The sequence below is a fragment of the Mesorhizobium oxytropidicola genome, from assembly GCF_056174625.1.
Genome location: NZ_CM149692.1, coordinates 6,164,030 through 6,279,372 on the forward strand (window position 1 = coordinate 6,164,030; position 115,343 = coordinate 6,279,372).

Annotated in this window: 86 protein-coding genes, 11 pseudogenes and 1 riboswitch (2 of these 98 running past the window's edge); of the genes and pseudogenes, 41 read left to right on the forward strand and 56 right to left on the reverse strand. The window is 64.1% G+C overall.

The genetic code is table 11. The annotated features are described in order from the left end of the window. The 3 genes from AC0V8S_RS31005 to AC0V8S_RS31015 all read right to left on the reverse strand — a co-directional run. Positions 1 to 1,141 carry the 5' portion of an efflux RND transporter periplasmic adaptor subunit gene (locus tag AC0V8S_RS31005; RefSeq protein WP_183457218.1) on the reverse strand. Its footprint begins 2 nt before the window's first position, so the window shows 1,141 of its 1,143 coding nt (coding positions 1-1,141); its start codon is at positions 1,139 to 1,141; its stop codon straddles the left edge of the window (only 1 of its three bases is visible, at position 1). 48 nt (positions 1,142 to 1,189) lie between these two features. After that, positions 1,190 to 1,795, reverse strand: a complete 606-nt coding sequence (locus tag AC0V8S_RS31010; RefSeq protein ID WP_183457216.1) for a TetR/AcrR family transcriptional regulator — start codon at positions 1,793 to 1,795, stop codon at positions 1,190 to 1,192. A 186-nt stretch (positions 1,796 to 1,981) separates the two neighbouring features. Continuing rightward, entirely contained in the window at positions 1,982 to 3,622 is a 1,641-nt protein-coding gene (locus AC0V8S_RS31015; RefSeq protein ID WP_183457214.1) for an acyl-CoA synthetase, read from the reverse strand. 202 nt (positions 3,623 to 3,824) lie between these two features. On the opposite strand from AC0V8S_RS31015, the gene AC0V8S_RS31020 reads away from it, so the two are divergent. From AC0V8S_RS31020 to AC0V8S_RS31035, 4 genes and pseudogenes are all read left to right on the forward strand, one after another. Beyond that, positions 3,825 to 4,790: a sugar-binding transcriptional regulator gene (locus AC0V8S_RS31020; protein ID WP_183457212.1), complete on the forward strand. Its 966-nt coding sequence runs from the start codon at positions 3,825 to 3,827 to the stop codon at positions 4,788 to 4,790. Positions 4,791 to 4,876: 86 nt separating this feature from the next. Further along, a pseudogene (locus AC0V8S_RS31025) lies at positions 4,877 to 6,930 on the forward strand (bifunctional aldolase/short-chain dehydrogenase). 150 nt (positions 6,931 to 7,080) lie between these two features. Continuing rightward, on the forward strand, positions 7,081 to 7,338 hold the full coding sequence (locus AC0V8S_RS31030; RefSeq protein ID WP_475435296.1) for a type II toxin-antitoxin system RelB/DinJ family antitoxin: 258 nt from the start codon (positions 7,081 to 7,083) through the stop codon (positions 7,336 to 7,338). Positions 7,339 to 7,388: 50 nt separating this feature from the next. Beyond that, positions 7,389 to 7,613, forward strand: coding sequence for a type II toxin-antitoxin system YafQ family toxin (locus tag AC0V8S_RS31035; protein ID WP_475435298.1), 225 nt, complete (start codon positions 7,389 to 7,391; stop codon positions 7,611 to 7,613). Positions 7,614 to 7,694: 81 nt separating this feature from the next. Here AC0V8S_RS31035 and AC0V8S_RS31040 read toward each other — a convergent pair whose 3' ends face one another. The 3 genes from AC0V8S_RS31040 to AC0V8S_RS31050 all read right to left on the reverse strand — a co-directional run bounded on the left by AC0V8S_RS31040 (position 7,695) and on the right by AC0V8S_RS31050 (position 11,384). Further along, entirely contained in the window at positions 7,695 to 8,747 is a 1,053-nt protein-coding gene (locus AC0V8S_RS31040; RefSeq protein WP_475435300.1) for a substrate-binding domain-containing protein, read from the reverse strand. Between the two features lie 48 nt (positions 8,748 to 8,795). Next, a complete protein-coding gene (locus AC0V8S_RS31045; RefSeq protein WP_095791243.1) occupies positions 8,796 to 9,791 on the reverse strand; it encodes an ABC transporter permease in 996 nt (331 codons plus the stop codon). An 81-nt stretch (positions 9,792 to 9,872) separates the two neighbouring features. After that, positions 9,873 to 11,384, reverse strand: coding sequence for a sugar ABC transporter ATP-binding protein (locus AC0V8S_RS31050; RefSeq protein ID WP_475435301.1), 1,512 nt, complete (start codon positions 11,382 to 11,384; stop codon positions 9,873 to 9,875). A 136-nt stretch (positions 11,385 to 11,520) separates the two neighbouring features. On the opposite strand from AC0V8S_RS31050, the gene mtnK reads away from it, so the two are divergent. Together mtnK and mtnA are read left to right on the forward strand one after the other, a co-directional pair. After that, complete coding sequence (gene mtnK / locus AC0V8S_RS31055; protein ID WP_475435303.1) at positions 11,521 to 12,795, forward strand: S-methyl-5-thioribose kinase; 1,275 nt, start codon at positions 11,521 to 11,523, stop codon at positions 12,793 to 12,795. Further along, positions 12,792 to 13,886: an S-methyl-5-thioribose-1-phosphate isomerase gene (gene mtnA / locus AC0V8S_RS31060; protein WP_475435304.1), complete on the forward strand. Its 1,095-nt coding sequence runs from the start codon at positions 12,792 to 12,794 to the stop codon at positions 13,884 to 13,886. Before mtnK ends, mtnA begins: the two co-directional genes overlap by 4 nt. Before the next feature lie 93 nt (positions 13,887 to 13,979). Here the strand turns inward: mtnA and AC0V8S_RS31065 are convergent, their stop codons facing one another. Further along, positions 13,980 to 15,050 carry an ISAs1 family transposase gene (locus tag AC0V8S_RS31065; protein ID WP_475432758.1) on the reverse strand — a complete coding sequence of 357 codons (1,071 nt, stop codon included), beginning with the start codon at positions 15,048 to 15,050 and terminating at the stop codon, positions 13,980 to 13,982. Between the two features lie 348 nt (positions 15,051 to 15,398). On the opposite strand from AC0V8S_RS31065, the gene AC0V8S_RS31070 reads away from it, so the two are divergent. The 10 genes and pseudogenes from AC0V8S_RS31070 (at position 15,399) to apnL (ending at position 28,380) form a co-directional block, all read left to right on the forward strand. Beyond that, entirely contained in the window at positions 15,399 to 16,421 is a 1,023-nt protein-coding gene (locus AC0V8S_RS31070) for an ABC transporter substrate-binding protein (protein ID WP_183457194.1), read from the forward strand. A 69-nt stretch (positions 16,422 to 16,490) separates the two neighbouring features. Next, entirely contained in the window at positions 16,491 to 18,962 is a 2,472-nt protein-coding gene (locus AC0V8S_RS31075) for an ATP-binding cassette domain-containing protein (protein ID WP_183457193.1), read from the forward strand. Continuing rightward, positions 18,959 to 19,990, forward strand: coding sequence for an ABC transporter permease (locus AC0V8S_RS31080; protein WP_475435306.1), 1,032 nt, complete (start codon positions 18,959 to 18,961; stop codon positions 19,988 to 19,990). The genes AC0V8S_RS31075 and AC0V8S_RS31080 overlap by 4 nt, the downstream gene beginning before the upstream one ends. Positions 19,991 to 20,099: 109 nt before the next feature. Continuing rightward, complete coding sequence (locus AC0V8S_RS31085) at positions 20,100 to 20,927, forward strand: phosphogluconate dehydrogenase C-terminal domain-containing protein (RefSeq protein WP_475435308.1); 828 nt, start codon at positions 20,100 to 20,102, stop codon at positions 20,925 to 20,927. A 296-nt stretch (positions 20,928 to 21,223) separates the two neighbouring features. Beyond that, entirely contained in the window at positions 21,224 to 22,165 is a 942-nt protein-coding gene (locus AC0V8S_RS31090) for a substrate-binding domain-containing protein (protein ID WP_475435310.1), read from the forward strand. A gap of 77 nt (positions 22,166 to 22,242) precedes the next feature. Next, complete coding sequence (locus AC0V8S_RS31095; protein ID WP_475435312.1) at positions 22,243 to 22,887, forward strand: DUF2291 family protein; 645 nt, start codon at positions 22,243 to 22,245, stop codon at positions 22,885 to 22,887. Beyond that, the gene (locus AC0V8S_RS31100) at positions 22,884 to 24,443 is read left to right on the forward strand and encodes a sugar ABC transporter ATP-binding protein (RefSeq protein ID WP_475435314.1); all 1,560 of its coding nucleotides are present in this window, start codon (positions 22,884 to 22,886) and stop codon (positions 24,441 to 24,443) included. The genes AC0V8S_RS31095 and AC0V8S_RS31100 overlap by 4 nt, the downstream gene beginning before the upstream one ends. Beyond that, positions 24,443 to 25,507 carry an ABC transporter permease gene (locus AC0V8S_RS31105; protein WP_475435316.1) on the forward strand — a complete coding sequence of 355 codons (1,065 nt, stop codon included), beginning with the start codon at positions 24,443 to 24,445 and terminating at the stop codon, positions 25,505 to 25,507. The genes AC0V8S_RS31100 and AC0V8S_RS31105 overlap by 1 nt, the downstream gene beginning before the upstream one ends. A 2-nt stretch (positions 25,508 to 25,509) precedes the next feature. Continuing rightward, the gene (locus tag AC0V8S_RS31110; protein WP_475435317.1) at positions 25,510 to 26,544 is read left to right on the forward strand and encodes a Gfo/Idh/MocA family protein; all 1,035 of its coding nucleotides are present in this window, start codon (positions 25,510 to 25,512) and stop codon (positions 26,542 to 26,544) included. Then, a pseudogene (gene apnL, locus AC0V8S_RS31115) lies at positions 26,541 to 28,380 on the forward strand (D-apionate lactonase). The gene AC0V8S_RS31110 and the pseudogene apnL overlap by 4 nt, the downstream one beginning before the upstream one ends. Positions 28,381 to 28,386: 6 nt before the next feature. Here apnL and AC0V8S_RS31120 read toward each other — a convergent pair. Further along, on the reverse strand, positions 28,387 to 29,100 hold the full coding sequence (locus AC0V8S_RS31120; RefSeq protein WP_475435319.1) for a transcriptional regulator NanR: 714 nt from the start codon (positions 29,098 to 29,100) through the stop codon (positions 28,387 to 28,389). Positions 29,101 to 29,277: 177 nt separating this feature from the next. Here AC0V8S_RS31120 and oiaX point away from each other — a divergent pair, with 177 nt between their 5' ends. Then, positions 29,278 to 30,528, forward strand: coding sequence for a 3-oxo-isoapionate-4-phosphate decarboxylase OiaX (gene oiaX, locus AC0V8S_RS31125; protein WP_475435321.1), 1,251 nt, complete (start codon positions 29,278 to 29,280; stop codon positions 30,526 to 30,528). A gap of 8 nt (positions 30,529 to 30,536) precedes the next feature. Beyond that, on the forward strand, positions 30,537 to 31,859 hold the full coding sequence (locus AC0V8S_RS31130; RefSeq protein ID WP_475435323.1) for a four-carbon acid sugar kinase family protein: 1,323 nt from the start codon (positions 30,537 to 30,539) through the stop codon (positions 31,857 to 31,859). Here AC0V8S_RS31130 and AC0V8S_RS31135 read toward each other — a convergent pair. After that, positions 31,856 to 32,395, reverse strand: coding sequence for an Lrp/AsnC family transcriptional regulator (locus tag AC0V8S_RS31135; RefSeq protein WP_183457169.1), 540 nt, complete (start codon positions 32,393 to 32,395; stop codon positions 31,856 to 31,858). The genes AC0V8S_RS31130 and AC0V8S_RS31135 overlap by 4 nt on opposite strands. A 48-nt stretch (positions 32,396 to 32,443) precedes the next feature. Between AC0V8S_RS31135 and AC0V8S_RS31140 the strand changes: the two are divergent. From AC0V8S_RS31140 to dhaL, 4 genes and pseudogenes are all read left to right on the forward strand, one after another. Then, positions 32,444 to 33,618 (forward strand): annotated as a pseudogene (locus tag AC0V8S_RS31140) (MFS transporter). Positions 33,619 to 33,718: 100 nt separating this feature from the next. Next, positions 33,719 to 33,866: riboswitch (FMN riboswitch) on the forward strand. A gap of 78 nt (positions 33,867 to 33,944) precedes the next feature. Then, entirely contained in the window at positions 33,945 to 34,418 is a 474-nt protein-coding gene (locus tag AC0V8S_RS31145; protein ID WP_183457166.1) for a 6,7-dimethyl-8-ribityllumazine synthase, read from the forward strand. Between the two features lie 58 nt (positions 34,419 to 34,476). Then, positions 34,477 to 35,490: a dihydroxyacetone kinase subunit DhaK gene (locus AC0V8S_RS31150; RefSeq protein ID WP_183457164.1), complete on the forward strand. Its 1,014-nt coding sequence runs from the start codon at positions 34,477 to 34,479 to the stop codon at positions 35,488 to 35,490. 15 nt (positions 35,491 to 35,505) lie between these two features. Then, positions 35,506 to 36,149, forward strand: a pseudogene (gene dhaL, locus AC0V8S_RS31155) (dihydroxyacetone kinase subunit DhaL). Here the strand turns inward: dhaL and AC0V8S_RS31160 are convergent. Next, positions 36,144 to 38,069 carry an autotransporter outer membrane beta-barrel domain-containing protein gene (locus tag AC0V8S_RS31160; protein WP_183457160.1) on the reverse strand — a complete coding sequence of 642 codons (1,926 nt, stop codon included), beginning with the start codon at positions 38,067 to 38,069 and terminating at the stop codon, positions 36,144 to 36,146. The pseudogene dhaL and the gene AC0V8S_RS31160 overlap by 6 nt on opposite strands. 251 nt (positions 38,070 to 38,320) lie before the next feature. On the opposite strand from AC0V8S_RS31160, the gene AC0V8S_RS31165 reads away from it, so the two are divergent. Continuing rightward, positions 38,321 to 39,055, forward strand: coding sequence for a FadR/GntR family transcriptional regulator (locus AC0V8S_RS31165; RefSeq protein WP_244661577.1), 735 nt, complete (start codon positions 38,321 to 38,323; stop codon positions 39,053 to 39,055). A gap of 86 nt (positions 39,056 to 39,141) precedes the next feature. On the opposite strand, the gene derI is transcribed toward AC0V8S_RS31165, so the two are convergent. From derI to AC0V8S_RS31180, 3 genes and pseudogenes are all read right to left on the reverse strand, one after another. Continuing rightward, on the reverse strand, positions 39,142 to 39,585 hold the full coding sequence (derI, locus tag AC0V8S_RS31170) for a D-erythrulose-4-phosphate isomerase (RefSeq protein WP_183457158.1): 444 nt from the start codon (positions 39,583 to 39,585) through the stop codon (positions 39,142 to 39,144). A gap of 27 nt (positions 39,586 to 39,612) precedes the next feature. Then, positions 39,613 to 40,340: pseudogene (locus AC0V8S_RS31175) on the reverse strand (triose-phosphate isomerase). A 78-nt stretch (positions 40,341 to 40,418) separates the two neighbouring features. After that, positions 40,419 to 41,189, reverse strand: coding sequence for a DeoR/GlpR family DNA-binding transcription regulator (locus tag AC0V8S_RS31180; protein ID WP_475435326.1), 771 nt, complete (start codon positions 41,187 to 41,189; stop codon positions 40,419 to 40,421). A gap of 274 nt (positions 41,190 to 41,463) precedes the next feature. On the opposite strand from AC0V8S_RS31180, the gene fba reads away from it, so the two are divergent. After that, a complete protein-coding gene (fba, locus tag AC0V8S_RS31185; protein WP_183457152.1) occupies positions 41,464 to 42,528 on the forward strand; it encodes a class II fructose-bisphosphate aldolase in 1,065 nt (354 codons plus the stop codon). Between the two features lie 62 nt (positions 42,529 to 42,590). On the opposite strand, the gene AC0V8S_RS31190 is transcribed toward fba, so the two are convergent. The 17 genes and pseudogenes from AC0V8S_RS31190 to ftsZ form a co-directional block, all read right to left on the reverse strand. Continuing rightward, complete coding sequence (locus AC0V8S_RS31190; RefSeq protein ID WP_183457150.1) at positions 42,591 to 43,532, reverse strand: sugar phosphate isomerase/epimerase family protein; 942 nt, start codon at positions 43,530 to 43,532, stop codon at positions 42,591 to 42,593. A 49-nt stretch (positions 43,533 to 43,581) separates the two neighbouring features. Continuing rightward, on the reverse strand, positions 43,582 to 44,634 hold the full coding sequence (locus tag AC0V8S_RS31195; RefSeq protein ID WP_183457148.1) for a class II aldolase: 1,053 nt from the start codon (positions 44,632 to 44,634) through the stop codon (positions 43,582 to 43,584). Next, positions 44,634 to 46,151: a glycerol-3-phosphate dehydrogenase gene (locus AC0V8S_RS31200; protein WP_475435328.1), complete on the reverse strand. Its 1,518-nt coding sequence runs from the start codon at positions 46,149 to 46,151 to the stop codon at positions 44,634 to 44,636. Before AC0V8S_RS31200 ends, AC0V8S_RS31195 begins: the two co-directional genes overlap by 1 nt. A gap of 45 nt (positions 46,152 to 46,196) precedes the next feature. Further along, positions 46,197 to 47,237: a 2-hydroxyacid dehydrogenase gene (locus AC0V8S_RS31205; protein WP_475435330.1), complete on the reverse strand. Its 1,041-nt coding sequence runs from the start codon at positions 47,235 to 47,237 to the stop codon at positions 46,197 to 46,199. Between the two features lie 10 nt (positions 47,238 to 47,247). After that, positions 47,248 to 48,801: an FGGY family carbohydrate kinase gene (locus tag AC0V8S_RS31210; protein WP_475435332.1), complete on the reverse strand. Its 1,554-nt coding sequence runs from the start codon at positions 48,799 to 48,801 to the stop codon at positions 47,248 to 47,250. After that, on the reverse strand, positions 48,801 to 49,925 hold the full coding sequence (locus tag AC0V8S_RS31215) for an ABC transporter ATP-binding protein (protein ID WP_475435334.1): 1,125 nt from the start codon (positions 49,923 to 49,925) through the stop codon (positions 48,801 to 48,803). The genes AC0V8S_RS31210 and AC0V8S_RS31215 overlap by 1 nt, the downstream gene beginning before the upstream one ends. Beyond that, positions 49,922 to 51,040, reverse strand: a complete 1,119-nt coding sequence (locus AC0V8S_RS31220) for an ABC transporter ATP-binding protein (protein ID WP_475435336.1) — start codon at positions 51,038 to 51,040, stop codon at positions 49,922 to 49,924. Before AC0V8S_RS31220 ends, AC0V8S_RS31215 begins: the two co-directional genes overlap by 4 nt. 2 nt (positions 51,041 to 51,042) lie before the next feature. Further along, positions 51,043 to 51,901: pseudogene (locus AC0V8S_RS31225) on the reverse strand (carbohydrate ABC transporter permease). Between the two features lie 9 nt (positions 51,902 to 51,910). Continuing rightward, positions 51,911 to 52,834 (reverse strand): carbohydrate ABC transporter permease, encoded by a 924-nt coding sequence (locus tag AC0V8S_RS31230; protein WP_475435338.1) that lies wholly within the window; start codon positions 52,832 to 52,834, stop codon positions 51,911 to 51,913. A 159-nt stretch (positions 52,835 to 52,993) separates the two neighbouring features. Continuing rightward, positions 52,994 to 54,438 (reverse strand): annotated as a pseudogene (locus tag AC0V8S_RS31235) (ABC transporter substrate-binding protein). A gap of 46 nt (positions 54,439 to 54,484) precedes the next feature. After that, positions 54,485 to 55,459, reverse strand: coding sequence for a sugar-binding transcriptional regulator (locus AC0V8S_RS31240; protein ID WP_115143718.1), 975 nt, complete (start codon positions 55,457 to 55,459; stop codon positions 54,485 to 54,487). A gap of 235 nt (positions 55,460 to 55,694) precedes the next feature. Beyond that, on the reverse strand, positions 55,695 to 56,930 hold the full coding sequence (locus AC0V8S_RS31245; RefSeq protein ID WP_475435340.1) for a VWA domain-containing protein: 1,236 nt from the start codon (positions 56,928 to 56,930) through the stop codon (positions 55,695 to 55,697). Continuing rightward, a pseudogene (locus tag AC0V8S_RS31250) lies at positions 56,923 to 59,171 on the reverse strand (DUF5682 family protein). The gene AC0V8S_RS31245 and the pseudogene AC0V8S_RS31250 overlap by 8 nt, the downstream one beginning before the upstream one ends. 4 nt (positions 59,172 to 59,175) lie before the next feature. Next, positions 59,176 to 60,252: pseudogene (locus tag AC0V8S_RS31255) on the reverse strand (ATP-binding protein). Positions 60,253 to 60,281: 29 nt separating this feature from the next. Next, positions 60,282 to 61,709 carry a DUF5691 domain-containing protein gene (locus AC0V8S_RS31260; protein WP_475435342.1) on the reverse strand — a complete coding sequence of 476 codons (1,428 nt, stop codon included), beginning with the start codon at positions 61,707 to 61,709 and terminating at the stop codon, positions 60,282 to 60,284. Next, a complete protein-coding gene (locus AC0V8S_RS31265) occupies positions 61,706 to 63,091 on the reverse strand; it encodes an SWIM zinc finger family protein (RefSeq protein WP_475435344.1) in 1,386 nt (461 codons plus the stop codon). The genes AC0V8S_RS31260 and AC0V8S_RS31265 overlap by 4 nt, the downstream gene beginning before the upstream one ends. A 205-nt stretch (positions 63,092 to 63,296) precedes the next feature. Then, positions 63,297 to 64,328 carry a cell division protein FtsZ gene (gene ftsZ, locus AC0V8S_RS31270; protein ID WP_475435345.1) on the reverse strand — a complete coding sequence of 344 codons (1,032 nt, stop codon included), beginning with the start codon at positions 64,326 to 64,328 and terminating at the stop codon, positions 63,297 to 63,299. 432 nt (positions 64,329 to 64,760) lie between these two features. On the opposite strand from ftsZ, the gene AC0V8S_RS31275 reads away from it, so the two are divergent. The 4 genes and pseudogenes from AC0V8S_RS31275 to AC0V8S_RS31290 all read left to right on the forward strand — a co-directional run bounded on the left by AC0V8S_RS31275 (position 64,761) and on the right by AC0V8S_RS31290 (position 70,447). Next, the gene (locus AC0V8S_RS31275) at positions 64,761 to 65,459 is read left to right on the forward strand and encodes a GntR family transcriptional regulator (protein WP_475435347.1); all 699 of its coding nucleotides are present in this window, start codon (positions 64,761 to 64,763) and stop codon (positions 65,457 to 65,459) included. Between the two features lie 288 nt (positions 65,460 to 65,747). Next, positions 65,748 to 67,102 (forward strand): annotated as a pseudogene (locus AC0V8S_RS31280) (glutamine synthetase family protein). Positions 67,103 to 67,236: 134 nt separating this feature from the next. Continuing rightward, complete coding sequence (locus AC0V8S_RS31285) at positions 67,237 to 68,121, forward strand: helix-turn-helix domain-containing protein (RefSeq protein ID WP_475435349.1); 885 nt, start codon at positions 67,237 to 67,239, stop codon at positions 68,119 to 68,121. A gap of 136 nt (positions 68,122 to 68,257) precedes the next feature. Then, positions 68,258 to 70,447 carry a TonB-dependent siderophore receptor gene (locus AC0V8S_RS31290; RefSeq protein ID WP_183457116.1) on the forward strand — a complete coding sequence of 730 codons (2,190 nt, stop codon included), beginning with the start codon at positions 68,258 to 68,260 and terminating at the stop codon, positions 70,445 to 70,447. A gap of 57 nt (positions 70,448 to 70,504) precedes the next feature. On the opposite strand, the gene AC0V8S_RS31295 is transcribed toward AC0V8S_RS31290, so the two are convergent. Beyond that, the gene (locus AC0V8S_RS31295) at positions 70,505 to 71,365 is read right to left on the reverse strand and encodes a MurR/RpiR family transcriptional regulator (protein WP_183457114.1); all 861 of its coding nucleotides are present in this window, start codon (positions 71,363 to 71,365) and stop codon (positions 70,505 to 70,507) included. Positions 71,366 to 71,524: 159 nt separating this feature from the next. Between AC0V8S_RS31295 and murA the strand changes: the two genes are divergently transcribed. From murA to AC0V8S_RS31340, 9 genes are all read left to right on the forward strand, one after another. Then, on the forward strand, positions 71,525 to 72,781 hold the full coding sequence (gene murA, locus AC0V8S_RS31300) for a UDP-N-acetylglucosamine 1-carboxyvinyltransferase (protein WP_475435351.1): 1,257 nt from the start codon (positions 71,525 to 71,527) through the stop codon (positions 72,779 to 72,781). Then, positions 72,778 to 73,656 (forward strand): glucosamine kinase nucleotide-binding domain-containing protein, encoded by an 879-nt coding sequence (locus tag AC0V8S_RS31305; RefSeq protein WP_183457110.1) that lies wholly within the window; start codon positions 72,778 to 72,780, stop codon positions 73,654 to 73,656. Before murA ends, AC0V8S_RS31305 begins: the two co-directional genes overlap by 4 nt. Positions 73,657 to 73,816: 160 nt before the next feature. After that, a complete protein-coding gene (murQ, locus tag AC0V8S_RS31310; protein ID WP_475435353.1) occupies positions 73,817 to 74,740 on the forward strand; it encodes an N-acetylmuramic acid 6-phosphate etherase in 924 nt (307 codons plus the stop codon). A 99-nt stretch (positions 74,741 to 74,839) separates the two neighbouring features. Beyond that, a complete protein-coding gene (locus AC0V8S_RS31315; protein ID WP_183457106.1) occupies positions 74,840 to 76,357 on the forward strand; it encodes an ABC transporter substrate-binding protein in 1,518 nt (505 codons plus the stop codon). A gap of 34 nt (positions 76,358 to 76,391) precedes the next feature. Beyond that, on the forward strand, positions 76,392 to 77,351 hold the full coding sequence (locus tag AC0V8S_RS31320) for an ABC transporter permease (RefSeq protein ID WP_475435355.1): 960 nt from the start codon (positions 76,392 to 76,394) through the stop codon (positions 77,349 to 77,351). Next, positions 77,351 to 78,190, forward strand: coding sequence for an ABC transporter permease (locus AC0V8S_RS31325; RefSeq protein ID WP_475435357.1), 840 nt, complete (start codon positions 77,351 to 77,353; stop codon positions 78,188 to 78,190). Before AC0V8S_RS31320 ends, AC0V8S_RS31325 begins: the two co-directional genes overlap by 1 nt. After that, complete coding sequence (locus AC0V8S_RS31330) at positions 78,187 to 79,935, forward strand: ABC transporter ATP-binding protein (protein ID WP_475435359.1); 1,749 nt, start codon at positions 78,187 to 78,189, stop codon at positions 79,933 to 79,935. The genes AC0V8S_RS31325 and AC0V8S_RS31330 overlap by 4 nt, the downstream gene beginning before the upstream one ends. Positions 79,936 to 80,158: 223 nt before the next feature. Next, on the forward strand, positions 80,159 to 81,163 hold the full coding sequence (locus AC0V8S_RS31335; protein ID WP_475435361.1) for a serine hydrolase domain-containing protein: 1,005 nt from the start codon (positions 80,159 to 80,161) through the stop codon (positions 81,161 to 81,163). A gap of 10 nt (positions 81,164 to 81,173) precedes the next feature. Continuing rightward, positions 81,174 to 82,289, forward strand: a complete 1,116-nt coding sequence (locus AC0V8S_RS31340) for an anhydro-N-acetylmuramic acid kinase (protein WP_475435363.1) — start codon at positions 81,174 to 81,176, stop codon at positions 82,287 to 82,289. On the opposite strand, the gene AC0V8S_RS31345 is transcribed toward AC0V8S_RS31340, so the two are convergent. The 3 genes from AC0V8S_RS31345 to AC0V8S_RS31355 all read right to left on the reverse strand — a co-directional run bounded on the left by AC0V8S_RS31345 (position 82,286) and on the right by AC0V8S_RS31355 (position 85,979). Next, positions 82,286 to 82,708 carry a GNAT family N-acetyltransferase gene (locus tag AC0V8S_RS31345; protein WP_475435365.1) on the reverse strand — a complete coding sequence of 141 codons (423 nt, stop codon included), beginning with the start codon at positions 82,706 to 82,708 and terminating at the stop codon, positions 82,286 to 82,288. The genes AC0V8S_RS31340 and AC0V8S_RS31345 overlap by 4 nt on opposite strands. A 68-nt stretch (positions 82,709 to 82,776) precedes the next feature. After that, on the reverse strand, positions 82,777 to 84,162 hold the full coding sequence (locus AC0V8S_RS31350; protein ID WP_475435367.1) for a sigma-54-dependent transcriptional regulator: 1,386 nt from the start codon (positions 84,160 to 84,162) through the stop codon (positions 82,777 to 82,779). Then, entirely contained in the window at positions 84,159 to 85,979 is a 1,821-nt protein-coding gene (locus AC0V8S_RS31355) for a sensor histidine kinase (protein ID WP_475435369.1), read from the reverse strand. Before AC0V8S_RS31355 ends, AC0V8S_RS31350 begins: the two co-directional genes overlap by 4 nt. Before the next feature lie 346 nt (positions 85,980 to 86,325). Here AC0V8S_RS31355 and AC0V8S_RS31360 point away from each other — a divergent pair, with 346 nt between their 5' ends. Then, complete coding sequence (locus AC0V8S_RS31360; protein WP_475435371.1) at positions 86,326 to 87,654, forward strand: dicarboxylate/amino acid:cation symporter; 1,329 nt, start codon at positions 86,326 to 86,328, stop codon at positions 87,652 to 87,654. A 64-nt stretch (positions 87,655 to 87,718) separates the two neighbouring features. Here AC0V8S_RS31360 and AC0V8S_RS31365 read toward each other — a convergent pair whose 3' ends face one another. From AC0V8S_RS31365 to AC0V8S_RS31420, 12 genes are all read right to left on the reverse strand, one after another. Beyond that, entirely contained in the window at positions 87,719 to 88,738 is a 1,020-nt protein-coding gene (locus tag AC0V8S_RS31365) for an ROK family protein (RefSeq protein ID WP_475435373.1), read from the reverse strand. Further along, positions 88,735 to 89,457, reverse strand: coding sequence for a ribulose-phosphate 3-epimerase (locus AC0V8S_RS31370; protein WP_475435375.1), 723 nt, complete (start codon positions 89,455 to 89,457; stop codon positions 88,735 to 88,737). The genes AC0V8S_RS31365 and AC0V8S_RS31370 overlap by 4 nt, the downstream gene beginning before the upstream one ends. Continuing rightward, a complete protein-coding gene (locus AC0V8S_RS31375; protein WP_475435377.1) occupies positions 89,454 to 90,287 on the reverse strand; it encodes an alpha/beta fold hydrolase in 834 nt (277 codons plus the stop codon). The genes AC0V8S_RS31370 and AC0V8S_RS31375 overlap by 4 nt, the downstream gene beginning before the upstream one ends. Further along, a complete protein-coding gene (locus AC0V8S_RS31380; protein ID WP_475435379.1) occupies positions 90,287 to 91,105 on the reverse strand; it encodes a sugar phosphate isomerase/epimerase family protein in 819 nt (272 codons plus the stop codon). The genes AC0V8S_RS31375 and AC0V8S_RS31380 overlap by 1 nt, the downstream gene beginning before the upstream one ends. After that, a complete protein-coding gene (locus AC0V8S_RS31385; protein WP_475435381.1) occupies positions 91,105 to 92,181 on the reverse strand; it encodes a Gfo/Idh/MocA family protein in 1,077 nt (358 codons plus the stop codon). The genes AC0V8S_RS31380 and AC0V8S_RS31385 overlap by 1 nt, the downstream gene beginning before the upstream one ends. Positions 92,182 to 92,192: 11 nt before the next feature. Continuing rightward, on the reverse strand, positions 92,193 to 93,014 hold the full coding sequence (locus tag AC0V8S_RS31390) for a sugar phosphate isomerase/epimerase family protein (protein ID WP_475435383.1): 822 nt from the start codon (positions 93,012 to 93,014) through the stop codon (positions 92,193 to 92,195). Between the two features lie 53 nt (positions 93,015 to 93,067). After that, on the reverse strand, positions 93,068 to 93,910 hold the full coding sequence (locus AC0V8S_RS31395) for a carbohydrate ABC transporter permease (protein WP_183457080.1): 843 nt from the start codon (positions 93,908 to 93,910) through the stop codon (positions 93,068 to 93,070). 5 nt (positions 93,911 to 93,915) lie between these two features. Next, on the reverse strand, positions 93,916 to 94,812 hold the full coding sequence (locus AC0V8S_RS31400; protein ID WP_475435385.1) for a carbohydrate ABC transporter permease: 897 nt from the start codon (positions 94,810 to 94,812) through the stop codon (positions 93,916 to 93,918). Between the two features lie 138 nt (positions 94,813 to 94,950). Beyond that, positions 94,951 to 96,198, reverse strand: coding sequence for an ABC transporter substrate-binding protein (locus AC0V8S_RS31405; RefSeq protein ID WP_475435386.1), 1,248 nt, complete (start codon positions 96,196 to 96,198; stop codon positions 94,951 to 94,953). Between the two features lie 124 nt (positions 96,199 to 96,322). Next, entirely contained in the window at positions 96,323 to 97,468 is a 1,146-nt protein-coding gene (locus AC0V8S_RS31410; protein ID WP_475435388.1) for an ABC transporter ATP-binding protein, read from the reverse strand. 89 nt (positions 97,469 to 97,557) lie between these two features. Continuing rightward, positions 97,558 to 98,508, reverse strand: a complete 951-nt coding sequence (locus AC0V8S_RS31415) for a PfkB family carbohydrate kinase (protein WP_475435390.1) — start codon at positions 98,506 to 98,508, stop codon at positions 97,558 to 97,560. 3 nt (positions 98,509 to 98,511) lie between these two features. Then, positions 98,512 to 99,312: an aldolase gene (locus AC0V8S_RS31420; protein ID WP_475435392.1), complete on the reverse strand. Its 801-nt coding sequence runs from the start codon at positions 99,310 to 99,312 to the stop codon at positions 98,512 to 98,514. A gap of 161 nt (positions 99,313 to 99,473) precedes the next feature. On the opposite strand from AC0V8S_RS31420, the gene AC0V8S_RS31425 reads away from it, so the two are divergent. From AC0V8S_RS31425 to AC0V8S_RS31435, 3 genes and pseudogenes are all read left to right on the forward strand, one after another. Beyond that, on the forward strand, positions 99,474 to 100,235 hold the full coding sequence (locus AC0V8S_RS31425) for a DeoR/GlpR family DNA-binding transcription regulator (RefSeq protein ID WP_127291316.1): 762 nt from the start codon (positions 99,474 to 99,476) through the stop codon (positions 100,233 to 100,235). Between the two features lie 267 nt (positions 100,236 to 100,502). Further along, positions 100,503 to 101,651, forward strand: coding sequence for a Gfo/Idh/MocA family protein (locus AC0V8S_RS31430; protein ID WP_475435394.1), 1,149 nt, complete (start codon positions 100,503 to 100,505; stop codon positions 101,649 to 101,651). A 23-nt stretch (positions 101,652 to 101,674) separates the two neighbouring features. Then, positions 101,675 to 102,626 (forward strand): annotated as a pseudogene (locus AC0V8S_RS31435) (alpha/beta hydrolase). Here the strand turns inward: AC0V8S_RS31435 and AC0V8S_RS31440 are convergent. From AC0V8S_RS31440 to AC0V8S_RS31485, 10 genes are all read right to left on the reverse strand, one after another. Then, positions 102,614 to 103,648, reverse strand: coding sequence for a LacI family DNA-binding transcriptional regulator (locus AC0V8S_RS31440; RefSeq protein WP_475435395.1), 1,035 nt, complete (start codon positions 103,646 to 103,648; stop codon positions 102,614 to 102,616). The pseudogene AC0V8S_RS31435 and the gene AC0V8S_RS31440 overlap by 13 nt on opposite strands. Positions 103,649 to 103,843: 195 nt before the next feature. Further along, entirely contained in the window at positions 103,844 to 105,370 is a 1,527-nt protein-coding gene (locus AC0V8S_RS31445; protein ID WP_183457065.1) for a zinc-binding dehydrogenase, read from the reverse strand. A gap of 9 nt (positions 105,371 to 105,379) precedes the next feature. Next, positions 105,380 to 105,817, reverse strand: coding sequence for an SRPBCC family protein (locus tag AC0V8S_RS31450; protein WP_183457063.1), 438 nt, complete (start codon positions 105,815 to 105,817; stop codon positions 105,380 to 105,382). A gap of 278 nt (positions 105,818 to 106,095) precedes the next feature. Continuing rightward, a complete protein-coding gene (locus tag AC0V8S_RS31455; protein WP_475435396.1) occupies positions 106,096 to 108,282 on the reverse strand; it encodes a flotillin family protein in 2,187 nt (728 codons plus the stop codon). A gap of 89 nt (positions 108,283 to 108,371) precedes the next feature. Then, positions 108,372 to 110,603, reverse strand: coding sequence for an ABC transporter permease (locus AC0V8S_RS31460; RefSeq protein WP_432421201.1), 2,232 nt, complete (start codon positions 110,601 to 110,603; stop codon positions 108,372 to 108,374). Then, a complete protein-coding gene (locus tag AC0V8S_RS31465; RefSeq protein WP_095198886.1) occupies positions 110,596 to 111,381 on the reverse strand; it encodes an ABC transporter ATP-binding protein in 786 nt (261 codons plus the stop codon). The genes AC0V8S_RS31460 and AC0V8S_RS31465 overlap by 8 nt, the downstream gene beginning before the upstream one ends. A gap of 23 nt (positions 111,382 to 111,404) precedes the next feature. Next, on the reverse strand, positions 111,405 to 112,652 hold the full coding sequence (locus AC0V8S_RS31470) for an ABC transporter substrate-binding protein (RefSeq protein WP_475435398.1): 1,248 nt from the start codon (positions 112,650 to 112,652) through the stop codon (positions 111,405 to 111,407). Positions 112,653 to 112,704: 52 nt separating this feature from the next. Next, positions 112,705 to 113,733 carry a branched-chain amino acid ABC transporter permease gene (locus AC0V8S_RS31475; protein ID WP_183457057.1) on the reverse strand — a complete coding sequence of 343 codons (1,029 nt, stop codon included), beginning with the start codon at positions 113,731 to 113,733 and terminating at the stop codon, positions 112,705 to 112,707. After that, positions 113,730 to 114,779, reverse strand: coding sequence for a branched-chain amino acid ABC transporter permease (locus tag AC0V8S_RS31480; protein ID WP_432421200.1), 1,050 nt, complete (start codon positions 114,777 to 114,779; stop codon positions 113,730 to 113,732). Before AC0V8S_RS31480 ends, AC0V8S_RS31475 begins: the two co-directional genes overlap by 4 nt. Next, positions 114,776 to 115,343 carry the 3' portion of a metal-dependent hydrolase family protein gene (locus tag AC0V8S_RS31485; RefSeq protein WP_475435401.1) on the reverse strand. It continues 773 nt past the right edge of the window, so the window shows 568 of its 1,341 coding nt (coding positions 774-1,341); the start codon falls outside the window, past its right edge — the gene reads right to left on this strand; its stop codon occupies positions 114,776 to 114,778. The genes AC0V8S_RS31480 and AC0V8S_RS31485 overlap by 4 nt, the downstream gene beginning before the upstream one ends.

The window sequence follows — 115,343 nt, forward strand, 5'->3', positions numbered from 1 at the left end:
AGCGCAGCCGGCTGGCGTCTTCGCCCTCAGCGGAGGCAGACTGCTGCGCAACACCGCCGGCGAGCTTCACCTTCAGATTCTCGGTCATGAACTGCGTGCCGGCGGCGACCACGATATCGCCGGGCTTCAATCCTTCGGTGACACGCACGCCATCGGCGGCGAACTCGGCGACCTTGACCGGGCGGGCATGGACGGTGTCGGCGCCACGATCGACGGTCCAGACGATCGACTGGCTGTCTTGCTTCGCCAACGCGCTCAGCGGGATCGATACGAGTTGCTTTTCGTTGGCGGCCGAGGCCTCGATATTGGCGGTCATGCCGAGCAGCACGCGCGGGTCGTTGGGCAGGCTGACACGGACGGCAAAGGTACGCGACTGCGCATCGGCGCTGCCTGCGACCTCGCGGACCTTGCCGTCGAGCGTCAGCGTGCTGTCGGACCAGAAGCCGGCCTTGACCGACTTGCCCGGCTTGAACTCGGCGATCTCCATTTCCGGCACCGCGATCAGCACTTCCTTTTCGCCGTCGACCGCGACAGTGACCACTGGCGTGCCGGAGCCGACCACCTGGCCGACATCGGCGTTGACAGCCGTGACGATGCCGTCCTTGTCAGCCTTGAGGTCGGTATACCCGACCTGGTTCTTCGCCTGGTCGAGCGACGAGCGGGCGGAATCGCGCGTGGCGACTGCCTGGTCATAGGTCAGTGTCGCCTGTTCGAGCTGCGATTTTGGCGAAAAATTCTTGGCAAAAAGCTGCTCGGCGCGCTTGCGGGCAAGCTCCGTCGTCTCGACCTGCCGTTCGGCGGCATCGAGGGTGGCCCGCGCGCTCTTGACCGAAAGGTCGTAGTCGGTGGGATCGATGCGGGCGAGCACATCGCCCGGCGCCACGTGCTGGCCGATGTCGACCAGACGCTCGGTGATCTTGCCGTTGACCCGGAATGCCAGGGCGCTTTCGGTGCGGGCCCGCACCGAACCGGAATAGGAAAGCATGCGGGTGTCATGCGCCTGGGCGATCTCGACGACCTTGACCGGGCGGATGATATCCTTGACTTCGGCTTTTTCCTGGCTGCAGCCGGCCAGAGCGAGCGCCGCAACGATCAAGCCCGCGACCGGCATCCGGCGGACAATGGAATTGGACAAAGACATCGTGGTACTCCCGACTGGAGGCGGACTGGCAACACCGGCGAGCGGCGGCTATTTCAAGGCTCTGATGGCGTAGTCGATAAGTTCGTCGGGCATTGCCCGGTTGGTCTTGGCAAGGCACTGTGCCACCATTTGCGGGTGACAGAGGATGACGGTGGCGGCGCCGAAGCAGCGCGAGGCGACTTCGGGATCCTGCTGCCTGAACTCGCCGGTCTCGACACCCTCGCGGATCACCTCGGCGAACAGGTCGTGGATGCTGTTGACGTGCGCGTCGATGACGGCCCAGTCGCGCTCGAGCGCGACGATGACCATCTCATGGACCTTTTGCTCGTCGAGCATGGTCTCGAGCGTCATCTTGTACTGGGCGTGAATGTAGCGCCGCAGCCGCTCCTCCGCGCTGATCGGCAGATGCATGATCTCGTAAGCCATCTTGTAGCTGGCGCCGAGCATGCGGCCGCAGACCGCCTGGTGGATTTCGACCTTGGAGGCGAAGAAACGGTAGATGTTGGCCGGCGACATGCCGAGGTCTCGGGCAATGTCGGCAACATTGGTCTTGCCGTAGCCATAGTGCCGGAACAGACGCTCGGCGCAGTCGAGAATGCGCGTCACATTCTCCTGCCTGGCGGCATCGGCGACTATGGTGGCGGCTTCGGACATAGCTCTTTCGTTTGACAAGTGACGAATTTCAATTTTCGTCAGTCGTAAATTGAAGAAGATGGGATGTCAACGCGAAATCGACGTACGCGTACAAGATAGTGACAGATGGTGACATCCAACAGACGTCACCAAGCGGCCGAAGGATGCGGGCAACTCAAAATATTTTTGAAAGAGGCCGTCGGCGCTTCAGGCGAGTTTGGCCATTTCCCGCAGCCGGAATTTCTGGATCTTGCCCGTCGAGGTCTTCGGGATCTCCGCGAAGATCACCGCTTTCGGCACTTTGAAGCGGGCAAGCAGCGTGCGGCAGTGCTCGATGATCTCGGCCTCGGTCGCCGCCTTGCCGGGTTTCAGTTCGACATAGGCAACCGGCACTTCGCCCCATTTGTCGTCCGCGCGGGCGACCACACCACAGGACGCCACCGAGGGATGTTTGTAGAGCGCATCCTCGACCTCGATCGAGGAAATGTTCTCACCACCCGAGATGATGATATCCTTGGAGCGGTCCTTGAGCTGGATGTAGCCGTCCGGATGCATGACGCCGAGATCGCCGGAGTGGAACCAGCCGCCGGCGAAGGCTTCGTCGCTCGCCTTGCGATTCTTGAGATAGCCCTTCATGACGATGTTGCCGCGAAACATGACCTCGCCGATGGTCTCGCCGTCGGCCGGCGTCGTCTGCATCGTCTCGGGGTCCATGACAGTAAGCCCTTCGAGCGCGGCGTAGCGCACGCCTTGCCTTGCCTTCTTGGCGCTGCGCTCGCCCTTTGCGAGACTGTCCCATTCGCCGTGCCATTCGTTGACCACGGCCGGGCCATAGGTCTCGGTCAGGCCGTAGAGATGGGTGACGGCAAAACCTGCATCGGCCATGCCCGACAGCACGGCTTCGGGCGGCGGCGCGGCCGCGGTGTTGAAGGTCACGATCTGCGCGAAGGCGCGCTTGTCCTCATCCCGGGCGTTGATCAGCACCGACATGACGACCGGCGCACCGCACAGATGGGTAACGCCATGGTCGGCGATGGCGTCGTAGATCGGCTTCGGCCGCACCCAGCGCAGGCAGACATGGGTGCCGGCCTGGACGGCCAGCGTCCACGGAAAACACCAGCCATTGCAATGGAACATCGGCAGTGTCCAGAGATAGACGGCGTGCTTGGCCATGCCGGCATGGATGGTGTTGGTATAGGCCATCAGGGCGGCACCGCGATGATGGTAGACGACGCCCTTGGGATTGCCCGTCGTGCCTGAGGTGTAGTTGAGCGAAATGGCGTCCCATTCGTCGTCGGGCATCGACCAGGCGAAATCCTCGTCGCCGCTGGCGACAAAATCCTCGTAGTCGAGCGCGCCGACCCGCTCCCCTTTCGGATAGGGCGCGTCGGCGGCGTAGTCGGGATCGTCATAGTCGATGACCAGCGGTTTGACCTTGGCTAGATCGAGCGCCTGCCGGACGACGCCCGAGAATTCGCGGTCGACGATCAGCACCTTGGTCTCGGCATGGTCGAGCTGGAAGGCGATGACCGCAGCATCGAGCCGCGTGTTGAGCGAGTGCAGCACCGCCTTGGTCATCGGCACGCCGAAATGCGCCTCCAGCATGGGCGGCGTGTTCGACAGCATGACGGTGACCGTGTCACCTTTGCCGATGCCGCGCTTTTGCAGCGCCGAGGCGAGCTTAAGCGAGCGGCGCCAGAAATCGCGATAAGAGATGCGCTGGCGGCCATGGATGATCGCGATGTGGCCGGGATAGGTCTTTGCCGCGCGCTCCAGATAGGTGAGCGGCGTCAGCGGCTGATGGTTGGCCGCGTTCCTGTCGAGATCCTGTTCGTAGGGATTGCCCATCCCGTCCTCCCCAAAGTCCTTTTCGAGCTTTCTAACCTTAGGGCTCTCGTCAGGCCATCCCCCTGAATGGCCGAAAATACTATGCTATCCGGGCTTTGTAGAATGGCGATCCCGGATGCGCCTTGTCGAGAGGCGATCGCGCTCACACATCCAAATTTGACTTTTGTCGAGAGCCGTGACTAATGTCAGCTAAGGAGACGGCATGGCGATCCGACCGGCAGAACAAATCATTCACAAAGCCGCCTGGCTCTATTATGCGCATGGCCTGCGGCAGGACCAGGTTGCCAGCCAGCTTAACATTTCGCGTGCTTCGGTGGCGATGTATCTGCGCAAGGCGCGCGAGACCGGCATCGTCAACATCTCGACCTCGACCCAACTTTTCACCGACGACGTGATGGCACGCAAGCTCGAGGACGCTTTGAAGCTCGATGCGGTGTGGATCGCGCCGGAGAACGGCCATATCCCGGACCCGTCGACGGATATCGCCGTGCTGGCGGCGAGCGTGTTTCTCGAGCTGGTCAAGAAGGGCGACCGCATCGGCGTCGCCTGGGGCCGAACCGTCTACATGATCGCCGACATCATGTCCTATGCCGACCTGCAGGATGTCACGGTGGTTCAACTCTGCGGCAATCTCGGCGCGCCCTATTCCTACCGGCCAGACCAGTGCACCATGGAAATCGCGCGCCGGCTCAACGCCAAGGGACTTAATTTCTACGCGCCGTTGGTGCTGTCGACGGAAGAGCTGGCGCGCGCGCTGCGCGCCGAGCCGGTGATCCGTGAGCAGCTGGCCGGCATCAGCGATTGCAATCTCGCGCTTTTTTCCGTCGGCACCGTCGATGCCGACAGCCATGTCGTCAAATGCGGCGCGCTGAACCCGGACGAAATGGCCGCCCTGCGCGGCATCGGCGCCGCCGGCGTCATCGCCGGACAGATCATCGACGCCAGTGGCGAGGCGCTCGACTGCAGCTACAACCGCCGGGTCATTTCGGCTGAACTTGCCTCGCTCGGCGCCATCGAAAAACGCCTGATGGTGGTGCAGGAGGACAGCAAGTTCGAACCGCTGCTCGCAGCACTTGCCGGCGGGCTTTGCACGCATCTGGTGGTCGGCGCGCGCATGGCGCAGCGGCTGCTCGATCATGCCGGAGCGGCACCACAAAAAGCATCCTGAAAAGCAACCTTTCGCCGGCGCATTGTCATCAAGGCGTCGCGGCATTCCTGTTTCACCACCCAAGACAGCAACTGGACGAAGCGAACATGAAGAATCTGTGGAACGACGACGCGGCCGAGAACTCGTCGCCGACTATGCGAAGAAAGGCGTCGGCCGCGACCTCGCGCTGCGCGTCTACACGACGCGGCTGCTGGGCGGCGTGCCGCAACTGGTCCTGCATGGCGGCGGCAACACTTCCTGCAAGATCAAGGCGACCGATCTGGTCGGCGATGAATGGGATGTGCTCTGCGTCAAGGGCAGCGGCTGGGACATGGCCGTCATCGAGCCGCAGGGCCTGCCGGCGGTCAAGATGGGCGCCCTGCTCAAGGCGCGCGCGCTGGACAGGCTCGCCGACGAGGATATGGTGGCGCTGCAGCGGGCGAACCTCATCGACCCGTCCTCGCCCAACCCTTCAGTCGAAACGCTGCTGCATGCCTTCCTGCCGCACAAATTCGTCGACCACACCCATTCGACCGCCATCCTGGCCATCGTCGACCAGGAAGATAGCAAGCCGCTGGTGAAAACGGTGTTCGGCAGCAAGATGGGTTATGTGCCCTACATCATGCCGGGCTTCGACCTCGCCAAGGCGGCGGCCGATGTGTTCGATGCCGATCCGACCGTTGAGGGCCTGATCCTCGACAAGCACGGCATCTTCACCTTTGGTGACGACGCCAAACAGGCCTACGACCGGATGATCCACTATGTGAACGTCGCCGAGGAGTATGTCACCAAGAACGCCAAGCCGAAGGCAGCCAAGGCGGCGCTGCCGGCGAAGCTTGCGACACCGGCTTCGATCGCGCCGATGCTGCGCGGCGCGGTTGCGGTGGCACGCGGCGACGGCCGCTTCGATCGCATGATCTCTGACTTCCGCACATCGGATGCTATTGTCGATTTCATCAACTCGGCCGCGATCGCCGACTATGCCGGACGCGGCGTGTCGACACCGGATCTGTCGATCCGCATCAAGACCGGGCCGATGGCGGTGCCGGCGCCCGATGCAGAGAAGGCCGGCGACTACAAGGCCGTCATCAAGAGCCATGTCGACGCCTTCGCCAGCGATTATCGCGCCTATTTCGAGACCAATGACGCGCTCGACGACGTCAAGCGCACCATGCTCGACCCGATGCCGCGGCTGACGCTGGTGCCGGGCCTCGGCATGTTCGGCCATGGCCGCACGCTGAAGGATGCCAGGATCGCTTCCGACGTCGGCGAAATGTGGATCGAGGCGGTGCGCGGCGCAGAGGCTGTCGGCCGGTTCCATCCGCTGTCCAAAGCCGATCTGTTCCCGCTGGAATACTGGTCGCTTGAACAGGCCAAGCTTGCCTCCAATAAGCCGAAGCCGCTGACCGGCCAGGTAGTGTTGATCACCGGCGGCGCCGGCGCGATTGGTGCTGCGACGGCAAAACTGTTCGCCGACAATGGCGCCCATGCCGTCGTCGTCGATCTCGATGGCGACAAGGCCGCTGATGCCGCCAAGAAAGCCGGTAACAATTCGATCGGCGTGGCCGCCGACATCACCGACCCGGCCCAGGTGCGCGCCGCCTTCGACAAGGCCGTTGCCGTCTTCGGCGGCGTCGACATTCTGGTCTCCAATGCGGGCGCGGCCTGGGAAGGCCGGATCGGCGAACTCGATGACGCGCTGCTGCGCAAGAGTTTCGAGCTCAATTTCTTCGCCCACCAGTCGGTGGCGCAGAACGCCGTGCGCATCATGCTGGAACAGGGCACCGGCGGCGTGCTTTTGTTCAACACCTCCAAGCAGGCGGTCAATCCGGGCCCGAAATTCGGCGCCTATGGCGTACCGAAGGCGGCGACATTGTTCTTGTCCAGGCAATATGCGCTGGACTACGGCGCCCATGGCATCCGCTCCAACGCCGTCAACGCCGATCGCATCCGCTCCGGCCTTCTGACCGACGCCATGATCGCCAGCCGCTCCGGCGCGCGCGGCGTCTCGGAGAAGGAATACATGTCCGGCAACCTGCTCGGCCAGGAAGTGACCGCGCAGGACGTGGCTCAGGCCTTCCTGCATCACGCGCTGGCTGAACGCACCACCGCCGACGTGACGACGGTTGACGGCGGCAACATCGCGGCGGCGCTGCGGTAGTGGCAATTGATCGGCAGTCGTGACAATCACGCTCCCGATCGTACGCGCCACGGGAAGTCGGACTTTCGCGAATGAGTTTGCGAGAGAACCAACCGGCTTGAAAAACCAGCCATCCGTAGCTACATTGTAGCCCCACTCAGGAGCTATAATATGGCAACGGATAGCGTGGTTCGCGCTCGGATCGATACGGCGACAAAGGATCAGGCAACGGAAGCCCTGGCGGCGATGGGCTTGTCAGTCTCCGATGCCATCCGCCTGCTTCTGGTGCGCGTGGCCGCCGATAAGGAATTTCCCTTCCCGGTGAAAGTGCCTAACGCAACCACGCGAAAGGCCATGGCCGAGTTGGAAAAAGGTAAAGGCAAGCGCTTCGCCTCGGCTGATGAATTGTTCAAGGATTTGGCGCTCTAAGCATGCCAGCGCCCATTCACTCCGGGCAATTTCGCCGGGATGTGAAGCGTATGGAAAAGCGTGGCAAGAACCTTGGGAAGTTGCGCGATCTGCTAGGCCTGCTCATCGCCGGGCATGAACTGCCGGCGACGTATAAGGATCATCCTCTGAGAGGCGACTGGAAGGGCTTTCGAGACGCGCATATCGAACCGGACTGGCTCCTGATCTACCGCGTTGTCGGCGACGAATTGCAGCTTGCCCGTACCGGTTCGCATTCCGACCTGTTCAACGAGTGAACTCCACGGAATAGCCGCCCACAGCGATCTGCTGCGGGCAGCTCTCAGTGCTTCCCATTCTACGCCGTGAAACGGCGAAAGTTACTTCGCGTTCGGGTTCGGCATCCAGGCCGGCATGGCGACATCGGCATGGGCGAACTGCGGCAGCTTGGCCGACAGGTCCTCCATGTTCTTGATGTCCTTGTCGATCAGTTCCTTCTGCGTGATCAGCGTCGGCGGCACGATGACGCTGTGGCCGGGATCCTCACCGGCGAGCAGTTGTGCCAGCGCGCGCACCGAGACCTGGCCGACGACGGCCGGGTTGGTCGCGGCGGTCGCAGCCCAGGCGCTATCGGGCTCGCGCATCGCGGATATGTCCGAGGTCGAGATGTCGGCCGAGTAGATCTTGATGCCCTTGTTCAGGCCGGCTTCATCGACGGCGATCTTCACGCCCTTGGCGAATTCGTCATAGGGGGCGAACATCACCTTGATGTCGGGATGAGCCGACAGCACCGAGCGCGCCTGGTTGGCGACGGAATTGGCGATCGGGTTGTCGAGCGTGCCGAACATCGCGACTTCCTTGATGCCCGCATACTTCTTCTTGACGTCCACCCAGGTTTCGTTGCGGCGGTCGAGCGGGGCGATACCAGCGACATAGACATAGCCGGCGTTCCAGCTCTCGCCATTGTCCTTGACCGCCTGCTCAAGCGCCAGGCGGGCAAGGTCCTTGTCCGACTGTTCGATCTGCGGGATCTTGGGGTTTTCGACATTGACGTCGAAGGCCACCACCTTGATGCCGGCGTCGACCGCGCGCTGCGCGGCGTCCTTCATCGATTCCGTCAGTCCGTGCTGGATGATGATGCCCTGCACGCCGAGTGCGATGGCCTGGTCGACCATGTCGGACTGAAGGGCGGCGTCCTGGCGGCTGTCGAGCACGCGCAAGTCGATGCCGAGCGCCTTCGACTGCGCCTCGACGCCCGAGAGATAGGCCTGGAAGAAGTCGCCGGTCGAGAGATAGCGCACCAGCGCGATCTTGACGCCGGGCTTGTCGAACGGCGCCGGCTTGTCCGCGGCAAAAGCCGGGGCCTGCATCAGCATGGTCGCGCCGGCCAGTCCGAGCGCCATCTTCCCCAGAAGTCTTCTTGTGATGTTCACCTTGTTTCCTCCACTCTTGTTGAACTCGAAAATCCTATCCGGTCGAAACTATCCCCTGCCCCTGCCCGAAAGGGCAAAGGTGAAGACAAGGGCGACGACCAGAACCACGCCCTTGACGAAATCCTGCGTGTAATAAGGCGCGTTCATCATCGTCAGGCCTTGCAGCAAGATGCCGACGAACAGCGCGCCGACGGCTGTGCCGAAGGCGTTCGGCTTGGCGGCGCCCAGCACCGCGTAGCCGATCAGTGCCGCGGCGACCGCATCGAGCAGCAGATTGTTGCCCGAGGCGATGTCGCCGCGTCCAAGCCGGGCGGCGAGCAAAATGCCGCCGATCGAGGCAAAAACGCCTGAAATGACGTAGGCCCAGATCTTGTATGCCTTGACCGGCGCGCCGGCGAGTTCGGCGGCGCGCTCATTGGAGCCGACCGCATACATCATGCGGCCGAAGCGGGTGTATTCGAGGAAGAACCAGATCAGCACGGCCAGCACCAGCAGCACGACCACCGACACCGGAATGAGGTTCGGGATAAAGAAATCGAAGCGGTGGCGGCCGAGTGCCAGGAAGGCGTCGCCGAACTTGCCATTGGCAACCGAGCCGTCCGGCATGGTCATGCCGGTGGCGATCGAGCGGCCTTCGGTGGGGATGCGCTGCAGGCCAACCAGCAGGAACATCATGCCGAGCGTCGCCAAGAGATCGGGCACACGCATATAGACGATCAGCCAGCCATTGATCAGGCCGACAATGGCGCCGATGAGCAGGCAGACGACGACCGCGACGACGGCGTTCTGCTCCAGCACCACCATGACATAGGCCGCCGCCATCATGGCTGACGTCGCGACCGAGCCGATCGACAGGTCGAAGCCACCGACGACCAGCGTGGCGGTGACACCGAGCGCCAGCACGCCGGTGATGGCGACTGACTGGAAAATGAAGACGGCGCTTTGCGGCGAGACGAAACCGTCCGCGGCGATCGCGAAATAGGCGACCAGCCCGAACAACAGGACAATGAAGCCGTAGCGAATGGCGTAGTCGCGCAACGTCATTCAGCGCACCCGCGCGACGCGACCATTCTTACCCAACTCGAACCCATAGTCTCTCCATTCCAATTCTATCGACCGCCACGCTCAGGCCGCGCTGTGCAGCGGCCCGCCGGCGACCTCGGCCAGCAAGCGGTCGAGATCGACTTCGGCGTTGCGGTGTTCACCGACGATTGTGTGCTCCGACATCACCAGGATGCGGTCGGCCGTCTCCAGCGCCTCGTCGAGTTCGGTGACGAACAAAAGCGTCGCGCGGCCATGGGCGCTTGCCCTCAGCTTGGCGGCGATGTCGCGCCTGGCTGAGATGTCGACGCCCTGAAACGGTTCGTCGAGGATGAACAGCTTCGCGTCTTGTGCCATCCAGCGGGCGACCATCACCTTCTGCTGGTTGCCACCCGACAGTGCCGACATCTCGTCCTTCTCGGAGCGGCAGACGATGCTGAGTTCCTCGATTTGCCGGCGCGCGGTGGCGCGTTCGAGGCGGCGCTTGAGCATGCTCAGATTCGACATCCGCTTGAGGAACGGCAGGCTGACATTACGCTCGATGTTGAAGCCGCCGACGATGCCGCTGGTGGCGCGATCCTTGGCGACGAGGAACACGCCGGCTGCGATCGAGTCACCCGCTGATCGCGGGGCATAGGGCTTGCCGTTCATCGTCATGGTGCCGGCGAGCGGCCTGCGCACGCCGAACAGCGTTTCGGCAAGTGCTGTCTTGCCGACGCCGACGAGGCCGGTGATGGCAACGACCTCGCCATCGCCGAGCGTCAACGAAATCGGCCTGGCGCCCTGCCCGATGCGCAAGCCTTCGACGGTCAGGACCGGTTTGGCAGAACTTCTGGCAACGATCTGGTCGAGATGGATCTTGCGGCCGAGCATGGCGTTGACCGCGCCTTCATAATCGAGCGGCTTGGCATCGAAGACGCCCGAAATGACGCCGTCACGCATCGAGACGATGCGGTCGGCAAGCCGCCTGATATCGGACATGCGATGCGAGATATAGAGGATCGCCACGCCTTGCTCGCGCAGCCGGTCGACCAGCGCGAACAGCCGGTCGGCCTCGGCGCTGGAAAGCGAGGAGGTCGGCTCGTCGAGGATCAGCACCTTCGGCTGATGGGCCAAGGCACGCGCGATCGCCACCATCTGGCGATCGGCCAACGAAAGGTCGTTGACGCGGGCTTTGAGATCGATGGCCAAACCCATGCGGTCGGCGACCGCCTTGGCCTCGCGGCGAACGCGAACCGGATTGAACAGGGTCGGCACGCCCCGGCCGCTCAGCCGATCCAGCGTCAGATTGGTGGCGACATCGAGGTCGGCGACGACACCGTCATTGATGTTCTGGTGCACGGTGACGACGCCGGCCCTGATCGCCTCCGCCGGCGTGTTGGGCGCGAAGTCCTGCCCGGCAAGCGTCATGGTGCCGCCGCCGCGCTCGTAGACGCCGCTGATGATCTTGACGAGGGTGGATTTGCCGGCGCCGTTGGCGCCCATCAGCACGGTGACTTCACCGGAATGCAGCTCGAGCGAGATGCCGCCAAGCACCTCGTTGCGGCCAAAGGATTTCCTCAGTCCCTCTACGCGGAACACGGCATTGCCGACCATGCGCTCCTCCCTGACCACGACGCTATGGTCAATATCGGCAATTGTCAACACGATTGACAATTGCCAGATCGCTTCCTAGCTTGGCCCGGCCGCCATGCCTCCGTTATGTTCGGAGCGCATAAGCGAGGGGATGATGATGACTGGGAAATTGCCGTTCGAAGCACTGTCGGTCGAGACGCTCTCAGCGCGCCTCGGCGCCAACGAGGCGCTATGCGCCAAGATCGGCAAGGACACGGCACACTGGAAAGTCCGCGAAGTCGGTGACGGCAATCTGAACCTCGTCTTCATCGTCGAGGGCGCCAGCGGTGCCGCGGTGGTCAAGCAGGCCCTGCCCTATGTCCGCCTGGTCGGCGACAGCTGGCCACTGCCGCTGAAGCGCTCCTTCTTCGAATACCACGCGCTGACCCGCCAGGAGGCGCGTGCGCCGGGCTCGGTGCCGGCGATCTACTATTTCGATGAAGGCCAGGCGTTGATCATCATGGAGTATCTGGCGCCGCCGCACATCATCCTCAGGCGCGCTCTGATCGACGGACGCCAGCTTCCAAACATCGCCAGGGATATCGGCCTGTTCATGGCCCGCACGCTGTTTCGCGGTTCAGATCTGTCGATGGTGACCAGGGATCGCAAGGCCGATCTGGCGCTGTTCGCCGACAATGTCGACCTCTGCGACATCACCGAGAACCTGGTGTTTTCCGATCCCTATTTCGACGCCAAGATGAACCGGCATACGTCGCCGCAGCTTGACGCGCTGGTCGCCGAACTGCGCGCCGATCGCGACCTCAAGGTCGAGGCGCAGCGGCTGAAGCACATTTTCGCCGCCAATGCCGAGACGCTGCTGCATGGCGATTTGCATTCCGGCTCGATCATGGTCACCGACCAGGACACCCGGATGATCGATCCGGAGTTCGCCTTCTACGGACCGATGGCGTTCGATGTCGGCATGCTGCTGGCCAATTTCTGGATGTCGTTCTTCTCGCAGCGCGGCCATGAGGAGAAGGGCAAGCGCGATACGATGCGCGCCTATCTGCTTGGAGTCACCGGGGAGACATGGGCGGTCTTCCGCGCCGAGTTCTCGCATCTGTGGCGCAGCGAGCGGACCGGCATGCTCTACCAAAAAAGCCTGTTCGAGGATCAAGGCGACAGGCTGGGCGCGGAACAGGCGCTCGACCATGTGCTGCACCAGATCTGGACCGATCTACTCGGTTTTGCCGGCATCGAGGTGCATCGGCGCATTCTCGGCCTCGCCCACAATGCCGATTTCGAGACCATTGCCGACGAGGATCTGCGCGCCTCCTGCGAGGCGAGGGCGCTCAAATTCGGCCGTCACATCGCCGTCAACCGGCGCCAGATTCACAGCATCGACGAGGTCAACAATCTGGCCGCGCAGATCGAACAGGAGAGCAGCATTTGAACGTCGGCGACCGCCACTATCGCACCATCTGGCTGAGCGACGACGGCCGTTCGGTCGACATCATCGACCAACGCTGGCTGCCGCATGATTTCCGCGTCGAGACGATCGGCACCGTTTCCGGCATCGCCACGGCGATCCGCGACATGTGGGTGCGCGGCGCGCCGCTGATCGGCGTCACCGCTGCCTACGGCGTCGCCATGCAGATGGCGGACGATCCTTCCGACGCAGCGCTCGATGCCGTCTGGGAGACGCTGCACGAAACACGCCCGACGGCGATCAATCTGCGCTGGGCGCTGGACGAGATGCGGCGCTTCTTGAAGCCGCTGCCAACAGAACAACGCGCCGCGGCCGCCTACCGGCGCACCGGTGAGATCGCCGACGAGGATGTCGGGCTGAACCGCGCCATCGGCGAGAACGGCCTTGCCATCATCAAGGCGATCGCGGCGCGCAAGCAGCCGGGCGAGAGGGTCAACATCCTCACCCACTGCAATGCCGGCTGGCTGGCCACAGTCGACTATGGGACCGCCACCGCGCCGATCTATCTCGCGACGGAAGCCGGCATTCCGGTCCATGTCTATGTCGACGAGACGCGGCCGCGTAACCAGGGCGCACAGCTGACCGCCTGGGAGATGGCCGGCCATGGCGTGCCGCACACGCTGATCGTCGACAATGCTGGTGGCCATCTCATGCAGCGCGGCGCGATCGACATGGTCATCGTCGGCACCGACCGCACCACCGCCGACGGCGATGTCTGCAACAAGATCGGCACCTATCTGAAGGCGCTCGCCGCCGCCGACAATGACGTGCCGTTCTATGTCGCGCTGCCGTCGCCGACCATCGACTGGACGGTGCATGATGGGTTGAACGAAATCCCAATCGAGCAGCGTTCGGCCGACGAGGTCTCGCTGGTGTGGGGCAAAACCGCCGACGGCGAAATCGCCCAGGTTCGCATCTCGCCCGAAGCGACGCCGGCGGCGAACCCGGCCTTCGATGTGACCCCGGCGCGGCTGGTGACCGGACTGATCACCGAACGCGGCGTCGCCAAGGCCTCGCGCGAGGGCCTGAAGGCGATGTTCCCCGAACGCGGATAGCGCTCGACCGGCCTTGCCGCCGCTGGGGTAACGTCACCGAGACCTCGAGTTCCTAACACTGCCTTGCCAGGCATCTCCCCCGTGCGGGCAGGGCTATCGCATATGAGCGATTGCCTGGATGAGATAGTCGTCATTCCAAGCGCATTTCTTGATGCGGTGGCTAATGGGGACTTTGTCGATGTCGGCGGCCTGAAGGATATTTCTGGCGATGCGGTTGATGAGGGCGGTGTTGGCGGGAGCGTTGTCCTTGCGGGCACGACTGAGGTCCTCGTGCAGATGAACGTCGAGCATCCAGTGCAGTGCGTTCTCGATCTGCCAATGGGCTCTGGTGAGGTCGATCGCCTGCTGTGGCGACAGCAGCGTTGAGGCCATGAACAGGCGCGTCAGCGGCTCGGCCTGATCGCGCCGGCTGGTGATGCGGATGAAGGCCTTGTGCCCCGGCATCATTGGTTCAGCCGCCACCACGACCTCTGCCTGCCGCCATTCGTTGCGGCCATGGCTGGTCTCGGTCCGCTCAGTGACGGCGGGAGTGGTCTGGGCCAGTTGTTGATTGGCCCGAGCCAACCAATGCCGGCGGTTTCCCTTGAGTGCGAGCAGATAGTCGCCGCCGCGCTGAATGATGGCCTTGGCCATGCGCGTGTGGCAGTGGAGGGCATCGGCCGTGACCAATCGGCCAGTAAGATCAATGAGTTCGACGACCTTGAGGGCAGCCTCGACCTCATTGTCTTCGTCGCCGGGCGAGACCGCCGCCAAACACAGCCGCGTCTGGCTGGCAAAGGCCGACACCGTCAGGGGCGGGCTGGCCGCAAGGCCTTTCTCATAGGCCCGCCGCAGCGCCTTGCCATCAAGTGCGACCACACCCTGACGTGCCTGGGCAAAGCCTGCGGCAAAGGCGGCGAACGCCCGTCCGAAGGCCTCCGGATCGAGCAGGCGCAACAGCCGCGAGAAGGTGTCGTGGCTAGGCGCCTCCTCATAGTCGATCAAGCGCGACAGCGCCTGTTTGCGCTCTTGCGCGAACAACGAAAACTCCGTTGCGCTGGTCGCGCCACACAGGCTCGCAGCGATCATCATCACGATCAGGTCGCCAAGCCGATGTGTGGCGTTGGCCGCGCGCGGATCAGGCACCGTACCGAAATAGCTCTCAAGGCTGGTAATGGCAGTCACTCCTCGCTGGACTGCCTTCCCAAAGAATCCCTTCTCAAACCAACTTCAAGCCCAAAATCGCCATATGCGATTCCCCTGCCCACGAGGGGGAGATCGGCCGGCTTTTGCGGCCCTGCAAGCTCAAGCGTTCCCGAACGCTCCGTGAGCCGACGACAGGGCCAGCAGTCCCCCACGCCAAGATGCCCCGAGCACGGGAAACTCCCTTCCCGCTCAACATACGGTTGCTTGCGCATTTGGTATGCTGGTATAATATGTACCTGGTATGGCGTCCTCAACAAGAGCGCCGTAGTCGAGTGGCAAAGCCGAACCGGTGAGGTTCGGCGTATCGTGTTCTTGGGAGGAACCATTATGAGGTTTGTGACCGTGGCGGCGCTTGCCAGCGCCGCGCTGGGGAGTGTGTTTGTGCTGCCGGCAATGGCATCGTCGGACAAGCCGGTCATCGCACTGACCAACGCCTATTACGGCAACACCTGGCGGCACCAGATGGTGGAGGCTTTCGAAGCCTCGGCCAAGGAAGCGAAGGCGGCTGGGCAGATCTCCGACTACATCGTCATGAACGGCGATGGTTCGGTGGCGCAGCAGAACAGCCAGATCGCCGAACTGATCCTCAAGAAGGTCGACGTGCTCGCCGTCGACGCCGCCTCGGAAACCGCGGTCAACGGCATCATCGAAAAGGCCTGCAAGGCCGGCATCATCGTCGTCTCCTTCGATTCGGTCGCCTCGGCGCCCTGCAACTACCAGCTCAATTTCGACTTCAAGGGCTACAAGGCGACCCAGGCCGAGGCGGTGTTCAAGATGCTCAGCGGCAAGGGCAACGTCATCCAGGTGCGCGGCGTCAAGGGCTCGGCCCCGGACAACGACATGTTCAACGCGCAGCAATCGGTGCTGGCGAAATATCCCGATATCAAGGTTGTCGCCACCGTCTATGGCCAGGCGACCGCCTCGGTCGCGCAGGCGGCCATCGCCAATGTCCTGCCCTCGCTGCCGCATGTCGATGCGGTGCTCGGCCAGGGCGGCAGCGACGATGTCGGCATTGCCCAGGCCTTCGTCCAGTATGGTGGCGACTATGCCGGCAAGATGCCGATCATCGAAGGCGGCGGCGGTACCGATTTCGTCAAATGGTGGGCCGACGAGAATGCCAAGAACGGCTACCAGACGGTCTCGATGAACACGACACCTGGTATTGGCGGCGCCGCGTTCTGGCTCGGCCTGTCCCTGCTCAAGGGCGCCAAGGCGCCCAAGATGATGATCATGCCGGTCGCGACCGTCGATGCCAGCAACCTCAAGGAATACGCCAAGCTACCGGGCGGCCAGATCATCAGCCCCAGCTATTCGCTCGATTGGGTCAAGCAGAACCTGCTGAGCAAGTAACGCGACCAGCACAAGTGGATCGGACGCCGGATGGCGCCCGATCCATGGCCGTGAAGAAACGGAGGACGAATGTCCCATCTCGCCGTTGCCGATCCACGGCGCGCAGCCGCCATGGCGCCCGCCGCTCGGCAGGAAATCGTATCGCTTTCACAGATCATCAAGAGTTTCGGGCCGACGCTGGCGAATGCCGAAATCGATCTTTCCGTTTCGGCCGGCGAGATCATCGGCCTCGTCGGCGGCAACGGCGCCGGCAAGTCGACGCTGATGCGCATTCTCTGCGGCACGATGTGGCCGACCCTTGGCTCGATCTCTTTCGCCGGCCAGGCGCTTGACTTCACCGACTACAACACGGCGGAAGCGCAACGGCGCGGCATCCGCATGGTGCATCAGGAACTGTCGCTGTGCGCCAACCTGTCCGTGGCCGAGAACTTCTTTCTGGAGACGCCGCAGGATGCGGCAAGCCGCCCGGGCTGGCGGACGCTTTACAGAGGCCGCGCGCGCGTGGCGCTGGATGCCGTCTTTCCCGGCAACACAATCGATGTAAACGCGGAAGTCAGCCAGCTCTCCATCGCCGAACGGCAGATGGTCGAGATTGCACGCGCCGCCGCGACGCCCGGCGTCAGGCTCATCGTTCTCGACGAGCCGACCTCCTCGCTCGATCTCGATCGCTCCAAGCAATTGCGGGCCTTCATCCGTGAGCGGGCCAAGGTTGGACTCGCCTTCATCTTCATCAGCCACAAGCTGCAGGAAATCATCGACATCGCCGCGCAGGTTGTCGTGCTGCGCAACGGGCGCACCGCCTGGCGCGGCGACGTGGCCGATACGTCGATCGGCAAGCTGGTGCAGTTGATGGGCGGCGACGCCAACTCGATCCATCAGCACGGCGCCACCGTCGCCAGCACTGGAGGCGCATTGGTGCGGCTGTCCGGCGCGCTGACATCGGAACTCGGCCGCGACATCGAGATCGCGCGCGGTGAGATCGTCGGGTTGGCGGGGCTCGAGGGCAGCGGCCAGAAGGATCTGCTGCATGCCATCTTCAAACCCGGAAAGGATGCCGCCGTCACCCGGACCGGCGAAGCCGGCTTCATTGCCGGCGACCGCCAGAAGGAAGGCGTGTTCCCGCTGTGGAGCGTGCTGGGCAACATCTCCATCGGCAGCCTTGCGCGCCGCGCGGCGCTGGGCCTGGTCTCGGACCGGCTCAACCGCGAGGCCGCGGCCGAAGCCGCGGGCCGGCTGCGGCTCGACGAAAACCGCTTCGGCTCCAACATTCTGGAGCTGAGCGGCGGCAACCAGCAAAAGGCGCTGGTTGCCCGCGCGCTCGTCGCCGATACGCCGATCATCCTGCTCGACGATCCGACGCGCGGCGTCGACATCGCCACCAAGCAGGATTTCTACCGGCTCTGCAATGACATCGCACGGAGCGGACGGACACTTGTCTGGCACACCACCGAGGATGCCGAACTGCTGGCCTGCGACCGCGTGCTGGTCTTTGCCGGCGGCCGGATCGTCAAGGAACTGACTGGCGAGGCGATCACCGAAGCGGCGATCGTCGGGGCATCCTTCGTCCAGCAGGCCGACAAGCGCACTGATGCCGCGCACGGCAAGGCCGGTGCGGCCGGGCTTGCCCGCAGGCTGGTGAATGCAGCCCCCTTCATCGGCCTCGCCGCCGTGCTGGCAGTGATGATCTCGGCCAATCCGGCAGTCGCCTCGATCTTCGGCCTCGACCTTTTGCTGATGCCGGCGCTGTCGCTGGTGCTGGTGACGGCGGCGCAGATGTTCATCGTCGGCGGCAGCGAAATCGATCTCGGCGTCGGCGCCTTTGCCGGCCTGGTCAGCGTGCTCAGCGCCACGTTGCTCTATGATCAGCCATGGCTCGGCGCGCTGGCGCTTTTGGCAGCGATCGCCGCCTATGCCGGTCTTGGCGGGTTGATCCAGGCGCGAAAGATCCCGGCCATCGTCGTCACGCTCGGCGCCTCTTTCATCTGGGTGGGATTGGGCTATGCGCTGCAACCAACGCCGGGCGGCGCCAGCCCTGAATGGCTGACGGCGCTGTTCGGCTGGTCGCTCGATTTCCTGCCGACATCCATCATCCTCATCGCGGCGGTCGCCCTGGTGGTGTTGGTGATCGACCGGCTGCCGCTCGGCGTGGTGCTGCGTGGCTTCGGCAACAACCCGACGGCAATGATCCGTTCGGGCTGGTCGCCGACGCGCTACGCACTGGTGCGCTATCTCATCGCCGGGCTGTTCGCTGCGGCCGCCGGCCTGTCGCTGACGGCGATCAACACGGCGAGCGACATCAACTCCGGCAATTCGTTCACGCTGCTCAGCATCGCCGCCGTGGTGATGGGCGGCTGCTCGCTTCTGGGCGGCATCGTCTCTCCGGTCGGCGCCATCGCCGGCGCGGTGACGCTGTCGCTGATCGGCGCGCTGCTCGGCACGCTCAATGTCAGCAGCGACTATAACGCCGCGACGCAAGGGCTGATCCTGATCGCCCTCTTGACGCTGCGCGGCCTGACCGCGGATCGCGGGAGCGAACAATGAACGTGATGTCCGCCTTCACTTTCTGGGCGCAGAGGAACCGCTGGATCTGGGCGGCGATCGGTGTCCTGCTTCTGTGGTTGGTGCTGTCGATCGTCACCAACCGGTTCAGCCTCTCCAGCCTGTCGGGCATCATCCTGTCGGCCTCGTTCCTGACCGTCGTCGGCATCGGCCAGATGTTCGTCGTCACCACCGGACGCGGCAATATCGATCTTTCCGTTGCCTCGGTGATCACGCTCAGCGCCTTCGTCGCCTTGCTCACCATCAAGGGCCAGGATGCCAACCTCGCCATTGGTGTCACAGCTGCCGTCCTGCTCGGCCTCGCGGTCGGGCTGCTCAATTCGCTGCTCGTCGTCGGCCTCGGCATTCCGGCGATCATCGCGACGCTCGCCACCGGCTACGTGCTGGCGACCGCAACGCTGTTGTCGAACAAGGCAATCCCCGGCTTTGCCGTCAGCCCGGCGCTCAAGGGACTGGCGACGGGCCGCGTCTCGGGTGTTCCGATCATGGCCATCATCGCCATTGTCGGCGTGGCGATCGCCTCCTTCGTGCTGCGCTACACCGTGTTCGGGCAGCTTCTGTCGGCGGTCGGCCAGAACCGGACCGCTGCCCGGCTCGCCGCCATCAGGAACGGCCGGGTGATCACGGCGGCCTTCATCATCTCGTCGGTGCTGGCCTCGCTCGATGGCCTGCTGCTCGGCGCCTATATCGGCGGCGCCTTCCTCGAAATGGGCCAGCCCTATCTCTTGCAGTCGATCGCCGCCGTGGTGCTCGGCGGCACGCTGATCTTCGGCGGCTCGGCGACCGCGCTCGGTACCCTGTTCGCCAGCATCCTGCTCATCCTGATCGTTACCACTATGCAGATTATCGGGCTGCCGCCCGGCGCCCAGGACATCGTCCAGGGCATCGTCGTCATCTTCGTCCTGGCGTTGGCGGGGCGACAGGCATTGGCGCGCCGCGCCTCGGTCGATCCCACGGACGCCGCGGCGGCGAAGACAGCGCCAGGCGCTGCCGCGCCCCTGCCGAAGTGACAAACACAGAACCAATGATTCCTCTTGCCAAATTCTGGTAGAGTGATCATACCAGTTTACAAGATGACGATGGCGAGACGATCGCCTATGGATCAAGGAGCAAGGTCAGATGACAACGATTGCGCTGTTCGGTGCTGGCGGAAAAATGGGCTACCGCCTGTCGACCAATTTTCGCGGATCGGACTACACGATCCGCCATGTGGAGATCAGCGAGGCGGGCAAGGAGCGGCTGAAAACCGGCCTGGGCTTCGACGCGGTCGGCGTCGACGAGGCGCTCGAAGGTGCCGAGGTCGTGATCCTGGCGGTGCCGGACACGCATATCGGCAAGGTCGCCGCCAGCATCGAAAGCAAGCTTGCCCCCGGCACGATGGTGATCGTGCTTGACGCGGCGGCCCCCTTCGCCGGGCACCTGCCCGATCGTCCCGACCTTACCTATTTCGTCACCCATCCCTGCCATCCGCCGATCTTCAACGACGAGACCGACATGGCCGCCAAGAAGGACTTCTTCGGCGGCGTCAAGGCCAAACAGCATTTCGTCAGCGCGCTGATGCAAGGGCCGGAGGCGGACTACGCCAAGGGCGAGAAGATCGCCCAGATCATCTGGGCGCCGGTGATGCGCTCGCACCGCGTCACGGTCGAACACATGGCGCTGCTCGAGCCCGGCCTTTCGGAGACGGTGTGCGCTTCGCTGCTCGTCGTCATGAAGGAAGCCCTCGACGAGGTCGTGGCGCGCGGCGTCGACCGGCAGGCCGCGCTCGATTTCCTGCTCGGCCACATGAATGTGCTCGGCGCCGTCATCTTCGGCGAGACCAAGGGCGTGTTCTCCGATGCCTGCAACAAGGCCATCGAATTCGGCAAGCCGGTGCTGATGCGCGACGACTGGAAGCGCGTCTTCGAGCCGGAAGAAATCGCCGCCTCCATCCAGCGGATTACGTGAGAGGGCTCCGTCTTTCCTTCTCCCCTTGCGGGAGAAGGAAGAAACATCAACTGCTCGGATACAGATCACCTCAATTAGTGATTGACTCATCATACCAGTTGGCTAAGCTACTCCCGCGCTCGGATTGAAGCCGGGACGAGCGGAGGATGGCGAGGGACGGGGAGCGAGAATCGGTTCGGTTGGAAAGTCGGCAAGCGGCTTTGCCTGACCGAGCGTGTGCCCGCACTGCCTATGAATTCAAATGCAGACAATGGCCTCGGTTGGTCGAGGCGATGTCTTTTTAACGGGAGGACTTCATGAAACTTACTCGCAGAATGAAGCTTGCGGCTTTCGCCGGCGTGTTGGCACTCGGCACGGCGGCGCCGGCCTCCGCGGCCGACCTGATCGCTATCATCACCCCCTCGCACGACAATCCGTTCTTCAAGGCGGAAGCTGTCGGCGCCGAGGCGAAGGCCAAGGAACTCGGCTACGAAGCACTGGTGCTGGTGCATGACGACGACGCCAACAAGCAGTCGCAACTGATCGACACCGCGATCGGCCGTGGCGCCAAGGCGATCATCCTCGACAATGCCGGTGCCGACGCCACCGTCGCCGCGGTGCAGAAGGCCAAGGACGCCGGCATCCCCTCCTTCCTGATCGACCGCGAGATCAACGCCACCGGCGTCGCCGTGGCACAGATCGTCTCGAACAACTACCAGGGCGCCCAGCTCGGCGCGCAGGAGTTCGTCAAGCTGATGGGTGAGAAGGGCAATTATGTCGAGCTGGTCGGCAAGGAATCCGACACCAATGCCGGCATCCGCTCCAAGGGCTATCATGACGTCATCGACGACTATCCGGACCTGAAGAAGGTCGCGCAGCAGTCGGCCAACTGGAGCCAGACCGAGGCCTATTCCAAGATGGAATCGATCCTGCAGGCCAATCCCGACATCAAGGGCGTGATCTCCGGCAACGACACGATGGCGATGGGCGCCTATGCGGCGCTCGCCGCGGCGAACCGCAAGGATGTCATCGTCGTCGGCTTCGACGGCTCCAACGACGTGCGCGACTCCATCACATCAGGCGGCATAAAGGCGACGGTGCTGCAGCCGGCCTACGCCCAGGCGCAGATGGCGGTCGAGCAGGCCGACGACTTCATCAAGAACAAGAAGTCGCCCGAGAAGGAAAAGCAGCTGATGGATTGCGTGCTGGTCAATGGCGACAACGCCGCCAAGCTGGAAACCTTCGCGCTGAAGAACTGAGCCGGCGCAATGCAATCCGCGAGGGGCGAACCTAGGGTTCGTCCCTCGTCTCCATTTCCCTGGGATGCTTGACCGCGATGCCGAAGAAGTTGACCTGGCTGACCCTTGTCGCGCTCGCCGGCCTTGGCCTCAGCGCCTGCAAGATTCTGCCGACACCCTCCGCGCAAGGCGGCGCCAATGCGTCCGGCTTCAACCCGGAGAAGATGGTCGAGGAAATCTGGGTGGCGAAGGTCATCCCGTATTTGCAGCAGAAGGCCGGGCCGTTCGCCGAGGTCCATGCGCTGGCGAAGACCGATCAGGCGGCAGCCGGCGCCAAATACGGCAACCCCAAAAAGCAGGCGAATTCGCCATGGACCTTCGCGGTCCGTGTCGAGGGCAAGATCGTCGCCGCCAACACGCAGTCGCGCGCGGGCACGATGGATATCGACGTCGACGGCGACGGCAAGGCGGATGCGCGCGTCCAAATCGGGCCGGCGATGCGCGGAACCGCTCTGCGCGACGGCCTTGACTTCGTCCAGTTCAACGATTTCACCAACCAGATCGACTTCGCCCAGTTCGGCAAGGCGTTCAACGCCTATGCCGACAAGACCGTGCTGTCCAAGCTGCCGCGCGAAGGGCTGGAAGGCCGCACCGCCAAGGTGCTCGGCGCCTATACGATCGAAGGCGGCCAGGACCTGCCGCTGGTGACCCCGGCGGAGGCCGAGATCGGGCCGAAGCCATGAACACGGCGACCGGCCACGAAATCATCCTGAAGCTGGAAGACGTCTCGAAAGTCTATGCCGGCACCGTCGCGGTCAAGCAGGCCAATTTCGAGGTGCGCAAGGGCGCGGTTAATGTGCTGGTCGGTGAAAACGGCGCCGGCAAATCGACGCTGATGAAGATCATCGCCGGCGTCGAGCAGCCGACGGCCGGTCGCATCCTGCTCGACGGCAAGGAGGTCTCCTTCTCCTCATCCGGTGACGCGGTGAACCGCGGCATCGGCATGGTGTTCCAGGAGCTGAACCTGTTCGGTAACATGACGGTCGCCGAGAACATTTTTGCCACGCGCGAGATCACCAACCGGTTTCGCAAGATCGACCGCAAGGAACAGGAACGGCGGGCTGGTGAATTCCTCGATCGGCTCGAAGCCGGTATCCGGCCGGACATGCTGGTCGAGGATCTGCGCATCGGCCAGCAGCAGCTGGTCGAGATCGCCAAGGCTGTCTCGCTCGACGCGCGCATCCTGATCATGGACGAGCCGACATCGGCACTGAGTGCGTCCGAAGTCGAGATCCTGTTCAAGGTGATCGCCGACCTCAAGGCGCGCGGCGTGGCCATCGTCTACATCTCGCACCGGCTCGAGGAACTGATCCGCATCGGTGACTACATAACCGTGCTGCGCGATGGCCGCATCACCGGCCAGGAGGACGTGAAAAACGTCGACACGCAATGGATCGTGCGGCAGATGATCGGCTCGGACGCCAAGGATTTCGCCAAGGCCGACGGCCATGTGCCGGGCGAAGAGATCTTCCGCGCCGAGGACATCTGCCTGCCGCGCGCCACCGGCGGACTGGCGGTCGACCACGTCTCGCTGTCGCTGCGCGCCGGCGAGATTTTGGGCATCTACGGGCTGATGGGCGCGGGGCGCAGCGAGCTGTTCGACTGCATCATGGGCCGCCACGGCCATGCCAGTGGCAAGATCTTCATCGACGGAAACCATATCAGGGAACGCGACACGACACGGCGCATCAGGCGCGGGCTGGCGCTGATCCCGGAAGACCGCCAGCGCGAGGGCCTGGTGTCGATCCTGTCCGTCGCCAGCAATTTGACATTGGCCAGCCTGTCGCGCTTCGTCACTCTGTTCCACATCCGTGGCGGCGCCGAACGGCAGGCCGTGGGGCAGATGGTGCGCGAGCTTTCGATCAAGGTCGCCGATCCGGCGCAGGAAGTCTCGTCGCTCTCCGGCGGCAACCAGCAGAAGGTGGTGATCGGCAAAGCGCTGCTCACCGGACCGAAGGTGCTTTTGATGGATGAACCCAGCCGCGGCATCGATGTCGGCGCCAAGGCCGACGTCTTCCGCACCATGCGCAAACTGTCACGCGATGGGCTCGGCATCCTCTTCGCCACCTCCGACCTCGACGAGGTGATGGCGCTGTCCGACCGGATCGCGGTGATGAGCAATGGCAAACTGACCGGCATGTTCGACCGCGCCGAGGCGACCGAGGCCGCGATCGTCGCCGCATCGGCGCTCGGCCACGGACCTGCCCATCTTGCCCCCGCACATGGAAAGCAAAGCTGATGACTGACATTCCGGCCAGGGCGGCTCATTCTTCGGCCTCCAGCGGCTCCGTACTGCTGACGCTGATGAAGCTCAGGACCTTCATCGCACTGATCGCCGTGCTGGTGTTCTTCTCGATCGCGGCGCCGAACTTCCTGTCGGCGGCGAACCTGATCCTGATGGCCAAGCATGTGGCGCTCAACGCCTTCCTCGCCATGGGCATGACCTTCGTCATCATCACCGGCGGCATCGACCTTTCGGTCGGCTCGATCGTCGGCCTGTGCGGCATGGTGGCCGGCTATCTCGTGCTCAACGGCATCGACCTGCAGGTCGGCTACACCATCTATTTCAATGTGGTCGAGATCGCATTGATCACGCTGCTGGTCGGTATTCTAATCGGTGCCGTCAACGGACTGCTGATCACCCGGCTCAACGTCGCGCCGTTCATCGCCACGCTCGGCGTGCTTTATGTGGCGCGCGGCCTGGCGCTGCTGTCGTCCGACGGCCGCACCTTCCCCAATCTGGTCGGCAAACCGGAGCTCGGCACCACCGGCTTCGGCTTCCTCGGCGCCGGCCGCCTCGCCGGCCTGCCCGTCTCGATCTGGATCCTGATCGTTGTGGCACTGGGTGCGGCCTATCTCGCCCGGTACACGCCGCTCGGCCGCCACATCTTCGCCGTCGGCGGCAATGAGCGCGCGGCGCGCATCTCGGGCGTGCGCGTCAACATGGTCAAGATGTTCGTCTACATGTTCTCCGGCTTCTGCGCGGCGATCGTCGGCCTGATCATCTCGTCGGAGCTGATGGCCTCGCATCCGGCGACGGGCGAGAGTTTCGAACTGAATGCCATTGCAGCCGCGGTGCTTGGCGGCACCTCGATGTCGGGCGGCCGTGGCACGATCGGCGGCACCATCGTCGGCGCTTTCGTCATCGGCATCCTGTCGGACGGACTGGTGATGATGGGCGTGAGTTCCTTCTGGCAGATGGTGATCAAGGGGCTCGTCATCATCGTCGCCGTCGTCGTCGACCAGGCCCAGCGCCGGCTTCAGCAGCGTGTCACCCTGATGCAGATGGCAAAGGCGGGTTGATCATGGCGAATTTGAGCGGAGCGCTGATCGGCTGCGGCTTCTTCGCCGTCAACCAGATGCATGCCTGGCGCGACATTGACGGCGCCTCGATCGTCGCCATCTGCGACCGCGACCCAGAACGGCTCAGGATCGTCGGCGACCAGTTCGGCGTGGCGCGTCGCTACACCGATGCAGCGGCGCTGTTCGCCGCCGAGACACTCGACTTCGTCGACATCGCCACCACTGTCGCCAGCCATCGGCCACTGGTCGAGATGGCCGCCGCCCACCGCATCCCGGTGATCTGCCAAAAGCCGTTCGCGCCGACGCTCACCGACGCCAAGGCGATGGTCGCGGCCTGCGCCAAGGCCGGCGTGCCGCTGATGGTGCATGAGAATTTCCGCTGGCAGTCGCCGATCCAGGCGGTGCGCGCCGTGCTCGACAGCGGCGAGATCGGCACCCCCTTCTTCGGGCGCATCTCCTTCCGCTCCGCCTATGACGTGTTTTCCGGCCAGCCCTATCTGGCGACGGGCAAGCGTTTCATCATCGAGGATCTCGGCATCCACATTCTCGACATTGCGCGTTTTCTGCTGGGTGATGTTTCGACCCTCACCGCCCGCACCGCACGCATCAACCCGGCCATCGCCGGCGAGGATGTCGCGACGATGCTGATGGATCACAAGAGCGGTGCTACCTCGGTCGTCGATTGCAGCTATGCGACCCGGCTTGCCGTCGAGCCATTTCCCGAAACGCTGATCGAGATCGACGGCAGCGACGGGACCGTGCGGCTGGCGCAGGGCTACCAGCTCACCGTCACCGGCAAGAGCGGCACAGCGGTCAGGGATATCTCGCCGCTGCTGCTGCCCTGGGCATCGCGGCCATGGCACAACATCCAGGAGAGCGTGCTGGCGATCCAGCGGCACTGGGTCGACTGCCTTGCATCAGGCAAGGAGCCAGCAACTTCTGGCGCCGACAACCTCAAGACATTCGCGCTGGTTGAGGCCGCCTATGCCGGCGCCGCAAGCCGGCAACTGGTGCAGATCGACGACCTGCTGAAATGACCTGGGATCGCTTCCTCCTCTGCGGCACGCATGCGGCGGAAGCCGAACCAATCCGGCTGACCGCAGGTGCGCTCAGCGCCGATTTCGTCAACGGCAATCTGCGCACTATCCGCCATGGCGGCACGGAGGTGCTGCGCGCCATCGCCTATGTCGTGCGCGACCGCGACTGGGGCACCTACGAGCCCGTATTGGCGGACCTTGTCATCGACCAAGGAGCCGATGCTTTCTCCGTCAGCTACACCGCAAGCTGCGCCGGGCCGGGCGGAAGCCGGCTCGCCTTCCGCGCCACCATCAAAGGCTCCTCTGATGGTCGTCTGGTGTTCGACGTCAGCGCGCTGCCCGAAAGCGATTTCGAGACCAACCGCTGCGGCTTCTGCATCCTGCATCCGATCGCCGGCCTCGCCGGCAGCCCGATGACGGTCGAGCATACCGACGGCAGCGTGGTGGAGACAAAACTGCCTGATCTGATCGACCCCTGGCAGCCGTTCAAGGATTTGCGCGCCATCACGCATGAGGTGCGGCCCGGCGTCACCGCGCAATGCCGGATGGAAGGCGACGTTTTCGAAATGGAAGACCAACGCAACTGGTCCGATGCCTCCTACAAGACCTATGTGCGGCCGCTGGCGCTGCCTTGGCCCTACGTGCTGCCGGCCGGCGAAACCAACGGCCAGACGATCAGCCTGCGCGTTGCCAGCGACAGCAAGACGCCGGCTGCAGCCGAGGCGTCCGGCGCGGTCCGCGTGACGCTTGGCGAGCCCGGTCCGGCGCTGCCGGATGTCGGCGTGATCATCTATCCCAGTGATGTCGAGACAGCGCTGGCGAACCTCGCCACCTTGTCAGCGCTCGGCCCGCAACAACTGCTGTTCCACTACGATCCAACGCGCGGTCACGGGCTTGACGCCTTGCGCTCTTTTGCTGGGCTTGCCGCCGCCTATCGCGCCCGAACAACGCTCGAATGCGTTGTCGCCTGTAGCGGCGATCTCGACGCCGAACTCACAGAGGTCGCCGGCCTGGTGCGCCGGGCGGGCCTACGGCTCGACGCCATCGCGGTGTCGCCTTCGGTCGACCGCCAGTCGACGCCGCCGGGCAGCGCCTGGCCGCCCTGCCCGCCGCTGGAAGATGTCTATGCCGCGGGCACGCCGCGCCTTTCCCGACATCCGTCTCGGCGGCGGCATGTTCAGCTATTTCACCGAGCTCAACCGCAAGCGCGTTCCGGCTGGGCTGCTCGACTTCGTCACCCATTGCACCTGCCCGATCGTGCATGCCGCCGACGATCTCAGCGTCATGCAGTCGCTGGAGGCGTTGCCGTTCATCACCCGGTCGGCGCGGGCGATCTTCGGCGACAAGCCCTATCGCATCGGCCCCTCGACCATTGCCATGCGGCAGAACCCTTATGGCGGCGCGACAAAGGACAATCCGCAGGGACAACGCATCGCTATGACGAACCGCGATCCGCGCCACAACGGCGAGTTCGCCGCCGCCTGGACCATCGGCTATGCCGCGCGTGTCGCGTCGGCCGGGCTGGAGATGCTGACGCTGTCCGGTCTCACCGGACCATTCGGCGTGCTGGCGGCATCCGGGGAACCTGCCGCCGAAGGATCACCGCGGCCGATCTCTAGGGCTATCAAGGGGCTTTGCGAGCTGGCTGGCCTCGCCTATGTGTCCGCCAAGACAAGCGACGAGACGCGGCTTGCGGCGCTGGCCGGCCGCTCCGGCTCCGGCGAGACCATTGTGTGGCTGGCAAACCTGACGGCGGAGGATGTCTCGGTCGACGCGTCCGCGCTTGGTCAGGGCCATCTCGTCATCTCGCCCTACGCCATCATCCGGATCGCTTAGGGGATCTTACTTCTCGGAATTCATCACGTAGAGCGCGCGCGAGCGTTCGAGATGCTTGATCATCGCCTTTTCGGCGCCGTCGGCGTCCCGCTGCTCGATGCGGTCGACGATCTCTTCGTGCTCGGTCAGCGTGTACTTTTCCTTGCCGGTCCAGATCAGCATCTCGGTGTGATATTCCTTCAGCCAGCCGAGCATCGCCTCGCTGACGGCGACATAGATCGGGTTGCCCGATATCATCGCGATCTGGGTGTGGAATTTCATGTCGGCGGAAATGAAGGCGTCGGAATCGCCGCGCGCGGCACGCTGCTCGGCGACGGTTGCCTTGAGCCGCTGCACGTCTTCGACAGTGGCCTTCTCGGCGGCTTCCCTGACCATGCCGCGCTCGAAGAAGATGCGCGCGGTCTTGAGGTGCTCGAGCGTGTCCTTCGACGAGGACAGGATGATCTTGGCCGCGCCGTCGACCTGTTTGATGATCGACTTGGCGGTGAGCTGCAGCACCTTGGCCCGCTCGCCATGCGAAATGGCGACAAGGCCCATATTGCTCAGCGCCTGCATCGCCTCGCGGATCGCCGGCCGGCCAACCTCGAAGCGCTCCATCAATTCGCGCTCCGACGGCATGTCGTCGCCCGGCTGCAGCTCGCCGCTGGTGATCAGCCGCTTCAGCCTTGCAAAGACTTCGTCGGAAAGTTTGCGCCGGACGATCGGCTCCGAACGGTTCATCGTGACGAATCCCTCCCTGGCCCGGTTCCTGTTTAGCATTGCCGGCACGATTCCCGGAATGCCTGCGCCTTGCCCGCCGCGTCACGCGAGGTCGGGATATTTGCTTGCAATACTTATGTACTCATTATACCAGATTTGGAGCGCAACAAAACTTTTTTCGGACGCTTTCGACCGGCCATGATCACGTTCACCTATCGCATCGAAACGCCTGACAGCATCGAAGCGCTGGCGGCCAAGATCGCCAGCGACCAGTCGACCGGCACCTTCGTTGCCCTGCCCGGCGAGACCGAAGAGCTGAAGGCACGCGTGGCGGCACGGGTGCTGGCGATCCGGCATCTGCCCGATGCGCAGCAACCGTCCATTCCCGAGGCCGGCAGCGGACCTTTCAAGCGCGCCGATGTCGACATCGCATTCCCCTTCGACGCGATCGGCACAGACCTTTCGGCGCTGATGACCATCGCCATCGGCGGTACCTATTCGATCAAGGGCCTGTCCGGCATCCGCGTCGTCGACATGAAGCTGCCGCAACAATTCAGGGGCGCGCATCCTGGCCCGCAGTTCGGTGTCGCTGGCAGCCGCCGGCTGACCGGCGTCGAGGGTCGCCCGATCATCGGCACCATCGTCAAGCCGGCACTTGGCTTGCGGCCGCCCGAGACGGCCGCGATGGTGGGCGAGCTGATCGAGGCCGGCGTCGACTTCATCAAGGACGATGAAAAGCTGATGAGCCCGGCCTACTCGCCGCTCTCGGAGCGGGTGAAGGCGATCATGCCGCTGATCCTCGACCACGAGCAGAAGACCGGCAAGAAGGTGATGTATGCCTTCGGCATCTCGCATGCCGATCCCGATGAGATGATGCGCAACCACGATCTGGTGCTTAAGGCCGGCGGCAATTGCGCCGTGGTCAACATCAACTCCATCGGCTTCGGCGGCATGGCTTACCTTAGAAAGCGCTCCGGCCTGGTGCTGCACGCCCACCGCAACGGCTGGGACATCCTCACCCGCCATCCCGGCCTCGGCATGGATTTCAAAGTGTGGCAGCAGTTCTGGCGGCTGCTCGGTGTCGACCAGTTCCAGATCAACGGCATCGCCTCGAAATACTGGGAGCCGGACGAGTCTTTCATCCGCTCCTTCGAGGCGGTGACGACGCCGTTGTTCTCGCCTGACGATTGCGCGCTGCCGGTCGCCGGTTCCGGCCAGTGGGGCGGACAGGCACCCGAGACCTATGAGCGCACCGGGCGCACGGTCGATCTCCTCTATCTCTGCGGCGGCGGCATCGTCAGCCATCCGGATGGCCCGGGTGCCGGCGTACGCGCCGTGCAGCAGGCCTGGCAGGCCGCTGTCGCGGGCATTGCGCTGGCGGACTATGCCAGCAGCCATGTCGAGCTGGCGCGCTCGATCGAAAAATTCGGCGACGGCAAGGCGGCGTGAGCAACGCCATGCAGAACCTGCTCCTCAGCTATTATGGCGACGACCTCACCGGTTCGACCGACGTCATGGAAGCGCTCGAGCTTGGCGGCGTGCCGACGGTGCTGTTCATGCGCCAACCCGACCAGCATCTGCTGTCACGGTTTTCGCAGTGCCGGGCCGTGGGACTGGCGGGCACGAGCCGCAGCGAAACGCCGCAATGGATGGACGAGAATTTGTCGCCGGCCTTTAAATGGCTTAGAAGCCTTGAAGCGGCAGTTTGCCACTACAAGATCTGCTCGACCTTCGATTCCGGCCCGACAATCGGCAACATCGGCCGCGCCATCGAGATCGGCCGGCGCGTCTTCAACCAGAAGAGCGTGCCGGTGGTTGTCGGAGCGCCCCAGCTCAAACGCTACACGGCGTTCGGCAACCTCTTCGCGGCTTTTCGTGGCACTTATTTCCGCATCGACCGCCACCCCGTCATGAGCCGGCATCCGGTGACGCCGATGAAGGAAGCCGATCTGCTCGTCCACCTCCATCGCCAGACCGATCTCGGCTCCGGCCTTGTCGACCTGGCGGCGCTGCAGGCGGATGATCTTTCCCAAACAGTCGACCAGGCCTTGCAGGACAAGGAGATCGTCCTGTTCGACGTCGAAAGCCGCCAGACGCAGACACGCGTCGGCGAACAGATCTGGCGGATCTGCAAACAAGGCCATGGTTTCGTCGTCGGGTCCTCGGGCGTCGAATATGCCTTGCTCGCCGAATGGGCCGGCAAAGGCATCGCAGCGGGGCACGCATCCTTCGCGCCGCCCGGTCCGGTGGACCGGCTCGCCGTGGTCTCGGGCAGTGTGTCGCCGACCACCGAGAAGCAGATCCGCTTCGCGCTCGCCCATGGCTTCGACGGCATCCAGATGGATGCCATGCAGTTGGTCTCGGGCGGCGCCGGCAAGGCGATCGAGGGCGCTATTGAAGGTGGCCTGGCGAGCCTCGCGGCAGGGCGCAGCGTCATCCTCTACACCGCCCTTGGTCCGCAGGCCGACCGCAGTGCCGAGATCGACCATATCGACGGCGCGCGGAACAGGCTCGGCCGGGCGCTGGGGGACATTCTGCGCCGGCTGGTCGTCGAGCAGAAACTCAAGCGCGCGGTGATCGCCGGTGGCGACACTTCCAGCCACGCGCTGGGGCAATTGTCGATCGATGCGCTGACCGTGCGCATGCCGCTGCCGCAATCACCGGGTTCACCGCTTTGCCTTGCCCATGGCGGCGGCGAGATCGACGGTCTCGAAATCGCGCTGAAGGGCGGCCAGGTCGGCACCGACGCCTATTTCGAGACGATCCGGCTGGGCAGTTAATACAGCGGCTTGCCCATGTGGTTGGGCGTCGGCCACGTCTCGGTGACGCCGGGTTGCACCGGGCGCTCGAGATAGGTCGACAGCACCACGTAGCTGCGCGTTGAGGTGACGCCGGGCGTTTCGTACAGGCGAGCAAGCAGGCCTTCCAGCGCTCTCGTATCTTCGGTGCGGACCTTCAGCAACATGCAGGTGTCGCCGGCGACGGTGTGGATCTCCTCGACTTCCGGATATTGCGAAACCGCCATCAGCTCCGGGGTCTTGCCCCAGCCCCTGGTGTCGATATGCACGAAAGCGAGCAGCGGCTTCTTAACCGCCTTGGGGTCGATGATGGCCATGGTGCCGCGAATGGCGCCGCTGCGCCGAAGGCGCTTGACCCGTTCATGCGCGGCAGGCGGCGAAAGGCCGACCCGATCGCCGAGTTCGGCATAGCTGACCGTGGCGTCGTCGACGAGGACGCCTAATATTTTTCGGTCAATCGCATCGATATCGCGGGGCGCTGGCGTGTTCCGCAGAATGCCATCTGTTTCTTCATCCATATCGACAATCCTGATTGCCACGGAATTTAATACGGCCATTATGGTCATATGTCGAACAGCAATCAAGCCACAGCCCTGACAGCCGATGCCAGGCCGCCGATCCCGGCCCTCGCCTATCTGCTGACCGGCTGCATCGCCGTGATCGGCTCGAATTCGCTGGTCCTGGGCCCGATAGCCCGGCCGTCGCTTTGTCGTTCGGAACAAGCGTGCCAGTGGTGATGATCGCAGCGGCCGCCTTCGGCCTCGGCACCTCGGCAAGCGCCCTGTTCCTGGCCCGCTACATCGATCGGCTCGGCGCACGTCGAATGCTGCAAGGGGCATTGCTGTTGCTGGCGCTTGCGCTGGTCGCCAGTGCCGTGGCGCCGACGGTGATCATGCTGGTCGCGGCGCAGCTCGTCGCCGGCATCGCTGCCGGCGTCGCCATGCCGGCGATCTATGCCAGTTCGGCGGCGATCGCGCCGCCCGGCCGCGAAAGCGGCACCATCGGCGTCGTGCTGACCGGATGGACGCTCAGCATGGTGGCCGGCGTTTCGCTGTCGGCCGTGCTTGCCGATCTTGTGCATTGGCGCGCCGTCTTCGCCGCCGTCGCGGTGCTGGCACTGCTTGCGCTGGCCAGCCTCACGATGACGTCACTGAGCGACATCAGGAAGAGCGGCCCGGCACCGACGCCGCTGGCAGCGCTCGGTATTCCCGGCATTGTGCCGCTTCTCGTCGCCTGCGCGGCCTTCATGACCGCCTTCTACGGTGTCTATGGCTATCTCGGCGACCACCTGCACAGCGGACTGGGCAAGCCGGTGAGCGCCAATGGCTGGGCCGCACTCGCCTATGGCATCGGTTTCGGCACTGCTGCTCTGCTCGACGGCGTGATCGACCGGCTTGGTGCGCGGCGCGTCATGCCGTTCGCCTATCTTCTCGTCGCCGCCGTCTATGTCGCCATTGCGGCGACGAGCAACAGTTTCGGCCTGACGCTGGCCATGGTGGTGGTGTGGGGACTGGCCAATCATTTCGGGCTGAATGTCCTGGTGATGCGCCTCTCGGCACTCGATCCCTCACGGCGCGGCACGATCATGGGCCTGAACAGCTCGGTCACCTATCTGGCGGTCTTTATCGGCACCACCGGCTTCGGGCCTATCTATTCCAGCTTCGGCTTTGCGGTCTGCGCGATGGTTGCGGCGTTGCTGATGCTGGTTGCCGCTTCGGCGGCGGCGTGGCGCACGCGATAAACCGACTGCTTCCGGGAATTGCTCCAGTCGACAGAACGTGATTGGCCACCGGCCTGGCGCGGTTGACAGCAGCACCCCTGCCCTTCCATACAAAGCCCGTTAATGTTCTCAGGGCGGGGTGAAAGTCCCCACCGGCGGTAAGGATCTCGATCCAAGCCCGCGAGCGCTTTCCGGCAAAATCGGAAAGGTCAGCAGATCCGGTGTGATTCCGGAGCCGACGGTTAGAGTCCGGATGAAAGAGAACGAAACGGAAAACGGACCGCTCCGGCGGGCCGGATTTTCGTATCGTGCGTCCTGATTCTGGTTCGAAACGGAAGGATGGACCCATGAATCAGCATTCCCACAAAGACTATGAAACTGTTCGCATCGCCGTCATCAGAGCGCGCTGGCATGCGGACATCGTCGACCAATGCGTAAGCGCTTTCGAGGCGGAACTGGCCGGCACCGGCGGCGACCGCTTCGCCGTCGATGTCTTCGACGTGCCCGGCGCCTACGAAATCCCGCTGCACGCCAAGACCCTGGCTGGGACCGGCCGCTATGCCGCGATCCTCGGCACGGCGTTCGTCGTCAATGGCGGCATCTACCGGCATGAGTTCGTCGCCAGTGCCGTCATCGACGGCATGATGAACGTGCAGCTGTCGACCGGCGTGCCGGTGCTTTCGGCGGTGCTGACGCCACACAATTATCACGACAGCGCCGAGCACCACCGCTTCTTCTTCGAGCACTTCACCGTCAAGGGCAAGGAAGCGGCCAAGGCCTGCGTGGAAATTCTCGCCGCACGGGAAAAGATCGCGGCATGAAATCTTCCCGGGTGGAAATCGCGATAACACCCGGTAGTATTTGCCAGAAGTCGGGAGGATGCCGGTGCAGACCAAGAAGATCATCAATGACGGCAACCGCGCCGTCGACGAGATGCTCGAAGGGATCCTCGCCGCGCATCCTCGCCACCTCAGGAGTGCGGACGGCAGCCCGCGCTCGATCATCGCCCGTGACGGGCCGCGACCCGGCAAGGTCGGGCTCGTCATCGGCGGCGGCTCCGGCCATGAGCCGACCTTTCTCGGCTTTGTCGGCAGGGGACTGGCGGACGCGGCGGCGATCGGCAACGTCTTTGCCTCACCGCCGCCCGATCCGATCCTCGAATGCGCCAAGGCGGTGAGCGGCGGCGCCGGCGTCCTGTTCATGTACGGCAACTATGCCGGCGACGTGATGAATTTCGACATGGCGGCTGAGATGGCTGACATGGACGACATCGAGGTGCGCACGGTGCTGACCACCGACGATGTCGCCTCGGCACCGCGTGACCAGCGGCAGAAGCGCCGCGGCGTCGCCGGCAATTTCTTCATCTTCAAGGCGGCCGGCGCCGCCTGCGACCGCATGCTCTCCCTGGACGAGGTCGAGCGCATCGCGCGCAAGGCCAACGACCACACCTTCACCATGGGCGTGGCGCTGTCGCCCTGCTCGCTGCCGCAGACAAGGCGGCCGAATTTCGAGATCGGCGCCGACGAGATGGAGATCGGCATGGGCATCCATGGCGAGCCCGGCATCGCCCGCGGCAAGCTCAGGACCGCCGACGAGATCACGGATGAGATGCTGGACAAGATTTTCGCCGAGATGGCACCGTCGCGCGGCGACAAGGTCGCGGTGCTGGTCAATTCGCTCGGCTCGACGCCGCTGATGGAGCTCTACATCATGAACCGGCGGGTCAAGCAGCGGCTCGACGATATCGGCGTTTCCATTCACGCGACCTGGGTCGGCAATTACTGCACGTCGCTGGAAATGGCTGGCGCCTCGGTGACGCTTTTTCATCTCGACGCGGAATTGCAGACCATGCTCGATCACCCCTGCGACTGCGCGATGTTCCGTGCCGGCTGACGAAAGAGCGTTCCCGTGACCATCGATGCCGCCAACCTGAAAAGAATGTTCGAAGCGATCGCGGTGGCGATCGAGGCCGACAAGGACCGGCTCTGCCAACTCGACGGCGTCATCGGTGACGCCGACCACGGCATTGCGATGGAGCTCGGCTTCAATGCGGTGCGCGATGCGCTGGCGCCTCTCGACCTTGCCGCGACCGAGCCGACGGCGCTGCTCAACACGGCGGCGAAATCGTTCCTCAATGCTGTCGGCGCCTCGTCAGGCCCGCTCTACGCTACGGCCTTCATGCGCGCGGCTTCCGCCGTCAAGGGCAAGGCGACGCTGGTGGAGGCGGACTTCATCGCCCTGTTCCAGGCCATGGCGCAAGGCATCAAGGATCGCGGCAAGGCAGAACCTGGCGAAAAGACGATGGTCGATGCCTGGCAGCCGGCGGCCGAAGCGGCCGCCGCGGCCAATCTCGCCGGCAAGACCCTGGCTGAGAGTCTAAAGCGGCCCTTGCCGCCGCCGAGTCTGGTGCCGAAGCAACCAAGGACATGATCGCCGCCAAGGGCCGCTCCTCGCGGCTCGGCGAGCGATCGCTCGGCCATATGGACCCGGGCGCGGCGTCGGCCGTCACCGTCATCGGCGCGATGACGAAGAGCCTGACGTCGGCACTATAGTTTCAGATCGAAACTGACCTTGAAGGCATGTCCCTGGGCGTCCTTGGCGATCTGCCCGGAATAGGACGCGCCGAGCGTCGCATTGGACGACAGGGAGACATCCAGTCCGGCTTCGACCGCCAGCGCGTCCCTGGCGATCGGCACGCCCGAGATGGTAAAGGATGCCCCGGTGTTGAAGGCCAGACCGGCGGTCGGATCCGCGTCGCCATAGGCGTGTTGCCAGCCCAGCATGCCGTGCAGGGAAGTCTTGGTCGCCCCCGTGTCGAACTGGGTCGAAGCGCGAACGCCAAAGGTCGAGAAGGTGTTTTCGGTTGTCGTCTTCTGTGCCGTCAGCGCCGAAGTCGTGCCGCCGGTTTCGGCGAAGCCATCGGTGTTCAGATGGACATAAGCGAGGTTGGCGAAGGGTTCGAAGGCATTGCGGCCGATGTCGAACCGATAGGCCAGTTCGCTGAAAGCCTGCGCCGTCGCAGCATTGTAGTCGGCGGAGAGCTGCTCGCTGAAGGCGGGGAAGACCACGCTGCGCCTGGTCTCGATGTCGTGCCAGCCATAGATCGCGCCGGCGCGGAAACCGAGCTGGCCCATCTGCGTGCCGGCATAGAGGCCGAGATTGTAGTTGTCGCTCGAGCCGGATGAAGCCCGGTCGGTGACATCGAAGCGCGAATGGCTGTAACCGCCGAGCACGCCAACTCGCCAGCTTCCGACCGGTGCGTCGGCGCCGCCGATGAATCCTGTCGTGTTGCGGCCGAAGGCAGCGGCATCGCCGGAGCCGTTCGCATCGCCCGTCATTGCCAGTGCCTGGCTCCATATCACGATGCCGTCGGCATTGGCGGGCGCGGCGTGCGCGCCGTCGGTGTCGATGCTGGCGGTTGTCAGAACCGGCGCGGAGACCGCATCGAAGGCGGAGCGAATTCGGCTGCTCGCCGCATCCCGCGCGAAGCGGCTGTCCTCGACAAGCGCGCCATTGATATCGGCGTGGATCTCGCCGGAGAGCGCGTTTCCATAAGGGCGCAGATAACGGTAGAAGCCGACGGCCTCCACGTTGGGGTCGCTCTCCAGCGCTTCCCGATTGAGGATATACATCGACCAGCCATCCTTCGTCTGGTTGAAGGAAAGCCCTTCGACTTCCTGCTCGCGATCGATCTTCAGGTTGCCGAGGTTCTCGACTTCGCCGGTCTTGAGGTTCGCCCGGTAGATGATCTTCTGATCATTGTCGGTCGAAAAATACATCCAGCCGTCGAGCAGCTTGCCGCCCTGTGCCTGGTCGATCTTTTGCGTCAGCGGGATGTATTCCTTGAAGCTCCAGTCCGACAGATTGTAGACGGCTATCTCCGTCGCATTCTCATAGGCCATGCCGTAGCCCAGGCCGTTCTTGGCGTCGACGGCAACCCAGCTGGCGATGTCATGGGTGCCATGGGGCGGGTTGAGCGAAAAGGCCTGGCCGGTATAGCTCATGTCGCTGGCGCGAAAGACCGCGAAAACCGGGTGGTCATATTTGCCTCCGGTAATCGGGTCGCGCTTGCTCGTGTCAAGCGAGATGTAGAGAAGCCCGTCGGCATAGTCGATGTCGCCAATATGGTTTAGCCCCATGCTGGAAAATTCAGACGGAAGCTGGAGAGCAAGCGGAATGGCAGGCGCGACACGCAGGTTCGGATTGTAGTTCTTGTCGGTGCGCTCGAGAATATTGGTGCCGGAAAAATACCAGTTCGTTCCGTCCGTGGTCACACCCTGCTGCTTGGCAGCTATCGCGTCGCCGGTGAAGGTGGTCTTCTCGACCATGATCCAGGGTTCGACGGCGAGTGCCGGCACCGATGTCATGGCAAGCGCGCTGGACACGAAGATGCAGGAGCTTATGGTTTTCGGAAGGCGGGCCGTTCCCTTCAGGGCGGCTTTGCTGGCGTGATCGATCATCTTGGGAGACATTTCTGGCGCGTTCCTGTTGGTGTTTACGATCGGCGGGCTCGACGCGCACGACATCGACCAACGACGGTGGCGGCCGTCGGCGATGGCAAGACTTCGAGATTTTGTGGTTCTTCGGGTGCTATCTGCGCTGTGGTTCGTCGATCGCTCTGGCGGGGAGTTCAACGATGTGCTCACTAGGGTGGGCACGTGACAATCGTATGAATAATGGGAATAGTATGAAGAATTTAGCGGCCCACCCCAGGGCATCCCGAATGACGTCGCGCATGGCCGGCTCGTCCCATTCCGGCCTCCACGCCAGGCTGCTCAACGAAATCGGCCTCAGCATCGTGCGCGGCGAATTGATCCCGGGTGACCAGTTGCCGAACGGCGACGATTGGAGCGCCTCCTATGGCGCGAGCCGCACCGGGCTGCGGGAAGTCGTCAAGGTGCTGGCGGGCAAGGGCATGGTGGAAATGCGCCCCCGGACCGGAACCAGGGTGCGCCCGCGCAAGGATTGGAATTTCCTCGACCCGGATGTGCTGTTGTGGCGTTTCGGCTCGAGGACGACGGCCGAGGAGGCGCGCTCCCTGTTCGAGCTGCGCCGCGCGATCGAGCCGACCGCCGGGGCCCTGGCGGCGGAGCGCGCCAGCCCGGAGCAGATCGCCGAATTGCGGGCACTCCTCGACGAGATGGAACAGGCCGGCGATGACGGCGAACGCTTCGCGATACCGGATCTGGCCTTCCATCAGGCGATCCTGCATATGTCGGGCAACGAGCTGATCGGTTCGCTGGCGGCCTTGATCGAGACGGCGCTGGTGATCAGCTTCAGGCTTTCGGACGACAATCCAGACGGTCAGCGCCACTCGCTCAGCCTGCACCGGCAGATTGTCGAGAACATCGAAAAGCGTGACCCGGCAGCCACCAGCAAGGTGCTGATCGACCTGCTGGATGGAGCGGAAGAGGACGTGCGGCGTTCCCTCGCGGCCAGGCTCGGCAGGCAGAAATAGAGCCGGCATCGCCGCACGCGGCATACCGGCGCGGTACGCCCGGACCGAACTTCTCTCAGACTATGCCGCAGGCTTGCCTGCGCGGATCATGCGGGTTTGGCCGCGTCGAGCCTGTTGATCGCCTGGACATTGCCGGCCGAGGGACCTTGTTCGTCGAACTCCGAGGCGAGCCAGGTATCGACAATCGCCTTGGCCAGTTCCGGGCCGATGACGCGGGCGCCCATGGTGATGATCTGCGCGTTGTTGGATTTCGCCGCTCGCTCGGCCGAATAGGTGTCGTGGGTGAGTGCAGCACGAATGCCCGGCACCTTGTTGGCCGAGATCGAGACACCGATGCCGGTGCCGCAGAACAGGATGCCGCGCTCGTTCTCACCATCGATGATGGTCTGGGCGAGCTTTTGCGACAGATCGGCATAGTAACCGGCCTGGCTGAGGTCGCTGACGGTGAGGCCCGGCTTGGTCGCAAGGTGTGCGGCGATGACATCGAGCAGCGGCTTGCCGGCGCTATCGGCTCCAATGGCTATTTTCATGGTTTTCCCTTTCGTGTTTGGATGATTTCAGATCGCCGCCGAGGCGCGGCCGAGGATGTCGATGTAGCCGTCCGCCTGCCAGGCGGAGCGGCCGATGAACAAGCCGTCTATATTGGGCTGGCCGACCAGCTCGGCGGCATTGCCGGGATTGACGCTGCCGCCATAAAGCACCGGCGGCACGGACGGCAGCAGGCTGCCGGCCACTGCCTTGATCAGCCCCTGCTGTCTGTCGGCATAGTCGGCGCTGGCCGGAATACCCTTGTCGCCGATCGCCCAGACCGGCTCGTAGGCGAACAGGATTTTTGCGCCCTTCGCCTCGCCTTCGAGGAATTGCAGCGCGCCCTCGACCTGGGCGCCCAAGACGGCATCGGCCCTGCCACTTTCGCGCTCGACCAGCGTCTCGCCGACGCAGATCAACGGGATCAAGCCGTGCTTCACGGCGGCCGCCGTCTTGAGGCCGACGGTGCGGTCGGTCTCGCCAAAATGCTCGCGCCGTTCGCTGTGGCCGAGTTCGACCAGATCGAGTCCGCAGTCGGTCAGCATCAGCGGCGAGATCTCGCCGGTCCAGGCGCCGGCATCGGCCCAATGCATGTTCTGGGCGCCGACCTTGACGCGCGTCGACGACAGTGCCTGCTTGACCTCGCGCACGGCGGTAAAAGGCGGATGACGAAGGGCTGGATGCGGTCATCGAAACCGGGAATGAAGCCGGCGAGGCGCTGCGCGAAATCCAGCGCCTCGGCGAGCGTCTTGTTCATCTTCCAGCTTGTACCGACCCAGTAAACCACGCGTATTGCTCCTTAACTCTGTTGATCACGATCTGCCGATTTCCGGCCTCATGATCCCTTGTCGATCACCGTCAGCGAAACGCAGGCGGCATCCAGCGCCGAGCGCATCCCCGGTTCGGGCGCGCGGCCGGTGAACACGGCGTCGAACGCACTGAGGTCGGTGAGAAAATGCAGCGCCGTGCGGCCGAACTTGCCGTGATCGACCAGCAGATATTTGCGGGTCGCCGCCGCCATCATCAACCGCTTGGCCTGCACCACCTCCTGGTCATGGTGGAAGGCGGAAGCGCCATGGATGGCCGAAGACGACAGGAAGGCGACGTCGGCGCGCAGCGATTTGAGCGAAGCCTCGGCGAGCAAGCCGAAGAAGCCGTGGAATTTCTTGCTGTATTGCCCACCGAGCGCGATCAGGTTGATCCCTCCCGCGCCAGCCAGGTCCTGGATGACGGCCAGGTTGTTGGAGATCACGGTCAGCGGCCGCAGGTCGGCGAGATGGCGCGCAATGCCACCCGCTGTCGAGCCATCGTCGATGATCACCGTCTGGCCGGGTTCGATCATGGCCACGGCGGCCGCGGCGAGACGCTGCTTCTCCTCGGTCGCCTGCTTCTGCCGGTAGCGGAAGTCGCTTTCGAACAGGCTGCTCGGCTGGATCGAGGCGCCGCCCCGCACCTTGCGCAGGAAACCGCTTTCCTCGAGCTCGTCGAGGTCCCGGTGCACGGTCATTTTCGAGACGCCAAAGCGCAAGGCGAGGTCGTCGACGCCGGCCTGACCGGCGTCCATTAGAAACTCCATGATGCCTTGACGCCTGATGTCGCTCTTCATTGCCGCTGACCGCCAACGCCGCAGCGTGGCTCCTTGATCGAGCTTCAGGATATAACAGCTATCGTCGCAAAAGTATCAAATATTTTGTGATAATGGGATAATTTCTTGGGATATTCCGCTTGCCCTGATCGCGGCGCTGTAACAAGAATTGCTGCCGGGACGGTCTGTCACGGTTGCGGTTGCGCGGAAATCCGGCCAGAAGCATCGGTGGGCTGGACGATGCGCGGACAGCCCGCAACCACTAGGTTTGAAACCAGATACGGGAGACTATTCGTTGGCTCGCATCACACTGAGACAATTGCTCGATCACGCTGCCGAATACGGCTATGGCGTGCCGGCCTTCAACATGAATAACATGGAACAGGGCCTCGCCATCATGGAGGCGGCGGAAGAGACCAAATCGCCTGTCATCCTGCAGGCAAGCCGCGGTGCGCGCGCCTATGCCAATGACGTGGTGCTGGCCAAGCTGATCGACGCGCTGGTCGAAATCCACCCCGACATCCCGGTCTGCATGCACCTCGACCACGGCAACAACGAAGCCACCTGCGTCACCGCGATCCAGTACGGCTTCACCTCGGTGATGATGGACGGCTCGCTCAAGGAAGACGGCAAGTCGCCGGCCGACTACGCCTATAATTCCGGCATCACCAAGCGCGTCGTCGACATGGCGCATTGGGGCGGCGTGTCGGTGGAAGGCGAGATCGGTGTGCTCGGTTCGCTCGAGAGCGGCGGCGGCGAGCAGGAAGACGGCCACGGCGTCGAAGGCGCGATCAGCCACGACCAGCTCTTGACCGATCCGGAACAGGCGGTGGAGTTCGTCAAGGACACCCATGTCGATGCGCTGGCGGTGGCGATGGGCACCAGCCACGGCGCCTACAAATTCTCGCGCAAGCCGGACGGTGCTGTGCTGGCGATGAACGTCATCGAGGAAATACACCGCCGCTTGCCCAACATGCATCTTGTCATGCACGGCTCGTCCTCCGTGCCGGAGGACCTGCAGGAGATCATCAACAAATATGGCGGCCAGATGAAGCCGACCTGGGGCGTGCCGGTGGAAGAGATCCAGCGCGGCATCAAGCATGGCGTGCGCAAGATCAACATCGACACCGACAACCGCATGGCGCTGACCGGGGCGATCCGCAAGGTGCTGACGGAAAACCCGAGCGAGTTCGACCCGCGCAAATATCTGACGCCGGCCATGGCTGCGATGCGCAAGCTCTGCAAGCAGCGCTTCGAGCAGTTCGGCACCGCCGGCAACGCGCCGAAGATCAAGCCGCTGCCGGTCTCGGAAATGGCCAAGCGCTACAAATCGGGCAGCCTCGACCCGAAATTCGGCTGAGTCTCCGGCGACTTCAAATCTGCATTCAACGGGCAGGAGCCGCATCGGCCCCTGCCCGTTTTTCATTCGGCCTTTGGCAGAAGACCGGACCTGCCGGCGTCGATGAAGGGCGCCCAGTAGTCGACGGACTCGCGGATCATGGCGACGACCTGATGGTCGACCGGCTCGCGCTCGCGGAACGACAGTTCGAGGCAGATCTCATTGTCGGTGCCGCCACCGCGCCACACCGTCTCCAGCAGCTTTTCCGGCGTGATGCGGCCATCCCTGTTGTAGGTTGCGGTGAACGGCCAATGGCCGCCCTTGTTCATCGACGATTGCTTGATATGGATGATCGGCGATTTTCGGGGAAAGGCCTCGGCCCAGGCATAGGGATCGATGTCAGCCGGGTTGCTTGATGTGACGTCGCCATGGTCGATATCGACCATCATCTCCAGCGGAATGGCCATGCCGGCGGCGTCGATCGCGCCTTGCAGCATCCGGCAGTTCTCGATGGTGTGGCCGAACTCGCGGCCGACCGACATCGGTTCCCAGAACAGGTAGATCAGGCCCGCCGCCTTGGCGTGCTCAGCGACCTCGCGCCAGCAGTCCAGCGCAATGTCGAACAGCCGCGCGCGGCGCTCGGGGTCGTCAAAGTCGCGATGGGTGAAGATGGCGAATTGCGTACCCATGCCGCTGGCGCCGAGCTCGGCCGAGATGTCGGCGAAGGTCTTGAACCAGTCGACATAGTAGCGGCGCACATCGGCATCAGGATGGCCAAAATGATTGAGCCGGCCGTAAGGGCCCGTCATGCCAGACGTCACGCGCACGCCGGTGCGGGCGAGCGCGTTGCGGAACAGGCGGACGAATTTGACGATCGTCGCGGCGGGCCAGCCCGGATTGACGAACTCATGCGTGAGCTGCACGTCGCGAATGCCGATGTCATAGGCGATGGTGTCGATCAGATCGTCCGGATCGGCAAAGCGGTTGACCAGCGGATTGGTGTTGAGGGAAAGCGTGAAAGCCAAGGCCGCTATCCCTCCCTACGCGACGGCAAGACAGTGGAGCGGAATGCCGTCATTGCAGCGTCGCTCCCTCGCGGTTGAGTTGTTGGCGGTATTTTTCAGCGTCCCAGTTCAAGAGCTCTGCATTCTCCTTCGGGCTGAGATAGTTGACGCGCGCCGTATCATCGATGCGCTGGGCGACGTCGGCCAGGCAGCGCGCCATCGCTTCGGCGCCGGCATTGGCATCCCGGCGCATCAGCACGCCCTTACCGGGAAACAGGATGGATGTCGGCGCGGCTCCATTGCGGGCCACGACCGCCGCCGCATTCTCGCCGGGACCGGCGATCACCGAGCCGACGCCAAGGAAGATTACATGATCCGGGTAGAGGCTGCCGGAGGCGGCGATGCGGCAACTGGCGAGATCGGTCGCGACGGCATGGGCGGCGACCAAGGCCGGCAGCCGGTAATCACTGCCGGCGGCGAGCCTCAGCAGCGCGTCGAGATCGGGCGGAGAAGTCGGCCGCGGCGGCCGCGCGAGCAGCCCGGTCACGCGTTGCAGCAGCAAGGCTGCTTCGGCGACCGTGTCGGCGGCGACCACCAGCCCGTGATTGCCGAGCACGAGCACGTTTGTCGCGGGCTTCAGCCGCTCGGCGATCGCCTGCGCCAGCGGCAGGCCGGGCCGGCGGTACGGTACGAACGCCCAATCGAGGCCGCGCATGCGCTCCTCCAGCAGGGCTTCGGCATTGGCCTGCACGGCGATCGAAATCGTCTCGACACAATGGACGTGGACGACGATCTTCTGCGGCAGCAGCGCGTGCACGGTCGTCTCGATGGAGGGCCGCAGCTGGCGAGGGTTGAGGTCAGCCAGCGTGAACTGCCCGGCCGTCTCGGCCGCCGGGCTGCGCTGCGCCACGGCATCGAGCAACGGCGCCAGCGCGACCGGCACCATGATTTCATCGTCGCGCGCATTCTTCAGCCAGGTGCCGGATGCCTTTATCCACAGCACGCCGGCCTGCTTGATAGAGGTGTTGCCGCCGGCGCCCTGGACCAGCAGCGGGTCGGCGCCGATGCTGGCGGACAAGGAGCGCAGCATGCGGAATTCGCTGGAGTGGTTGTCGCCCGCCATCAGCCCGCCCTCGCCAACCGTTTTGCGGACCAGTGCTCGAAGGCCGCCCTCTCCTCGGCGGACAGATGCAGGCCATGCTTGGTGCGCCGCTCCAGGATATCGGCCGATGTCACGGCCCATTCCCGGTCGAAGAGATAATTGGCCTCGCGCTCGAAGAAATCCTTGCCGAAGCAGCGGCCGAGTTCATCGAGCGAGCGGGCCGCGCCAACCAAAGCGCGTGTCCTGGTGCCGTAGAGCCGGCTGTAGTGCTTGACTAGCGATGCCGGCATCCACGGATATTCGCGTCCGAGGTCGCCGAGAAACTGTTCGAAATCGGCATTGGCGATGTCGCCGCCCGGCAGATGCGCCTTCGCGGTCCACGGCTTGCCCATTTTGGGAAAGAACGAAGCGATCCTGTCCAGCGCATGCTCGGCCAGTTTGCGGAAGGTGGTGATCTTGCCGCCGAAGACGGAAAGCAGCGGCGCCTGCGCATCTGGTGCGTCGAGTTCGAAAATATAGTCGCGGGTCACAGCACTTGGGTTGTCGGCATTGTCGTCATAGAGCGGCCTGACGCCGGAGAAAGAATAGACGACATCGCCGCGTGCAAGGCCGCGCTTGAAATAGCGGTTGACCACCTTGATCAGGTAATCGATCTCGCTCTCATCCGCGGCCACATCCTCGGGCCGGCCCTCATAGGGGATGTCGGTGGTGCCGATCAGAGCGAGATCGTTCTGATAGGGATTGATGAAGATTACGCGCTTGTCGCTGTTCTGGATGAGATAGGCCTGCCGCCCTTCCCAGAATTTCGGCACGACGATGTGGCTGCCCTTGACCAGGCGCACATTGCGCCTGGAGTTCTGGCCGGCGACGCGGTTGACGATGTCGTTGACCCACGGGCCGGCGGCATTGATCAGCGCGCGCGCCCGAACCACCGTCCTGATACCCGTCCGGCCATCCTGCATCTCGACAACCCACAGGCCGTTCTCGCGGCGGGCGGCGGTGCAGGCGGTGCGGGTGAAAACCCTGGCGCCGCGCTCGGCGGCGTCGAGCGCGTTGATGACGACGAGGCGGGCATCGTCGACCCAGCAGTCGGAATATTCGAAGCCGCGCTTGAACGCGTCCTTGATCGGCGCACCCTCGGGCGCGGTGCGCAAATTGAGCGTACGGGTCGCCGGCAGCCGCTTGCGGCCGCCGAGATGGTCGTAGAGGAACAAGCCGAGCCGCACCAGCCAGGCCGGCCGGTCGTCGGGGCTGTGCGGCAGCACGAAGCGCATCGGCCAGATGATGTGGGGGGCTGATTCCAGCAGCACCTCGCGCTCGATCAGCGCCTCGCGTACCAGGCGGAACTCGTAATATTCGAGGTAGCGCAGGCCGCCATGGACGAGCTTGCCCGAGCGCGAGCTGGTGCCTTCGGCGAGATCATCCTTTTCGCACAGGATGACGGAGAGCCCACGGCCCGCGGCATCGCGCGCAATGCCAGCGCCATTGACGCCGCCGCCGACGACGAAGAGGTCGACGATTTCGGAGCCGCCGTTCATGTCGCTGTGGCCTCGATGCCGATGTGAGAAGTCATCGCCACTGCCTCAGCACGGATTGACCGGAGGCAGTCCGGCGAGATAGCGGCGCACCTCTTCGGCGGCCTGTTCGGCGGCATAGGTGACGGTGCGCACCGAAGCGCCGGCGATGTGCGGCGTCAGCGTCACATTGGGAAGCAGCAGCAAGGGCCAGTCCGACGGCACCGGCTCGATCGCGAAGGTCTCCAGCATAGCGCTGGCGATCTGGCCTGAAACCAGCGCCTCGTAGAGGGCGTCATAGTCGACCAGCGGCCCGCGCGCGGTATTGATGAGGATCACACCAGGCTTCATCCGCGCGATGGTGTCCTTGCCGATCAGGCCGCGCGTCTCCTCGGTCACCCGCGAATGCAGCGTGACTACGTCGGAGCGAGCCAGAAGATCGTCCAGCGCGACGAGTTCGACGCCGGCATTGCGGTCTTCGGCGCTCAACTGCACATAGGGATCGCTGACTAGGACGTGGCAGCCGAAGGCCCGCAGCAGGCGCACCACCTTGGTGCCGATATTGCCATAGCCGATGACGCCGACGGTCATTTCGCTGAGTTCGCGGCCGGTGCGGTCGGCACGGTAGAGGTCGCCGCGCCATTCTCCCTTGCGCAAGGCCTCGTGGCCGACCCGGATCAGCCGCGTCTCGGCAAGGATCGCGCCGATGGTGAACTCCGCCACCGCAGTGGCGTTGCGGCCGGGCACGTTGACCACCGTGATGCCATGTGCCTTGGCGGCGGGCATGTCGATGTTGATCGGGCCGCCACGCGAAACCGCGACCAGCTTGAGATCAGGCAAACGCCGCATCATGGCCTCCGACAGGGGCGCCAGCTGGGTGACGAGGATTTCGGCATCGCCGATGAAATCGACGACCTCGTCGGGGTGGCCGAAATACTCCTTGACCTTGTCGAGCCCCAACGCCGGATTGCCGAATTCCATCGGCTCGTCGGGCCATGCCGTCTGCAATGTCCTGATGTCGAGGTCGCCAGTGGCAACCTTCTCGATTTTGGCGCGGAACACCTCCGGGAGCATGAAGTTGTCGCCAATGATCGCTATTGTCTTACGCATACTCGACTTCTCAATTTGCCTGCACTGAAGCCATCGCGCGCCACACCGGCCGCAACGCCTGGTGCGCCAACATGTAGGAGGGGGTCATCTTGTCGTAGATCGCGGCGAGGTTCCGGTCGCTCGGCTCGGCTTCGCCAAGCAGCGGCGTCACCCATTCGCCAACGCATGCATCCATGGACGGGTAGAGACCGACGCAGACCGCGGCGATCATCGCCGCACCCGCCGCGCCCGCTTCCTCGCGCGCGCTGGTGCGAATGTCGGCGCCCACCGCGGCACCCAGGATCTTGCGCAGCGCCGGGCTTCTGGCGGCGCCGCCTGTCAGGCGGACTTCGCGCGGCAGCGGCCCCATGGCGGCGTAGCAATCGCGCGCCGCGAAGGCCAGGCCCTCGAAGACGGCGCGGACGAGGTCGGCATAGCCATGCCGCGAGGAAATGCCGATGAACCCTGCCCTGGCATTGGCATCGACGAACGGCCCCCGCTCACCCGCCTCCGATACATAGGGCTGATAGAGCAACGAGGCCGGCTGCGCGGCGGCGATCCAGGCATCGACCAGAGCGATCATCTCGCCATTGCTGCGGCTGATGCCTTGCGAGGCGAGAATGCCGGAGGCGAGCCCCAGTACCCAGTCGATGTTGAGCGTCGCTGCCATGTTGGACTGCATCTGCGCGAACACGCCGGGCGCCGGCATCGCCATCGTATAACCGGTCGCCGCTTCGTTGAGCTGCACGTCGTCAGGAGTTTCGGCCAGCCGCATATGCATGCCGGTGGAGCCGATGATCGAGCAGCCGGGCTTGCGCTCGCGGTCGAGAAGGCCGGCGCCAAGCGCGGTGCAGACGACGTCGACATAACCGAGCACGACGGGCGTACCGGCCAGCATGCCGGTGGCGTCGGCCGCTGCCTGCGACAGCGCGGTGCTGTGCCTGGTGCCGTCGACGATCGGCGGCAGCAGATGCCTGAGATCGGTGACGCCAAGCACGTCGAGCACATCGTCGCTGTAGTCGCGGGTGTGGAAATCGCCGAAGGTGAAGGTGCCCTCCGACGGATCGGTGGCGCGTTCGCCGGTCAGCTTGAAATAGAGCCAGTCCTTGCAGTGGAAGGCGGTTGCCGCCTTGCCGAGCATTTCGGGCATGGTGCGCTTCATAAAGACGAATTGCGACCCCTGCTGGCAGGCGGCGAGCCCGCTGCCAGTCTTTTCGAAGCGAAGCCGGTCCTCGGGCCGCGCGCGGATCTCCTCGACGACGGCCGCGGCACGCGCGTCGAGCCAGAGCCAGCCCTTGGCGACCGGCTCGCCCTTGCCGTCGATCAGCCAGGTGCCGTCGCCTTGCCCGGTCACCGCGATCGCCACCGTCCGGCTGGCGAGATTGGGCACCTTGTCGGCGAGCTGGCGCAACGTCGTGGCGGCATCGCTCCATGTGCGCGCCAGATCCTGTTCGGCGCCGCCGCCCGGCAGCGTTTCATAGTGGTTCGGTAGCGCTGCGGCGGCAATCTGGCGGCCCGCTATGTCGAAGGCGATGGATTTGATGACGGAGGTGCCGGCATCGATGCCGATCAGGATGTCGCGCATCACGCAAGCTCCATGCCGTGCGAAATCGCCTTGCCGCTGGCCTGGTCGAAGACATGCAGGTTCTTCGGGTCGATGCTGACATTGATCGGTGCACCAAGGTCGAGGCGCGTGCGGTCATGCTCGACCAGGACCAGCGAACCGCCGGCAAAATCCGCCGCGATATGCGTCTGGTCGCCAAGCCATTGGTTGGCCGAAACCCTGGCGGGAACGCCTTCCTTCGAGCGCCGGACCGCGTAGGGCCTGATGCCGATCACCACCCGCTCGCGGCTGAGCAATTGATCGCGAACCGGAGCGCTGAAGGCGTCCTTGTCGTAGTCGAGCGACAGGCCGTCGGGCAGCTTGAGATTGATGCGGCCGGCGGCTGTCGCGACATAGGCCTCGAAGACGTTCATTGGCGGTTCGCCGACGAAGGTGCCGGTGAACAGGTTCGCCGGACGCTCCTTGATGCGGTCCGGCGTGTCGAACTGCTGCAGCACGCCGCCTTCCATCACCGCGATGCGGTCGGCAAGCGCATTGGCCTCGGTCTGGTCGTGGGTGACCAGGATCGCGGTCAGGCCGCGCTCCTTGATGAAGTGCTTGATGCGGCCGCGCAGCACGGCGCGAAGTTGCGGTTCGAGCTGCCCCATCGGCTCGTCGAGCAGATGCAGGTCGGCCTCGCGGATCAGCGCCCGGCCAAGGCTGGCGCGCTGCTGCTGGCCGCCGGAGATCGAGCTTGGATAACGCTCCAATATGTCCTCGATCTCGAGCAATTTGGCGATGCTGGCGACCTTGGCGTCGACCTCGCTCTTCGGCAGCCGCGCCGCCTTGAGCGCGAAGGCCATGTTCTCGCGCACGGTCAGCGGCGGGTAGAGCGAGTAACCTTCGAAGGCCATCGCCACATTGCGCTTGACCGGCGGCAAGGTGTGCACCTGACGGCCGCCGACCGAGATGGCGCCGCGCGACACCTCTTCGAAGCCGGCGATCATGCGCAATGTCGAGGTCTTGCCGCAGCCGGACGAACCGAGCAGCGCGACGATCTCGCCCTTGACGATTTCCATGGTCAGGTTCTTGACGGCGTGCACGCCCCTGTCGATCGGGCCGTAGAACTTGTCGACACCTGATATGGTGAGCGCGCTCTGGCTCATGCCGCTTCTCCATTGCGCAAGGCGACGACGTTCTTCGAACCGATGCGGTCGCCGCTGGCGTGATCGAACAGCAGGGCGCTCTTGCCGTCGACGGCGATATGGGCCTTGCCTTCGCTGCGGCCCGGCGTTCCGGCCGGGCGCGAGACCAGGATCTCGCGGCCGCGCACGGTGCGCACCAGCGTGACGATCTTTTCGTTGAGCGGCGTCTCGGCCTCGACCGTCACCGGAATGGCGCCAGGGATACCCTCCTCGACGAAGCTCAGCGCTTCGGGCCGCAGGCCGATCACGCAATCGCGGCCAACCGCCGTGTCGTAAGCGCCGGCCAGATGGACCTGGACGTTGGACAGGCCGACATAAATCCCCCTGGTATCGCGCGCGGGCTTGACGTCGAGCAGGTTGATGGTCGGGTCGCCGAACAGCCGCGCGATCTCGATATTGGCTGGTTCGCGATAGATCTGCTCGGGCGTGCCGAGCTGCCTGATGACGCCTTGCGACATCACTGCGATGCGGTCGCCAAGCGCCATGGCTTCCTTGTAGTCCTGGGTGACGTAGACGACGGTGGCGCCGCGATCGGCAAGCAGACGCGGCAGTTCAAGCCGCATTTCGAAGCGCAGCTTGGCGTCGACATTGCGCAAGGGATCGTCGAGCAGCAGCAGCGGCGGCGAGCCGACCAGCGCACGGGCCAGTGCCGTTCGCTGCTTCTGGCCATTGGAGAGCGCGCGCGGCTTGTGGGAGAGCACATGAGCGATCTTCAACAGCTTGGCGACGCTCTCGACACCGGCCTTGATCGTGCCCGGAGAGGACCGCTTGGCCTGCAGCGGCGTTGCGATGTTGTCGAACGCACTCATATGCGGAAACAGCGCGAAATTCTGGAACGCCATGCCGACGCCACGGAACTCCGCGTCGACATCGGTCATGTCCTCGCCACCGATGAAGATCTTGCCCTCATCTGGATCAATGACGCCGGCAACGAGCCGTAGCAACACCGTCTTGCCGGCGCCGGACGGACCGAACAGGACAAGGGTTTCGCCATCGGCGACGGTCAACGACAGATTGTCGAGGACGGTCTGGCTCTTGTAGCGCTTGACGATTTTTCTGAGTTCGAGGCTGGCCATTTCTATCCTTTCACCGCACCGAGCGAGAGGCCTTCGACAAGGTAGCGCTGTGCATAGAGCGCGAGCGCCAGCGTCGGCGTGATCGAGAGCACGATGGCCGCCGAAATCTGGCCGTATTGGATGCCCGATGAGGTGATGAAGGCAAGCGCGCCGACCGTCACCGGCTGCTTGTCGGCCGAGGCCAGCACCAGCGCGAAGACGAAATTGTTCCAGGCGAAGATAAAGGCGAGCAGGCCGGCGGCGGCGATGCCGGGGCCGGCGAGCGGCAGCGCGATCTTACGGAAGGTAGCGAACCAGGAATGGCCGCCGATGCGATAGGCATATTCGATGTCGGCCGGAATATCCTCGAAATAGCCGCGCACGATCCACAGGATCAGCGGCAGGCAGATCAGCTGGTAGACCCAGATCAGGCCGATATAGGTGTTGGCGAGCCCGAGCTTCTGGAAATACAGGGTGAGCGGCAGCAGCACCAGCAGCGCCGGCGCGAATTTGAACGACAGCAGCGTGAAGGCGATGTCCTCGGAGCCACGGAATTTATGCCGCGCAAAGGCGTAGGCCGCCGGCACGCCGAGCAGCAGCGAGACCGCGACCGAGGTCACCGACAGGAACACCGAATTCCCGAGATTGCGCATGAAGGCGATATCGAGCGTGCCGGCGGCGGTCATCAGCTTCCCGGTGATCAGCGCCGTGTAGTTGGCGAGCGTCGGCTCGAAGATCAGCTGTGGGGGGAATGCGCAGGATAGTCTCGTTGGTCTGGAACGACATCATGAAGATCCAGACGATCGGGAACATGAAGAAGATCACGACCAGCGTCAGGGCGACGCCGCGCAGGATGCGCTCGAGAAGCGAGGTGTGTTCCATCCCGGCCTCCTACGCCTGGCCACGGGCGCGTTCGCGCAGCCGCAGCCAGTTCTTAATGAAGATGTTGGAGAGGAAATAGGTGATCGCCCACAGGATGATCATCAGCGCCGCCGAGCGGCCGACATTGGTCGACTGGAAGAAGTTGAGATAGGCCTCGACCTGGAAGACGGTCAGCGTGTCGCCCGGTCCACCTTGGGTCATGGCATAGATGATATCGAACTGCTGGATGGAATCGAGCAGCCGGAACAAAGTCGCCGTCAGGATGTAGGGCGTCAGCATCGGCAGCGTGATGCGGAAGAAGACGAAGCTTCGCGGCACACCGTCGAGCGCCGCCGCCTCGAAGGGCTGCGTCGGCAGGCTGCGCAGGCCGGCGAGCAGCAGGATCATGATGAAGGGCGTGTAGACCCAGATGTCGACGAGCACGACGGTGAACAGCGCCGTCGACGGCGACGAGGCCCAGCGGAAATCCTGCAGCCCGATAAGGCTGGCGAGATAGCTCAGCACACCGAAGCCGGGATTGGTCATCAGCTTCCACATCAGGGCGGCAAGTGCGGGCGCCGTCATCAGCGGCATCAACAGCATGATCGAGATGAAATTGTTCAGCGTCGAGCGCTTCTGCAGCAGCAGGGCGATGGCGAGACCCAGAAGCAGTTCCAGCACGACGGTGGTGCCGGCATAGAGCAGCGACACCCTCAGCGTGTTCCAGAATTTCGGATCGGTGAAGAAGGAGATGTAGTTGTCGCCCCAGTTGAACTGCCGCGCCCAGGGCTGGCTGAGCCGGTAGCGCTGGAAGGAATAGACGACCGAGGTGAGGAACGGGATCAGGATGCCGATGCAGACGAGCAAGGCCGGCAGGCTGAGCACATAGGGCAGCACCCTCTTGCTGATCCTGAAGCCGGATGGCTTGGGCCTTTGCGATACCACCGCGGTCATCGAGTTGCTCCGTTGTCGCTGTTGCTTCGCCCTGCCGGCCGCCTAAGGGAGCAAGGCGACCGGTCGGGCGAAATAGCGGTCACCTTCCGGCACCGCATCGCAAGCTTGAAAAGGTATGACGAGGGCCGGCCCGCCAGGCAGGCCGGCCCTCGTTGCGACTTAACCGAGACCGGCTTCCTTGAGCTGGCCGTTGATGCTTTCGGCAAGCTTGTCGAGGCCCTCGTCGACCGGCACTTCCTTGGCCACCATCTTCTGCAGCGTCGCCGCCCATTCGGTGGTGAGGTCGAAGAACAATGGCTGCGCCGTGAACTTGATCGAAGCGCCCGGCGCCGAGGCGTCGAACATCTCGACATAACCGGGATAGCTCTTGTTCAACTTGTCGCGGAACCCCTGGTCCTTCCAGACCGACTGGCGGACAGGATTGACGAAGTCCATCTTGGTGGCGCCGAACAACCCATGCTCCGGCCCCGAGGCCCATTGCATGAAGTACCAGGTGGCGTCCTTGTCCTTCGAGAAGTTGGACATTGCCAGCGACCAGATCCAGATGTTGGGTGTCGCCGCCTTGGCTGCCGGATTGGCCTTGAAGTTCGCGAAAGCGAGCTTGCCGGCCATCTTGTTATCGCCGCCATTCATGAAGTAGCCGAGGATGTCGGCGTCGAAGATCATCGCCGAGGCGCCGGCGCCGAGGTCGGTACCGACCTGATACCAGGTGTAGGTCGACCAGTCTTTTGGACCGCTCTCCTGGATCATCTGCACCCACTGCTTGTGGAAAGCCTTGGATTCGGCTGTGTTCATGGCGGCCGACAATTTGCCGTCGGCCGACACGTTCAGGTCCTTCTGGTCGAAATTGGCATAGGCCGAGAGGAAGCCCGGATGGATCGTCGCCCAGGAGCGCGAGCCACGCACGCCGATGCCGTAGACACCGCCGCCGACGTCCTTGGTGAGCTTGGCCGCAGCGGCGACCATCTCGTCCATGTTGCCGGGAACCTTGACGCCGGCCTTGTCGAACATCGCCTTGTTGTAGGTGATGTTGTTCTGCTCGAAGCCCCACGGAATGCACCACTGCTGGCGTCTTCCGAACCCAGCGCGCCACCCGGCTTGCCATTCCAGGCACAGGAGTTCTTGACGCCGGGCAGGAAGTCGTCCCAGGCATAGTTCGGGTTGGTCTTGGCCGGATCCTTGATCCATTCGTTGAGGTCGGTGACCCAGCCGGCCGGACCATAGGTCCAGGTCATGTAGGCGCCGGTCATGAAGGCATCGTATTCGGGCGAGCTAGCCGACAGCGCTGCCGTGACCTTGTCGAAATAGACGTCTTCCGGGAACACGTCATAGACGACGTTCATGCCGGTCAGCTTCTTGAAGTTTTCCAGATCGGCGATCATCGCATCGGCATAGGGATGCTTGTTGAGCAGGAGCTTGATGGTCTTGCCCTTATGCGCCTGCCAGTCGAAATCGGCGGCAAGCGCGCGGGTCTGCCCCAGATTGAGCAGCGTGCCGGCGGTGCCGGCGGCAAGGCCCATGGCACCGAGGCCCTTGATCAGTCCGCGACGGTCGACTTGTCCGCGCAGGAAGGCGTCAATGAGGTCTTTCTCTTTCTCATGCATTTCGTCTTCTCCTCCACAGGGTAGTTTCAACGGAACTTGTTGCCGGCTACCCGACCGGCGTCTCTTCCACGAGCGACCGCGCCGTCCGCTCGTCTGTTATCAGGCCCTTGAGATAGCGCCCCTCCAGCACTGATTTGATGGCGCGAACCTTGATCTTGCCGCCGGCGACGGCGACGATCCGGCGGCTGGCAATGTCCTCGCGCGTCAAGGCCAGCGCCCGGTTCGAAACGGTCGTCGCCACCGCCTTGCCGGCCTCGTCGAAGAAATGGCCGAGCAATTCGCCGACACCACCATTGCGGCGGATCTCCTCCATCTCGCCCTTTTCGATCATGCCGGTGGCAACCAGCGACGCCTCGCGTTCGGCGGTGCCGATGCCGGCAAACAACAGGTCGGCGGAGCGCGCGAGATCGAAGACCTCGCTGATGCCCTTCTGCCCGAGCAGGACGGTGCGGTCCTCCGCCGTGTTGGCGAACATCGGCACCGGCATGACATAGGCTTCGGCGCCGGTGCGTTCGGCCAGGCGGTGAATGACGTCATGCGGATTGGCTGAGAATTTGCGCGTCAGGCCGCCAAGCAGCGAGACAAAACGGATCTTGTCGGTCGAGGTGCGCGGCAGATATTCCACGCAAGCCGCCAGCGTGCGACCGTGGCCGACACCGATCAGCGCCTCCTCGCCGCGCTCGATCTCGCGCTTGAGGAACTGCGCGCCGGCAATGCCGAGCGCCTTGAGCGGCAGATCCTCGGAATCGAAGTCCGGAACCACCTCGCAATAGTCGAGGCCGTAGCGGCGGGACAATTCGTCTTCAAGCTCGACGCATTCCGACACTTCGCCGTCGATATAGACCTTCACCAGCCCTTCCTGGTTGGCCTTGGTGATGAGGCGATGGGCCTTGAGGCTGGTCAGCCCCAGCCGCTTGGCAACCTCGGACTGGGTAAGCCCGCCGGCATAGTGAAGCCAGGCGGCGCGCGTCGCCATGCTGGTTTCGTCGTCGCGCAGGAGACCGTTGCCGAACCCTACCATTTCCACCCTATGATATTTTTATCAGTTGCTGCAAAATTTTTCACAATGGGCGATCGGAGTCAAGCGACCCCTTGTGCAAATCGCGACATGACGGCCGAAACGGGTTTCGGCCGTCCGTCTGGCTGTGTCAGTGAATGGCGATGCGAGGGGCCTCTTCCAGCGTGCAGGTCAGCACCGCCGGCTGTTCAAGCCTGGTTTTGGATTGCCGCTTTTGATGACGCCAGGTCGAGCGCGGCTACGCGTCGGCCGCCGGACTGTCTTCCTCGGCGCGAACCAGCTTGATGTCGGCGCCTGCCGCCCATGCGCCGACATCTTCCCGTCGCAAGGCCGCCGCCATCATGTCGGGAAACAGGTCCGGCGTGCAGGCGAAGACCGGAATGCCGAGCACTGCCACCGAGCCTGCCATCTTCGGGTCATAGCCGGGCCTGCCCTGATCCGTCAGCGCCAGCAGCACCACGACATTGACGCCGGAGCGGACAAGTGCCGCCAGCCGCTGCAACAATTCCTGGCCGTTGCCGCCTTCGTAGAGGTCGGTGATCAGCACCATATGCGACTTGGTCGGCCGTTCGATGCGGTCGGCGCAATAGGCGACGGCCTGGTTGATGTCGGTGCCGCCGCCAAGCTGCACGCCGAACAGGACCTCGACAGGATCGCTAAGCTCCTCGGTCAGGTCGACGATCGCTGTATCGAAGCAGACGAGCTTGGTTCGCACCACCGGCAAAGAAGCCATCACGGCGGCGAAGATCGAGGCGTAGATCACCGAACTTGCCATCGAGCCCGACTGGTCGACGCACAGCACCACCTCATCCAGATCGACCAGCCTTCGCTGCTTGCGCATGAAGCCGACCAGCTTCTCCGGCACGATGGTTTTGTGCTCGGCCTGGTAATGGCGAAGGTTGGCCGAGATGGTGCGCGGCCAGTCGATGTCACGCTGGCGTGGACGATTGGTGCGCTGCGACCGGTCGAGCGCGCCACGGATCGCCTCGGCGGTCTTCTGCTCCAGCCGCTGCATCAGCTTGGCGACGATATCGGCGATGATGGTGCGGGCGATATCCTTGGTCTTGGCCGGCATGACCGAGCGCAGCGAGATCAGGTCGGCGACGAGATTGACGTCGGCCTCGATCGCCTTGAGGAATTCCGGCTCCATCAGCATCTGCTTCAAATTGAGCCGCTCGAACGCGTCCTTCTGAACGATCTGCACGACCTGCGCCGGAAAGAACGACCGAATATCGCCCATCCACTGCGCCACCCGTGGCGCCGAGCGGCCGAGCCCGCCGCGCCGCTTGCGCGGGTCGGCAGCCGTATCGCCGGTGCCATCGCCGTAAAGCGCATCGAGCGCCGCCGAGAGCCGCTTGTCGGTGTCGGAGAGCGCTGACGAGGACTCATCATCGGCACCGATGGCCAGGCGCCAGCGACGCTCCCGGTCGTCGCCGGCGGGCTCAGTTTCGTTGATGTCGGCCTCGTCATCCATTGCCGTTCCCACCCGTCAGCAAAGGTCCAAGCCGTTCCAGATGCCGGCGCCAGGCCTCCTCGCCGTTCGGCGTCGGCGTCAGCCCGGCCGGCAGGCGCCTGATGCGGCCGAGGACCGCTTCGATCAACCGCCGCCGCTCCATCGAGTCGAGATGCGAGAAGACCCGGCGCAGGAGCGGCAGATGCGCGATGAAGGCATCCTCGTCGAGGGATTTGAGCCAGGCATCGACCGCTCCGCGCAGGCCTTCATCATAGATCAGCCGCTGACCGGCGGTGCTGAAGAAGCCCTCGAAGAACCCAGCGGCCTCGGCGACCGGCGTTCCCGGCGACAGGCGCCGCGCGATCAGGCCCGCCGCGGCGTCGGCGGACAGATGGCCGGCCTCGTAAAGCAGATGCGCGGCACAGCCGGCCACCAGCGCCGTCGATCGCGATCCGTCGAGCACGGCCGCCAGTCCATTGCGCCAGGCGTCCAGGACGTCCTGTTCCGGTTCGACCAGCTTGATCGCCTCATCGGCCTTGCGCATAGCGCCGACCAGCGCCGAGGAAGCCGGGCATCGAGGTCGCGTGCGGCGTAGACGAGCGCGATGCCGCCCTCGACGATCAGCCGCTCCAGCAGGCCGGACAGGCGTGCCGTTTCGGTCTTGCGGGCTTCGCCATAGCGGATGATGTCGGCGAGCGGCGGCACGGACGCCAGGATTTCCAGGCATTCGCTGCTGCGCGCCGCGCGTTCCTCCAGTGCCGCCAGGCCGGCCGTCGAGGCCTCCGACAAATTGGCCGTGATGGCGCCCTGGACCAGTGCCGCCAGCGCGTCGAGTGATGTCGACGCGCCGATCATCTGGATCAGCCGGCCGTTGGCGGCCTTTTCGATGGTCGGCCCATGGACCAGGTTCTCGACCAGGCGAACGGCATATTCCGGCTCCCACGACAGCGTCCAACGCTCGCGAAACGTGCCACGGCTGCGGCCGCTGTCGGTCAGCTTGCCCCAATGCACGCCAAGCACGTTCAAGCGATGCAGCAAGGTCGACCGGAACAGCCCGCTTTCGCTGCGCAGGTCGACCGACAATTCGCGCTCAAGCGCTTCCGGCTTCAGCCGCGCCGTCTTCTGGTTGCGCTGCAGATCCTCGATCAGCGGCGCCAGCGGCGTGTCAGGCGGAATCTCACCGACATCGGCGCCCAGAAGCAGTTCGGCTTCGACCAGCGCCCACAATACCGCTTCGCCGTTGAACAAAGCGGCGATCGCGGCATCGCGCAATTCTTCGAAACCGGGCTTTGGCCGCTCGCGGATCACAGCCAGCGTGCGGGCCAGCCGTTCGGCCTCGATCAGCGAGGCGGTCGAGACCATGTGCCCCTTGGCCCGCAGCACTGCCGCGATCATGGCGAGCCACAGCGTCGCCGCGTCGTGCCGGCCCCGCGTGCGCCACAGATGCTTGCACCAACCGGGCGCGACGACACCGGCGCCATAACCGAAGCCGAGCGCCAGGCGCGGGCCGGTCCATGGCGCCCAGGTCATCGTGCTCTTGCGCCGAGCAAGCCCCTTGAGCAAGGCCTGATCCTCTTTGAGCGGACGCGTCGCCTGTAGCGCCGGCACATGGAAGGCACCGCAGACGACAGCGATCGGCCCGTCGAATTCCTTGCGCGCCGCGGCGATTTCAAGCCGCATATGGGCTTCGCGTTTGGCCTCGAATTCGGCAAGCGGACCTTCGCCTTCGCGCAGCGTCGTCATCGCGTCGGCTATTGCCGCGAAGATCGGGCCGGGCTCAGGGTTCTGCTCGATGATATCGGCCCACCAGCTCTCGCCATCCTCATAGCCGGCGGCCTGCGCCAGCGTGCCGATCGGGTCGCGCAGATGCGGCGCTACCTCAATCTCGGCTTCGGCTTTCGTCTCATCGGCCTCGGCCTCCTGCGTGGCCTCTGCGGGTGCGACGCGGGCCGAGGACGGCAGGTCGATGAAGCGCACTGTCGCGTTGTTGGCCACGGCCCAGAGCGTCGCCTGGTACTCCGGCGAGAACTCGGCGAAGGGCCAGAAACTGGTCGAGGCCGGATCGTCCTCGGGATAGCACAGCAGCGCCACCGGCGGCTGCATTTCGGGGCGGGCGAGTAGAGGCAGCAGCGCCGATGCATCGGCCGGTCCCTCGATCAGCACGGCGACCGGTTTCAACTCCTGCAACGCCTCCACCAGGCTGGCGGTGGAGCCAGGCCCGTGATGGCGTATGCCGAAATAGGAAACCTCGCTAAGCGCCATGGCGTCAGATCGCGGCGTTCAAGGCAGCGTAGTAGCCAGCATAATCGGGCCGCTTCTTGAGCACGGTTTCCAGATATTCCTCCAGCACCAGCTTGTCCTGCACCGGATCCTTGACGATCGCGCCGACAAGGCTGGCGGCAAGGCCTTCAGCACCGAGCTTGCCGCTGTCGAACCAGGCGGCCTGGCTGAGGCCGCCGACCATGGTTGCAATCGCTTCTGCCGTGGACAGTGAACCGGACGGCGTCTTCAACGTCACCTTGCCGTCCGCCGTTGCACCAGAGCGCAATTCGCGGAAAATGGTCAGCACGCGGGCAATCTCCTCGCCGACATTTTTGGCACCGGCAGGTCGAGGCCGCCGGCCATCTCGCCGACCCGCTTGGAGACGATCGCCACTTCCTCCGCCATGTCTTCGGGCAAAGGCAGCACGACGACATTGAAGCGGCGTTTCAACGCCGAGGACAATTCGTTGACGCCCTTGTCGCGGTTGTTGGCGGTGGCGATGATGTTGAAGCCGCGCTGCGCATAGATCGAGGTGTTGAGTTCGGGGATCGGCATCATCTTTCCGACAGCACCGTGATCAGCGTGTCCTGCACATCCGACCCCATGCGCGTCAGTTCCTCGAGGCGGCAGAGCTTGCCGTCCTGCATGGCGCGGTAGAGCGGCGTCGGCACCAGCGCCTCCTGGCTTGGGCCCTTGGCCAGAAGCTGCGCGTAATTCCAGCCATAGCGGACCTGGTTCTCGTCGGTGCCGGCCGTGCACTGCACGATCAGCGTCGAGTCGCCCATGATGGCGGCGGCTAGATGCTCCGACACCCAGGATTTGGCGGTGCCGGGAACACCGAGCAGCAACAACGCTCGGTCGGTGGCGAGCGTCGCCACCGCCGTTTCCATCAGCCGGCGACGGCCGACATCTTGGGCGTTATCAGCGTGCCGTCGTCAGCCTTTCCGCCAAGCAGATAGGTCAGCACCGCCTTTGGCGACAGGCTCCAGCCGGCGGGTCTTTGCCTGTCGTCGTTGCGCGCGAGGGCCTGCAATTCGGCCGCGTAGGCCTGCTCGACCGGAAGACGGATGGCTGCGTTCATTTGCTGTTCTCCGGATTGATCATGTTCATTCAAGGGCCGGTCAGGGATGCGTTGAGGCGCAGAAGACCAAGCGACGGTGCTGCCGGCGCCATGCCGGCCGCGACGACATCGCCGATCAATTTTTCCGCCGCCGCGGCGGTGGCGAGAAAGCCCAGCGTTTCCAGAAACTGGTCGACGCCGCGCTTCACGGCGTCGTCGTTTCCCGCGACAGCGGCGCGCAGCGCCGGCAGCGTCTTGCCGTTGGTCAGGTCGGTCCAGTCCAGCCAGCCTGCTTCGACGCCCTCGGCGAGGCTGAGCGCGCCAAGATATTGCATGTCCTTCAGGATCAGTTTGACCAGGACACGTTGCCTGCGACTGTCCAGACGCGGCATCAAATGGAGGACGAAAAGCGCCGGTTTGCCGCCCTCGGCGACAAGCGTGTCGGCCATGTGCGCGACCGCCGCATCGCTGCCCGACGCTGCGACCATGCGAGCGACAAGGATATCGACATTGTTGTCGGCGCCGAACTGCCATGCGCCGATGAAGTCGGATTCGGTGACGCCGAAGCGGGCAGCAAGATCGACCAGGTTACAGGTTTCGAACAGTTCGGCGCGGCGCCGTTCCTGTGCCGGGGATTTCAGCTTTGCCGGCGCGTAGGTGGTGCGGCGGCGGATGAAGCCGGATTTGCCTTCCGTGATGAAGGCGGCGAGTTCGGCTATCGGGTCTTCCGGCCCGCCATCGCCTGGCTGGCCATGCTCTCCCAACCGCGCCAGCAGCCGGCCGGCCAATTCGCGCACCTTGCCGGAGCGGTCGGCGGACAGGCTTTTCAGGAACGGCACGTCGTCGGCGCCCAGGCCGAAATGCATGAGCGCGATGAGCGCAAGCCTGACCTCCGCCGGCTCGCTTGATCCCCTGGTCTCGATCAGCTGCCGCGCCGCAGCCGGCGCGGTGCGGCGCATATCGGCCAGCGCCGTGCGGCGTGCGGCGGGATAGAAATCGTCCCAGTTCTCAGCCGTCAGTTGCTCCCGTCTCGTGTGTTTTTCGCCGTCCACCCCCGCCTGCCAGTCGACCCACGGCGCATAGACATCCGGACTGGTCTGATCCGACGCGGCCGGCATCCAGTCCATCGGATGGAGCACGAAGCCACGGCTGGCGACGAGAGCCACCACGCGCGACTTGCCCCTTGCGTCGGCGGCCTGTTTCAGAGCCGCCCGAAACAGCGGCCGCAACCGCTCCGGCAGCATCGGCAAGGCAAGCTCGGGCAGCGGCGGGCGCCGCTTCAGCGTCTTTGGCGCGGCCGGCCGCAAGGCGATTTCGAGGGCTTGCGCCGCAATCGCCAGCAATCGGCGCTCACGCTCATCGGGATTAGCACTGCCTGCGATCTCCTTCCAACCGACCGGAGCCAGGTCGAAGCTGGTTCCGCCGGTGATCCAGCAGTCGCGCATGGTCGCGAGACCCGTCTGCTCGATCTCGTTCACGACAGATCAAGCCTCCCGAAGCCGCTTTGCGCCGCAAGAAGGTGAAGCCGGCTGCCGCTCCAGAGCGCTGCTGTCGCCGCGAGGTCCAACCCAAGCAATGTTGGGCTGACGGTATCGGCGATCGGCAAGGCGATGCCGTGCGGATCATCGGCCGACTGCCACCAGGCATCGCCGCGATCGTCCAGCAGGATCGCGCCGGGCGGCAGCATGACCGGACTATCGGTGAGCCAGGGGGCTGTGTCCTGGTGGGCGACATGGGCCGCCAGCGGATCGACCGCGTCAAAGCCGAAATCCGGCCATTGCCCTGACGAAACATCGCCCTTGCGCTCCACCACCAGCGCCCGCAGCGGCTGGCGCGCCGGATAAAAGACCAGCCTCGCGTCGAAGCGATCGCCCGGCGTGAAGGCGTTCGACCGGCGGCCGGCAGAGGCCGGGAAATAGTCGAGCAGGAGAGCAAATTGCGGGGCCGCGCTCTTCAGATCGAGCAGCCAGGTTGAATGGCTGACAAGACCGTCACGGCGCGTCTCGATCTTCTCGCCAAGCACCTCCCAGACGCTTTCGACCTGGATCGCGTCGGAATTGGCGAGCACCTGCTCGCGGCTTTCCGAGGTCGACACCAGCCGTCTCAGTTCGGCATCGTCAGGCGTCGAGCGCCAGGCCTTGGCCAGCAGCACAAGCTTGCCGAGTTCGCGGATCGCCGCGTCCGGCCGCTCCTCGCTGCGCAGACCCATCAGCCGTGACGGAATCTCGTCGATGCGGCCGGCGAGTGCCGTCGCCTTCATGTCGACCAGCCGTGCCGCGATACGGCGGCAACGATCGCTGCTGTTGTCGACAAAGCCGGCAAGGCCGAGCCGCAACTGATCCGATATCCATTGATCGAGTTCGTCCAATGCCGCCGAGACCGAGGACCGCGTATCCTCGGCGCGCTTGCGCTGCGCGGCCTCGCGGCGCTCGATCGCGGCGGCATCCTCGACAGCAGCGTTTTCATCGTCGCGCGCGGCCTCGCCAATGCTCTTGCCTCCCGCACCAAGCGCCGGTGCAGCCGGCTGCGAGGTGATCTTCCGGCGATGGCCGAGCCAATCGTTCACCCATTCCGGCGTCGAGCCGGCGGCGGTGAAACTCGCCGGCGCGGTGGCAGCGATCCACATCAGCGCCAATGTGTGCTTGCAGGGGAACTTTCGCGACGGACAGGTGCATTTGTAGCCGTGGTCACCGGTGTCGACGACGACGCGATAGGGATTGGAGCCGGAGCCCTGGCATTCGCCCCAGATAAGCGCCAGCTGTTCGTTCTTTTCGAGCCGGGGCCAGTTCGATTGCTTGGTCAACTTGGAAGCGGAGCTCAACGACGCCTGATCAGGCGCGAGCGCTTCGATGGTTTTCAAGTCAAATTCCAAGCCGCGCCTCTCGTCGCTCGAACAAACGCCCACTGCCAGTATAGATGGCCTGATGTGACGGATTCTTGTAGCAGCAGAGGGATAGAGGTCGATACAGCCGACTGCAATAATTGCGCCGGCCGATCTGGCCCGCAGGCAGACAGCTGTCTTTCGGTGATGTCTCCCGGGAGGATGCTTGTGCGACGGATATGGCTTACTGCAGCGTCCGCAATGGCGACTGGACAGCACGGTCATGCGCGATGCCGGCATCGGCATCGGCGATCGCCCTATCGAGACCGGTCGCCACCACCGAAACCCTGAAGCGGCCTTCCATACTCTTGTCGAAGATGGCGCCGACGATGATGTCGGCGTCCTCGTAGACTTCTTCACGGATGCGGGTGGCGGCCTCGTCGACCTCGAACAGGGTCATGTCGCGACCGCCCGATATCGAGACCAGCACGCCCTTGGCGCCCTTCATCGACACTTCATCGAGCAGCGGGTTGGCGATCGCGGCTTCCGCGGCCTTCATCGCCCGGCTTTCGCCCGAGGCCTCGCCGGTTCCCATCATGGCGCGGCCCATGCCGCGCATGACCGATTTGACGTCGGCGAAGTCGAGATTGATCAGGCCTTCCTTGACGATGAGGTCGGTGATGCAGCTGACGCCGGAATAAAGCACCCGGTCGGCGATGACGAAAGCGTCGGCGAAGGTGGTCTTGGCATCGGCGATGCGGAACAGGTTCTGGTTCGGAATGACGATCACCGTGTCGGCGGCCTCGCGCAGACGCTCGATGCCCTCCTCGGCCATCTGCATGCGGCGCCTGCCCTCGAAGGTGAAAGGCTTGGTGACGACGCCCACCGTCAGGATGCCGGCCTTGCGCGCCGCTTGCGCAATGATTGGGGCTGCGCCGGTGCCGGTGCCGCCGCCCATGCCGGCGGTGACGAAGCACATATGCGTGCCGGCCAGATGATCCATGATCTCGTCGAGCGATTCCTCGGCCGCGGCACGGCCGATCTCCGGCAGCGAACCGGCGCCAAGGCCTTCGGTCACGTGGGCGCCAAGCTGGATCAGCCGCGTCGCCTTCGACATGGTCAGCGCCTGCGCATCGGTGTTGGCGGCGATGAATTCGGTTCCCTGAAGCTGCTCCGTGATCATGTTGTTGATGGCGTTGCCGCCACCGCCACCGACGCCGATAACGGTGATCTTGGGTCTCATCTCGGAGATTTCCGGCTTCTTGAACTCGGCCATGCCTGCTTCTCCTTCGCCAATTGCGCGCGCTTCACGACCCACGAGCAGACTGCCTCTAGGACATTGCAATCGAGCGGCATGACGCGAATCAGTCCGTTCGGATGGGTGCCCCAAAAAGCCAGAGAGCGGCCGGACGTGCAAGTGCGCGCAAGCTCAAGATTTGTGATGACGATATTGCAGACGGCGCCCGCGATGCCGCGCGCCTGCAAGCCAGGCCGAAAAACCCGGCAATCCGGGCGTCACGGTGAGCGCTGCGGCGAGCCGAATTCCGAGGCCTGGTGGCAACGCGCCAAGTCTTGCCGTGCAAGGATTGAAGCGTCTATCATGGTCCAATAAACCGCAGGCTTCGGCCTCCCGCCATGATCGGCCCGATCGTGATTGTCCGTGGTCGTCAGGCCAGATCTCAGAACGAATGAAGTAGCGCCCCCGACCATGGCCGACAGAACACAATTCGGGTTGAGCGCCGTCGACAGCGTGCCCCTGCATGAGAAGGTCTATCTGGAGCTTGTGCGGGCCCTGATGTCCGGCCAGTTAACGCCCGGGCAGAAGCTGACCTCGCGCAAGCTCGCCAAGGAACTCGGCACCAGCGACATGCCGGTGCGCAGCGCCTTCATGCGGTTGCAGGCGCTGCGGGCGCTGAGCCCGATGCCGAACGGCAGCGTCGAGGTGCCCGTCATTTCGGCCGACCGATTCTCGCAACTGACCGCCGTGCGAACGATCCTCGAAGGTTCGGCGACAGAGCTCGCGACAAAACGCATCAACGGCAACAATCTGCGGACGATCCGGCGCCACAGCACCGAATTGACCCTGGCGGCGCGCCAGGGCGATATCGACGATTATCTGAGGAAAAATTACGCCTTCAAATTCTCGATCTACCGCCATTGCGGCAACGAGCAGATGATCTTCCTGATCGAGACCGTGTGGATGCAGGTTGGCCCCTTCCTCAGGAATCTCGCCATGGGCTTCGAGGACGACCTCTCCTCCATCCTCGACATCGACTATCACGAGGAAGTCGTCGCCGCGATCGAGGCGCAGGACGCGGCGCGCGCCCGCGGGGCCATCGTGCGCGACATCGAAGAAGGCGCTGCACACATCCTGCGGCAGGCCAGATTTCCGGACGCAAGAAGCTAGGGTTGCCGGGCGACAGTCGTTCGACCCTAAGGCCGGTCGCACCTGCCCTGCGGCGAGCCGGCACGCCGAATGCCCCTTGGCTTTCCATCTTCTTGCCTCTATGTTGCGATCGCAGATCGCGCAATTGGTTTTGAAATGCCTCCCGATATCCCAGTTAGTGACTTGAAAAAATAAGGAAAAATATCCGACAACAGTCGGATAAGTTTCCCGAAAACTCACAAGCATTTTTTACCAGGGACAGTGCGGCCGATCAGGCTGAGGCACCTTCGAAAACCAGAGGTTTTGAAATTGAGCGATGCAATTGCGGACGTTTTGAGCTGGCTTGAAAGCAGAAGCGACATACAGAGTCTGAGGGCGGCTGTGTGCGACCTTAATGGCGTCATGCGGGGAAAACGCATACCCGTCGAGCAGGCTCGCAAGGCGCTGGAAGGCAAGCTGCGCATGCCCTATTCGCTGATCGGGCTCGACATCTGGGGCGAGGATATCGAAGGCAACACGCTGGTTTTCTCGACCGGCGATGCCGATGGCCTCTGCCAATGGACGGGACGCGGCATTCTGCCGGTGGACTGGACGGCGCATCCGACGGCACTCGTCCCGCTCTGGCTCGCCGATGAAAGCGGCGCACCCTATCTCGGCGATCCCCGGCGGGCGCTGGCCCGCATCCTCGACCGCTACAAGGCGCTCGGCTTGACCCCGGTCGCGGCGACCGAACTTGAATTCTACCTGGTCGATCCGCAATCGCAGCGGCCGGTGGGGCCTGTCTCGCCGGTCACCGGGCGGCGCCTCGATTCCGATGCGGCGCTGTCGATCGACGAGATCGACGATTTCGAGGCCTTCATCCATGACGTCTACGAAGCCTGCCGGGCACAAGGCATTCCCGTCGATACGGCGATTGCCGAAAATGGCGTCGGCCAGTTCGAAATCAACCTGAACCATGTCGCCGACGCCTTGCGGGCCGCCGACGATGCGGTGCTGTTCAAGCGCACGGTGAAGGGCATCGCCCGCAAGCACGGCTTTGCCGCCTGCTTCATGGCCAAGCCCTATGGCGATCGGGCCGGCAACGGCTTTCACGTCCATTTCAGCCTTATCGACGCCGAAGGGCGCAACGTGTTCGACGACGGCACCGATCAGGGCTCGGAAATCATGCGCCACGCGGTCGGCGGGCTGCTGGCGGCGATGGCCGAAAGCACGCTGGTGTTTGCGCCGCACTTCAATTCCTACCGCAGGCTTCGCCCGCGCTCCTATGCGCCGACCGCGGTCGCCTGGGGTTACGAGAACCGCATGGTCGCGATCCGCATTCCCGGCGGCCCGACCGCCGCGCGCCGCATCGAGCACCGCGTGTCGGGAGCGGACGCCAATCCCTATCTGGTGCTGGCCGCCATATTGGGCGCCGCGCTGATCGGCATCGAAAGGCAGATGTCGCCGGGCGAGCCGACCGGGAATGACGGACAAGGCGCGGCACCAGCCAAGCTGCCGCCGGACTGGGCCTCCGCCATCGCCACCTTCGAAAGCGGAACGCATGTGGCGGAGATTTTCCCGGGATTCTGCGCGACTCCTTTGTTGCCTGCAAACGCCAGGAACTGAACACCTTCGCCCTCAACGTCAGCGATTTCGAGATCGAGACCTATCTCGAAAGTGTCTAATCCCAACTGACCGGGGATATCGGTTCCGCACGCCCCTTGATCGACCGCAGAAGCATGGGGCTTGCGATGCGATCCTCAACCGGGCATAAACATGATTATTTTTATCATGTATTATCCTCGGAGACAGACAGGACTTGACCTTCGTTGCACGCATGGAAAGCCGGATCGAGGGCTTTTCGGTCATCGGCGACCTGAAATGGCATCTATGGGACGGCGTGGTCGCCGACCTCTGGGATGTCTCGTGCGGTGACCGGGCCGAGGGTTACTATGTCTCTCCCGATCCCCGGCTGTTTGTGGCGCTCGATGTGGATGGCGGCGGCGCCTTCTTCGTCGAAGGCGCCAAAGGCGAAGTATCGCGCCACGACGGCCCCCTCTCCATGGCCTACATTCCGGCCGGTGTGCCGATCCGTGGCCGGGTCGAGGGTTTGCGCCGCATCCGACATCTCGATTTGCATTTCGACGTGGCGACGCTGACGCGGCGCTTCGGCCGCAGCCTCGATCGTGAGGCCTTACAGATGTCGCGCTTCCAGTTTCGCGACGACCGCGTCGCCATGCTGGCCGGCCTGATCGCCGCCGAATGCGGCAGCGACCAGCCGCTGCATGATCTCTATGGCGAGGGCCTGCTCAATGCCTTGTTCGCCAGCCTTTTCCAGATCGACCCGCCGGATGTCGCCAGGCGTCGGTCACCGCTGTCGCGCCGCAAGCTGCGCCTCGTCACCGACTATATCGACGCGCACTGCCTGGACAGGATCCGGCTTGCCGATCTCGCCGCGCTGACCGGCCTGTCCGAGACCGCGATGAGCCATGCCTTCAAGGCGGCAACGGGCGTGCCGCCGCACCGCTGGCAGATGCAGGCGCGGGTCAACAGGGCCAAGGCGATGATGGCGAATGACGCTGCCTCGCTTGCCGACATCGCCGAGGCGACCGGCTTCTTCGACCAGGCGCATCTGACGCGGGTGTTCAAATCGGTGGTCGGCGTGACACCCGGCGCCTGGATGAAAAGTGCCGACCACCAGTGACATTTCCGCAACATGACGCCGCGATGTCCCTCGTTTGGACAAGAATGGACAAGCCGCCCAAATCCGTCCAATGACCCGCGGATAAGTTGAGATAAATGATCAAGTATCTCAACGACGACAGGCGGGGACTTTCCTGATGAGCAGACTTTACCGAAGGAAGGCGCTTCTGGCGGCCAGTGTCGCCACTGTCGCAATGATCACGCCGATGGCCGCCTTCGCGCAGGCCGTGCAAACCAGCACCCAGCTTGAGCCGGTGGTGGTCGAGGGTGAGGCTGGCGGCAGCGCGACCGGGCCGGTCGAAGGTGTCGTCGCCAAGAAGACCACGACAGGCTCGAAGACGGCAACCGACATCAAGGACATCCCGCAATCCGTCTCTGTCGTCGGCCGGCAGGAGATCGACGACCAGGGCGCGCAGAAGGTGGACGAGGCCTTGCGCTACACGGCCGGCGTCTTCGCCCAGCCCTTCGGCCCGGACAGCGACACCAACTGGCTGTTGATCCGCGGTTTCCAGGCGACCGCTACCGGCACCTACATGGATGGCCTGCAGCTGTTCAGCTACGGCTTCGGCGGCTTCTATGTCGACAGTTTCGGCCTTGAGCGCATCGAGGTGCTGAAGGGCCCGGCCTCAGTGCTCTATGGCGGCAGCAACCCCGGCGGACTGGTCAACTATGTCAGCAAGCGGCCCGAGTTCGAACGCAAGCGCTATGTCGAAACCGGCGTCAACGATGCCGGCAATGTCTATCTCGGCTTCGACGTCGGCGACGTGGCCAGCAACAACACGGTCAGCTACCGCATCAATGGCAAGGTCGCCGGCGGCGACACCTACAGCGACCTGCAGAACGGCTGGCGCGGCTTCATCTCGCCCAGCATTACGTGGAAGCCGGACGAAGCAACCACGCTGACCATCCTGGCCAACTACAGCCACATCGACGAGAACCATAATGGCGGCAGCTTCCTGCCCTATGACGGCACGGTGACGGACCACATTGCCGGTGGGGTGAACTACGGCCGCATCGACCCCGATGCGAATTTCACCGAACCAAGCATCGATCTCTACAAGCGTGAACAAGGCTCGATCGGTTATGAGTTCGAACACGATTTCGACAATGACTGGACCGCGCGTTCCAACGCCCGCTTCACCGCCGCCGATATCGATGAGGTCAGTGTCTATCCGAACGGCTGGTCGCTCACCGGCGGGCCTACCGACCTGGCGCGAATAAATTTCGACCACGACACCACGGCAAAGACCTTCCTTCTCGACAACCAGATCGAAGGCAAGGTGACGACCGGTCCAATCGAGCACACGATCCTCGCCGGTCTGGACTTCAAATACTACAACATCGATCAGGTACAGTCCTCTGGCCTCTACGATCCCAACTACGACAATCCCATTGATGCCTTCCATCCGGTATACGGGTCGCCGCTGACGCCACGCGTCAGCTACCTCAACCAGAACCTGACGCAGAAGCAGCTTGGCTTCTATGCGCAGGATCAGCTGCGTTTTGGCGATGGCTGGCTGGTGACGCTGAATGGCCGCTACGACCGTGGCTGGCTCGACGCCGATAATCGTCCGACCTTCTACTCGGCGAGCTCCAGCACGCAGAGCAGCACGGTAGGCGATTTCTCCGGCCGTGCCGGCCTCGCCTATGAGTTCGCCAACGGCGTAACCCCTTATGCCAGCATCGCCACTTTCTTCAATCCGATCATCGGTACGGACGCGATGGGCAATCTGTTCAGGCCGGAAGAAGGCACGCAATATGAAGTCGGCGTGAAATATGTGCCGACCTTCATCGATGCCTTGTTCACCCTGTCCTTGTTTGACCTGACGCGCCAGAACGTGCCCTCGAACGTCACGCTCTTCACACAGATGCAGACCGGGGAAGTGCGCTCACGCGGCGTCGAACTCGAAGGCAAGGTGAATATGACGGATGATTTCCGGATTACGGGCGCATTCACCGCCTACAATCTCGAAATCACGAAGGATGCCAACCCGGCGCTGATTGGCAAGACGCCCTTCATCGTACCGGAAGTGATGGCCTCGGCCTCCGCCGACTACACATTCCGTGGTGACTGGTATGACGGCATCTCGATTGGCGGCGGTCTGCGCTATATCGGCTCCTCATGGGCCGACAACGAGAACACGGCGAAGGTGCCGGCCGTCACGCTCGCCGACCTGAAACTCGGCTACGAGAAGGAGAATTGGGGCGTCGATCTCAACGTCACCAATCTGTTCAACAAGACCTATGTCGCCAGTTGTCAGACGACGCTGACCTGCTCCTACGGCGAAGGCCGTTCGTTCAAGCTGAAGGTGCACACGAGCTGGTAGCCACCCACCTAATCGCAGCTTGCCGAACCCGCCGGCGGCCCTACAGGCGGCTTACGCCTACGAGGACCGCTCGGCCTTCAGCACGGAGACCGCCATCTCGCTGTTGTGGACATAGTCGTTGGCGTCCGGCTGCCTCTGCACCAAAAGGATGAACAGCAAATCGGTCAGCGTCAGCTGTGCGTCGCGCGCGGTGATGGAGGAGGAGCGCGCGCGCTCTTCATCGGCGATGGTGTAGAGGCGGATGTCGGCGACGCGGCTCAGCGGATTGTCGTGCAGGCCGGTGACGGCGATCACCATCGTGCCGCGCTTGCGGGCAAGCTCGGCGATGCGCAAGGTTTCGATGCTGGCGCCGGAATAGGAGAGCGCGAACAGCACGTCGCCAGGCCCGAGCGTCGCGGCATTGGCCATCTGGATATGGCTGTCGCTGTCATGCAGCACGTTGCGGCCGAGCTTCATCAGCTTGTAGGAGAAGTCGCGCGCCACCAGCGAGGAGGCGCCGACGCCGACCAGATGGATGCGGCGCGCGCCGTCGAGCAGTTCCAGCGTGCGGCCGATGATGCGCTCGGTGTTGGCGGCGACGGTCTGCTGCATCGACAGCAGCTTGCTGCCGATCAGCTTCTTCAGGATGACCGGATAGTTGTCACCGACCTCGATCGAGCCGTGGATAACGCCGGCCGGCACCTGCCAGTCCTGCGCCTTGGCCTCGCTGACGGCGAGCTTGAGCTCCTGGTAGCTGGCATAGCCGAGTTTCTGGCTGAACTTGACCACACTCGACTGGCTGCGGCCGATCTCGGCCGCAAGCGCTGCCGTCGACAGCCGCAGCATCTGGTCGGGATTGTCGACGATGTACTGGCCGATCTCGCGATCGCCGGGCGCCATGCCGTCGAGCTTCGCATGGATCTGCTTGAGAACGGACATGAACCCTCTGGAGCGCTGCGGTGCTTGGAGGAATAAAATATTCCAATTTCGATTGACAGCCAAGAACGCAGAATTAATTCTCGGATCGGCCAGGTTCGGGAATCGAGAAGGTCTTCCGGAGAGACCGCCGCCCGGCTTTCGCCATACAAGGGTTCAGCCATGGACAGATTGCGGATCGTCGGCGGACGAAGACTGGAAGGCGCGGTCACCATTTCAGGCGCCAAGAACGCCGCTCTGCCGCAGATCGCGGCTGCCCTGCTCAGCCCCTACCCGCTCGAACTGACCAATCTGCCAGATGTAACCGACGTCGAAAACATGCTCGGCGTGGTGCGGCTTCACGGCGCCGAGGTGACGCGGTCGGCGCATGCCGCGACGATCGACACAAGCGCTGCCGTTTCGAAGGAAACGTCTTATGACACGGTACGCAAAATGCGCGCGACGGTGCTGGTGCTGGCGCCGCTGCTCGCCCGGTTCGGCCATGCCCGGGTTTCGCTGCCGGGCGGCTGCGCGATCGGCGCGCGGCCGGTCGACATGCATGTCGCGGCACTCGCGGCACTGGGTGCAAGGATTGCGATCGAGAACGGCTCCATCGTCGCCTCGGCGCCGAACGGGCTGACCGGCACGCGCATCGTACTCAGTTCGCCGTCGGTCGGGGCAACCGAAACCGCAATGATGGCGGCGACCACGGCCAAGGGCGAAACCGAGATCCTCAACGCGGCGCGCGAACCGGAAGTGGCTGATCTCGCCGCCTGCCTCAACGCCATGGGCGCGCGCATCGAGGGCGCCGGCACGCACCGCATTCTGATCGCCGGCGACACCGGCTGGCATGCGGCCAGGCACGACATCATCCCGGACCGGATCGAGGCCGGCACCTATGCGATCGCCGCGGCGATCACCGGCGGCCAGCTCGAGCTCACCCACGCCCGGCTCGAACATATGGCCTCGGTGGTGCAATTGCTGGAAGCCACCGGCGTCAGCGTCTGGCCCGGCGACCGCGGGCTCATCGTCTCGCGCGAGCGGCCGCTCAAGGCCGCCGACCTCACGACGGAACCCTATCCGGGTTTTCCGACCGACCTGCAGGCGCAGTTCATGGCGCTGATGTGTTGCGCCGAGGGCGCATCGCTGCTGCGCGAAACCATTTTCGAGAACCGCTTCATGCATGTGCCGGAGCTGATGCGGCTCGGCGCCAACATCAAGCTGCAAGGCACCATGGCGCTGGTGCGCGGCGGCGAGAAACTGCATGGCGCTCAAGTCATGGCCACCGACCTGCGCGCCTCGGTGTCGCTGGTGTTGGCGGCGCTGGTCAGCGAAGGCGAGACGATCATCAACCGCGTCTATCATCTCGATCGCGGCTATGAGCAGTTGGATCGCAAGCTGCGCCTTTGCGGCGCCGACATCGAGCGGCTGAGCGCATGAGCGGCGTGGACTATTTCCTCGGCGTCGATGGCGGCGGCACCGGCTGCCGGGCCCGCATCGAGGATGCGGCGGGAACCGTGCTGGGACAGGGCCTGTCAGGCCCGGCGACAACGCGGCTCGGGATCGACGCGGCCTGGGCTTCCATTGCCAAAGCCTTTGGCGCGGCGATCGAAGAGACAGGCTTCGGGCCGTTCGAGATCGGCCGAATCCGGGCCGGCATCGGCCTCGCCGGCATCGGCCGCAAGGGTGCGCTGGAGGCGTTGCGGGCAATCGCGCATCCCTTTGCCAGCATCGATTTCGTCAGCGACGGCGTTGGCGCCTGCCTTGGCGCGCATTCCGGGCAGGACGGTGCCATCGTCATCGCCGGCACCGGTTCGATCGGCCTTGGCTTCGCCGAGGGGCGCGACCTGCGGGTCGGCGGTTACGGTTTTCCGATCTCTGATGAGGGCAGCGGCGCCGATCTTGGCCTGAAAGCCGTGCAACTGGCTCTGCGCGCCCATGACGGCCGGCACGAGCGGACAGCGCTGCTGGCGGAGGTGATGCAGCGCTTCGAGGGCGACCCGATGGAGGCCGTCGCCTGGATGGACCGCGCCAGCGCCACGGATTACGCCGCGTTGGCGCCGATGGTGATGCGCCATGCCGACCAGGGCGATCCCGCCGGACGGCGCATCGTGCAAAGTGCCGCCGAGCAGATCGACACGCTGGTGCGGGTGCTGTTCGAAAAAGGCGCGCCGCGCGTGACCTTGCTGGGCGGCCTCGCCAGCCCGCTCGAACCCTGGCTTTCGCCCGATGTGCGGCGCCGTCTGAAGCCCGCCGACGGTGACGCCGTGTCCGGTGCGATCATCCTTGCCAAACGGTCGCTCTGTACACAGTAAGTTTCGCGGGAGTTGGAATAAAATATTCCAATCTCCTGTTGACGATACGAATATCCAATTCTAAAAAGTTAACAAAGAAAAATGCGATGACGGACCCAAGGTCCGTGTTCCCTGGCGCCCATTGAGCCATGCCGGGCAGCAGAATTTTGAAGGCACTGGAATGACCGAGCAAGGATTGATGTCTGAGCTGGACCTGCTGGTTTCCGAAGGCCGTAACCCGCGGACGATGGATATCGACCTGCTGCCGACCATCGATGTGCTGCGCAAGATCAATGATGAGGACAGGATTGTTCCGGCGGCTGTCGAAAAGGTGCTGCCGGAAATCGCCGCCGCGGTCGATCGTATCGTGCTTGCCTTCCAGAAAGGCGCGCGGCTGATCTATATCGGCGCCGGCACCAGCGGCCGGCTCGGGGTTCTCGATGCTTCGGAGTGTCCGCCCACTTTCGGCGTGCCCGAAGGCATGGTTGTCGGCCTGATCGCCGGCGGTCCCGATGCCCTGGTGCGGTCGCTGGAAGGCGCCGAAGACGATCCGAAAATGGGCGCGCAGGCGCTGCAGGAGATCGGGCTCACAGCGGACGACATTGTCGTCGGCATCGCGGTCAGCGGGCGTACGCCCTATGTCATCGGTGGGCTGAACTATGCGAAACGGGTGGGTGCCGCCACGGTCGCCCTGTCCTGCAATCCGGCCTCGACCATTGCCGGCATCGCCGACATCGCCATCTCGCCGGTCGTCGGCCCCGAAGTGCTCACCGGCTCGACCCGGCTGAAGTCGGGAACCGCGCAGAAGCTGGTGCTCAACATGCTGACCACGGCCTCGATGATCCGCATCGGCAAGAGTTTTCAGAATCTGATGGTCGACCTCAACCCGTCTAACAAGAAGCTGGTCGCGAGAGCCATCAGGATCGTCATGCAGACGGCCGGCTGTTCGGCGCAGCAGGCCAAACAGGCGCTCCAGCAAACCGGGAATGACGTGAAGCTAGCGATCCTGGTGACGATCACTGGCCTTGATGTCGAGGCGGCGCGGGCTGCCCTCGGCAAGGCCGGAGGCTTCCTGCGAAAGGCAATCAGCGACAAGACGGCCTAAGGCCGCATAGAACTGGGCCGATACTCCGAAGCATGTGTGTCTTGGAAGCGGTCGGCAGAAACTGCAAGGCATCAAGTCAAATCATAATGGGAGACGAAAATGACAAGGCATCTCACAAGAACATTGCTGTCGGGCATCACGGTTGCCGCGATGCTCGGCATGGCCACGGTTTCAACACAGGCGGCAACGCTGCATATGGCCTGGTCGCAGGACGCCACCGGCCTTGATCCGCACAAGCAGACGGCGTTTTCGTCGCTGCGGCTTTTGGAACTGATCTATGAGCCGCTGGTGCGAGTCGACGCCAGCCTGCAGATCATCCCGGCAATCGCCACATCCTGGGAATTCTCCAAGGACGGCAAGGAACTGACCTTCAAGCTCGATCCCAAGGCGAAATTCCAGGACGGTACGGCGGTGACCTCGGCCGACGTCAAGGCCTCGTTCGAGCGCATCCTCGACGAGAAGACTGGGGCGGCCGCTCGCGCCAACTTCCTGTCGATCGCCAGCATCGACACGCCGGATGCGGCGACCGTCGTGTTCCATCTGTCGCAGCCCGACGTGCCGATCCTGACGGCTATGAGCGACGTCAACGCTGCCATCGTTCCGGCCAGCGAAATCAAGGCCGGCTCGATCGGCACCAAGGCGGTTGGCTCAGGTCCGTTCAAGCTCGACAAATGGGATCCCAACGCCAAGGAAGTCTTGAGCGCCAACAAGGACTGGGCCGGCGGCGCGACCGGTGTCGACGGCATCGAGATCAGCGTGCTGCCGGACGAAGCGGCGATCCTGGCCGCCATGCGCACCAAGCAGATCGATTTCGCGCTGCTCAACGACCCGCTGGTCGCGACGCTGGTGCCGAAGGAAGCCAGCCTGCAACTGAACCGCGTGCCCGTGCTCGCCTATCACGTGCTGCAGCTCAACCCGTCGCGCAAGCCGATGACCGAGCTCAAGGTGCGCCAGGCGATCTCCTGCGCCATCGACCGGCAGGAGGTGCTGGACACCGCCTCGCTCGGCGAAGGCAAGGTCACCGGACCGCTGACCATCCCGGCGCTGGCGACCGATCCGATCCAGCTCTTCTGCTACAAGCGCGATGTCGAAAAGGCCAAGAAGCTGATGGCCGAGGCCGGCTTTGCCGACGGCTTTTCGGCGACCGTGATCGGCGCCACCGGCGAGCCGCCGACGGCGGCGGCGGAGGCCCAGGTCATCCAGTCGCAGCTGGCTGAAATCGGCGTCAAGCTCGACATCAAGATGATGGAGCTCAACGTCTATGTCGACGCCTGGCTGAAGGGCGATTTCGACATGGCGATCGCGCTCAATGGCGGCCGCGCCGACCCCTACACCATGTACAACCGCTACTGGACCAAATCAGGCAATCTGCAGAAGGTGGCGAACTACATCGACGACACTCTGGACAGCCAGATGCAGCAGGGCCGCGCCGAGACCGACCCGGCCAAGCGCAAGGCGATCTTCGCCGAGTTCGAGAAGCACCTCGCCGAGATGTCGCCATGGATCTGGCTCTACACGTCCTACAGCTACACAGCCCAGCAGAAGAACATCGCCGGCTTCGTGCCGACGCCGACCGGCACGCTGTTCAGCCTGAGCAAGGTTACCATCCAGCAGTAGCCGCGGCAGGCATTGGGCGAGAGGACTTCTTCGCGTGAACTATCTGATGCGACGACTGGCGACGTTTCCTCTCGTCCTGTTTGGCGTGTCCGTCCTGGTCTTCGTGGCGATCCGGATGGTCCCCGGCGATTCGATCACGGCGATGCTGGGCACCGAAGCCGGGCTGCTGACGCCGGCACAGCGGGATTCGCTCGCCGCCTATTTCGGCATCGACCAGCCCTGGTTCGTCCAGTACTGGCGCTGGATCGGCGGCATCCTGCACGGCAATTTCGGCATTTCGGTCACCTATGGCAGGCCGGTGCTCGATGTCATCCTCGAACGCTTCCCACTGACGCTCGAGCTGGCCGTCCTGTCGATGATCATCGCGCTTGCCGTCGGCATGCCGGCAGGCATCTACGCCGCGACGCACAATGAGAAACTGTCCGACCTGGGGGTGCGTATCGCCGCCATGATCGGCCAGTCGACGCCGAGCTTCGTGCTTGGCCTTTTGATCATCTACACGCTGTCGGCCGGCTTTGGCGTGCTGCCGGCGATGGGCGAATTCGCACCGCTCTGGCAGGATCCCTTGCGCAATCTCAGCCAGTTGATCCTGCCCGCCATCACGCTTGGCTTTGCCTTTGCCGCTTCGGTCACGCGCATATCGCGTTCGGCCATGCTCGACGTGTTGAGTGACGACTATGTGCGCACCGCGCGCAGTAAGGGCGCCTCGGCACGCAGCGTCATCTGGCGCCATGCCTTGCCCAATGCGCTGATCCCGGTGGTGACGCTGAGCGGCATCGAGTTCGGCTATCTGCTGGGCGGCGCCGTCATCGTCGAGCAGATCTATGCCTTGCCCGGGCTCGGGCGCATGGTGCTCGACGCCATCCTGCAGCGCGACTACGCGCTGGTGCAAGGAGCCGTGCTGTTCATCGCCTTCAACTTCATGATCGTCAATCTCCTCGTCGACCTCGCCTATGTCGGGCTCGATCCGCGCATCCGGCTGGGAGAGCAGTGATGCGCATCCTGCGCGCCATCTTCGGCCATGGCAGCGGCCGCATCGGCGGCGTCATTGTCGGCATCTATTTGCTGATCGCCATCCTCGGCCTGGTCGGGCTGACGCCGCACAACCCGATCACACAGTTCCGCGTCGACCGGCTGCACGCGCCCAATGGCGCCTACTGGATGGGCACCGACCTGTTCGGTCGCGACGTCGCCAGCCGGCTGATGGCCGGCGTCGGCCAATCCTTCACGGTCGCCTTCTTCTCGGTGGCCTTCGCCACTCTTGCCGGCACGGTGCTCGGGCTGGCGGCGGCCTGGCTCGGGCGCCGCTGGGATGGCGTGGTGATGCGGATCATGGACGTGCTGCTGGCCTTCCCCGCCATCCTTCTGGCGCTGCTCATCGTCACCGTCGCCGGGCCGGGAACATGGACCAGCGTCGTCGCCATCGGCATCGTCTACACGCCGATCTTCACGCGGGTGGTGCGTGGCCCTGCCCTCTCACTCAAAGCACGCGAATTCGTCGACGCCGCGCGCACCTTCGGCAGCAGCTCGTTCTACATCGTCACGCGCCATTTGCTGCTCAATCTGGTGGCGCCGTTGACCGTGCAGGTGACGCTGGCGCTGGCCTGGGCGCTGCTCACCGAAGCCGGCCTCAGCTTCCTCGGCCTCGGCACGCAGCCGCCCGCCGCCTCGCTCGGCCTGATGCTGAGCGACAGCCGCAATCTGATGGAAACCGCGCCCTGGCTGATGATCTTTCCAGGCCTGACCATCATGATCAGCATCCTCGGCTTCAACCTGCTTGGGGATGCCTTGCGCGATATCCTCGACCCCAGGATGCGGAGGGCGCCGGCGTGACCCCGCTGCTGTCCGTTCGGGATCTTCGTGTCGGTTTCGGCCGCAATCCCCAGGCCAACGAAGTGGTGCGCGGCATCAGCTTCGACCTCGCCGATGGCGAAACACTGGCCATTGTCGGCGAGAGCGGTTCGGGCAAATCCGTCACCGCACTGTCGCTCAACCGGCTGATCGATTTCGGCGGTGGCCGCATCACCGGCGGCGCGATGACACTGAAACGGGCCGATGGCAGCCTCTTCGACCTGATGAGCGCGACCGAACCGCAGCTGCGCGGCATTCGCGGCGCCGAGATCGGCATGATCTTCCAGGAGCCGATGACCTCTCTCAATCCGGTGCTGACCATCGGTTCGCAGATCGAGGAATCATTCCGCCTGCATCGCGGCCTGACCGGCCGGCAAGCCACTGCCGCGGCCAAGGATGCGCTCGACCGCGTGCGCATTCCCGATGCCGCGCGGCGGCTGAAATACACGCCCAACCAGTTGTCGGGCGGCATGCTGCAAAGGGTGATGATCGCCATTGCACTCGCCTGCAATCCGCGCCTGCTGATCGCCGACGAGCCGACGACGGCGCTCGACGTCACCGTGCAGGCGCAGATCATGGCGCTGCTGGCCGAGTTGAAGCGCGAGACCGGCATGTCGATGATCTTCATCACCCATGATATCGGCCTGGTTGCCGGCATCGCCGACAAGGTGATGGTGATGCAGAACGGGCAGGCCGTGGAACAGGGCGAGCTGAACCAGATCCTCGACCGGCCGCAGCATGCCTACACGCAGCATCTGCTGCACGCCGTGCCGCATTTCGCCAACGGAAGCGCCGCGCGTGTCGACGGCCAGCGCGACAAGGGCGAGCACATGAAACCCGCGCTGAAGGTCGACGGCCTGGTGGTGCGATTTCCGCTCAAGAGCAATTTCTTCAGCCGCGCTTCAGGTGCGGTGCACGCCGTCGATGGCGTCGATTTCGACCTGATGCCGGGCGAGACTTTGGCGATTGTCGGCGAGAGCGGTTCAGGCAAATCGACAACCGCAAAGGCGGTACTCGGGCTGGTGCGCTCGACGCGCGGCAGCTTCTCAGTCGGCACCCGAACAGCCTCGGCAGAGCACAGCGCCAGGCCCGTGCAGATGGTGTTCCAGAACCCCTATGCCTCGCTCAATCCGAGACTCAGCATCGAAAGCATCCTGGCCGAGCCGGTGATCGCCACCGGCGGCCGCGTGGATGCCGAGACGCGGGCCAGGATGGCGAGCCTGCTGGAACGTGTCGGCCTGCCTGCGAACAGCTTGCAGCGTTATCCCCATGAATTCTCCGGCGGCCAGCGGCAAAGACTGTGCATTGCCCGCGCATTGATGCTCAACCCGTCCGTGGTCGTTCTCGATGAGGCGGTGTCGGCGCTCGACGTTTCGGTCCAGGCCAAGGTGCTGGAGCTGCTGGTCGACCTGCAGCGCGAGTTCGGGCTGGCCTATCTGTTCATCTCGCACGACATGGCGGTCGTCGAACGGATCGCGCATCGCATCGCCGTCATCTATGCCGGCCAGATCGTCGAGATCGGCGACGCGGCCTCAGTGCTGTCGACGCCGAAGCATTCCTATACGAAGAAGCTGATCGCCGCCGTTCCGACCATCGACCGGCGGCGCGAGCATTTCGAGATCGACACACGCCAGGTGCCTTCTCTGGTACGGCCGCAAGGGTTTGAGCCGGCGCCGGCGCGGTGGGAGCAGTTTGGCGGGGATCATAAGGCGAGGGTGGAGATGTGATGGCCCTGGGATATCTCAGGTTGGCGGGACAGCGCCCCCCTCTGCCCTGCCGGGCATCTCCCCCACTAGGGTGGAGATCGGATGTCGTCGCGGCTTTCGCCAATCTCCAACGCTTGAAGGCGAGCGGGGCGCTCAAACCGCCAATCTCCCCCCTCGTGGGGGAGATGTCCGGCAGGACAAAGGGGGGCGCCAAGGATCGCGGCCTTTCAGATGGAGGTTGGCATTGAGCGACCTCGCCCTACTCTTCGACCGCGCGTTCCAGCCGCTCGCAGCGGCGGTATCCACCAAGCGCATTCCCGGCGGCGTGCTCGGCATCGTCGACAGAAATGGCGACCGCATCACCAGGGCAATCGGCTCGGCGCAACTTGTGCCCAAGCAGCGACCGATGACCGCCGAGACCTGGTTCGACCTGGCGTCCCTGACCAAAATCATCTTCACCACGCCGCGCATCCTGGCGCTGGCGGAGGACGGCGTCTTCGATCTCGACGCGCCACTGATCTCGGTGCTGCCGGACCTTCGCCAGTATGATGCAGGGGCCTGGGAGCGAAAGGTGACGTTCCGCCAGTGCCTTGGCCATCAGACGCCCTTCCCGGCCGTCGAGCCGATCTACACTTACGGACGTGACCCAGACCTGCTGCGCGCCTTCATCCTGCAGCGCGAATGGCGGGCGCGTGACCCCGTCTATTCCGACATCAATTTCATCCTGCTCGGCTTTGCGCTCGAGCGGCTGTCGGGCAAGACCATCCGCGACATGGATCCCGGCCCCGGCTTTGCCTGGTCGACAGAGCCGGATGCCGCCGCGGCGACCGAAGACTGCACCTGGCGTCATCGCGTACTCTCCGGCGAGGTGCACGACGACAATTGCTCGGCGCTGCAAGGCGCCGGGCATGCCGGGCTGTTCGGAACGGCCGCCTCAGTGCTGGATTTCGCGCAAGGGCTGCTGGACGGCACGGGCGCTTCCAAACAGTCAATCGCGCTGATGCGCACACCCTTGGCCGCTACCCGCACCCATGGCTGGGAGCGGCCCTATGAGGGCTGGTCGGGCGGGTCCTTGTGCAGCCCGGGAACCATCGGGCACACCGGCTTTACCGGCACCGGACTGTGGATCGACTTCGACAGCGGCAAGGCCTGGACCTTGCTCACCAACCGGATCCATCCGACACGTCATTTCGACAGCGGAATCGTCTCGCTGCGGCAAGCGGTCGGCGATCTCGTCAATGGACTTTAGGAGCTAGATGATGGAACCAATCTGGGCCGTTGGCCTGATGACCGGCACCGTGCTTGACGGCAATATCGACGTCGCGCTGATCAAGACCGATGGCGAGCGCATCGACGATTTCGGCACCTACCGGCTGATGCCCTATCCCCAATCGATCCGCTCGCTGCTGGAAGAGACGCTGACGGCGGCCAGAGCCTGGAATTTTGTCGGGCCGGAACCGGCGATCTTCCGCAAGGCGGAGGAAGCCCTGACGCGCGCCCAATCGGCGGCGGTCAAGGAATTGGTCGAGGGCTACGGCATGACGATGGCCGATATCGGCGTCGTCGGCTTTCACGGCCAGACGGTGCTGCATCGCGCGCCGCAGGTCGGACGGCTCGGCCAGACCCGGCAACTGGGGGACGGCGAGCTGATGCACAGCCTATTGGGCACCAAGGTCGCCTATGATTTCCGCTCGGCCGACATGCGCGCCGGCGGACAAGGCGCGCCCTTGGCGGCTGCCTATCACACCGCGCTGATGCGCAGCGCGGGCGCCAGTGGCGAAGTGGCCGTACTCAATCTCGGCGGTGTCGCCAACATCACCTGGTGGGACGGCGCCGACAATGTCGTTGCCTTCGACACCGGCCCCGCCAACGCGCCGCTCAACGATTTCATCAAGTCGAAGGGCCTCGGCGACATGGATCGCGACGGCGCGCTTGGCCGCGCGGGAACGGTCGACGAAGCCCGGCTCGCCAAGCTGTTACAGCATCCTTATCTGACCAAGCCCTACCCCAAGTCGCTGGACCGCTTCGACTTCGGCGCCGCCATGGCCGACGGCCTGAATGCCGAGGATGGTGCGGCCCTGCTCACCGCCTTCACGGCCGGCGCAATCGGCAAGGCGCTCGACCTCTTGCCAACCCGGCCGAAGAAATTGGTGGTCAGCGGTGGCGGCCGCCACAATCCGACGATGATGGCAATGCTCGCCAGCCGCGCCGGCGTCGAAGTGGTGCAGGCCGAAAGCCTCGGCTGGAGCGGCGATGCGGTGGAAGCCGAGTGTTTCGCCTTCCTCGCGGTGCGCGTGCTGCGCGGCCTGCCCATCAGTTTTCCAAGCACCACCGGCGCACCGCAGCCAATGCGCGGTGGAAAACTTGCAGGTTAAGCCAGCCTCTTCTGCAGGAAGATGCGGCTGCGGCCGACGGGGAAATCGGCCAGCGTGCCAAAGGGCTGATAGCCCTGGCGCTGGTAGACCTTGGCGGCGTTCGGGTTGAAGGTGTCGATCAAGGCGCCGTGGCAGCCGCGCGCGACGGCCTCCTTCTCGGCCGCGTCCAGCATCTGGCCGGCCATTTGCTGGCCGCGCAGCCTTTCATCGACCCACAGCCATTGCACGTAGAGCCAGCCCCACGCCGTGTAACCCGAAATCCCGGCAACGACCGCGCCGGCCTCGTCGCGCACGAACACCGCGAGCGCCTTTCTTTCCGACGCACCGACATCGCCGTCGTTGAACGCCGTCAGCTGTTCGCTGAGAAAGGTGAGGTCTTGCGGCAAGGGGTTTGCCGTTGTTTCGAGGGTCGTGTTCATGGCTCTTTCCGGAATGCTCGGCTGGATCGGATTGGAGCGTTACGAAGGGCAGGGCCCTGGCGCAACTTCTATGTCTGCTCGCGAACAAGGTGCGGATCGCCGCCATTGCGGAACTCTGACGCGGCAATGCCGTAGCGCTTGAGCTTGTCGTAAAACGTCTTGCGCGGCACGCCGAGCGCGTCGATGGCGCCGCGCACATCGCCACCATGGTCGCGCAGCGCCTCGCGGATCAGCTGCGCCTCGTAGTGGCCGACGCGTTCGGGTAGCGAGGCGGCAGGCTCCGGTGATTGCGGGGAAACCGCTTTTGTCTCATCGTCCGAGCCAAGGCCAAGTGCGACGCGATCGGCGAAATGCGCGAGCTCCCGCACATTGCCCGGCCACGCATGCGACTGGAGATGATCGCTCACCGCGGCGTTGACCTTGGCGACAGGACGGCCGAAGCGCTCGGCGGCCTTGCCGAGGAAATGGCCGAACAGCATCGGGATGTCGCCGCGCCGCTCGCGCAAAGGCGGAATGCGCAGCGTCACCACGTTGAGGCGGAAATAGAGGTCCTCGCGAAAATCACCGCGCTGGTCGGGCCGGCCGAGATCGACCTTCGTCGCCGCCACGACCCTCAGATCGAGGCGCCGGATCTCGTTCGAGCCGAGCGGTGTGAGGCTGCGCGTTTCAAGCACCCGCAGCAGCTTGACCTGGAGAGCCGGCGGCATGGATTCGATCTCGTCGAGGAACAGCGTGCCGCCGCTGGAATGCTCGACACGGCCGATCCGCCGCCGCTGCGCGCCGGTGAACGCGCCTGCCTCGTGGCCGAACAGCTCGCTCTCGATGACGGTCTCCGGCAGAGCGCCGCAATTCAGCGCCACGAAGGGTTTGGCCCGGCGCCGGCCCCACCGGTGCAAGAGGTCGGCCACCACCTCCTTGCCGGTTCCGGTCTCGCCTTCCACCAGCACGTCGACATCCATGTCGGCGATCTGCCGCAAGGTCTCGCGCAGCCGGCGGATGGCGGGCGCTTCGCCGATCAGTGGCAGACCGTCGGCGGCTAGTGCCGCGGCTTCGCGCAGCCGCCGATTCTCCATGACCAGCCGCCGCTTCTCGCTCGCCCGTTTCAGCGCCTCGACAAGGCGGTCGCCGGCATAGGGTTTTGGGATGAAATCGTAGACACCGTCCTTGAGCGCGGCCACCGCAAGATCGACATCGCCATGTCCGGTGACCAGGATCACCGGTATGTCGGGGTCGATCGCCTTGATGCGGTCGAACAGCTGCAGGCCGTTCATGCCCGGCATGCGGATGTCGCTGACGACCACGCCGTCGAAGTCCCTGTCGACGACGGCGAGTGCGGCCTCGGCGGCATCGCGGGCGACCACCGTGAAGCCGGCAAGTTCGAGCAATTGCGTGGTGGCGTGCAGCAGGTCGGCATCGTCGTCGACGAGTGCGACCAACCCTGATTTGTCGGTCATTCTATTCGCCTCAAATCGATGGTGAAGGATGCGCCTTTGACGCTTTCGGGATCGAGCCGCAAGGTGCCGCCCAATTCCTGGGCGATCTCCTGCGAGATCACCAGCCCGAGGCCGAGCCCCTTCTCCTTGGTGGTCTGGAACGGCATGAACAGATTGCCGGCCGCTTCTGGCCCGAGGCCGGGGCCGTTGTCGCGCACCGAGATCAACACCCGATCGTCGCGCTCGGCGAGTTCGATCTCGATGCGGGGATCGGGCTGGTCCTTCATGGCGTCCAGCGCATTCTGCAACAGGTTGACCAGGATCTGTTCCAGCCGGATGCGGCTCGCCATCACCATCGGCGATTGGTTGCCTTGCGGCTTGACGATGGTGACGCCGGAATCGCGGATGCGGCCGGACAGCAGCGACAGCGCGCCGTCGATCGCCTCGCGCACCGGCAAGGGCGAAGCGGCGACACCCGGCCGGCGGGCGAAGGTGCGCAGCGTATTGGTGATGGCGCCGATGCGTTCGGTCATCGAGACGATCGATGTCAGATTGCCGCTTGCCGGTTCGGTCTTGCCGGTTTCGAGGAAGCGGCCGGCATTCTCGGCATAGGTGCGGATCGCGGCGACTGGCTGGTTGATCTCATGCGCCACACCCGCCGCGATCTGGCCGAGGATGGACAGCCGGTTGGCCTGGGCGAGATCGTCGCGCAGCCGGCGGACCTTGGCCTCGGCATTTTCGCGCTCGGCGATTTCGCCGGCGAGCGCGGTGTTGGAGCGCGTCAGTTCGGCTGTCCGTGTGCTGACCCGGCTTTCGAGTTCGGCATTCATGCGCGCCAGCGCCTCCTGCCGCAGACGGCGGGTGCGGCGGCGCCTTGTGAATACGTAGGCAAGCAGGCCGGTCAGCAGCAGCCCGAGCAGCGTCGTCAACCGCGCCGTGTTGGCGGCGGATGAGAGGGCGGCGTCGGCGGGCGTCAACAGCCAGAGGCGCCAGCCGGGCACCGCACCGGGCAGGTCCTGCACCACCTCGACGAACTGGCGTGGCTTTCCCGAACCGTCGATCGTCGCCAGGTCGTCACCGGCACCGCGCCGTATCGGCAGCGGTTCGAAGGCGGCGTCCGTCAGCTGCAGCTGCTCATGGGCGGCGGCGGCATCCTGGGCGGACAGTGCCGCCAGCGCATGAAACCGCCATTCGGGCTCACTGGTGGCCAGCACGACGCCGCGTTCGTCGGTGACGAAAACCAGGAACCCGCTGGAGCGCCAATTGGCTTCGACACCGTCAAGTTCGACCTTCAACACCGCCACGCCCAGCGGCTTGCCGTTGTCGTCAACGCGGCTCGAAAGATAGAGACCCGGCCGGCCGCTGATTGTGCCGAGCCCATACTGGCTGGCCGCGCCCTTGGCCATGGCCTCGTTGAAATAGTGGCGAAAATTATAGTCGATGCCGACAAAGCTCGTCGGCTCGCCGGCATTGCTGGCCGATATGGCGATGCCCGCCGTGTCGATGACATAGATGGCGGACGCCGAGGCATCGCCGGCAATCGCCTTGAGCTTGTCGTTGAGGGCCGCTTCCTGCATCGTCCCGGCCCGGCGCAGCGCCCCGCGCACGGCATCGTCGCGGGCCAGCACCAGCGGCACCAGGCGCTGCTTTTCGATTTCGCCGGTCAGCGTTCCCGCCGCCAGCGGCAGAGCGGCGAGCGCGCTATCGCGCAAGTCATTGGTCGCCTGGCCGGTGGCGATGCGCCCCGCCATAGCGATTGCGCCCGCCATGATCGCCAGGGCAACAACGACGACAAGCCAGCGGCCATCGCGCAGCCGCGCCACCACCTCGCGCAGCATTTCACGGCCGGCAGACCCTGCTGGACCACTGTCGGTGCCTGCCTGCAGCGTCTGCCCTCTCCTTCTTTCGTTTTGACGCAATTCCCAAGGGAAAGCGCTCACACTTTTCTAGCGGCCTCGCCGTCACTCTAATGCGAAATTCCGCCCAGGCAAACGCCTCGTGTGCGGAAATCCGCACAAGCTTCCGCCGAAGGATGCCGAACAACGCCCGGAATCCCGGGATTCCGTGCTTTCACCTATCTGGCACAGCGCTTGCAAAACTCCTTGCTAGCGGCGGGCGACCGGAACGCCGCGATGGGAGAAGTCACGCAGGGCGGGTTCCGTCCATCCGGCCAGGGAGAGATCGATGCACATCGCAGACCAATCGGGCGCGCCTGCCGCGCAGCGCAAGCCCCTCTATGCCCAACTCTACGTGCAGGTGCTGGTGGCGATCACCGTCGGCATCTTGCTCGGCCACTACTATCCGTCTGTCGGCGAGAGCATGAAGCCGCTCGGCGACGCCTTCATCAAGCTGGTCAAGATGATCATCGCCCCGGTCATCTTCCTGACGGTCGCGACCGGCATCGCCGGCATGAGCGACCTGCAGAAGGTCGGCCGCGTCGCCGGCAAGGCGATGCTCTACTTCCTCACCTTCTCGACGCTGGCGCTGATCATCGGCCTTGTCGTCGCCAATGTCGTTCAGCCGGGCGCCGGCTTCAACATCGACCCGGCGACGCTCGATGCCTCGACCGTCAACACCTATGCCGCCAAGGCGCATGACCAGTCGGTCACCGGCTTCCTCATGAACATCATCCCAAGCACGATCGTCGGCGCCTTCGCCGATGGCGACATTTTGCAGGTGCTGTTCTTCTCGGTGCTGTTCGGCATCGCGCTGGCGCTGGTCGGCGACAGGGGCGCGCCGGTGCTCAACTTCCTGCAGGCGCTGATGGCGCCAATGTTCAAGCTGGTCAGCGTGCTGATGAAGGCCGCCCCCATCGGCGCCTTCGGCGCCATGGCCTTCACCATCGGCAAATACGGCATCGGCTCGGTCATCAACCTCGCCATGCTGGTCGGCACTTTCTACGCGACGTCGCTGCTGTTCGTGTTTGTCGTGCTGGGTGCGGTCTGCCGCTACAACGGCTTCTCCATCCTGTCGCTGCTGCGCTACATCAAGGAAGAGCTGCTTCTGGTGCTGGGCACCTCCTCCTCGGAAGCCGCGCTGCCCTCGCTGATGGAGAAGATGGAGAAGGCCGGCGCCAAGCGCTCGGTCGTCGGGCTGGTCATCCCGACCGGCTATTCCTTCAACCTCGACGGCACCAACATCTACATGACGCTGGCCGCGCTGTTCATCGCCCAGGCGACGAACATCCATCTGTCGATGGGCGACCAGATCCTGCTGCTGCTGGTGGCGATGCTCTCGTCCAAAGGTGCCGCCGGCATCACGGGAGCCGGCTTCATCACGCTGGCCGCGACGCTTTCGGTGGTGCCGTCGGTGCCGGTCGCCGGCATGGCGCTGATCCTCGGCGTCGACCGCTTCATGTCGGAATGCCGGGCGCTGACCAACTTCATCGGCAATGCCGTCGCCACGCTGGTTGTCGCCCGCTGGGAAGGCGAGCTCGACGAGGCCAAGCTGGCGAGAGCCCTGGCCGGCACGGCCGACGACAGCCTGCCGGCGGATGTCGTTCCCGCCGAGTAATCCGCGCGGTCGCACACCAAATGGCCGGAGGCATCGCGCCTCCGGCCATTTTTACGTTGACGTGTCAGCCATTGAAGTCCCTCCGCGCTTCCGGGAACGTGCTTGGACCGACAGGCATGCGGGCGGCCAGGCTGCCATCATCGAACAGCACAAGGCTGGCGGCGCCGACCAGCCCGGCATGGCGGCCGAGCTGCGCCTGGACGATCGGCACGTCGCGATAGGCGCGCATGGCGCGCTGGCGGATGGTCGCCTCGATAACCGGATGCATCAGGTCTAGCCCATTGGCGATGCCGCCGCCAACGACCAGCACGTCCGGCGAATAGAGATGCAAGAGGTTGGTGAAGCCGACGCCCAGCCAGCGCGCCTCCTCCTCGAGCAAGGCCAGAGCGAGGTCGTCCTGCAGCCTTGCCGCCTCGACCACATGGCGGCCGGTGACCTCAGCATTGGCCGAGAGACGCCGCAGCGTCGAACCATCGAAAGCCGATGTCGCGGCATTGGCGCGGCGGCCAAGCGCCGTGCCCGAGGCAATGGCCTCGAAGCAGCCGACGACGCCACAGACGCAGCGCTCGCCTTCATTGGTGATGGTCATATGGCCGATCTCGGCGGCCAGCCCACGGCGGCCGTGCAGGATGCGCCCGTCGGCAACGACGCCGCCGCCAATGCCGGTCGACACAGTGACGAAAACCAGCGAACGAGCGCCATGGCCGGCGCCGAAACGCCATTCGCCGAGCGCGGCCGCATTGGCATCGTTCTCCAGCCGCACCGGCAGGCCGAGCCGGCGCTCGAGGATGTCGGCCAGCGGCACATCCTGCCAGCCGGCGAGCGTCGGCGGACCGACGGCGATGCCGGCCAGCGGGTCGAGCGGCCCCGGCGCGCCGACGCCGACGCCGACAATGGCGAGGCCCGGCGCCTCGGCATGCACGGTCGCGGCCAGCGCCTCGATCTGGCCGATAACCACGTCGGGCCCGGCCTGCGCCTGCGTCGGCACGGCGGCGAAGGCCAGGATCTTGCCGTCACGGTCGACCAGCGCGGCACGAAGCTCGGTGCCGCCAAGATCGATCGCGAGGGCGGCTTCGATGCTCATGCCGCGACCTTCAGCCCGTGCAGCCAACCGATGCGGCCGGCGAGGTCCTTGTCGCCGAAAGCGAGCGAACCCAGAACCACGGTTTCGGCGCCGGCGGCGCGCAGCAACGGCACGGTCTCGTGGCGGATGCCGCCATCGGCGGCAAGCACGACCTCGGCCTCGCGGCCGGCCTCGCGCAGGATCGCGCGGGCGGCGCCCAGCCTGTCGCAGGCCTTCTCCGACAGGCTCTGGCCCTTGACGCCGATCGCGGTGCCGAGCAGCGTGACGAAGGCGACCTCGGAGACGAAAGGTTTTACCGCCTCGACCGGCGTCTCCAGCCTGAGCACGACGCCGGCCTCGGCGCCGAGCTCGCGCGCCAGCCGCACGGCGCGCAATCCGGCCTCGCCGTTCTCGGCATGGACGCTGATCATGTCGGCGCCGGCCTCGATGAACTGGCGCGTCTGCGCTTCGACGATTGCCGCATCGACCATCAGATGGACATGGATGGGCTTGGCCGTCAGCCCGGCGATGCGGGCGACGAGATCGGGGAAGAACAGGAAGGACGGGGCGAAATGGCCGTCCGCCACATCGATGTGATGCAGATCGACATGGGGTTCGATGCGCCTGAGGTCGCTCTCGAAATTGGCGAGATTGGCCGACCAGAGCGAGAATTCGGCGATCAGACGATCGCGCGGCAATGCGGCGATTGCCGCCGGGCCTGACAGTGGTTTCGAGATCATGACGGGTCCTGGTTGTTGAAATTCGTGTCGAGAAAACCGCCGATGGCGGCGCGGATTTCGGCGAAGTGGCGATCCTTATCGGCGGCTTTCGGCGTCACCTCGGCGAAGGCCGCATTGGGGATGGTCTCGGCAAGCTCGCGGGCGATCGCCAAGGGATGGACGAGATCGACGCCGCTGCCGATGACCAGCGTGGGTATTGCGAGACCAGCGGCTTCGGCCTGCGTCACGCCGGGTCCGTCGGCCGCGATCGCCTGCATCACTTCGGCGAAGACGGTCGCGTTTTCACGTGCAAAGAAACCGAGCAGCGAGGCGAGATTGTCCGGCGCTTCTGTGCGAAAGCGGGCCGATGTCGCGGAAGACGCGAAGGCGTCGCGGGCCTGATCCAGCGGAAGCCGGCGGATGAGTTCCGCCACTTCGACATAGGGGCGCATGTTTTGTGGTGCCGCGTCGAAGGCCCAGGCGGGACGCACGAACACCAGGCCAAGGATACGGTCAGGGTGCCGGCTCGCGAGGTGCAGCGCGATCGCCGCTCCCATCGAAATGCCACCGGCCACGAAGCGGTCGAGTCGAGCCGCATCAGCGGCGGCCAGCACATCGTCGGCGAACATGGCGATCGAAAACGGACGCTTGCTGCCGGCGCCGGAGCCGCCCTGCGCGCGGCATTCGACGGTCAGCCGGCGGTATGATGGTTGGTCAGGAAAATTCTGCGCCACCTGGGCGGCATCGCCACCGAGACCATGCTGGAAGACGACGGGAAGCCTGCCATGCCCGGTGTCGAAGACACGAAGCGCGGCATCGTCGCGCAGCAGGATCGTTGGCGCCGCACTCATCAGAGCAGCCCCCGCAGGAAGGCGGCGACGCCAGGGGCCTCATCAGAGGACAGCCCGTGCGTGACCAGCGCTCCATCGAAACCCACGGCCTTCAGCCGCGCGACGAAATCCGGAAAATCGACGATGCCTTGCCCTGCCGTGGCGAAGCGGCCGTCACCATGCCGGTCCTTGGCGTGCGCCATGGCGATGTGGCCGGCGGCTTCGCCGATCGCGGCAGCGACGATGGCGCGCGCCTCGTCCGCTGTCGCGTGCTCGAACAGATTGGCCGGATCGAGCACGATCTTGAGACGCCTGGAGCGCATGTCGGCGATCAGACGCGTCGCGTCCCTGGCCGAGGTGACGATGTTGGCCTGCTCGGGCTCGATGCCGAGATCGACGCCGGAATCCTCGGCCAGCGCCAGCGCCTTGCCCATTTCGGCAGCCATGTCGAACCAGGCGGAGGGCGTAGCATTTTCGGGATGATAGGCCCATTGATCGGCAATATTGCGCGAGCCGGTGCAGAGCGTGACCAGCGGGATGCCGAGGGATGCTGCCGTCTTGATGACGACGCCAAGACGGCGAAGGCCATCGTCGCGCACCGCCCTGTCGGGATGTGCCATATTGTAGGTGCCCGAGAGGGCTGCAAGCGAAACGCCTGTCGCCTGTGCGGCAGCGCGGATGGAAGCGATGGCATCCGCTGGTACCGCATCCGGCATTGACGGCAGGCCGGCGCAGGCGAGGTTGAATTGCGTCGTCTCATATCCGGCCTGCTTCACCGCAGCCAGCACGGCGGCGGGGTCAGTGCCCGCAAAGGTCTTGGCGAAGATGCCGAGGCGCATCAGACCGCACCCGAGACGGAGGCAAGTTCGACCCGCTCGCCCGTTTCCACGGAGCGGGCAATGGCGACCATGGCGCGGATCGAGGCGATGCCGTCCTCGACATTGGCGCCGCGCATCGGCGTGCCGTTCAACACTGTGTCGGCAAGGCCTTCCAACTGGCGGCGGAAGAAATGGCCGTCGGCGCCGAGCGGTTTGCGCGAGATCGCGTCCTTTTCATGGAAAATATCAACCTCGCTGGCACGGAAATACCAGGGGTTGAAGGTTTTCGCGATGACGGAACCGTTTTCACCATAGAGCTGGAAGCCTTCATGCCAGTCCATGCGCACGGCGACGGTCAGATCGAGATGGCCGAGCGCGCCGCTGGCGAATTCGGTTTCGACGAACCAGCAATAGGCGCCGAAGCGCTCGTTGAGGCGCGCGCGCACGGCGGTGATTTCGCCGCACAGGAAGCGCGCGGTATCGACGAGATGCGAGCCGTGCGCCAGCATGAAATATTGCCTGAGGTCAGCCTTCGGATTGCCCGAAGGTTTCCTCGCGAGTTTGCTGGTGACCGGCAGCGGTTGCACGGCATCGGTGTTGGTGTAGCGATGGGTGGAATCGCAGTACCAGGCCTTCAGCGCCAGCACCTCGCCCATCTCGTCGCGGACGAAGTCGCGCGCGGCCTCCAGCGCCGGGTCGAAGCGCTTCATGTGGCCGACCTGCAGCACCTTGCCCGAACGCTTCACGGCCGCCGCCAGCGCCTCGCCTTCTTCCACCGAAGTGCCGATCGGCTTTTCACAGAGAACATGCTTGCCGGCATCGAGCGCCTTGATCGACATCGGCACGTGATAGGCGTCAGACGTGGCGACGATCACCGCCTCCAGCTCGGGATCGGCGAGCATGGCGTCATAGTCGGCATACATCTTCTGTGGTTCGTAGGTGGCGCCCATGCGGGCGAGCAGATCGGGCGCCGCGTCGCAGATGGCGTAAAGGTCGGCATTGCCGGCCTTGGCGCAGGACTGCAGATGCGCGAATTGCGCGATCGGGCCGCAGCCAAGCACACCGACTCTCAGGCGTCTGTCTTGTTTCTTGATCATCGTCTCGTTCTTCAGGCGCCGTAGCTGCGCATTGTCTGGCGGTTGGTCTTGACCGCGCCGGCGGGATCGGCGGCGGCCGTTTCGGATTCCTCTTCGAGCACCAGCCAGCCATTGAAACGCGGCGCGGTGCCGGCGATCTCGATAACCTTCGGCGTGTCACAGACGCCCTTGCCCAGCATCGCCCAGGTGCCGCTGGCGTCGACGTCCTTCAAATGGATGTAGCGGATGCGGTCGCGGTAGGTGCGCAGCGTGTCGGCCATGTCCTTGTGGCCACGAAGGATGTGGCCGGTGTCCGGCACCCAGCCGACCAGATCGCGGTCGAGCAAGGCAAAGATCCTGTCATAGTCGGCGCGGTCGAACAGCAGCGTGTTGTGGTGCGAGCTCGGATGCACCGCCACCTGGACACCTGCCCTGCGGCCGAGCTCGCCGGCTCTGTTGTAGACTTCCGCGGCGATGGCGAACTTGTCGTCTCGCGGCCCATCGGACACCACGGTTGCCGACCCCATCGACACCAGCGCACCGGGAAAGGCGGCGGCGAAGTCGATCCAGCGCTGCGCCACCTCGAGATCGGCGCCGATCTGATCCTTGAGCGTAAACCCGCTGTTCGAACCGAAGGCGAAGGAGACCAGCGTCAGGCCGAACGATTTCAGCGCGGCGGCGAATTCCGACGGCCGGTCGGCGTAGCGGCCGATCATGGTGTCGGTGATCTCGATGCCGGAATAGCCGCCATCGGCGATGGCCTTCAGCAGATCGTCGGGGCCGCCGGCAAAACGGTCGCCGAGCATTTCCCAGGTAAAGGTCTGGCAGCCGACTTTGAGGTCTTTCACGTTCATCCTTTCAATCCTTGATACCGCTTATTCCTTGATGGCGCCGTGGGGTGGACATCCTATTTGACCGAGCCCGCGGTCATGCCGGCGAGGAAGTACCTCTGGGCAACGAGGTAGATGAGCAAGAGCGGTAGCGAGCCGAGCACGCTCATCGCCATCATCTGGTTCCATTCGAAGGCGTGCTGCCCCATCAACAGCTGGATGCCGATCGGGACGGTGCGCATGGACGTTGACTTCGTCAGCGTCAACGCAAAGAGAAATTCGTTCCAGCACAACAGGAAGGTGTAGACCGACGTCGCCACGATACCAGGCAGTGAAATCGGGACGATCACCCGCCAAAGCGCTGTCCAGCTGCTGCCGCCATCGACAGCCACGGCTTCGTCGAGATCGCGGGGCAAGGTGTTCAGATATCCCGTCATCAGCAGGATCGCGTACGGCAGTGTAAACACCAGGTAAGTCAGGATCAGTGCGACGTAGGTATCGAAGATACCGTATGAGACGACAAGCCCGAAGAAGGGGATCAAAAGCGTGATCGGCGGAATCGTCTGCGTGCTGATGATGAGTGTGTTCAGGCTGCCCTTGCCGCGGAAATTGAAGCGGCTGAACCCGTAGGCAGCCAGCAAGGCGATCAGCACCGTCAGCACGGTCACCGCTCCCGCCACGAAATAGCTGTTGAAGAAGAAGCGCAGCTTTACCGGGTCGCCAAGGATGGCCGCATACGCTTCCAGCGTGAAGGCCTTGGGCAGGATGGTTGGCGGCAGGGCAAAGATTTCGGTATTCGATTTGAACGAGCTGCTCAGCATCCAGTAGATCGGGAAGGCCGCGAAGAACAACCCCGCGGCAAGCGCGACATGCAGCGCAAAGGTGATCAGCCTGTCTTTCGGCGTGTGCCTTTTCCTCATGGTGACTACCGCGCCTTCTGATAGCGGATGTAGAACAGCGTCAGGCCGAGAGAGATCAGCAGGATGACCACAGCGCTCGCCGAGGCCTGCGACAGGTTGTAGCTCGAAAACGCCAGCTTGTACGTGTAGGTGCTGAGGACCTCGGTCGAGTAGATCGGGCCACCGCCCGTCGTTATCCAGATCAACGGAAAGACCTGCATGGTCCAGATGAAGTCGAGCAGCGAGATGCTGATGATGATCGGCATCAGCTGCGGGATGGTGATGAAGATCAGCTTCTGGTAAGCTTTCGCCCCGTCGATATCGGCGGCCTCGTAGAAATCCTTGGGGATGCCCTGCAAGCCTGCGAGCAGGCTGACCATGAAGAGCGGATAGCCCGCCCAGATATTGGCGAAGGTGACGGCGTGCAGCGCGGTCTCGGGCGAGGAAAACCACTCGACCTTGGAACCGGTGATGCCCAATTGCAGGAGAATGCTGTTCACGACGCCGTTCGGCTCGAGCAGGAGGCGCCAGATCACGGCGATGATCACCGCGGTGAACAGCCAGGGCAGTATGTAGAGCACGCGCAGGATATTGCGCAGCGTCGGATTGATGCGGTCGCTGTTCAGCATGAGCGCGAAGGCCATGCCGATGGTCATGTGGAAAATGACACTCATGCAGGTGAAGTAGAGCGTGTGCCACAGCGAAGCCCAGAACACTGGGTCGTCGAAGATCGCCTGGTAGTGTTTCAGTCCGGCAAAGGATGGGTCACGACGCAGCACCGCGCTGTTCTGGAACGAATAGGCAATCACCGTCACCATCGGCAGCAGCATCAGAAGCCCGATTATGAGCAGCGAGGGCGACAGATAGAGGTAGGGTGCGACCGCTCGTTTCAGCTTGTGGTGGGAGCGCTTTTGCCGGGTCATGTGCCAACCTTGGGATACGCCTTCAAGAGAAGGTAAGCTTCAAAAACAGGTCCATCTCAAATTGCCGATCCGTTGTTGCCGGGTGGCCTGCCCGAAGTCAGACCACCCGGTCGAAGATAGCAAACGGGAACAGGCCGATCAGAATTTCGCCATCCAGCCCTTCTGAGCAGCGGCAGCAGCTTGTTCCGGAGACTGCTCGCCGGCGAGCATCTTCTGGGCTTGCACGTCGAACTGGGTCATCAGGTCTTCAGCCACCGGCAGGCCGGTGAACTCATTGGCGAGATAACCGGTCTTGAAGATTTCAAAAGCCTTGCCGAAAGCCTTGTCCGAGGTCACGAAATCGGGCTTGGCGTTGACGTTGCCGGGGAAGGCGTTGGCAAGCGACACCAGCTTGGCATTCACCTTTTCACTCATCAGATATTGGACGAGTTTCCAGGCCTCTTCCTGATGTTTCGAGGCAGCAGAGATGCCGATGCCCCAGGAGGCATAGGGAAGGCCGCGCTTGCCCGTATAGCCCTCCACGACCGGAACCGGGATGAGGTCGAAGTTCAGCTTGGGATTGCGCTTGCGGATGAGGTTCACATGCGCGAGCGAGTCGATCATCATCCCGACGCGGTCGTTGACGAATTCCTCGACCTTTTCCTGCTCGGTCTTGGTGGCGATGCCGGGCGAGATGGTGCCGGCGTCGTTGAGTGATTTGACGAAGGTGAGCATGTCCACCACCGGCTTGCCCTCGAGAGCGGGCTTGCCGTCCGCCATCATCGACTGACCCGAAGCCCAGACCCACGACATCATGTCGTTCTGGACGCCGGACGGCGTTTGCAGCGATAGCGGCAGCACCCAGCCATACTGGTTCTTGTCGGCGTGGGTCATCTTCTTGGCGGCTTCGAGAAACTCCGCACGGGTCGACGGCAGCTTGGTCACGCCTGCCTGGGCGGCGAGGTCCAAATTGACGAAGACCGGATAGACGAAGGAGGCGACGGGAAACATCACCGCCTTGCCGTCCACCTTGATGATGTCGGCGACTTGGGCTTTGTCGAACTTGCTCGCATCCATCATCGGGTTCATGTCAGCGAGCGCACCCTGCGCGTTCAGATTGTTCACCCAGGCGCCGTCGAGCCCGACGACGTCGCTGAGCGTTCCGGTTGCAGCGCCAACCGAGATCTGGTCTCGCGTGGTCGCATAGGGACCGCTGACCAGCGTCACCTTGATGCCGGGATTCGCGGCCTCGAAATCGTCCATGATTTTTCGCAAGGAGCCTGCGGGCAATTCAGGCTCCCACCATTGGGTGAATTCCAGCGTCGTGTCCGCCATGGCGGCGGTTGCGCCAAGCAACCAGGCGGCCGCGGCCATTTTCAGCATCGCGGGCTTTATCCGAAACGTCATTTTTTTCTCCTCCTTCTCTAGGATCGACCGCACAATGCAGCCGATCGTCTGCTTCATTCAGAAGTCTTCTTCCGCGTACTTTTGCAGGCGCCTCGCTCTCGCCTGCGGGCTCTGCCACAATTCTTCAGATCGCCAGGTGCGTCTCGGGATCGAAGAAATGGAGCTTGCTATCATCCAGGGCCAGCCGGATTGCCGAACCGGAGTGGACTGTGCTGTCCGGTTCGAATCTCGCCACCGCATTCGACGTCAGGCCGAAATCCTGCACCGCGTCGGGGTCGCCGGAGTCCACCCGGATCGCGTCGATGTTCAGATGGACGATATGTTCCGACCCGAGTTCTTCGATCGAGGTCACCTTTGCCGGTATCGTCTGATACTTGCGGCCGGATTCGAGGTCGCTGTCATAGAGATGCTCCGGCCGGATCCCGAACACGATTTTGCGCCCCGCATACGATCTCAAACCCGGCCTGCGCACGAAGGCCGCGTCCTGCAGCCGGATGGTGAAGGCGCCGGCCATAAGCTCGTCGCCAGTCAGGGTCGCTTCGAAAAGGTTCATCGAGGGAGAACCGATGAAGCCGGCAACGAAGGCGTTCACCGGCGATTCGTAGAGCCTCTTGGGTGTGTCGACCTGCTGCAGCACGCCGCCCTTCAGCACCGCGACCCTGTCTCCCATCGTCATCGCTTCGGTCTGGTCGTGGGTCACATAAATGGTCGTCACGCCGAGCTGCTTTTGCAGGCTGGTGATTTCGGCGCGCATCTGGACACGCAGTTTCGCGTCCAGATTGGAAAGCGGTTCGTCCATGAGAAAGGCTGCCGGCTCGCGCACCATGGCGCGGCCCATGGCAACCCTTTGACGCTGTCCGCCGGAAAGGTTGGCGGGTTTGCTGTCCAGCAAAGACGTCAGTTGAAGGGTTTTGGCGATCTCGTCGACGCGCTTCTTGCGTTCGGCCTTCGGCTTGCCTGCCAGCCGCATCGAAAAGGCGATGTTTTCGAACACCGTCATATGCGGGTAGAGCGCGTAGCTCTGGAAAACCATCGCGATGTCGCGGTCCTTGGGCGGCATGTCGACGACGTCGGTACCGCCGATCCGAAGGCTGCCGCTGGTGATGTCCTCCAATCCCGCGATCATCCGCAACGCGGTGGATTTGCCACAGCCGGACGGCCCGACGAGAATCAAAAACTCGCCGTCCTCGACCGACAGGTTCAACTGGTCGATTGCGTGAAAATTGTTCCCGTAGGTCTTGCAGATATTCTCAAGAACGACTTCTGCCATATTCCTCCCTCCACAAGTCTAAGCCACTGATTTTTATTATCCTTCTTGGCCCTTTCGCCTGTGAAAATGTTTCCTCGGATCGTTTCAGGCTATGTTCCGGTATCGAGTTGCGCATATCTGAGTTCGACTGCCGACGGCGCGTTCGTCGACGCCAGCAGTTCCGCGACCTGGTCGGCGGTCGGAAGCGCCTCGCGCCCGCCACGCCCCGTTATCGAAAAGGCCGCCGCCGCGGCAGCGAATGCCACCCGGCCGGCGGTGTCGGAACCGCGCGTCAATGCATGGGCATAGGCGCCATGAAAGCAGTCACCGGCACCGGTCGAGTCGACGACGGCAACCCGGTGCGGAGGCAGGTGCCAGAGCCCTGTCGCATCGCGTCCGCGATAGTACACGCCCCTGCCACCATCGGTCAGAACCACGGCGGACCGCGACGGCGACCACAATGCATCGAGCATCTCGGCGGGCAATCGGCAGCCCGTAGCGGCCCGTGCAAAGCCCAGGGGAAGAATGAGGTGGTCGCATAGCGCAATCAGCCTCTCGGTGGCCGGGCCGCCGCTCCATTCGATATCGCCGAGGATCGCAAGGCCGAGATCGCGAGCCCGAGCCACGACATCCAGCGAGCGGATCGCGTAACTGTCGACGATCAGGACGGTCGCGCGGCTGAGGACCTCGCCCGAGAAATCCGGCGTGGTGCCCAGCATCGCGTCGTCGTCATAGGCAATGAACCGCTCTCCGTCCGAGCCGACCGTGATGCGCGAACGTACCGGGCGCGCATCGGCGTGGCGCGGTGCGAATGCGGTTTCAACACCGCTCTCAATGAGATCGCACAGCACGGCGTCGTCGGCGGCATTGCCCAACCATCCGACGAAGCCGGCGCTTCCGCCGAGCCGCGCGACGGCAGCAAGGGCCGTCGCGACATTTCCGCCGAAAGCCCGGGCACTTTGCAGCACCTTCCCCTTGCCCGCCGACAACGGCTGATCGACATAGACGATGTCGTCGATCGCAATAGCGCCGAAGCCGAGGATTGAGGGGACGGCGGGCATCGTTCAGGCCCCCGCTTTCGCCAAGGCGTCTTGCGCCGAAAGGCCGTCATGGATGACGCCGCGAAAGGCAAGCGCTGCCTTTTCCGGATCGCCATGCCCCCAGAGATTGCGGCCCACCACGGCACCGCGCGCGCCGGCACGGATGGCGTCCGCCGTCTGCTGAAGCGCGCCGAGCAGCGTATCGGTCTTCGGACCACCGGCGATCACGACCGGCACTGGGCAGGTCCGGACGGTCTCTTGGAACGACTCGAAATCGCCCGTGTAGCCGATCTTGATCACGTCGACGCCGGACTCGTAGCCGATGCGCGCCGCATAGGCGATCTCGTCGGGGGTGAAGACGATTTTTGCCCCGTCGGTGAAATCGCGCGGGTAGATATGCGCCACCACCGGCATGCCGTAACGGGCCGCGGCATTCACAGAATCGGTCAGCCAGCGAATGTATTTTCCCTCGGTCGCGCCACGCACCGGAATGGCCACGGCCAACGCATCGGCGCCAGCGCGCACTGCATCCTCGGGCGTTGCAATCAGTTCACTGATGCGATCGTCCGGGGTGAAGCAGCCGGCCTGGATCACCAGGGAAGCCTTGCCTGCATATTGCGGCCACAGATGGCGCGCGGTGCCGGGCTGGATGCTGACGTAGTCGGGTTTGCCCATCATGACGCGTGCAAGCGCGCCCGGCAGGTCGGCAAGGCCGCCTTTGCGCACGTCGCCATAGCCGACGAAGTGGTCGACCGCGCCGCCAAAAAGATTCCCCGATGGATGTGAGAAGAGGCGCGCCAGGCGCACCTTGGTTCCGAGGCTCATGAGTCCAAAACTCTCCAATCGATTGACTTCAAAATCCTGGACCCAGTGTTTTCGAAAGAAAGGATAAATGCAATCTTTCGAAATCTTTCGAATTCGCATATTTTGGTAGAGTGAACCGAGGCCAGGGCGATCGCTTGGCGCATGGAGGCAAGGACAGGGCAATGTTGTCAGAGCAGAGACGCCAATCGATCCTGGGTGAAGTGCAACGCAGCGGACAGGTTCGCATCAAGGACCTGTCAGACGATTTTGGCGTGTCGGAAGTCACGGTGCGCTCCGACCTCGAGATACTGGACCGCAAGGGACTGCTGACCAAGACCCGTGGAGGGGCGGTGACCCGGACCACGGATTCGACCACGGCCGCGTTCGCCCGGCGGATGCAAACGAACCTCGATGCAAAGAAACGCATCGCCCGGGCAGCGGTAGAACTGTTCGAGGACAACCAATCGGTCATCTTCGACGGCGGCTCGACATTGATGCAGGTTGCCATGCTGTTACCACCGCTCAGCAATGTCGTGGTCGCGGCCACGGCGATGAATATCGTGCAGCATCTGATGCATCGGCCCGGGCTCGACGTTCACATGATCGGTGGCCGGGTCTATCCAGACACGGTGAGCACGCTGATCACCGATGCCGACACGGCTCTCGGCGGCTTGGTGGCGCATCAGGTCTTTGTTGGAGCGCATGCGATTGACTCGTCACTGGATGTGGTCGACGTGAACGAAGACATGGCGCGAACGAAGCGAAACCTTGTGCGCATGGCCCGGCGCGTTGTCCTCCTTGCGGATTCGAGCAAATGGGGCGTCAGCGGGACCTCCAAGGCATTTTCGCTGTCGAGCGTCGATGTTGTGATCACCGACGATGGCCTGTCCGGCCCGATACGCAGCCAGCTCGATAGGACCGGGGCCAAGGTGATCTATGCCTGACCCCGTCGCGGTCCCTGGCCGCGACGGAAAGATCTATGCGCACATGACCCACGGGATTCGCATCGGCGCCCGGCCGTTTTTTCAGGTCTGTCATCTTCTCCTCCCAAGGCCGGCAGCCTCCCGATATCGCGCCAGCGTTTTCGCATGTTCTATAAAAATTTTACGCGCGTCAATATTTAAAATGTTGTATAGCGCTTTTCGAAGATGATCAGTTGCCGGAGCAGCGGATCCGGCAGAGCATGACGAAGTTGGGAGGTAAGGCCAGAAATGCAGGCGAAATCAAAGGCGAAGCTGGGAATCGGCGTCATCGGATGCGGTAACATCTCGATGACCTACCTGCGCAATGCCGCCCTCTTTGGTGGAATCGAACTCAGCGCCTGCGCCGATATCTCCGCCGACATGGCAACGTTGCGGGCCAAGGAATATGGCATCAAGGCACTGGGCGTCGATGCGCTGCTCGCCGACCCCGAGATTGATCTCGTCCTCAACCTGACCATTCCTGCCGCACATTTCGACATTTCGTTCTCAGCGCTTTCGGCGGGAAAACATGTCTTCACCGAAAAGCCTCTGGCGACGTCGGCCAGCGACGGGCGTCGGCTGGTGGCAGAGGCGGCCAAGCGCGGCGTGCTGCTCGGCTCGGCGCCTGATACGTTCCTCGGTGCCGCCGGGCGCCGGGCGCGCCGCCTGATGGATGAGGGCGCCATCGGCCGCCCGGTCACCGGCACCGCCTTCATGATGGGGCGCGGCATGGAGCACTGGCACCCGAACCCGCAATTCTACTACCAGCCGGGCGGCGGCCCGGTGTTCGACATGGGCCCCTACTACCTGACCATGCTGGTCAATCTGCTCGGTCCTGTCGCGCGCGTCATGGCGATGGCGACGCGCGGCCAGGAGGAACGCTTGATCACCGCCGAAGGACCGTTCAAAAACACCAGCTTCGAGGTCGGCACGCCGACCAACGTGCTGTCGCTGCTCGAATTCCGCTCGGGCGCCACCGTCACCTTCGGCGCGTCATGGGACGTCTTCAAGCACTCCAACCATCCGATCGAACTGCATGGCACGGAAGGCTCGCTGCGCCTGCCCGATCCCGACACGTTCGGCGGCACCGTTTCGCTGTCCGAACGCGGCGCCGAGTGGAAGGATTTTGCCAGCGAAGGCGAGCTCTACGGCGCCCGTAACTGGCCATACGCAGCGCCTGATCGCGCCAACTATCGTATGCTCGGCGTCGCCGATCTGGTGCGCTCGCTCCAGACAGGGGCAACGCCCCGCGCATCCGGCAATCTGGCGCTGCATGTGCTGGAAATCATGGAAGCGATCCTGCATTCGGGCGAAACCAAAAGCTCGGTCGCCATTGCTGGCGATGTCGTCCAGCCGGCGCTGCTGACCGAGGACGAGGCAAGCAGCCTGCTCGCCTAGGCACGGGCATGACGGAGGTGGGGATGACGCTCGATCCGGATGCCTTGCGCGCCCTCGAAATCGGCCGTGCGGCCGGTGGCGAGCCATTCGAGAACGGCAGCGTGGCGGCGGCGCGGGCCGCCTACAACGCTTCCTTCCCGACACAGCAGGGCGAGCACGAGCCGGTTGCGGCGACCTCGCAACAAGAGATCGACGGGCCGAACGGCCCGGTCACGTTCCGCATCCATCGCGGCATCGGCGCACCGCGAACCGGGGCGCGCGCCGTGCTCTATCTGCATGGCGGCGGCTGGGTCATCGGCAATCTCGATTCGCATGACGAGATCTGCCGATGGCTCGCCAATCTGGGCAACGCCGTCGTCGTCTGCCCCGATTACCGGCTGGCGCCGGAGCACAGGTTTCCGGCAGGGCTCGAGGATTGCGCGGCGGCGCTCCGCTTCATGGCGGAAAACGCCGGAGAACTGGGCATCGACCCCGCCCGCATCAGCCTTGCCGGTGACAGCGCCGGCGGCAACCTTGCCCGCGGTGCTGGCGTTGCTCGCCCGCGACGGGCTGGCGCCGCCGCTTGCCGCCCAGATCCTGATCTATCCCAACACCGATGCACGCCAGACAGCCGACAGCTACCGGCGCTTCGGCGACGGCTTCGGGCTCACCGCCGCCACCATGGCCTGGTTCCGCGACCACTATGTGCGAACGCCGGACGACATCACCGACTGGCGCGTCTCGCCGCTGCTGGCCTCGAGCCTTGCCGGCGCCGCACCGGCGTTTGTCGTGATCGCCGGCCATGACATCCTTGCCGACGAAGGCACGGCCTATGCCGAGCGGCTGCGGGCCGAGGGCGTACCGCTGGTCCTGCGGCACTGGCCGGGACAGATCCACGGCTTCGTCTCGATGGGCCGCCACATTCTGGCGGCGCGGCAAGCGGTGAGCGAGGCGGCGGCCTGGCTGCAATTGCAAACACGCACTCAGGCTGATTGACGCATCACCAGCGTCGCGCCGAGCTTGACGTTGCGTGCCAGACCCTGGCCGGGCGGGTCGGTCTCATCCAGCAAGGCCAGCAGCATCTCGACGCTGCGGCCGGCCATGGCGGCGAAATCCTGCGCCATGGTGGTCAGCGCCGGACAGGTGTAGCGGCTCAGCGGATGATCGTCATGGGCGGCGACGCGGAAGTCGCAATCGGGCCGGCGGCCGATCTTCAGCCCGCGCGAAAAAGCCGCCGCCATGACGCCGAAGGCGAGACGGTCGTTGGCGCACAGCAGCGTGCGCGCCGGCAGGCCGCCTTTCTCGAGCGTCCGCTCCATCCACTCATGGCCGATGCGCTCGAAATCCCAGTTGTAGCCGCCCGCCGCCTCAAGGACGACGGGTTCCAGGCCGGCGGCTCGCATCGTCTCGATATAGCTCTGCAGGCGTTCGCCCGAATTGTGGTTCACATGCGGAATGTCGACATAGACCGGCGGTTCGCCGGACCGGCAGAGATAGTCGACGATGGTCGACGTACTCTGGTGGTTGTCGTTGCCGACGAAAGGCGTGTCACCTTCGATGTAAGTGTCGAAATAGACGATCGGAATGTCCTCGCTCATCCGCTCGAAGACGCCGGGTTCGGAGACCAACCCGAGCGGAGCGACGATGGCGCCGGCGACCTTCAGCGACAACAGCGTCTTGACCGATTCCGCCTCCAGTTTCGGCGAACCGTGCGAAGAGATGACGATCGGCCAGAAACCCTCATCGCGGCAGCGCAGTTCGATGCGGCTGACCATTTCGGCATAGAACGGATCGGTAATCGTCGGCACGACGATGCCGACATTGCGGGTGCGCTTGCGGTTGAGATTGCGCGCGAAAACGTTGGGCTGATAGTCCGAGGAGCGCAGCGCCGCCTCGATGCGCGCCCGCGTCGCCGGCTTCACGCTGGCAGGATCGTCGAAATACTTCGACAGGGTCGGCCGCGACACGCCGGACGCCCTGGCGAAATCATCCATCGTGCGGTGGGTCTTCTCCGCCATCGATATTCCTTTGCCCGCGCCCGCCGACCTTCCCGGTCCGGCCAGAATCAGTCCTGCCGCCGTTGCCGTGAGGCAGCATTGCTTGACTGAATTTGTTCAGTCAAATTTTCGCGTTTCCACTACAACGCAAAAGAGTTGCGCGCGTCAAATTATTTATTGACGCTCTAAAACGAAAACTCGGACTTGGAGCCTCGGTTACGGCTTCGGCAGCAGGACCAGCGCTCCGGTCGTGCGGCGGGATTCCAGATCGCGGTGCGCGTCGGCGGCGTTGGCGAGGGTGTAACGCGTCGGCGCCTCTACGCGGACCACACCTTGCCGCAGCGCCTGGAAGAACCTGGCGACGTGCGGCGCGAGTTTTTCCGGCGTGTCGGTGTAGTGGCCATAGTTGGGCCGCGAAATGGTCAGCGACTTCGACGCGAAGCGGCCGATATCCCAATTGCCGATCGGTCCTGAAGCCTGACCGAAGCTGACGAGATGGCCACGCACGGCAAGGGCGGCGAGCGAGCCGGCGAATGTGTCGTTGCCGACTGCGTCATAGGCGACGTCGGCGCCCCTGCCCCCGGTCAGCCGCATGACGGCATCGGCGAAATTTTCGCGGGAATAGACGATGACATGGTGCGCGCCGAGACGCTCGACGACGCGGGCTTTGTCGTCGCTCGACACGGTCGCGATCACCGTCGCCCCGAGATGACGCGCCCATTGCACCAGCAACTGGCCGATGCCGCCGGCCGCTGCATGGATGAGGACGATATCGCCCGGCTTCACGGCGTGGACATCATGCAGCAGGAAACTGGCGCTGACGCCCTTGAGCAGGCCGGCGGCGGCGATCTCATCGGCAATGTCGTCCGAGAGATGAACCAGCAGCTCGGGCGCCATATTGCGCCGCTCGCTATAGGCGCCGACCGGCGGACAGGCATAGGCAACACGGTCGCCAATCGAAAAGCCCGACACCGCCGAGCCGACTGCCTCGATGATACCGGCCGCCTCCATGCCCGGCACGCCGGGCGGCTGCAGGAGGTCGAAAAACCCGGTGCGGCAATAGACGTCGATAAAATTGACGCCGATCACCGTGTGGCGGATCCGCACCTCGTTCGGCGCTGGCGGCGGCAGCCCGATCTCCTTGAACTGCAACTCCTCCGGTCCGCCATAGCGCTCGACAACGATCGCCCGGGTCGTTGCGGCCTGGCCAGGCGCGGCCATTGACACGGCACGCGGCATGCTCGCCAACGGGGTCGGGCCGACCATCGCATGGGGCGGTCTCGTCTCGACTGGCGAGCCCACGCTCCTGCGTCGCAGCAGATTGCGCACCGCCGCGAAGCCGGCCTGGTAGATTCCTTCGGTGACCAGCCTGACCAGTTCGTCGCGGCGATGCGCCGGCGGCTGGAATTCGGAGCGCCATTCCCAGAAGGTGGCATTGCCGTCGGTCACCGGCTTCAGCCGCAGCGAGGCGACATAGCCCATCAGCGGCAGCGGCGCTTCGAGCAGGCAATAGCTCAGCCGCCGGTCCTTGTCGGACAGTGCCAGCAACTGCTCGCGCAATTCACCGCCATCGTTCAGCCGGAAGTGACGCACGGAGCCTACCGCATCGACCGGTTCGCCGCCCTCGATCTCGCTGAAAGCGATCGCCGGATGCCAGCGGTCATGGCCGTTGAAATCGCGCAGGATCGCCCAGACCTCGTCAACCGGGGCATCGATGATCGTGCTCTGGCAAACCTTGACCATCGGCCGGCGTCAGCGCCCGAACCGGTGTTTCAGCGCGGTCAAGGCGGTCTGAAACACGCCATGGCCGATCTGATGCATGAGAGCAGCCTCGCGATCCGGCGCGCAATCGAACTCCGCTTGCCATTCGGCCAAGGTGAGGTTGCCGTCGGTGATCGGCGTCAGCGACAGGGTGGCAATATAGTTCTCCACCGCCATCGGGCTTTCGAGGATCGCATAGCTGCAGGACAGGTCGTAGTCGGACAGCGCCAGCAGCCTTTCGCGAATGCGGCCGCCGTCCTTCAGCGTGAAATTCCTGATGCAGCCGATCTGGTCGGCCTGGGCGTTCTGCTCGATGCGGCACTCGGCGACGAACGGCGCCCAGCTTGGCAATGCGTTGAAGTTTCGCACCAGCTTCCACACCTCCGCTGCCGGCGCTGGAATGACCGAGGAGACATAGACCTTGGTCATGCTTGCGAGCCGGCTATGGGCATTGCAGTCCGCGCATGCATTGTCCCGCGCCGCGCCAGGTCGACCCCCACTCCGTCGAGCCTCGCTCGACACCTCTCCCCCGATCGACGGGGGAGAGGAAGGGCGCGAACCATCCGCGGCAGGCTCCTTCCTCTCCCTCCGGAGGGGGGAGAGGTGGCGCTGCGAAGCAGCGACGGAGTGGGGGAACCACTTGGCAATCAGGCGCAAGATATCGTCTCGCACGGCCCAACGAAGCACAACGAAACACCGCCCTCACCTCAGTGATCGCGGTCGTCATCGTCGTCCTTGGCGGGTTTGCCTTTGCCCTTCTTGTCACGGGTCAGGCTGGAAATATCCTTGGCGTCGCGCAGCACGTCGGTCATGCGGCCGAGCGAACCGCCCTCGATGCCGATCTCCTTCATCAGATTGTCGATCATCGGCGCCTGCACCCGGTAACGCAGCGCGGAATCGATGACCTCGTCGGTGACGTTGCGGTTGCCGCCTGAGCCGCCATTGATGCCGTCGACATGCAGGATCTTGATGCCGTCGATCTTCTCCATCGGCTTGACGCTCTCGCGGATGATCCCTTCCATGTGGTCGAGCAGCTTTCCGCGCAGGCGCCCGGCCCGCGCACCTTCGGAAAGGATGTTCTCGGCCTCGTTGAGCTGGCGGTGGCCGGCGGCGTCGACCTCGTAGCGCTGGGCCGCGGCAAGGGCGTGGATCTTCTCCGACTCGGCCGAAGCGACTGCGGCGATCTTCTGCGCCTCGGCCAGGCTCTTCGCCGCCTTCATCTCGGCGTCCGCCGCGGATGTGATGCGCAGCGCCTCGCGCTCGGCTTCGCGCTGCGCGCCGATCAGGTCGGTCAGCTTGCGGCGTTCGGCGATCTCGCGCTCGCGGGCGGTGAAGGCCTGCTCCTCGGCCTGGACCGCCTTGGCCCGCACGGCTTCGGAAGCCGCGATCGCGGAGGAACGCTCCTGCGTCTTCTTGGCGATGTCGATCGCCTTCTGGATCTCGGCGATCTCAATCTTCTGGTCGCGGTCGACACCCAGCTGCCTGATATCGCGATCCTTGATCAGCCGCGCTTCCTCGATACCGCGCTCGGTGGTGATGCGGGCGCGCTCGACCTCTTCGCCGGCCGAAATCTCGGCTTCCTCGAACGCCTGGCGCTTGGCGATCTGCAGCGCTTCGAGGTGGCGCTCGCGTTCGATGCGGACCTCGTCGACGACGCGCTCCTGCGCGATCCGCGCGGTCTCGGTCGCCTGGTTCTCGATGATCTCGGCACGACGCTTCTCCGCCTCGGCCCGGGTCACCTCCAGCGCCTTTTCGGCGAGCGCGATCTGGCGTTCCAGCTCGGCGACTTCAAGCAGCTTCTTGCGTTCGATCTCGAGCTTGCTTTGCGTGCCTTCGCGCTCGATGCGGGCCTTCTCCAGCGACAGTTCGAGCGCAATCTGCTCGCGCTCGGTCAGTTCGCGCATTTTCATCTCGGTCTCGTCGAGCGAGCGGCGGCGCGCGATCTCGCGGCGTTGCGTGTCTTCCTCACTCTTGATCCGTTCCTCGGTGATGTTGCGTTCCTGGTTGAGCCGCGATTTCTCGACCGCCTCGCGCGATGAAAGCTGCGCCTGCTCGGATTCCTGGTCGCGCAACGCGCGCTCGATGACGAGCTCCGAACGCTGCGCCGCACGGCGAATCTCGACCTCGCGCTCCTGTTCGAGGCGCGCATATTCGCTGTCGCGATCGATCTCCAGCACCTTGCGCTGGGTGTCCAGATTCTGGTTGCGGATATCGACCAGCGTGCGCTGCTCGATCTCGTTGCGCATCCGGCGCCGGGTCTCGATCGATTCCGTCAGCTGCGTCAGGCCTTCGGCGTCGAAGGCGTTTGACGGATCGAAATATTCGAGGCTGGTCTGGTCGAGGTCGACGATGGCGACGCTTTCGAGTTCCAGGCCGTTGGCGGCGAGCGATTCCTCGGCGAGCCTGCGCACCCTGGCGGCATAGTCGCCGCGCAATTCATGCATTTCTTCCAGCGTCATCTGGGCGGCCACGGTGCGCAGCGCGCCGGCGAACTTGCCCTCCAGCAATTCGCGCAGGCTGTCGGGCTGCAGCGTGCGGCGGCCAAGCGTCTGCGCGGCTGCCGCCACCAGCTCGCGACTGGCGCCGACGCGCACGAAAAATTCGGCGATCAGGTCGACGCGCATGCGGTTGCGGGTGATCAGCGCCAGTCCGTCCTCGCGCCGCACCTCGATGCGCAGCACGTTCATGTTGACCGGGGTGATCTCGTGCAGCACCGGGATGACGAACGCGCCGCCATTGACCACCACCTTCTCGCCCAGGAAGCCGGTGCGCACGAACGCCGTCTCCTTGGTCGAGCGGCGATAAAGCCAGCGCAAGATGTAGACGGCGATCACCACGACAACCGCGGCAATGATCAGCCACAACAGGAAAGCGCCAAAGGTCTGCGCGTCCATGATCTATCCTCCCCAAGACAATACGGTCGGCACGGGGCGACCGGCGATATTTTCAAACATCCACCCGCACGGTGGCGAAGTCCAATTCTTCATGCCCGCCTCTGCAGCTTCGGCGTGATCGCGTGGAAGGCAGCAATCGCCGCGTCGACGAAAGGCGTGTCGTTGATGTTGGCCCGCACGCGTTCGACATGGCGCAAGGGCGTGCGGCGAACCGTCTTCTCGATCGCCTCGAACAGAGCGTTGTCGGCTTCCGGATCATGAAAGGGCTGGCCGGGCGCATCAAGCATCGACACGCCGCCTTCGGGAAGCAGGAAGCGCACCGGGCCGTTCATGGCGTTGAGCCGGGCGCCGATCCATTCGCCGAAAGCGCGGTTCTCGTCGCGCGTGGTGCGCATCAGCGTGACGTTGGGATTGTGAATGACGAATTTGCGGCTGCGGAATTTCTCCGGCACGCTGTCGCGCGGGCCGAAATTGACCATGTCGAGCGCGCCGGTCGAGCCGACATAGGGCAGACCGGTGCGGATGGCCGCCCCAAAGCGATCCTCTGTCGCCGGGAAGACGCCGCCGACGATCATGTCAGCGACTTCCGTGGTGGTGAGATCGAGGAAGGCCGACAGCAGCCGGGAGTCGCCGAGGTTTTCCATCGCCCGCCCGCCAATGCCGGTGGCATGGAAGACGAGGCAGTCATAGTCGGCCTCGAGGCGTTTGGTCACCGCTTGCACCAGAGGCGTGGTGACGCCGAACATGGTGATGCCGACGGCCGGTCGCGCCAGCTTGCGTTTTGCTTCCCACGCCTCGGCGTTGGGCAGTTGCGCGACCATGCCGGCCATGGCGTGCGCGGCGTTGGACAGCACCTGTTCGGTGATTGAGTTCAGCCCCTGAACATCGGCGACCGAATGGAGCATCATGATGTCGGCGCCGCCGACATATTGGGCGACGTCGCCGGCCGCCACCGTCGAGACCATCAGCTTCGGGATGCCGACCGGCAGCACGCGCATGCCCGCCGTTGCCAGCGTGGTGCCGCCGGAACCACCGGCCGAGATCACACCGCCGATGCGCGGTTCGCGCTCGATCCAGCGTGCGAAGGCTTCGGCCATGGCGCTGACCGAGCCACCGCGATCATTGGTGAAGACGGCGGACGAACCCCGCTGGTGCATGCCGGCCACCTGCATGGCGGGGACATCGGCGCTTGTCGGTTTTCCCGATGTGGAGAGATCAACCGTGCGCACGGGCAGGCCGAGCGCTTTCAGCCGGTCGGCGACGAAGCGCAATTCCTTGCCCTTGGTGTCAAAAGTGCCGACGACCAGCACGGTCCGGCCGATGCGCTCGGCAAAGGGAATGGCAAAAACCTTTTTCAAATCGTCCTGCGGTGCTGCCTTGTCGACCGCTGCCTGCCGCAGCTCGGTGACCGGGACGTTCCAGCGGTTGGGCAGTTCGGTGACTGGGCGATAGACGCCGTTCTGCGGCATCGGCTCGGCCGAACCGGTGCCAGCCCTGTCGACGCGGTAAACTTCAGCCAGTTGTTCCCTGGCCTGCGCCACGTCCGCCGGCGTGACTTGCGCTTCCTCGCCATGGCGGCCGACTCCGAGCAGCCGTTGCTGCAATTCGCGGTCGGCGGCGAGCGCCTTGGCATCCATCAGCCGGTTGATGCGGCCATTGACCATGATGGCGACCTGGTTCGACACCGCGGTCGCCACGCCGATATTCTGCTCGATAACCAGCACCGCCATCTCGCCTTCGGCGGCGAGGTCGACCAGCATGCGCTCGACCTGGTCGACGATGACTGGCGCCAGACCTTCGGTCGGCTCGTCCATAACCAAAAGCTTGGGATCGCTGAGCAGCGCCCGCGAGATGGCCAGCATCTGCTGTTCGCCGCCAGACAACTGCGAGCCGCCATTGCCGCGGCGTTCGGCCAGGCGCGGAAAGGTCTGGTAGACGCGCTCGACTGTCCAGCTCGCATCGCGCCTGTTGCCGGCGGCGAGGCGCAGATGCTCGTCGACCGTCAGGCTTGGCCAGACACGGCGGCCTTGCGGCACATAGCCGACACCGAGCCGATGGATTTCGTGCGGCTCGAGCGCCGTGATTTCGCGGCCGTCGACGCGGATCGAGCCGGACTTGGCCCGCTTCAAGCCGACGATGGTGTTGCACAGCGTCGACTTGCCCATACCGTTGCGGCCGACCACCGACAGCACGCCGCTTTCCAGCGTCAGGGAAACACCTTGCAGCGCATGGCTCTCGCCATAGAAGACCTGCAGATCGTCGATGCGCAGCATGGCCTTGGCGATCTTCCCAGGCGTTTGGCGAGAGGTGCGCTCAGCCATGCTTGCCCCCGAGATAGATCTCCTGAACCTCAGGATCGGCCTCGATCTCCTGCGGTGTGCCTTCCTTGAACAGGCGGCCATTGTGCATCATCGAGACATATTCCGAGACGCGCAGCGCGACATCGAGATCGTGCTCGATGATGATGTAGCCGATATGCTTCGGCAGCGCGTTGAGGATGGCGACGAGATCGCGGCGCTCGGTCGGCGACAGGCCGGCCGCCGGCTCGTCGAACAGGATGAAGCGCGGCGCGCCGGCCAATGCCAGCGCGATCTCCAGTTGGCGCTGCTGACCGTGGCTCAGCGTCGCCACCAGCGTGTCGCGGTAGGTTTCCAGATGCACGGCGTTGAGGATCGATTCCGCCTGCACCATGTTGACGTCGTTTGCCGCCGGGCGCAGCAGCGAGAACCGCCGGCGCGAAACGCCACGGCAAGCGAGAAAGATGGAATCGAGGACTGACAGGCCCTTGAACAATTGCGATATCTGATAGGTGCGGCGCAGCCCGCGCCGGATGCGCTCATGCGGCGGCAGGTCGGTGATGTCCTCGCCGAAGAAACGGATGCGCCCCGCCGTCGGCAGGAAGTCGCCGGTCACGGCGTTGAACAGAGTCGTCTTGCCGGCGCCGTTGGAGCCGAGGACCGCGCGCCGTTCGCCGGCCGCGATCCTCATAGTGATGCCCGAGAGCGCCACCAGCGCCCCGAAATGCCGCGCCACGCCATCGAGCTCCAGCGCATAGGCGCCGGTGCTCTGGAGACGGTTTGCTGCGAAGCTTTCGGTCACTGGCGGCTGCACTCGACGTCCGGTTACGGGCAGCTCGGATTGTCGCGGTTGACCGCGCCGAGCTTCATGAACTCGTCTTCGGGAATGCCGAGCGTCTGGTTGACCTGCGGCACGACCTTGACCAGCTTGTTGAGGAGATTGCCGTCGGCGCCTTCGGTGACCTCGGTCAGGAAGATGTCGGCGATGGCGTTGCGGTTCTTGTCGAGCGACACCTTGCCGGTCGGCGTGTCGAAGGACAGTTTCGACAGCGCGTCGCGCAGCTTCTTGCCGCCGTCGGAGACATCGCCGCCGACCTGGTCGAGGCCAAGCAGCGTCGCCTTCATGTCGACATAGTAGCCATGGGCGAAGAGCGAGGGCGACGGGAACGCGCCCGGCTGCTTCTTGTAGGCTTCGACGAAGGCCTTCCAGGCCGGCGCGTCATTGGTGTCGGCGGTCGGGCCGGCAGAGGGCGTGCCCTTCAGCACGTCCTTCAGCTTGCCTTTCGAGGTCAGCACGGTCTGGTCGACGGTGATCGAACCGCCGATCAGCGGCGCGGTACCCCCGCTCTGCTGGTACTGGGTCAGGAAGTTGACGGCGTCGGCGCCACCGAGCGCGACATAGATCGCGTCGACGCCTTCAGGAATGGCGGCGATGACCGACGAAAAATCCTTGTTGCCGATCGGCACCCAGGATTTCGACGGCACATGGCCGCCGGCCTTGCAGAACTCGGCCATGAAGCCGAACACCTGCGTGTAGGGGAAGGAATAATCCTCGGCGACGGTGGCGACCTTCTTGTAGCCCTTGTCCTTGAAGGCATAGGTGCCGAGGCCCGCCATCCACTGCGCGCCATCGGTGGAGAAGCGGAAGAAGTTTTCCGCCGGATTGCGCAGCGTGGTGTCCTGCGCGGCCGAAGTGCCGTTGATGAAGGTCACGTTCGGCTGGGTCTTGGCATAGTCCTTGACGGCGAGGCCTTCGTCGCCAGAGAGCGGGCCGACCAGCACCTTGACGCCGTCCTGCTCGACCAGCTTGCGCGCCGCGCGTACCGCACTGTCGGGCGAGGCATCGGACGAACCCTTGACGATCTCGATCTTCTTGCCGGCGACGGTGCCGTTCATCTCGGCAACCGCGGTCATGGCGCCGCGCTCGCCGTCTTCGCCGAGCACCGTGAACGGCCCTTCGAAAGTGGCGAGCAGGCCGATCTTGATGGTGTCGTCGGCAGCCAGCGCCATCGACGGCGCCGTTAGCCCGGTGAACACAGCCAGCGCGAGCACTGTACGTCTATGCATCCTCATGATTTTCCTCCCGTTGATTTCGTTTTTGCAGTGGTTCATTCCATCCCGGCGGCTAGGGGCCGGGACGCAAGGACTCCTGGGCAAGATGTGGCTTGATCCTCCCCCACAACCCAAGAATTCCATCCGGTGAGACGAAGACGATCACCAGGAACACCATGCCGATCAGCGTGTTGAAACGCTCGGCGCCGACGATGTCGATGGCGAAAGTCTGCATCAGGATAACGACGACCGCACCCAGAAACGGCCCGATCGGGTGGCGCAGGCCGCCGATGACGGCAATGATCAGCACGTCGATCGCGGCATCGACGCCGATGGTGCCGGGCGAGACGCGGCCGTTGAACCAGACCAGCAGCACGCCCGCCAGTCCGGCGATCACGCCGGCCAGCAGCCAGGCGAAGACCTTATGCGCGGTGACGTGATAGCCCAGCGCACGCATGCGGCGCGGATTGTCGCGGATCGCCTGCAAGGTCATGCCGAAGGTCGAGCGCGAGCCGTAGAGCACGGCGGCATAGGAGAGCACCGCCAGGCCAAGGCAGAGATAGTAGAACGGCCTGGGGTCACGCCAGTTGACGCTCCAGAAGGCTGGCGCACGGATGCCGGCATAGCCGGAATGGCCGTTGAAGATGGCGTAGTTCTGCTGCGCGAAATAGTAGGTCGCGGTAGCGATCGCCAGCGTGATCATGATGGTGTAGATGCCCTCGGTGCGCACCGAGATCCAGCCGATCAGCGCCGATGCCAAAGCCGCCGCAAGCAGCGCGAACGGCACCGCGAGCCACCATGGCCAGCCGAAGCCGAGGATGTTGGAATTGTTGTTGCCGAGGATGGCGATGGCATAGGCGGCTATGCCGGCAACAGTGATCTGCGCCAGGCTCACCATGCCGCCATAGCCGGCGAGCAGCATCAGCGACAGGCCGAGCATGCCGAAGATCAAGGAATAGCCGCCGATCTGCGTCAGGAAGAAATCGGATGCCACCAAGGGATAGAGCACCAACGCGACGGCCAGAATGATGTGGCCGGCGCCGAGCTTCTCCAGCCAGTTCCGCTGCGCCGCTGCATTGGGGGTGGCGATAGCCAGGCTCATCTTGCCTTCCCCATAATGCCTTGCGGTCGGACCGCCAGCGTCACCACCATGATGACGAAGGTCAGCACGATGCCATAGGTCGGGAAGTAGACGAGGCCGATCTGCTCGGCGAGGCCGATGAGCAGCGCACCGATGGCGGCGCCCGTGATCGAACCCATGCCGCCGACGATGACCACGACCAGCGAGGCCAGGAGGTAGCGCACATCCTCACCGGGCGCGACCGAGAGCGCCGAGCCGCCGACGACGCCGGCAAAGCCGGCAAGGCCGGCACCAACGGCGAAGACGATGGCGAACACCGCATGCACATTCACACCCGACGCCTGCAGCATGGCGCGGTCGTCGACGCCGGCGCGGATCATCATGCCGACGCGGGTCTTGTGCAGCATCAGCCACAGGCCGACGCCGATGACGATCGCCGCCGCCAGCACGACGACGCGGTAGAGCGGATAGGTGAGGAAGACCGAGGCGCCGTTGGAACGCACGGCTGTGATGATGGGCAAGGTCAGGGCGCCGTCGAGCCATTCCGGTGTGGTGATCTGGTAGGTGCCGCCGGCCCACACCGCCAGCATCAGATCGGCGGCGACGATCGAGATGCCGATCGAGACCAGGGTCTGGCGCAAATCATCGCCTTCGAGGCGACGGAAAACGAAGACCTGCATGACGACGCCGACGATGGCCAGCACGGCAAAACCGGCGGCGACGCCGAGCAGCCAGTAGCCGGTGCGGTTGGTGACTTCGTAGCCGATATAGGCGCCGAGCAGATAGAGCGAACCATGCGCGAGATTGACGTTGCGCATCAGGCCGAAGATCAGCGTGAAGCCGCTGGCGACGAGGAAATAGAGGCCGGCCAGCGTGATGCCGTTGAGGATGGCGCTGACGAAGGCCTTTTTCGAAATCAGGATCGCGTTCAGCCAATCCGGCCAGACAGCGAAGACCAGCCATGCGATGATCGCGACGCCAAGCAGGCCGACAAGGCCCCAGGCCTGCCGGCGCGTCATGCCGCCCTCCGAGAGCGCCGACTGCGATGGCCGGTCGAGCAGGCTCATGCCGTCAGCCGCCGGCGCTGCTCGTTCATGCGCGGCGCCTTGTGGAACTTGCCGTCCTTCATGATGGCGAGGATGCGGTTCTTGTCCTGCAGGATGCGCACATCGGCGATGGGGTCGCCGTCGATCAGCAGGATGTCGGCGAGGTAACCTTCCTTAATCATGCCGAGCTCGTCGCCCATGTTCATGATCTGGCCGCCATACTTCGTGCCGGCCTGGATCGCTTCCATCGGCGAGAAGCCGAGCATCTCGACAAAGGTCTGGATGTCCTTTGCGTTTGTGCCTTGCGGCGTCCAGGCAAAACCGTAGTCGCCGCCGATCAGGACGCGGATGCCGCGCCGGTGCATCTTCTTCATCGTGTCGATGCACATTTCGAGTTCGCGCTCATATTCGAGCGACAGCGGCGAGCCCGGCTTGATGCCCCATTGCTCTGCATGGCGCGCGGTGTTGATCAGCCAGGCGATGCCGGGCGCGACGAAATGCTTGTCCTTGACCGCTTCCAGCATGTCGAGCGCTTCCTCGTCGGCGAAGGAGGCATGGTAGATGTTCTGGATGCCGTGACGGACG

Bases quoted from the DNA above. Each gene is read 5' to 3' on its own strand.
- AC0V8S_RS31450 (WP_183457063.1), bottom strand. From the start codon at position 105,817: ATGACCAAGGTCTATGTCTCCTCGGTCATTCCAGCGCCGGCAGCGGAG.
- AC0V8S_RS31150 (WP_183457164.1), top strand. From the start codon at position 34,477: ATGCCGGTGCAGACCAAGAAGATCATCAATGACGGCAACCGCGCCGTC.
- AC0V8S_RS31035 (WP_475435298.1), top strand. From the start codon at position 7,389: ATGGAAAAGCGTGGCAAGAACCTTGGGAAGTTGCGCGATCTGCTAGGC.
- ftsZ (WP_475435345.1), bottom strand. From the start codon at position 64,328: ATGGCCGAGTTCAAGAAGCCGGAAATCTCCGAGATGAGACCCAAGATC.
- AC0V8S_RS31075 (WP_183457193.1), top strand. From the start codon at position 16,491: ATGTCCCATCTCGCCGTTGCCGATCCACGGCGCGCAGCCGCCATGGCG.
- AC0V8S_RS31230 (WP_475435338.1), bottom strand. From the start codon at position 52,834: ATGACCGCGGTGGTATCGCAAAGGCCCAAGCCATCCGGCTTCAGGATC.
- AC0V8S_RS31010 (WP_183457216.1), bottom strand. From the start codon at position 1,795: ATGTCCGAAGCCGCCACCATAGTCGCCGATGCCGCCAGGCAGGAGAAT.
- AC0V8S_RS31475 (WP_183457057.1), bottom strand. From the start codon at position 113,733: ATGAGCCTGGCTATCGCCACCCCCAATGCAGCGGCGCAGCGGAACTGG.
- AC0V8S_RS31420 (WP_475435392.1), bottom strand. From the start codon at position 99,312: ATGAGCCTCGGAACCAAGGTGCGCCTGGCGCGCCTCTTCTCACATCCA.
- AC0V8S_RS31350 (WP_475435367.1), bottom strand. From the start codon at position 84,162: ATGACCGACAAATCAGGGTTGGTCGCACTCGTCGACGACGATGCCGAC.
- AC0V8S_RS31385 (WP_475435381.1), bottom strand. From the start codon at position 92,181: ATGATCAAGAAACAAGACAGACGCCTGAGAGTCGGTGTGCTTGGCTGC.
- AC0V8S_RS31215 (WP_475435334.1), bottom strand. From the start codon at position 49,925: ATGAGCCAGAGCGCGCTCACCATATCAGGTGTCGACAAGTTCTACGGC.
- AC0V8S_RS31240 (WP_115143718.1), bottom strand. From the start codon at position 55,459: ATGGTAGGGTTCGGCAACGGTCTCCTGCGCGACGACGAAACCAGCATG.
- AC0V8S_RS31445 (WP_183457065.1), bottom strand. From the start codon at position 105,370: ATGGTCAAGGTTTGCCAGAGCACGATCATCGATGCCCCGGTTGACGAG.
- AC0V8S_RS31290 (WP_183457116.1), top strand. From the start codon at position 68,258: ATGAGCAGACTTTACCGAAGGAAGGCGCTTCTGGCGGCCAGTGTCGCC.
- AC0V8S_RS31130 (WP_475435323.1), top strand. From the start codon at position 30,537: ATGCAGAACCTGCTCCTCAGCTATTATGGCGACGACCTCACCGGTTCG.
- AC0V8S_RS31425 (WP_127291316.1), top strand. From the start codon at position 99,474: ATGTTGTCAGAGCAGAGACGCCAATCGATCCTGGGTGAAGTGCAACGC.
- AC0V8S_RS31470 (WP_475435398.1), bottom strand. From the start codon at position 112,652: ATGAGGATGCATAGACGTACAGTGCTCGCGCTGGCTGTGTTCACCGGG.
- AC0V8S_RS31355 (WP_475435369.1), bottom strand. From the start codon at position 85,979: ATGCTGCGCGAGGTGGTGGCGCGGCTGCGCGATGGCCGCTGGCTTGTC.
- AC0V8S_RS31145 (WP_183457166.1), top strand. From the start codon at position 33,945: ATGAATCAGCATTCCCACAAAGACTATGAAACTGTTCGCATCGCCGTC.
- AC0V8S_RS31340 (WP_475435363.1), top strand. From the start codon at position 81,174: ATGGAACCAATCTGGGCCGTTGGCCTGATGACCGGCACCGTGCTTGAC.
- AC0V8S_RS31390 (WP_475435383.1), bottom strand. From the start codon at position 93,014: ATGAACGTGAAAGACCTCAAAGTCGGCTGCCAGACCTTTACCTGGGAA.
- AC0V8S_RS31410 (WP_475435388.1), bottom strand. From the start codon at position 97,468: ATGGCAGAAGTCGTTCTTGAGAATATCTGCAAGACCTACGGGAACAAT.
- AC0V8S_RS31395 (WP_183457080.1), bottom strand. From the start codon at position 93,910: ATGAGGAAAAGGCACACGCCGAAAGACAGGCTGATCACCTTTGCGCTG.
- AC0V8S_RS31460 (WP_432421201.1), bottom strand. From the start codon at position 110,603: ATGGCTGAGCGCACCTCTCGCCAAACGCCTGGGAAGATCGCCAAGGCC.
- AC0V8S_RS31245 (WP_475435340.1), bottom strand. From the start codon at position 56,930: ATGGATGACGAGGCCGACATCAACGAAACTGAGCCCGCCGGCGACGAC.
- AC0V8S_RS31360 (WP_475435371.1), top strand. From the start codon at position 86,326: ATGCACATCGCAGACCAATCGGGCGCGCCTGCCGCGCAGCGCAAGCCC.
- AC0V8S_RS31120 (WP_475435319.1), bottom strand. From the start codon at position 29,100: ATGAACCGTTCGGAGCCGATCGTCCGGCGCAAACTTTCCGACGAAGTC.
- AC0V8S_RS31430 (WP_475435394.1), top strand. From the start codon at position 100,503: ATGCAGGCGAAATCAAAGGCGAAGCTGGGAATCGGCGTCATCGGATGC.
- AC0V8S_RS31100 (WP_475435314.1), top strand. From the start codon at position 22,884: ATGAACACGGCGACCGGCCACGAAATCATCCTGAAGCTGGAAGACGTC.
- oiaX (WP_475435321.1), top strand. From the start codon at position 29,278: ATGATCACGTTCACCTATCGCATCGAAACGCCTGACAGCATCGAAGCG.
- AC0V8S_RS31105 (WP_475435316.1), top strand. From the start codon at position 24,443: ATGACTGACATTCCGGCCAGGGCGGCTCATTCTTCGGCCTCCAGCGGC.
- AC0V8S_RS31315 (WP_183457106.1), top strand. From the start codon at position 74,840: ATGACAAGGCATCTCACAAGAACATTGCTGTCGGGCATCACGGTTGCC.
- AC0V8S_RS31205 (WP_475435330.1), bottom strand. From the start codon at position 47,237: ATGCGTAAGACAATAGCGATCATTGGCGACAACTTCATGCTCCCGGAG.
- murQ (WP_475435353.1), top strand. From the start codon at position 73,817: ATGACCGAGCAAGGATTGATGTCTGAGCTGGACCTGCTGGTTTCCGAA.
- AC0V8S_RS31195 (WP_183457148.1), bottom strand. From the start codon at position 44,634: ATGGCGGGCGACAACCACTCCAGCGAATTCCGCATGCTGCGCTCCTTG.
- AC0V8S_RS31295 (WP_183457114.1), bottom strand. From the start codon at position 71,365: ATGTCCGTTCTCAAGCAGATCCATGCGAAGCTCGACGGCATGGCGCCC.
- AC0V8S_RS31220 (WP_475435336.1), bottom strand. From the start codon at position 51,040: ATGGCCAGCCTCGAACTCAGAAAAATCGTCAAGCGCTACAAGAGCCAG.
- AC0V8S_RS31210 (WP_475435332.1), bottom strand. From the start codon at position 48,801: ATGCGCGACATCCTGATCGGCATCGATGCCGGCACCTCCGTCATCAAA.
- AC0V8S_RS31415 (WP_475435390.1), bottom strand. From the start codon at position 98,508: ATGCCCGCCGTCCCCTCAATCCTCGGCTTCGGCGCTATTGCGATCGAC.
- AC0V8S_RS31480 (WP_432421200.1), bottom strand. From the start codon at position 114,779: ATGAGCCTGCTCGACCGGCCATCGCAGTCGGCGCTCTCGGAGGGCGGC.
- AC0V8S_RS31440 (WP_475435395.1), bottom strand. From the start codon at position 103,648: ATGGCGGAGAAGACCCACCGCACGATGGATGATTTCGCCAGGGCGTCC.
- AC0V8S_RS31375 (WP_475435377.1), bottom strand. From the start codon at position 90,287: ATGAGTGCGGCGCCAACGATCCTGCTGCGCGACGATGCCGCGCTTCGT.
- AC0V8S_RS31045 (WP_095791243.1), bottom strand. From the start codon at position 9,791: ATGACGTTGCGCGACTACGCCATTCGCTACGGCTTCATTGTCCTGTTG.
- AC0V8S_RS31080 (WP_475435306.1), top strand. From the start codon at position 18,959: ATGAACGTGATGTCCGCCTTCACTTTCTGGGCGCAGAGGAACCGCTGG.
- AC0V8S_RS31345 (WP_475435365.1), bottom strand. From the start codon at position 82,708: ATGAACACGACCCTCGAAACAACGGCAAACCCCTTGCCGCAAGACCTC.
- AC0V8S_RS31165 (WP_244661577.1), top strand. From the start codon at position 38,321: ATGACGTCGCGCATGGCCGGCTCGTCCCATTCCGGCCTCCACGCCAGG.
- derI (WP_183457158.1), bottom strand. From the start codon at position 39,585: ATGAAAATAGCCATTGGAGCCGATAGCGCCGGCAAGCCGCTGCTCGAT.
- AC0V8S_RS31370 (WP_475435375.1), bottom strand. From the start codon at position 89,457: ATGATCTCGAAACCACTGTCAGGCCCGGCGGCAATCGCCGCATTGCCG.
- AC0V8S_RS31015 (WP_183457214.1), bottom strand. From the start codon at position 3,622: ATGGGCAATCCCTACGAACAGGATCTCGACAGGAACGCGGCCAACCAT.
- murA (WP_475435351.1), top strand. From the start codon at position 71,525: ATGGACAGATTGCGGATCGTCGGCGGACGAAGACTGGAAGGCGCGGTC.
- AC0V8S_RS31455 (WP_475435396.1), bottom strand. From the start codon at position 108,282: ATGGACGCGCAGACCTTTGGCGCTTTCCTGTTGTGGCTGATCATTGCC.
- AC0V8S_RS31160 (WP_183457160.1), bottom strand. From the start codon at position 38,069: ATGTCTCCCAAGATGATCGATCACGCCAGCAAAGCCGCCCTGAAGGGA.
- AC0V8S_RS31020 (WP_183457212.1), top strand. From the start codon at position 3,825: ATGGCGATCCGACCGGCAGAACAAATCATTCACAAAGCCGCCTGGCTC.
- AC0V8S_RS31135 (WP_183457169.1), bottom strand. From the start codon at position 32,395: ATGGATGAAGAAACAGATGGCATTCTGCGGAACACGCCAGCGCCCCGC.
- AC0V8S_RS31030 (WP_475435296.1), top strand. From the start codon at position 7,081: ATGGCAACGGATAGCGTGGTTCGCGCTCGGATCGATACGGCGACAAAG.
- AC0V8S_RS31180 (WP_475435326.1), bottom strand. From the start codon at position 41,189: ATGAAGAGCGACATCAGGCGTCAAGGCATCATGGAGTTTCTAATGGAC.
- AC0V8S_RS31380 (WP_475435379.1), bottom strand. From the start codon at position 91,105: ATGCGCCTCGGCATCTTCGCCAAGACCTTTGCGGGCACTGACCCCGCC.
- AC0V8S_RS31050 (WP_475435301.1), bottom strand. From the start codon at position 11,384: ATGGTCGGCAATGCCGTGTTCCGCGTAGAGGGACTGAGGAAATCCTTT.
- AC0V8S_RS31095 (WP_475435312.1), top strand. From the start codon at position 22,243: ATGCCGAAGAAGTTGACCTGGCTGACCCTTGTCGCGCTCGCCGGCCTT.
- AC0V8S_RS31365 (WP_475435373.1), bottom strand. From the start codon at position 88,738: ATGAGCATCGAAGCCGCCCTCGCGATCGATCTTGGCGGCACCGAGCTT.
- AC0V8S_RS31090 (WP_475435310.1), top strand. From the start codon at position 21,224: ATGAAACTTACTCGCAGAATGAAGCTTGCGGCTTTCGCCGGCGTGTTG.
- AC0V8S_RS31085 (WP_475435308.1), top strand. From the start codon at position 20,100: ATGACAACGATTGCGCTGTTCGGTGCTGGCGGAAAAATGGGCTACCGC.
- mtnK (WP_475435303.1), top strand. From the start codon at position 11,521: ATGACTGGGAAATTGCCGTTCGAAGCACTGTCGGTCGAGACGCTCTCA.
- AC0V8S_RS31325 (WP_475435357.1), top strand. From the start codon at position 77,351: ATGCGCATCCTGCGCGCCATCTTCGGCCATGGCAGCGGCCGCATCGGC.
- AC0V8S_RS31400 (WP_475435385.1), bottom strand. From the start codon at position 94,812: ATGACCCGGCAAAAGCGCTCCCACCACAAGCTGAAACGAGCGGTCGCA.
- AC0V8S_RS31405 (WP_475435386.1), bottom strand. From the start codon at position 96,198: ATGACGTTTCGGATAAAGCCCGCGATGCTGAAAATGGCCGCGGCCGCC.
- AC0V8S_RS31200 (WP_475435328.1), bottom strand. From the start codon at position 46,151: ATGAACGGCGGCTCCGAAATCGTCGACCTCTTCGTCGTCGGCGGCGGC.
- AC0V8S_RS31110 (WP_475435317.1), top strand. From the start codon at position 25,510: ATGGCGAATTTGAGCGGAGCGCTGATCGGCTGCGGCTTCTTCGCCGTC.
- AC0V8S_RS31275 (WP_475435347.1), top strand. From the start codon at position 64,761: ATGGCCGACAGAACACAATTCGGGTTGAGCGCCGTCGACAGCGTGCCC.
- AC0V8S_RS31305 (WP_183457110.1), top strand. From the start codon at position 72,778: ATGAGCGGCGTGGACTATTTCCTCGGCGTCGATGGCGGCGGCACCGGC.
- AC0V8S_RS31070 (WP_183457194.1), top strand. From the start codon at position 15,399: ATGAGGTTTGTGACCGTGGCGGCGCTTGCCAGCGCCGCGCTGGGGAGT.